This is a genomic window from Bdellovibrio bacteriovorus, from assembly GCF_048286975.1.
GTDB classification, from domain to species: Bacteria; Bdellovibrionota; Bdellovibrionia; order Bdellovibrionales; family Bdellovibrionaceae; genus Bdellovibrio; species Bdellovibrio bacteriovorus_H.
The window spans coordinates 1-114,713 of sequence record NZ_JBLVRT010000007.1 but is presented as its reverse complement, the minus strand read 5'-3'; the positions used below and the strand labels follow the sequence as shown (position 1 = coordinate 114,713).

Genomic DNA, 114,713 nt, shown 5'->3' with positions numbered 1-114,713 from the left:
CGCTCAGCCTGTTGCAATTGCCAAAGACCTTGGGGACTCACCCGGGCACGGGCAAAGACATCAAAGCGGGCTTGGGTCGTTTTGGACCATTCGTGGTTCACGACGGCGACTATCGTTCGATTCCAAAAGGTGAAAGCATCTTTAATATCACCTTTGAAAAAGCCATGGAAATGCTGGCTCAGCCCAAAAAGGGACGTGGTCGTGCGGCTCCGTTGAAAGAGCTGGGCGCACATCCGGATTCAGGCGATGCGATTCAGGTCTTCAATGGTCCTTACGGTCCGTACATCAAGTGCGGCAAGGTCAATGCGTCTTTGCCAGAGGGTGCGACGCCGGACACGGTGACCCTGGAGCAAGCCGTTGCTTTGATCAATGAAAAGGGCCCGGCAAAAGGCAAAGGCAAAGCTAAAGGAAAGGCGAAAGCTGCTCCGAAAGCCAAAGCCGCTAAAGCTGATGGCGAAAAGCCTGCTGCAAAAAAGCCTGCTTTGAAGAAAGCTGCTAATGCCAAAGAGAAAGCCGAAGCTTTGGGTGTCAAAAAAGTAGTCACTCGCAAGTCCAAGAAGTAATTTGTTCACCCCCCTTTTCCGAGGGGGGAATCTCTGATAAATTCGTTCCGCATAGTTACAGATCCCATCATTGGGCATCGAAAGGTGTGTTATGAGCGAGAGTCCCCCGAAGGGACAATTGGAGTTAGGAATCAACCGTTCCAAGGAGAAGGATAGAAACTTCCACCTTGGCGGTCGCAGTTTCTATTTCTTCGATTTCGACGACAACATCGCCTTTTTGACGACGCCGCTGATTCTTTTCAATAAGAACGACAAATCTGAAATTCAGATCTCCAGCGGGGACTTTGCCCAGCACCACCAAACCATCGGCAGCAGTGGTCCGTTTGCGGACTATAATATCGACTATTGCGATGTGACCGGCACCTTCCGTAATTTCCGTGACCACCATGTGGACGAACTGGAAAAACTGGAAGGCAAAAAGCAGATTTTCGTGCAGGATGTGGCGGCCGCTTTGGGGTACCCGGACTTCCAGTGGAAGGGGCCTTCCTGGGAATGTTTCTATCACGCGGCCTTTAATCAGCGCCCTCTGTCTGTGATCACGGCCCGCGGTCACCATCCGGAAACCCTGAAAGACGGGATCCGGGTCTTTGTTCAGAAAAAAGTTCTGCCATTGGAGCCCAACTATCTCAGTGTGTATCCGGTGAGTCATAAAGAGACGCGTCAGCTTCTGGGTGATTCGGACTTCAAAGAAGGCACTGCAGAATTAAAACAAAGAGCCATCCGCGCCAGCGTGGAGCAGGCCATTGATCTTTATGGTTACAATCCGCATCACCGCTTCGGGATGTCGGATGATGATCCAAAGAATATCCAGCTGATTGTTGAGGAAATGACTCGACTAAAGGCGAGATTCCCCGAGATGTCGTTCTTTATGATCGAGACTCAGCATGGCAGTTTCATCAAGCATGAGGTCAAATTGAACGGCCTTCGTGGCGACAAAGTGGAAAACCTTTCCCAGCTATCCTTCTTCGAAGAAGATCGACGAAAGTCTTAAGAATCCTTTCTACGTCCTAATTTATGACGTGCTTCATAAATTGAATGCTCTCAGCTAATTATTTGATAATCTAATGCAATTAGGACTGCTCCCGTTCGGGGAGCCATGGAAGGATCAGCATGAGTTCATTCTCAAAAGGCGTTAGAGGTTTCATCATTGCCGGATCATTGGCAGTTTCATCTTTGGCATCGGCCCAACTGAAAGAAGGCCTTGAGTGCCGTTACCTGACAGTGATTGAACAGGGCTTCCTTGCCAACCACGTGAAGTATTCCAACCGCGACACTGACCTGCAAAATCGTGTGATCGAGCAGTATCTGAAAAGACTGGATCCGTCCAAAATCTATCTGACTCAAGGTGATGTTGATTCCATCCGCAAGGCTGCGGGCAACGTTTTTGATAAAACCAAAAACCGTGACTGTTCATTCCTGGATGCCGCTCAGAAAATCGTTCTGGATCGCGTGAAAGACCGCTCTGAATTTGCAAAAAAATATCTGGGCAAAGACTTCAAGTTTGAATCTTCTACCGAGTTCACGTTCGATCCGGAAAAGAAAACCTGGCCGAAAGATTCCGCTGAAGCCAATGAATACCTGAAAAAATACATTCAGTTCCAGATCGGGAACTACATGGCGACAGACATGAAAATGGATGAAGCCAAAAAGAACGTGATCAAAAACTATGAGCGTGCAGTGAAAAGAACCGCTGACACAACTCAGGATGATCTGTTCTCCGGTTACCTGGATTCCTTTGCTCGTGCGCTGGATCCACACTCCAGCTTCTTCTCTCGTGATGTGCTTGAAGATTTCGAAATTCAGATGCGTTTGTCCCTGGAAGGTATCGGCGCGACACTTTCTTCCCAGGACGGCTTCACAGTTGTTGAGCAACTGGTTCCAGGCGGGGCGGCGGCGAAATCCGGCTTGATCGAACCACAGGATAAAATCGTGGCTGTCGGTCAGGAAAAAGGCCAGATGGAAAATGTGATCGACATGGATTTGAAAGACGTTGTCAAAAAAATCCGTGGTAACAAAGGCACGAAAGTGCGCCTGACAATCCTGAGAAAATCCGGCGAAGGCAAAAAACGTTTTGATGTCACTTTGACCCGTGAAAAGGTGAACCTGGAGGACGAAGCAGCGTCCATCATCTATCAGGATCGTGAAATCAACGGTCAGAAAAAGAAAATCGGTGTTATCAACTTCCCATCCTTCTATGCGGATTCCCGTCGTGGCGGCAGATCTTCTGCGGCTGACATGAAAAAGCTGATCAAGGAAGCCAACGAAAAGAAAGTCGACGGCCTGGTGCTGGATCTTTCCAATAACGGTGGTGGTTCTCTTGAAGACGCGGTGAAAATCGCGGGTCTGTTCTTCCAGACCGGGAATGTGGTGAAGCAGTCCTCTAAAAATGAAGGCCGTGCGGAATCCGCACTTCGTGACACAGATCCAATGGTGGACTGGGCAGGTCCGCTGGTTGTATTGACCAGCCGTATCTCTGCTTCCGCTTCCGAGATCGTGTCCGGTACTTTGCAGGATTATAAACGTGCCGTTGTCGTGGGTGGTGATCACACTTACGGTAAAGGTTCTGTTCAGTCTGTACTTCCAATCCCGAACAACCTCGGCGCGATCAAAGTGACGGTGGGTATGTTCTTCGTGCCGGGTGGTAAATCCACTCAGCACCGTGGTGTGGATGCGGATATCGTGTTGCCAGGTCCATTCAGCACTGATGATATCGGTGAGAAATACATGGATTACTCTTTGCCGCCAAAAACGATTGAGTCTTTCCTGTCTCCGGATGCTTACGTGAAAGAAGGCCCGGGCGCATGGAAAGAGATCAAACCAGAGTGGCTGAAGTCCCTGCGTGAAAGATCCGGCGAGCGTGTTGCTAAAAACGATGAGTTCAAGAAAATCGTGGAAGAGCTGAACAAAGCCAAAGCTCGCGGCAAAGTGATCCGCGTGAGCGAAGTTCTTAAAGACAAGAACGAAAAAGAAAAGAAAGACAAAGCTAAAAAGACTGCTAGCAAAGCCAAGAAAAACGAAGAGTACCTGAAGCGTCCTGATATCCAGGAAGCGGAAAGTGTTCTTCTGGATCTGATTCAGCTTGAGGACGGGAAATCCCTGGTGCCTCAGCAGAAGCAGGCTAACGCCAAGTAGTGTTCCGATAGATTAGAAAAACGTGTTGTTGTTGTTTTAAGCCCGGGCAAAACCCGGGCTTTTTTATTTGGGGCAGTGAAAAAGGCGCATCTGTGACACAGAGGAGCTTAAAAATTAAGCAATATTGGGGTGGTTTTACAGGGTTTGGGGTTTTTTTTGGGGTTTAATGGCAGGTGGTTTGTGGGGGCTTGAATGGACGTGACAAAGGGTTGTGTTTTCGCTTAGATAGACGCGAATATGGAGGCCCTGAAAATGGCTAAAAAGACCACTGTGAAAGCAGGGGGTAAGGCGGCTGCTGGTAAGACTACCAAGAAGGCTGCAAAACCTGCTGCAAAGTCCACTGTGAAAGCTTCTAAAAAAGCGACTGCTCCTGCAAAAAAGAAGCAGAGCTTTGGTGGATTGTCTGAAGAAATTTTGCTTCGCATGCATAACCTGATGGTTAAGTCCCGCGTGCTTGAAGAACGTCTGATCAAAATTTATAAAGCCGGTGAGGCTTACTTCTGGATTGGTGGACCTGGTGAGGAAGCCTGGGGTGTTGCCTTGGGTATGCTGGCGCGCAAAGGCTCTGGCCCAGAGAACGACTGGTTGCACCTGCACTATCGCTGTACTCCGACGATGGTGGCTTTGGGCATGGACATGATTGATTCCATCCGCTTGATGATGAACCGTGCGACGGATCCATCCACAGGTGGTCGTAACTTCTCCAGTCACTATTGCTTCCCTCAATGGAACGTGGCTCCGGTGACGTCTCCTTTGGAAGTTCAATATCCGATCGCGTGTGGTACGGCTCATGTGCAAAAGCGTGCGGGTAAAGGTGCGATCTCCATCGTGACTGGTGGTGACGCTGGGACTGCTGAAGGTGACTTCGCATCCTGCTTGATTCTTGCCTCCCGTAAGGGCCAGGAACTTCCGATGCTGATCACTGTTCAGAACAACGGCTACGGTATTTCGACTCCGTACGAAGGTCAGCACGGTGAAACGAACATCGCGGATCGCGCTGCTGCGTTCAACATCCGTTCCCGTGTGATCAACGGCAATGACCCGATTGAAACTTATCTGGCTCTGAAAGAAGAGATGGAATACATCCGTAAAACCGGCAAACCATCCTTCATCGAAGCGAAGGTGACTCGTTTGTACGGTCACTCTTCCGCGGACGGCGCCAATAAAAAACCACACTTGTTTGACCCGGTTCTGACTTTCGAAAAAAACCTGATCGATGCTGGCATTCTGGATCCGAAGGCTGCGAAGAAGATCTGGGAAGATTATGAAGCCGAAGGCGTCAGCGCCCAGGAACAAGCCCGTCAGGAACCGGTGCCGACTCCGGAGTCTGTCTGGGATCATGTTTACGTTAACAGCGAAAATGCAGATTGGAGAAAATTCTAATGGCAAGTATTGCTCAGGCCATCAGAATGGCCCTTCACTATGGTGAAGCCAACATGGGAGTTAAAGATATCTTCGGTCAGGACGTGGGCGCACCACTGGGGGGCGTTTTCACAGCGACTCAAGGTTTGGAAACGGCGTGGAACTCCACTCTGGATGAACGTGGGATCATCAGCATGGCGATGGGTATCGCGATGGGTGGTGACCGTTGCGTGGCTGAAATCCAGTTTGCGGACTATATCTTCAATACCATCGATCTTTTGAAAATTGCCGGTAACACTTTGTGGTGCACGAACGGTCAGATTCAATTGCCAATGGTGGTGATGACTCCGGTGGGTGCGGGGATCTTTGGTTCCGTTTACCACTCTCATTCTTTCGATGCATGGGCCTCCCGCCTGCAAGGCTGGAAGATCGTGATGCCGTCCAATCCGTTGGATGCTTACGGTTTGATGCTTTCTGCGATCGAAGATCCAAATCCGGTTCTTTATTTGAAATCCAAGGCGTTGATGCGCCATAAAGGTGATGAGCTGATCCCGGGGGAACCTGCGGATGAAAAAGAGCTTAAGGCCATGATCGACAAACCAGTTCAGAATTCTGAAGGCTGGAAGCCGCGCTGGCCGGAACTTGAAAAATACATGGTTCCAATCGGCAAGGGCAAGATCACTCACGCGGGTGAACACATCACGGTTGTTACTTACAGCCGCATGGTGCACCTGTGTGACGAAGTGGCGGTGAAGCTGGCGGRAGAAGGCATCTCTGTTGAGGTGATCGATCTGCGCTCGATTTATCCATACGACTGGCCGATGATTAAAGAATCCATCGAAAAAACCGGCCGCGTATTGTTCGTGAACGAGGACACGGAAGTGACCAACTTCGGCGAGCACTTGGCGTACCGTGCGACGCAAGAGTGCTTCTATCAACTGATGGCGCGTCCTCGTGTTCTGGCTGGTAAAAACCTGCCGGGCATCGGTCTGCACCCGAACCTTGAAAAGAACTCTGTGCCACAGATCCATGACATTGAACTTGCGATTCGTGAAGTCGTAGCGGAAGTGCCGTAAATGAAAAAAGAAATGTCCCACAGAAAAAAGGTCCGCCGTCGTGTGAATAAAAAAAGCACGGCTTTGGTATTCGATAAATACGAACTGTACCGCAAAGCGGTTCAGTCGGCGGAAAATGATGTGGTCTTTATCTGGAACACGTTCCGCGAGCTGAAAGGCAAGCAGCCCCGTGTATTCCGTGAAGACTTCTGCGGGACCTTTGCTCTTTCCACCGAATGGATCAAACTGCACCCTCGTCATGAGGCGGTGGGTGTGGATCTGGATCCGGAACCAATGGCCTACGGCAAAGCCAACTATCTGACGAAGCTGAAACCGGAACAGCAAAAGCGCATGAAGCTGGTTGAAGGCAATGTGCTGGATCCGAATCTGGCCAAAGCCGACATTGTGGCGGCGATGAATTTCTCTTATTTCTGTTTTAAAAAACGCGACGTTTTGAAGAAGTATTTCGCCAACGTGCTGAAGACTTTGAACAAAGATGGCATGTTCCTGGTGGATATCTTCGGTGGCAGTCAGTGCTACGAAGCCATTGAGGACGCGATCAAACACGAAGGCTTCACTTACTACTGGGATCAGACGAACTTTGACCCTGTGACCAATGAGGCTCTATTCCACATCCACTTCAAAGTGGGTGGGAAGAAGATCGAACAGGTCTTCACCTATGACTGGCGCATGTGGTCCATCTCTGAGATCCGCGACATCATGGAAGAAGTGGGCTTTAAAAAATCCCACGTGTACTGGGAAGGCACAGCGCCGGATGGTTCCGGAGACGGCAACTTCACGAGGGTTGATCACGGCGAGGCCTGCCAAAGCTGGATCGCTTATGTGGTCGGAGAAAAATAGCGCCGGTTGGTGAAAAAGGCCCATCTCCTTCGTTGTCGGGCCTTTTGCTTCTCTTCGACGTGCTTGGAGCACGCCTCCGTTTCGCAAAACCTTGATTGGGTGGGGCGCGGAGGGGATTTTCTGGTTTTCTTAATTGTTTTTCTTTGGTCTGTCTCTTGCTCCTTTAGGGGCTGATGATATTCAAATCCAAATTAGCCTTATTCAAGCCTCGCAAGGGACACTGGGTGTCGCTTGCTGTCTATTTGTTGGTCACTTTGGTGGCTGGGCAGGGGTTTGCTAAAAATACGCTGAAAGACTTTACCAGCGATGGCTGCAGTATGAGTCCGGACGGGTTTGCCTGGTCGGTGAATGCCTATTTGGACTGCTGTGTGGCTCATGATGTGGCTTACTGGGCCGGTGGTGCCCGTGAAGACCGTTTGCGGGCCGATGAAGACTTAAAACAATGCATCACTGTCAAAGCCAACAAGTACACTGCGGACGCTTACTTCCGTGGTGTGCGTGTGGGTGGGTCAGCCAAGCTTCAGACACCGTTTCGCTGGGGTTACGGCTGGGTTGAGGAGCGTGGTTACAAGCCACTGGATATGGAAGAGCGTTCCGAGGTCGCAGACAAGCTTCTGTCGGTCGACTGGGAGCAGATTTACAGTTCAATTTTTTTAGGAAACAAAAAATAACAGGAGACGTCCATGAGAAAATACATCGCTTTACTTGCCGGATTGATGTTGTCAGCCTTTGCCGAAGCCAAGGTGCTTGTGGTGTCTGATATTGATGACACGTTGAAGGTGTCCCACGTGTTGTCCAAGAAGGGGGCGGCAACCTCGTTCGCTGACGATGACAGCCGCTTTGTGGGTATGTCGGAAATCTTCCAGATGTTAAATCTGCAGCATGAAGACATTGAATTCCATTATGTGTCTTTGGCGCCAAAGCTTTTGATGAATGAGCAGCACACGGATTTCCTGGAGGAAAACGGCTTCCCGATCACGAAGCTGCACATGAACTCGGGTATCAAGCAGGATCCAGAGTTGAAACAAAAAGTCATCCGCAAGGTGCTTGCTGAAACTAATCCGGAAGTCGTGATCTATTTCGGCGACAACGGTCAGTTCGATGCGGTTGTTTATGACCAGATGGTCAAAGAGTTTCCGCACATCCCGGCGGTCAGCTATATCCGCGAAGCTTACTCAAAGCTCGATCGTTCCAAGTTCCCAACAATGGAAGGCCAGATTGGCTTCGTGACCAGTGTTGAGGTAGCGATTGACCTGATTTCAAAAGGTCTTTTGATGAAGAAGGCTTATGGCCCGATTGAGCAGATCGTTTACAAGCGCATGAAGAAAGACGACAAAGACGAAAAGTTCGGTCCCATGGTCTTCCCATGGTGGCAGGACTGCCGCGACTTCAAATGGCAGTGGGATGTTGCAAACCCTTCCGTTAAATTGCAAAAGATCCGGGCCGTTATCGCTGAAAGATGTGGTTAGGACCATGAACAAGTCCTCTTTGTTCATTCTAGCTTTGAGTGCCTCCACAATATTGGGGGCGTGCTCGTTTCAAAAGGATCCTAGTAAGCCAACCAAAGTGGTTGAGGTTGTTGAGGTGCCTAAAGAAGTGAAGGTGGGGATGACGAAGGAGGAGATTTACGAAGACATTTCAAAATCCTCGGAATTGAAATTTCCCGATAAGTTGAAAGTTGCTGATAAGCTCGATGATGAAGAAATGTTCTTGAAGCTTTTGGATGAAGTCGATTTCTTTAATGTGAACGAGGTCGGTGAAGATGGACTGACTGCTCTCCAGTTGTTCCTTAGGGAAGATGTGGAAATAGGGCATGTCATGAGTTTGTTGCGCAAGGGTGCCTCTTTATACGTGCCGATAGCTGGAACTGAGTACACTGGTTTTGACTTCCTGAAAAAGAAGAATAATGAGTGGAATGAAGTTCGATCGCAACTTCCTTTCAATGATCTTTATCTATATGAAAATACCAGTTTGTATTCTCTAGAGGCTCTGTATGAGAGTTATGATCGAACTAGATTTCCGATGCTGAAGCATTTGCCTGGAAAGCAACCACTTATTTGTCAAACGTTGGGTTATGCAAGAGCATACCGTGATTTTGAAGCTATAGATGTGAAGAGAGTAAAGTTTTTTGATCTTTTACAGGTGATTGAAGAGCGCGAGGGAATATTTGAGGTTAAAGATCCATTTGCTTTTGTTAAAGCAGCCTTTGTTATGGAAGATATAGGTGCATTTGATTTCTTTTTGAAAAAGCTTGGAAGAGATTTGAGTAAGGAAGAAAGGCTAAAACTGATTGAAACTTTTGATGAGGCGACTTTGTATTGGGTGCGAGATGCTCATCACTTTTTGTCTTTTTCCGAGGCTGAGATTGTTGTTGTCGGGGAGCAGATTCTAAAAAATGTTGAAAAAAAGAAGATTAAAAAAATGATGCAAGAAGTTCAGTCTTCCTCTGTTCTCGACATGCTTATTAAGAAACACCCGTCGGCCTATGCTGTGGCATATGATCGGATAAGGACCGAAGAATTTAATCCCTATTTTGATGATGAATGTGCGGCATGTGAGGTAAGAAACTCTATCAAGAGACGTGAAAATACTAGTATTGAGAAAAAGCCTTCAGATTTGATAAGAATTGAATGCGCTGATTAAAAAAAGGGGCTTTACAGCCCCTTTTTTATTTGTATCCGCTGCCAGATCTGGATGGTTGCATTGGCGGCGGTGGAGGCTGCGGTCTGCTATTTGATCTGAAGACTTCGGGTTGGGTCACGGACTTGGTACCCTTGCTACCAGTACAGAAATCCAATTCGATATCACATGCATTGGCCATAGACTTACAGAAAGCTTCACCTTCGGGAACATTTTTCATGAACGAATTTAGCAGCGGGTCTCCTTGTCCATGTTGCATGCGATTGATTTCCTGTAGGCATTCACGAAGTCCATTGGACTTATCTCCTGATGCCACAAGTTGTTTTGAATCCTTTTTTTTCTCTCCAGAGACATCATATTCTGAAGGAAACGCATGGCTCAAACGCTCTTTGAACTTTGTCCTTTTGTCGCTAAAAGACATATTGGGATAAAGGGGATATTCCTTGCCGAACTCCGCATCCTTCATACTTTTTCTTGGATCTGGACTGCCAGTCAGTAGGTAGTTCATGTTTTCGCCAGCTTGCCAGCCAAACCAAGAACTATCATCGAAGCCATAGTATTTGCCGACGGCCTGAACACCTTTTGGCCCCAAATTGGTGTCTCTAGTTAGGCCCGGATATATTTTTGAGCTCCAATCACTAGGAGCCACGTCGGAGTCTTGAGCGCTGCGTTTAGTTTTAGAGCGCTCCTTGCTAATGTAGCTTTGACAGAAGCCGTAGCTCCTCATCATTGATATGACATATTTTTGATAGTTTTTGCGTGCATCGAAGTCAGAGGCAAGATTGTTTCCACCTCGATCGCTGAGCTCGTAATTTTGTACTGCCACAGTTCCCAATAGAAGCAGCCACTTCTCAGAGGGAACAACTTCACGACCTCCTGCTTTGTTGGCAAAATATTTTTGAGCTCCGCAGGAGACGCATTGTAAATGCGTATTGGTACTGAAGTTGCCACTGCTGCGGCAATCAAACTCATCGTAGCCCGCGAAGGACGGGCTGGCGGTGAAAACAATGGCTGTGGCTAGTAGAGCCTTTGAGAACTGTTTCATCCTGTCTTCCTCTCGATAAGATAAACCAGTTCTCTTTATCGGCTAGAAATCGGATTTCTTGAACAATGGACGAAGGTCCAGGCCGATCTCAGTCAGCTTGGGTTCGGGGAAGTGTGGCCCGCGGTGGATCACACACAGAACTGTGGAAATCTCAGCTCCGATAGAGCGCAAATCCGCGGTGGAAAGAACCACCTGGCCGCCGGTGGTGACGACGTCCTCGATCACGCAGACTTTCTTGCCTTTGATTTCAAGGCCTTCGGCAAACTTGCAGGTGCCGTATTCTTTGGCCTCTTTACGAACAAACACACAATGGATCCCGGTTTCCAGGGACAATGCGGTGGCGATAGGGATGCCGCCCATTTCAAGGCCGGCCAGAACTTCGGTGCCCGCGGGAATCAGTGGAACCATTTGTTTGGCGATTTCACGCAGCAAAGTCGGCTGTGCCTCAAAACGATACTTGTCGAAGTATTCGTTCGAGATCTGGCCCGAGCGAAGTTTAAACTCCCCAGTCAGGTGAGCAATGTCGTAAATGTTCTTGGCAAGTTCTTGTCTGGTCATGGCGATAGCTCCTTCGCTTTTCAAAGCTAGGGCTATCTTTGACTTTCTTCAAGCCAGTTCTTGAAAGCGGGATTGATTCCCAGGACGGGGAGAGTCATGACGCAAGGAACGTCGTAGGGATGAAGCTCTTCCACCCTTTTTGTGATTCTGCTCTGTGCATCAGGGGTGTTCAAAGCCTTCAGGATCAGGATATGCTCGGAGCTTGTCTCTAATTTTCCCTCCCACCAGTACATCGATTCCATGCCTGGAATGATGTTGGCACAGCCGACAAGTTTTTCTTCAAGCAGAGTTCTTGCGATACTCTGCGCGGAAGTTTTGTCAGGGCAGGGGATATAAAACAAAATCACAACCTAGCTCCGGCGCAGTTTCTGTTTGCGCATCTGCCACTGCTCCAGGGCGAACTTGCGCATGTCTTCCACGCTGTCCAGTTCATCGACGATTTCTACCCCTAGAAGGGTTTCAACCGCGTCTTCCAGACTGACCAGACCCGCCACGATACCGTACTCGTCAACAGCCAAAGCCACGTGCTCTTTTTCTTTGATAAAGAAATCCAGAACCTGGGACACCGTCATGCGTTCCGGGATGCTGGAAATCGGAGTCACGATTTCACCGATCGTCTTGTCGTGCAGATCGTTGGAAAGAGTTTCGTGAATTTTATAGCGATAGGTCATGCCGATAATGTTATCAAGGCTGCCGTCGTAAACCGGGATGCGCGAGAAGCGCAGAGGACGGTACTTGTTAAATACCTCTTCCACCGTCAGGTTCTTGTCCAAAGCAAAGAACACAGATCGTGGGGTCATGATGTCTGAAACATAGATCTTGTCCAGCATCAGCAGGTTTTTGATGATGTTGGATTCTTTGCCTTTCAAAGTTCCCTCTTCCACGCCGATTTCGGCAGTCATCAGGATCTCTTCGCGGGTTACTTCCGGATCTTCAGAGTTTTTTGCAAAAAAACGGCCCAGCCACTCGGACATGATCACCAATGGATACAAAAGCAGGATCATGAACTGGATGGTGTAGGCGGCAAAGGGAACCAGGGCTTTCCAGTGGGCGGCGCCGACAGACTTGGGAATGATCTCAGACAGAATCAGGATCATGAAAGTCAGGGCAAAAGAGGCCACGGTGACAGCTTCTTGTCCGTATTGAATCTGAATTTGGTAGGCGATGGCGGCGGAGCCCAAGGTGTGGGACAGGGTGTTCAAGGTCAGGATGGCAGAAATAGGGCGGTCGATGTTTTCTTTCAGATGTTCAAGAAGCTTTCCGCTTCTTTTATTCTCTTTGACCAGCACCCCGATGTAAGCGGAGGTCGAAGTCAGAAGAACAGCTTCCAGCATGGAACATAAAAAAGAGATACCGATGGTACTGATAAACAGAACAATAATAATCGTCATAGAGTGATGCTTAAATCTGAGAAGTTAAATGTGACGGGCAGACGCCTGTGATATTCCATAGAGACTAGAGTGTACCACATCCGGGAAGGGACCTGTCTATAACGCAACTTGCAAGAAGTCCTGATATAATCGAGATAAAACAGGAATTTGTGAGTCATCAGGACTGGAGCGAGGGTTTTTTGACCTTTTACCAGGTACTTCTTAGACTTAGGTAAAGCTGAAAAGGAGTACTTAAGATGATCAAGAATTTGGCAGCAGCCATGTTGGTATTGGGAGCATTCATGCATGCTCATGCCGAAGTGAAAACTGAAATGGTTGAGTACAAAGAAGGCAAGACGGTTCTAGAAGGATTTCTGGCTCAGGATGATTCCTTAAAGGGGCCGCGTCCGGCTGTTATCATTGTTCACCAGTGGATGGGATTGGGTGATCATGAAAAAGCCAGCGCCCAGCGTCTGGCGGAAAAAGGTTACGTAGTTCTGGCTGCCGATATCTATGGCAAGGGCGTTCGCCCTGGGTCCCCGGCAGAGGCAGGCAAGCTTGCTGGCACTTACAAAGAGGACGTGAAGCTTTACCGGGCGCGTGAAAAGGCGGCCTTTGATTATCTTAAGAAGAATAAAAATGTCGATGCCAAGCAGATCGTGATCATGGGGTATTGCTTTGGCGGTACCGGAGCCCTGGAAGCGGCTCGAGCAGGTTTGCCTGTGGCGGGGGCGGTCAGTATCCATGGTGGTCTTGCCAGTAAGAATCCAAAAGATGTCAAAAACATCAAAACCAAGGTGCTGGTTCTGCATGGAGCTATTGATCCCTACGTGCCGCCAGCGGAAGTCGATGGCTTCATGAAAGAAATGAACGAAGCCAAAGTGGATTATCAGTTTGTGGCGTATTCCGGAGCGGTTCATGCTTTCACCCAGAAAGATGCAGGCAGCGATCCATCCAAGGGGCATGCCTTTAATGCAACTGCAGAGAAGCGCTCCTGGATCGCTTTGGAGGCCTTTCTGAATGAAGTGGCTCCAGTTTCAAAGTAATGCGGGCTGAGCTGTCTAGAGTCTGAACAATCGTGAAAATATGGCAAGGGTGGTGACGGGGAATGGCCCTTTCGCCGCCCTTCGTGTTAAAGACTTCGTTTTGAATACAAAAGGAGTCTTCTTATGAAAACAATCTTGCTGGCGGCCCTGCTTTCTCTTTCTTTCGCGGCGCCAACCTTTGCCAATATCTCTGACAATTCCCAGGACGTGGTTTCTGCTAAAAAAGGAAAAGGCAAATCCGAGCCGGCTCCAAAAGAAGACGACGGTGGTCGTGGTGAGGAAAAAGACCCTCGTGAAGAAACCTATGAAGGCAACGACCGTGGCAGCGGTGGTTCTTTCGATGGTGGCGGTTATGGTAGCGGCGGATTCGATGGCGGCGGCTATGGTGGTGGTGACGGTGGCGGCATGATCGGTGAGATCTTCTCTGTTCCGGGTAAAGGCAAAACCTATCCCGTGACTTCCAACACCACAGTTGAAGATCGTGGCGATGTTCTGGTTTACACAACACGCACTCAGGAAGACATCAGCTATGATGAAACCTGCACAACGATTTCTGTTTTGGTTGTGGCTAAGTCCACAGGCAAAGTGATCTCTTCTGACAGCAACGAATATTGCAATCGCTGGCCCATGTAATTTCTGAAGTTGCAATCTATAAAAAGAAAAGAGCTGACCTTGAAAGTCAGCTCTTTTTTTTGGTCTCAAATCCCTCGCAGGAATTATTTTTTGTCAGTAGCCTCATCGACTTTGTCTTTCACATAGTCGGCGCCTTCTTCAACGCGGTTCTGCCCTTTTTTCGCCAGACACTTCACATCGCCTTCCATGCACACGGCTTCTTCAGCACGGTTCATGGCTTTCTTTGCACCACGTTTCACGTCATTGGCGGTTGATTTTACTTTTTCAGAGACAGTCTCTTCAGCGTGAGTAACAGACATAAAACCAAACAAAGCCAATACCACGATAATGTGTTTCATTTCAGATTCCTTTCGTGAATCAAGTGTTGTCTCTATTAAAAGCAACAGCAGTGCCACGGCCAGGCTTTGTTTAATTTGAATTGAAGGGGGCAGGAAAGGATTATGGGACAAAAATCCCCTTTGAAAAGGGGATTCCTGGGACGAGTTTAACTGGCTTCAGATGTTTTCGCGCGCTTGCTTTGGCGTTCTTCCACGTAGTCCATCACCAGCAGAGCCACGGCATTTTCCAGGGCGCCGGATTGTTTGGCCGCCGCAGGTTTTTCGACAAAACCCAAAGCTTTCAACCACGTCTTTTTGTTCAGGCTGTAAATCAATACACCCGCAGAAACCAGGGTCATTGCAAGGTACACAATCATGCCGCCAGTGATCTGAAACTCTTCGCCCTTGTCTAATTGGCCAGCAAGGCTTGCGATGAACAGCGAGATCCCGACGCAGCTTAAAGCCAAAGATCCGATGGTGGACACCAGCACGAACGTTAGCGCACGCAGATGCAGCACCAGTTGCTGGGTGAAGGCGATACCGGGTTCTTTGAACAGGCTTTTGGCGTTACCGATAAAGAAAGAAATGAGGGGCAGAAGGAAGTTCATTTAGTCATCCTTTCTTTTGTACAGCATGCGCGCGATCACAAAGCCTGCCAGGGCCGCAATGCCGACCGAGGCCCACGGGTTTTCCTTCATGGTCTGAGTCAGGCCGTCTTTCAGGTCTTTGATTTGTTCACGTTGTTCGCCGGGAATTTTGCTTTTGATGGTGTCAGTCTGAGCTTTCAGTTCTTCCTGAAGCTGTTTTTTGATTTCGGCAATAAGCTGGTCGCGATCCATGGCTGTCGTCCTCGGGGCTGAAAGATGAATTTACGAATCTCTTTTCGGCACAACAGGCGGCAATGTTTAGCGTTTCCTGACGAAGGTCGGGGCGGGGAAATAAAAAAAGCCCGGTGTTTCCACCGGGCTTTGAAGTTTGAAGATCAAACTTAGCGGGACGCAGTCCAGTGCTTCGCACCTCCTGCGCATCCGCGCGAAATTACTTCTGCTCAGCTGCGCGCTTCGCTTGGTATTTCTTCGCAAGTTCTTCCTGGATGTTACGAGGTACTGGAGCGTACTTCGCGAATTCCATGGAGAACTCACCTTTACCTTTGGTCGCAGAACGAAGGTCTGTAGAGTAACCGAACATTTCTGTCAGTGGTACTTCAGCTTCGATCACGCAGTTACCTTCGAATGCAGTAGTTGCAACGATGGAACCACGGCGTTGGTTGATTTGACCAACAGCGGAACCTTGGTATTCGTCTGGAACTGTCGTCTCAAGCTTCATGATCGGCTCAAGAACAGTTGGTTTCGCGGAAGCGTAAACTTCACGAAGAGCCGCCATACCAGCGATTTTGAACGCCATGTATGAGGAGTCGACATCGTGGTACGCGCCGTCTTCCAGAACAACTTCAACGCCAACGATCGGGAAGCCAATCAGAGGACCTTTAACAGTCTGCTCTTTGAAGCCTTCTTCAACCGCAGGGATGAATTCCTTAGGAATACGACCACCGACAACTTTGTTTTCAAATTTGAATACAGCGCCGTCTTCTTGTGGAGGGAGAGGTTGGATTTTACCAACGATCTTCGCGTATTGACCGGAACCACCAGTTTGTTTTTTGTGAGTGTAGTCGTACGGAGCTTCAACGGAGATAGTCTCACGGTAAGCAACCTGAGGTTGACCCACGATAACTTCACAGTTGAATTCACGTTTCATACGCTCAACGTAGATTTCCAAGTGCAATTCACCCATACCGGAGATGATAGTCTCGTTGGATTCCTCGTCACGGTGTACGCGGAATGTAGGGTCTTCCTTACGGAATTTCTGAAGAGCTTTGGAGAAATTGTTCGCCGCAGTTTTATCTTTAGGCGCAATTGCCAAGCTGATAACGGAATCAGGTACGTGCATGGATTGCATGGACGCCTGGATGTTCTCGTCACAGAAAGTGTCACCGGAAGCGCAGTCGATACCGAACAATGCCACGATGTCACCAGCGTAGGATACGTCGATATCTTCCATTTTATCAGAGTGCATACGAACCAAACGAGGAATCTTAACAGATTTCTTGTTCACTTGATTGACGATGAAATCGCCTTTGCCCATTTTACCTTGGTAAACGCGCATGTAAGTCAACTGACCGAATGGAGTCTCTTGAAGTTTGAACGCAAGAGCAACCAATGGTTTGGTTGGATCTGGATGCAGGTCGAACTTTTCTTCGTTCTTGGTGATATCAAGAGCTTGCTCTTTTTTCTCAGCAGGGGACGGAAGATAGTAAGTAACCGCGTCCATCAGACGCTGAACACCTTTATTTTTGAATGCAGAACCGCAAAGAACTGGAACCAATTTCAAACCGATAGTGCCCTTACGGATAGCCGCACGGATCTCTTCAGTTGTTGGCTCTTCTTCCATCAAGAATTTCTCTTCGATAGCAGAGTCAACGTCAGCCAGTTTGCCGATCATGATTTGACGGTATTTTTTTGCAGTTTCAACCAGATCAGCCGGGATTTCTTCAACTAGAACAGTCTCACCGGATTCACCTTGGTTGATGTAAGCTTTCATGTCAGTCAGGTCAACGTGACCTCTGTGCTGATCTTCCAGACCGATTGGGATCTGGATCATAACTGCGTTCAAACGCAATTTTTCGATCAAAGCATCAGTAACACGGTATGGGTTGGCACCTTGACGGTCCAATTTGTTCACGAATGCCAAACGAGGAACGTTGTAACGTTTCATCTGACGGTCAACAGTGATGGACTGAGATTGAACGCCGGCAACACCGCAAAGCAACAGGATCGCACCGTCTAGAACGCGAAGAGAACGTTCAACTTCAACTGTGAAGTCCACGTGCCCCGGTGTATCGATCAAATTGATTGTGTAATCCTTCCACTGAACCTGAGTTGCAGCAGACTGGATGGTGATCCCTTTTTCTCTCTCTAGATCCATGGAGTCCATTGTTGCACCGACGCCGTCTTTTCCACGAACTTCGTGGATGGCGTGGATTCTTCCTCCATAGAACAGAATACGCTCAGAAGTTGTGGTTTTCCCGGAGTCGATGTGCGCCGAGATACCAATGTTTCTGACCATATCAATATTCCACTTTTTGGACATATCTTTACCCTTCGTTTATATGGTTTTAATCGCTGTTATTATTAGCAAAAATTAAACAAATTTTATGAAAGTACTCGAATTATCATCAAATACTACTAAGTGCAAAAAAAGATTCTAGGCCAGAATCCCAACGCACCGCATCCTCGAGAGGCCTGGCTGACGGGCCCCCTCTGAGTAGCGTAGACTGATCGGCACTATGAGCGATCTTCTTCAGCTTTTAAAAGCGAACTTTCCTTTTACTTCTTTCCGGGGCGAGCAGGAGCAAATCCTGCATAAAGTTTGGGCAAACCAGAACCTACTGGCTTTAATGCCCACCGGAATGGGAAAAAGCCTCTGCTTTCAGTTTCCAGCAAAGACCCGCGAGGGCCTGGTGGTCGTCATATCGCCGCTGATCGCTTTGATGCAGGATCAGGTTTTCAAGGCCCAGGAGCTGGGGATCAGTGCCACGTTCCTAAGTTCCACTTTGAGCCGGGATGAACGCGAGTCTCGCCAGAACCGCCTGGCCAAAGGCGACTTCAAGCTGATCTATGTGACCCCGGAACGCTTCCGTAAACCTGAGTTTCTTCAGGCTATTGAAAAACGGGCCATTCAACTTTTGGCCGTGGACGAGGCTCACTGTATTTCCCAATGGGGGCATGACTTCCGCCCGGACTATTCCCGGGTCGGGGAGTTCCGCGCCCTTTTGGGCAATCCGCCGACTTTGGCGCTGACGGCCACGGCGACGCCCGAGGTTCAAAAAGACATCCTGAAAAAACTGAACATGGAAGACGCCCTGATCATTTCCGCGGGGATTGAACGTCCGAACCTGGCCCTGAATGTTCACGACATCTATGGAATCGATGAAAAGATCCGGGCCATCGTGGGACTTCGTCATCTGACACCAGGAACGGCGATCATTTATTGTTCTTTGATTCAGACGCTGAAGAAAGTTTCGTCTGCGTTGAACCGACTGGGCATGGCGCATCTGGTGTATCACGGCGATTTGCCGCCGCAGGATCGCAAGCGCAATCAGAAAGCCTTCCAGACTGATGAAGCTCCGCTGATGATCGCGACGCCCGCTTTCGGGTTGGGTATTGATAAAAGCAACGTGCGCCTGTTGATTCATGCCGAAACCCCGAACTCTTTGGAATCCTATTTTCAGGAAGTCGGTCGTGCCGGTCGAGACGGGGCCGAGTCATCTTGTCATCTGCTTTATGACCAGGACGATGTCAGCATTCAGATGGAGTTTTTGAAATGGTCTCACCCCGAGCCTGATTTCATCCGCAAAATCTATCAACTGATAGAAGACAAAAGAATGCAGGTTGATCAGGGTGGATTTGACTTCCTTCGTGAACAAATGAATTTTAGAAATCGCCGGGACTTCCGGTCCGAAGCCGCAGTCAGTATTCTGGAGCGCTGGGGCTGTCTGCAAAAGTCCGACGACCCGTTTCCCTTTGCTTGCGTGCAGGCACCAACGGACGAGCAGTTCCTGGCCGAAAACGGCGAAGCTATTTTGCGCGCCCAGAACACCAAACTTTTGCAGATGGTGCAGTGGGCGAATCAGGACAGCGAGTGCCGCATGAATCGCATCTATGCTTACTTTGGGCATGAACACACTGAACCGTGTGGGAAATGCGATATCTGCAAACGATAGAACTGGGGAGGTTGTTATGAGAGCTGGTTTGGTGTTTCTTGGATCGCTTTTGATTTCGCTTTCTGCGGGGGCGAAGCAACTTCCTTTGGAAAAACTGAAAATGCCCCCTGGGTTTCAGATTTCGGTGTGGGCTCAGGTGCCGGGGGCTCGGTCTTTGGCGCAGGCTCCGGATGGCCGGATTTTTGTGGGCTCGCGTTCGGGTGACAAGGTTTATGTGGTGAAGGATGGCAAGACCAGCGTCTTTGCGCAGGGACTGGATACTCCGAACGGGGTTGCCTATAAAGACGGGAAACTTTATGTGGCCGAGATCGCGCGTATTCATGAATTTGATGCCAGCCCTAATGTGAAGCTTCCGGCAAAACCCCTGCGCGCTTTGCCGCAGACCTTTCCTTCGGACACGCACCATGGCTGGAAGTTCATCCGCTTTGGTCCGGACGGGAAGCTCTATGTCCCGGTGGGCGCCAACTGCAACATCTGTGATCCGGGGACAGATTATGCGCGCATCTATCGCATCGACGTGAATGGCACCAGCAAAGAGGAAGTGGCTTCCGGCGTGCGCAACACCGTGGGCTTTGATTTCCATCCGCAGTCGAAAGAGCTGTGGTTCACCGACAACGGTCGCGACTGGATGGGGGATGATCGTCCGCCCTGTGAAGTGAACCGCTTGACCAAAACGGGCCAGAACTTCGGTTTCCCGTTTTGTCATGGCAAGGACACGCTGGATCCTGATTTCGGCAAAGGCAAAAAGTGTTCAGACTATGTGGCTCCGGTGGTGGAGCTGCGCGCTCACGTGGCACCTTTGGGCATGCGCTTTTACACGGGCACACAGTTCCCGGCGCAATATAAAGACAGCATTATTCTGGCAGAGCACGGTTCCTGGAACCGCTCCACGCCACAAGGGTATCGTCTGACATTTGTGAAATTGAATGGTTCTAACGTGGAAAAGACGGAGTCTTTCATCGAGGGCTGGCTGCAGGGGGATTCCTCCTGGGGTCGTCCGGTTGACGTGGAAGTTCTGCCCGATGGGGCTATGCTGATTTCTGATGACAAGGCGGGCGTGATTTACCGTCTGATTTATAAGGTAAAATAATGCAGGGGAAGTTGCGATCTTCAGTGGACTTTCCCGATCCGCGCGAAACTCTGGCCGAAGGAATTCTGGCCATTGGCGGATCTTTGGATGTGGGCACGCTTTACACGGCCTACAGCAAGGGTATTTTCCCGTGGCCTCAGCCGGGGCTGCCGATGCTGTGGTTTTCTCCGGAAGAACGGGGCGTGCTGGAGTTTCGTGATTTCCACGTGCCGGAAAGTCTGCGCCGCTTTCGCAAGCGTCATCCGGAAATTCATTTTTCAGTGAATCAGGATTTTCATCATGTGCTGGAGGAATGCTCCAAGCAGCCTCGTCCCGGTCAGGATGGCACCTGGATCACGGCGCAGATGAAACGCGCCTACCTGGAATTCTTCAAGGCCGGTTATTGTATGTCTGTGGAGGTCCGCGAAAACAACGTTTTGATCGGCGGCATCTATGGTGTTCTGGTCGAAGGCGTGTTCAGCGGTGAAAGCATGTTCTATCGAAAGCCCAATGCTTCAAAATTGGCACTGTGGAGACTGGTGGAAGTGTTGTCAGAGCAGGGACATGAATGGATCGATGTGCAGATGGTGACGCCCGTGGTGGCCAGTATGGGCGGGAAGCTGATTGATCGGGAGCAGTATCTGGAAATGTTAGAACAACGACACTTTCAATATGAAACAACCTAAAAGGTTCCCGGTTCAAAAAAGAACCGGGAACCTTTTGATTTATTCCAGAACGACTTTGGAAGCCTTGCCGTCTTTGATTTCGTAAACGGTTGCCGGACCCAGATATCTTTCCACCTGAATGCCGACTTTCTTGCCAAGCTTTTTGGCGTGTTCGTCTTCCGCAGGCAGCACATAAAGCGGAATGCCGGTTTCTTTGGTTTTATCCTCTTTTTTCAGAACTGTTTTTTTGATGTTCGGAATATTCCAGGACTGAATTTCAACCGCCTGCCATGCGCCGTCTTTCTTGGTCAACGCCACCGCGTATTGGCGGTGCAGATCACTTCCTAGCAGCACGATATCCTTGTCGCCGTTATTATCAAGGTCTGCGATAAAGGCCATGGGAACGCCGTTGGGTTCCACTTCCTTGACAAGACTTAAAACAGATTCCGGATAGTCTTTCAGATCAAAAGTCAGGAATTCAGGATTCCATTCAATCAGGGCTTTCCTGGCATCGGCGGGAAGGCTGACTTTTKCGGTTCCATCCTGCACGGTGATTTCTGCGGTATCGACTGCAGAGGTCGCTACCGGAGCAGCGGTGCTGCAAACACTGTAAAGAAGAGTTGCGATCAATGTTTTCATCATTTTGCACCTGTGCTTTTCTTGCTTTGGCTGCTGCTGCCAGAAGAGGAGTATTTGCCGATCACGCCCAGTTTTTTGGGACAGGATTCACCACGGGGAACCAGGAACGTGTGGTTGCCGACCTTTCCACAGTTGGTCATGCGACGGGCCCAGTAGGGGCGGGCAACACTTGGGTTGTAATAATAGATAACGTCGTTGGGGCCTTCCTTTACAGAAAGGTTGACGGCCTTTTTACACATGTCCAGAGCTTCTTTGTCTTCGTCTTTGGTGGCATTGATGTTGTTGCTGATATTGTCCTGAGTCCAGCTGAACTGGGCATCGTCATACACCACACCACAGATTGAGCTTGGGTAAGCTTCGTCTTCAGAGCGGGACAAAACAACCTTGTTCACGGCCACCATGCCTTCGAAGGACTCTCCGCGGGTTTCATGGTAGCAGTTGCAAATCATGCAAGTGGTGGCGGATTGTCTTTTGTTGCAGGTCATGGATGCAGCAAATGCAGACGAGTTTATAAGTGACACACAGGCAATTATGAAAAGGGCAACGATCTGTATTTTCATTGTTCTTATTTTATATGGGAAGTTTTGAATTTGAAGAATTCTTTGTTTTCCCCCTCGACCTTAAGTGAATATGTGTTCCGAATCTTGGTCCAAAGTCCTGCTCAAATACGTGTCTTATACTGAGACACTGATCGCCGTTAATTGTTCCTCGTTCAATCTTTGGACACCTTTTAGGGCTCAAACCCCGTGATATCGCGGGCATAGCCGTTGCAATCATCCTTATTGAATATAAAAACAATACGGAGGAATCCATGTCCAAAAGAAAACTGATCGCAAAGGGCCTTGTGACTTTGTCTTTGTTCACCCAGCACTTTGCCTGGGCGCAAACAACCACCACAGTTAAAAGACCACCACAATTTGTGATGTTTGCTTTTGATGGATCTTACAACAACGAGGTTTGGCAGTACTCCCGTGATTACACCAAACTTAGAAAAGATGCGGGCGTGGACACACGTTTCACATTCTTTATCAATCCGGTTTATTTCCTAAGCCCTGAAAACAAAACCTTCTATCAACCACCGGGTCAGCGTTTGATCCTGGATGGTGCTGGCAATGAAGTGGCTACGAAAAACCGTGGTTCCGCTATCGGTTGGGGCGATGACAGACGTGATATCTCTGATCGTATTGATCAGATGAATGCGGCTTATCGTGAAGGCCATGAAATCGGCTCCCACGCCGTGGGTCACTTTGACGGTGGTTTCCGCAATAAAAAATGGGACCTGCGCTGGAGCGAGGCGGACTGGAAATCTGAGTTCACTCAATTCTATGCAATCCTGGATCGCGTGTTTGACCTGAACGGCATCTCTAAAAAAGAATCCAAAGGTTTGTTGTTCAGAAACGAAATCACGGGTTTCCGTGCTCCGGTTCTGGGTGTCAGCCCGGGTCTGTGGCCGAATCTGCCCAAGTTCGGCATTCAGTACGACACGTCCAAACTGAATTTCGTAAACTACTGGCCACAAAGAAATGAATTCGGCACCTGGAACTTCCCGCTGGCGGAAGTGCCGGAACCAGGTGGTGCGCGTAAGTGGATCTCCATGGATTATAACTTCTGCGTTCGTGACTCTGCGCGCGTATTGAAGGAAGAACCTCAGACAATGCAGATCATGAAGCGTGACAAAAGCGGCAACACGGTTAAGGCCAACAAAGCCCGTGACTGCTTGAACGAAGTATCCACTGCGCAAAAAGCACAGGTTAAAGCCAATATGCTTTCAATCTATCGCAGCTACTTCAACAACAACTACTATGGCAACCGTGCTCCGGTTCACATTGGTCACCACTTCTCCAAATGGATGAGCGGTGCTTACATGGAAGCATTCTTCGAATTTGCGAACGAAGTGTGCTCGAAGCCAGAAGTGAAATGCGGTACTTACAATGAGCTTCAGGCGTTCATGGAAAAGTCCTCTGCATCTGAAATTGAAGCTTACAGAAAAGGCACTTTTGCGAAACTTCCGCGTCCTAAGTCGGCAAGCGTTGCTCGCCACCTGGATCTGAAGATCGATATGACCTCTGACCGTGACTTCATGAACATCTCCCTTGCGGGTCGTGATGCTCAGATGGCGGGTCTTAAGAAGTTCGTGACTGTGGGTGATGTGACTAAAGAAATCGACGGCACTATCGACCTGAAAGACATCCGTGAAGTGAGCGAGGCGGGTAAAGACGCTTTGGTTCGTATCTCGGTTGAAAACCGCATGAACAAAGAGATCGCCACGGCGACTTACACTGTGAAAGCAGTAGGCACTCAAAACGAAGTTGTGGACTCTGAAAACGTGGAAGGTCGCTGGGAACAAGGCCACATGGCTGAAGCTCACCGCGATGACGTAGACTTCACTAAAGGACACTAATGAATGTGTGGAAGGCAGCCCTTGCCGGGGCCCTTATCATGAATCTTGTCGGGTGCGGAGGAGACTCTGCACCTTCGGCATTTGTAAACACCGATGGGACACTGACCCAGGGTGTGATTTATGGAGAGGACTCCATTCAGGAGGTTTCCACTGCGGACCGCAACACCCGCGCCAACGTGGCGCTGGTTCATTTGGACAAATGGAATGAGATCATCAAAGGCGAGGCTATCTGGACTGTGGATGAGGTCTACGGCACGGGTCAGCAGCTTCCGTGGAGTGGTCAGGAGTCCAAGGCCTTTTGTTCTGGTACTTTGGTGGCTCCGAAGTTGGTTCTGACAGCGGGACATTGTTTTACCGAGGACCATTCGTGTGAAAATACCGTATTTGTTTTTAATGACGAGCAGAAGATGGAAGGGGCCACCACTCGCAAGGGCTGGCAGTGCAAGCAGATCGTAGCTCAGAAAAACGATTTCCAGAGCGGCTTGGATTATGCCCTGGTTGAAGTGTCCATGCCCAAGGACGAAGTCGAGCCCGTAGTCATGTCGACCGCCGTGTCGGTCGTCGGGGATTCTGTTTACTCCATTGGCTATCCACTGGGCAGCCTTAAGAAAACGGCCCAAGGCAAAGTGCGCAGCGTGAATGAAATGGGGTCTTTAGAGACCAATCTGGATGTTTTCGTCGGAAACTCGGGTTCTCCGGTGTTTGACAGCAAAACTCATGATTTGATCGGTATCCTGCACGGTGGTGAAGATGACTTCCAGCCGGACAGCGAGGATGGTTCTGTTCAGATCATGAAATGCGCAGAGGACGGCTGTAAGGGTGAATTCGTCATTCCTATTCAGAAAATTCTGGCCGATATCGAGAAACAGAAGTAAGTTGGGCCATGCTTCTCATCAATACACATAAGCTCGAAAAATCCTTTGCGGGGAAAACCCTGTTTAAAAATGTCTCTTTGGGCATTGAAGAGGGCGAACGCGTGGGGCTGGTCGGTCCTAACGGGGCCGGTAAATCCACTTTGCTGAAAATTCTGGCTGGCACCATGACTCCGGACTCCGGTGATGTGACCGCGAAAAAGGGTTTGCGTCTGGGGTACCTGGAGCAAACTCCCACTTTCAAAAAAGATGAAACCATCCTGGATGCGGTGTTAAGCAAAGCTGAAGACCCTCACGAAGCCATTGGTTCGGCTTATGAGTGGATCGCTCGTCTGGAGCTGACTCAGTTCGGAGAAAACTTCCTGGTCAGTGAACTTTCCGGGGGCTGGAAAAAGCGTGTGGCTTTGGCCCGCGAACTGGTGCGTGACCCGGAGTTGTTGTTGCTGGATGAGCCGACGAATCACCTGGACGTGTCCAGTATCATGTGGCTGGAGGATTTCCTGAGCCGTGCGCCGTTTGCGACTTTGATCATCACGCACGACCGTTTGTTCCTGCAAAGAACAGTGAACAAGATTTTTGATCTTGATCCGAAAAATCCCAATTATCTGATTTCCACCACCGGTGGCTATCTGGAATATCTTGAGGAAAAGGCGATTCTGCTGGCCGGGCAGGAGCAAAAAGAGCTAGCGATGAAGAACACTCTTCGTCGTGAAACCGAATGGCTGCGTCGTGGAGCGAAAGCCCGCCTGACCAAACAGAAGGCCCGTATTGATCGCGCGGGCACCTTGAAAGAGGATGTCGAAGAGCTTTCGGCCAAGAATGCCGCCCGCAAAGTAAAAATTGAATTCAAAGAAACCGACCGCAATCCACAAAAGCTGATCGAAGTCGATCATGTCACGAAAGCTTATGATGGCCGTGTGTTGTTCACTGACTTCAGTTATCTGGTGACACCGAAAACACGTCTGGCATTGCTGGGGGACAACGGTTCGGGCAAGTCCACGTTGATCCGCATGCTGCTTCAGCAGGAAGCGCCGACCTCCGGTCGTGTGGTTCAGGCAGACAAGCTGAAGATTGCTTATTTCGAGCAAAACCGCGAAACCCTGAAGCCGAAAGAATCCGTTTTGAAAAACATCTGTCCTGACGGGGACTACGTCCACTATCAGGGCCAGTATGTATTTGCGCGCAGCTATCTGGAAAGATTCCTGTTTAATCGTCAGCAAATGGATCTGCCGGTGGAAAAACTGTCAGGTGGCGAGCAAAGCCGTCTGCGTTTGGCGCAGCTGATGCTGAACGAAGCCCAGGTCCTGATTCTGGATGAGCCGACCAATGACCTGGACGTGGCAACCCTGACGGTATTGGAGGATTCCCTGAAGGAATTCACCGGTGCTGTGATTCTGGTCACCCACGATCGTTTCTTTATGGATCAGGTGGCTTCCGACATTCTGGCATTGCACAAGAATCTGGATGGCTCCACTTCGATGGAACGTTTTGCCGGTTACCTGCAATGGGAAGAATGGTTCGAGGAACAGAAAGAACTGCAGGCCCAGGAATTGAAGAAAGAAAAGAAAGCAGAAAAGTCGGCGGGTAAGCCCGTGAAGCTTTCCTTCAAGGAAAAGTTCGAACTGGAAAACATGGAAGCCAACATTTTTGAAATGGAAGAAAAGCTGTCAAATCTGCAGATCGAAGCGGGCAAACCCGAAGTGGTCAGCCAGGCTTCCAAAGTGCAGGAGCTTTTCGCCGAGATTTCATCTTTGCAAAGCAAAGTCGAAACTGCTTATGCCCGCTGGGCTGAGCTTGAGAAAAAATCCAAAGGCCAAGCTTAATAGTCTAGGCTGGTGCATTCTTACATATTGCTGATCTTCAGAGCGCCTTCAATCATAAGATTTTGAGCAAGGAGGCTCTCATGAAGATCCAATTCGTCAATCTGGCCGTTGCACTGACGGCCGGGATGCTGATGGCATCCTGTAGTTCTTCCGAGAAAAAAACAACAGCGTCAGTCAAGACAACGGCGAGCCCCGCTGAGATTCAAAGGCTGGCCGAAGAAGTTTACATCTACGGTTACCCCATGGTTCTGGTGGAAACCAGCCGCGAGGTCATGACCAATGTTTCCCGTGTGACCGCGGATGCAGCACCGGTGAATCAGTTCCTGCATAAGGACCGCTTCCCGGATGCCAGCTTTACTCAGGTGGTCAGTCCCAATGCCGACACTCTTTACAGTTCAGCCTTTTTGGATCTGTCGCGCGAGCCGGTTATCTTAAGTGTCCCGGAAATGGGGAACCGCTACTATCTGATGCAAATGATGAGTGCCTGGACAGATGTGTTTGCTTCACCGGGAACCAGAACCACAGGTTCACATAAAGGGGACTTTGCGATCACGGGCCCCGGCTGGAGCGGCGAGCTTCCCACTGGCGTCACCGAGATCAAATCACCCACCAACACAGTGTGGATCATCGGGCGCACGCAGACCAACGGTCCCAAGGACTTTGCTGCCGTTCGTGAAATTCAGAAAAAATACCGTCTGACCACGCTGAGCTCCTGGCAGCAGTCGGACACCGAAGTTATTGCCACACCCACGCGGCAGGTCAGTTCGACAGTGGACATGAAAACTCCGCCGGTGGCGCAGGTGGAATCCATGGACGGCGTGGAGTTCATGGAAAAGTTCGCAGCATATTTGAAACAGAATCCGCCTAAACCGGAAGATTCTGCCATGGTTGAAAAAATGGCCCGGCTGGGAATTTCTGAAACCGGGCAGTTTGATGGCCGGACGTTGAGTGATGCTCAGCGGGTTGCATTTAACCGCGGAGCGAAGATGGCTCTGGAAAAAATCGTGGCCATGAACCAGGCACCTCCGGGTGTGGAGGTCAGTGCGGGCTGGGTGTATTCCTATCACATGGGGGCTTATGGCGCTGATTATGAAAACAGATCCTATGTTGCCAAGTACTTCCTTGGAGCCAATCTTCCGCAGGATGCGGTTTATCCGCGCGCTTCGGTGGATGCCAACGGCATGCCGCTAAAAGGGGATAACAAGTACACCCTGCGCTTTAGCAAGGGGCAGTTGCCTCCGGTTCGGGCGTTCTGGTCCCTGACGATGTATAATTCCAAGCAGAACTTTGTGAAAAACCCGCTGAATCGATATGCGCTCGGGGATCGCGACAAATTGAAGTACGGCAAAGATGGATCGCTGGAGCTGTACATTCAAAGCGAGCGTCCCGAGGCCAGCAAAGTGGCCAACTGGCTGCCGGCTCCGGCAGGGGATGATTTCAACTTGCTGATGCGTTTGTATTGGCCCAAGGATGAAGTTTTAAGTCATCAGTGGCGTATGCCTGGTGTGCAGCAGGTGCAACCAGCCACGGGCCTGAGTCTGCGTTAGGGGAAATAAAAAAGGGGCTCTCAAAGCCCCTTTTTCTATCTTGGTTGTACGCTGTAATTGGTGACTTCTTCTTTCGCCGTTTCATTAGGATATCGAACGGTCTTGATGTTCAGGATCAGATCCAAAACACCCTGGTCACCTTCGCACACATAGTACTTTTTGTACTTGCAGATATAGTTGAAGCAAAATTCGTTTTTCGAGAAATGAGAAAAAGAACACTGAACGTTGTAAGTGTATTCTACCGAGTCCACCACCGACGGCACATTCAGTGCCAGAGCGGGCTGAGTCGTGAATCCGGCAACGAATCCAATTGCAATCACCAGTAGTTTCTTCATCTCAAATCTCCTTGCTTCGTCCTTTATGGACTATTGTTTTTTCAGGATCAATTTGCCTGACATGGAGTAATTAGATGTCAGAGCGCCTTCCAAAACACCATTTACAAGTTTGCCATAAATAGCGGCTTCAAATTTGGAATTCAGATCACGAGCCGGTTTGCCGGTCAAAGTCAGGCGTGGTTCTGCCAGATCGGCTTCGTAAACACCGTTCAAAGTCAGGTCCGCCGTGTGGCCAGGATCGTCCGCGCGGTTCAATTCACCCATCAGACGAGGAATGGTCACAGTCGAGCCTTCCTTTACCGTTTCCTGAACGTAAAGGCGCAAGGTGATGCCCACAACACCTTTCACCGGACCGGAGTTGCCCTGATCCATCTGACCAACATAGGTGCCAGAGATCGCCGTCAGCTGCGCGCGCAGTCTTTCATAGTAAGCAAACTCTTCTTTGCCGCCGCCCGTGGATTCGTTTTCACGGGCTTTCAAAGAAAGTCTTACAATGCCTTTCGGGCCCGAGATCGCTTTGGCTTCACCCAGGATGTTGTTGCCGCTGATTTTAGCGTCCACAGTCTGGATTTCATCACGGCCCAGGGATTTGATGTCTTTTACGTTCACCAAAGTCAGGTCGCCGGTTTCTGGAGCAAAACCAACCACGAAGTCATAGCTTTCGCCAGCCGGGTTGATGCGCTTGTAAGTCGCATAAAGAGTGGAGTGCAAACGAGTGGAGCCGTCAGAGTTCTTCGCGCCATTGTCGACTTTCAGTTCGAAGAATTTCACTTCCAGATCCTGAGTGCCGTCAGCTGTCGTGATTTGGCCAACGTAAGTGCCGATCACTGGTTTGTATGTTTGTTGCAACTTTCCATTAAGTTCGATCTCGCGCTGTTTGCCGGCGTTTTTGTCCTGATCAAACGCACAGGCTGCAAGACTTAGAACTGTCGCTGCAAGAATTAGTTTTTTCAACATGGTAACCCCTCTTATTATTTATTTTCAGTGTAATCAGCTGACGAAGCATCGTCAGGAATCAATTCGTCACGGGAAGCCGCCCATTCATTCAGCGCAATGGCGTAATCACCCATGGCGCGCATGTATTGAACTTCCGAGTCGAAATAGTTGTTCATTGCCGTGATCAGGATCGAGATGTCCGTACGACCCTGATTGTAGGAACGGTTCAGTTCCTGAGAGGCTTTTTCACGATAGCCTTTCTGTTTTTCCGCGCTCAGCACCACCGCATAAGTGGACTGCACTTTGCGCTGGGCCTGGATTTCCAGATCTTCAGCTTCCAGCAACTGGCGGCTGAGGCGGGTGGATTCCAGATCTTTGGAAAGCTTCTTGTTGATGATCTGCTCATTCTGGATGTCAGAGCCGAAGTTGTACTGGAATCTCAGGCCCATGTAGTACTTCGGACGGGTGCCAGAGACGACATCAGAATAAGCATCGTTCGCATTTTCATCCACACCGGTGGTGTACACACGGCCCACGAAGTTCAGCGTCGGATAGCTCAGGGATTCGGCCGCGGTCAGGGATTCCTGAGCCGCTTCCACCTTCAGCTTCTGTGAACGGATGGTGCGCAGATCCTCCACTTTTTTAAGTGGCAGCTTTGGAACCGCCGGGATATTGCCCGGGATTTGGAAGCGGACCTCAGTGCCGGGTTCCAAAGAAAGCAACGTCACCAGATTTTCCAGATTGTCCAGATACTCGGTCGAGGACGTTTTTACTTTTTGTTCGCGGGTTTCAAATTCAGCCTGAACCTGTGGCAAGTCCCCTGGATTGGAATAACCCAAAGAGGTTTTGCGTTTCACCGCATCGACCAGTTTTTTGTAACGGTCACGGGAAGCCACGGACTCTTTGAAGTTTTCCTGTGCAACATAAGTGTTCCAGAACTGACGGATCGCCTCAAGCACGACGTCTTCCAGTTCGTTGGCGCGGTTGATGCTTTCCGCCTGATAAGTCAGTTCGGCCGCATTCACGGTGCCACGGTCAGCAACGCCGAAGAAGTTCCCCAAAAGGGCTTGTTCCAGCAACAATCCTGCGCTGTCCAGAGTCTGCTCACCCGGAGGTGGATTCGTCACCACACTGTCAAACTCAACTTGCTGGGAAAGGCGGCTCAATTCAATCCCCAGCGTGGTCCCGGTGGTGAAAGGTTTTTTCAAACCCACGGTGGTGCGATAGCGTTCGTATTTTGCTTCCACCGGTGTGGAGTTGGAAAGAAGACCCGCGGACTTGTCGTACTCAAAACCAGTTTCGGCATTCAAAACCCAGTCATAGGCGGATAGCGCCAGGGCCGGAGTCAGGCGGAACTGCTGGTACTTCAAATTGACTTCCTTGGTTTTAAGGCCTTGCTTCAAAACCAGTTCAGCCACGTCTTTTTGAGTCAGCGTGATCTCTTTCTTTGCAGGAGCCTGCTGCGCATACGCTCCCTGGATGGTTGTGGTACTGAGAAGTGCAAGAAGGATTTTTACCATGTTACTTTTGTTCCTAGCTCAAAGTTGTCTTTTTGAAGTGCGATTTCATTGTTGTCTTTAAGAGTTCTTTGGGACCATTCAGTGAATACAGACCATTTTTTATTCAGCATCACATCAACTCCATAGTTCATGGATTCGTAAGCGCTGGATTTGCTGAAAGTCGCAAAGTCGTTGGAGCTGCTTTGGGTGTAGCTGATGTTTCCGAATTGCGGGGATACGTTCAAAGAAAGCCACGGCAGGCGTTCCCAGCCCATGCTGATCACGGGACCGGCGCTGAACATGATGGTGTTCAAACGTGCGTCGTCGATTTCATAACCGGAATCCAGTTTCACGGAAGCGGCTTGGGACGCGAATCCGCCTTTGGCGCGAAGGCCCAGTTTCCACAACAGGGCTTTGGTTTGCAGAGCCGGGCTCATCACACCCAGTTCCAGACCCGGCATCACAGTTGCGCCGTTTTTGCTCAAGTCAAAAGAACCGGAGCCATCTTTGGTGGCGATGCCTTCCGGCTGGAAGCTTTGTACAGAGAAGCCGGCGAAATATTTCCAGCTGCGTGTGATGATTTCCGGGCGGGGATCTTTCAAAGTCAGCATGCCGGACACTTGAGCGTCGGTGGCGCTTTGTTTTGCAAGGCCGTCGTATTTGGCTTCAGCAACTGCCATGTCTCGCAAGCTTTGAGCGTTGCAGATCGCAGAAGAGAAAATAACGGCTATAAGAAATCCCCATTTCATAGTGCACTCCCCGAATAAATGTGCGTCAGGAATAGTCCGAGGGGTGGGGGCTGTCAACCTCTGCCCGTGGTCCTTCGGGGACCTTTATAAAACCTTTAATATCAAGGCTTTATGAGCCGCTGTGTTGATAGGAATCCTAATGACTAATGGGGGTGGATTGCCTAGAGTGTTCCGGTCTTTAGAGGGGTATGTATGAGGCTGTCGGATATTTCTATTAAGAATCCTGTATTTGCGTGGATGCTGATGTTTGGTCTGATGATTTTCGGACTGATTTCGTTTTCCCGTATGGGCGTCAGCCAGATGCCGGATGTCGATTTTCCAACTGTGACAGTGAGCGTCAGTCTTCAGGGGGCGGCTCCAGAAGTCATGGAAACTCAGGTCGTGGATCCGATTGAATCCTCGCTCATGACTGTTGAGGGGATTGAATCCATCAAATCCAGCAGTAAAACCGGCAGCGCCAGTATCACGGTGGAGTTTGACCTGGATCGCAATATCGATCTGGCGGTTCAGGATGTGCAGGCGAAAATCTCGGGCATTCAAAGAATGCTTCCGGATGATGTGGATCCTCCGTCCATTTCAAAAACCAATCCCGACGACCAGCCGATTCTTTGGCTGGCACTGACCTATGATAAGGAAGATCCGGAATTCCTGATGCGCTATGCGCGTGACTATCTGAAAGACCGCTTCACAACGGTGGAGGGTGTCGGCGATATCTTCCTGGGTGGTTACACCGATCCGGTGATGCGTGTGCATGTGCGCCCGAAAGATCTGCTTCGTTATAATATTTCAGTCAATGACGTGGTCGATGCCATTCGCAACGAGCATTCCGAGCTTCCGGGTGGTTACATCCAGACCGACAAAAAAACTTTCAACGTGCGCACCATGGGTGAGGCGAAAACCGAAGAGGAATTCCGTGACATCGTGATCAGTCGTCGTGCGGGTGTCACTGTCGCGGATCCGACCAATATGGTTAAAATCCGCCAGGTGGCTGACGCCAGCATGGGTCTGGACAAGATTGAGCGCATGTCCCGTTTCAACGGAAAAACCGCTTTGGGTCTGGGGATCCGTAAACAGCGTGGCACCAATGCCGTGTCAGTCGCGCGCGCGGTGAAAGAGCAAATCACGGTCATTCAGAAAACCCTGCCTCCGGGAATGAACCTTCAGGTGAACTTTGACAGTACCAAGTTCATCGAACAATCCGTGGGCGAGCTGAACCATCACTTGGTTCTTGCGGTTATCTTTACGTCATTGGTGTGCTGGATGTTCCTGGGCAGCTGGTCGGCGACCTTCAACGTCCTGTTGTCGATTCCGACGTCGTTGCTGGGGGCCTTCATCGGTCTTTATTTCCTGGGTTACACGCTGAACACGTTCACGCTGTTGGGTCTGACCCTGGCAATCGGTATCGTCGTGGATGATGCCATCATGGTTCTGGAAAATATCTTCCGGTACAATGAAAACGGGCGGGGACGTATCGAGTCCGCGATCCTTGGGGCGCGCGAGATCTCGTTTGCTGCGATGGCCGCCACTGCGGCCGTGATTGCGATCTTCCTGCCGGTGGCCTTCATGAAGGGTATCATCGGGAAGTTCTTCATGCAGTTCGGGGTGACGATCTCTATCGCCGTGTTCCTGTCGCTGGTGGAGTCTTTGACGATCACACCAATGCGTTGTGCGGGCTTCGTTCACCACGGTGAACGAAAAACCAAACTGGGCAAGGGCTTTGAAGCCCTGATGGAAAACACGCGCATTGGCTACGACCGTTGGCTGCGTGTGAGCTTGCAGCACCCATGGAAGGTGTTGATCGGTTCTTTGGTGTTTGTGGCGGTTTCCTTTATTTCTATTAAGTTCCTGAATAAGGAAATGAGTCCGGCCCAGGATCAGAGCATCTTTATGGCCCGCTTGATTATGCCGGTGGGAACGTCCCTGCAGTACACGGACCAGCAAACCAAAAAAGCGGAAGCGTGGCTGTTGTCCCGTCCGGAAATCAAACAGGTTTATGCGGCCTTGGGTGGTTTTGGCGGCGGTGTTTCTGATGCCAACGTCACGATGATGTTTATCACCATGAAAGAAAAAAACGAGCGCGGCAAGGATCCTGAAACCGGGAAAGTTCTGTCCCAGCAGGAATTCATGCAAGTGGCCCGTAAGAATCTTTCCAAGATTGAAGATATGCGTCCGGTCCTGATGGATTTGTCGCAGCAGGGTTTCTCGGGTGGCCGTGGGTATCCGATCGAATTCACGATCCTGGGTTCAGACTGGGATAAACTTGCGAAGTACACCGAAGACATGATGAAGGCCATGAACGACAGCGGTCTGATGGTCGACGTGGATTCCAACTATCTGCTGGGTATGCCAGAGATTCAAGTTCAGCCGGATCGTTTGTCAGCGGCTCAGCACGGGGTCAGCATTGCCTCTATCGGTTCCACGGTCAGTGCGTTGATTGGTGGGGTGAAAGCCGGTGAATATCCTCAAGGCGGACACCGTTACGACATCAAGCTAAAACTTGTGGATCAGGGTGATCCGATGGGCGAGATCAAAACTTTGTTCGTCGGCAACAGCCGTGGAAATCTGATTCCATTGCCAAGAGTGACTAAAGAAGTTCAGACGTCGAGCTTGCAGTCGATCTCTCGTTCCAACCGTCAGCGTGCGATCACGGTGACAGCGAATATGAAGCCGGGTGTGTCTCAGCAGGCGGCCATGGCCTATATCGAAGACGCGGCGAAAAAGATGCTGGAGCCGGGTTACATGATCGATCAGGGCGGAAGCTCGAAGACCTTTAAAGAATCCTTCCAGAGCTTGATCTTTGCTTTGGTGATGGGTCTGGTGATCGCCTACATGGTTCTGGCCAGCCAGTTCAATTCCTTTATCGATCCGGTGACGATCCTGATGGCGTTGCCATTCAGTTTCAGCGGGGCGTTCTTTGCACTTCTGATCACGGGTCAGTCTTTGAACATGTTCTCGATGATCGGTTTGCTGCTGTTGATGGGTATCGTGAAAAAGAATTCGATCTTGCTGATTGAATTCACCAACACAGTCCGTGATCGCGGGACCAGCAAGGCTTTGGATGCGCTGATTGAAGCGTGTCCGACGCGTCTTCGTCCGATCCTGATGACGTCCGTGGCTACCGTGGCGGCGGCAATTCCATCGGCAACGGCGCGCGGGGCAGGTTCCGAGACCATGCGTCCGATGGCAATCTGTCTTATCGGTGGGGTTGTGGTTTCCACTGCGCTGACCTTGTTCGTTGTTCCGGCGGTGTACCTGCTGATGGATAAGTTCAAGAAGCGTGACGAGGTTCGCGAAAAAACCAAACAGGCCTTCGCCGCGGTTGGCGAGGAAGGCCTGGAGGCCTAAAAGGAAAAAGCCCGGTGGCATGGCCCCTGGGCTTTTTTTATTTCCGGCATTGTTCTTTCAAGCGTTGTGCGCCAGGGCCTTTTTTCCCGTAACGATCCTCCGGGTTTCTTAACGGACAGTCTTTCAGTGACATACAGCCACACCCGATGCAGCTGGCAAGTTGTGATTGCAGAAGCTGCAGCAATTTGATGCGCTCTTCAAGATCATCATTCCATTTCTTTGTTAGCCGCTTCCATTCCGTCGCCGTCGGGGCGTGATCCTGTGGCAGCGATGACAGGTGATCTTTGATTTGCTCCAGACTCATTCCCAGATGCTGGGAGATCTTAATTATTGAAATCAGACGTAAAACCGAGCGGTCATAGCGGCGCTGATTGCCGTTGTTGCGATGACTTTTAATCAGCCCTTTGGATTCATAGAAATGCAATGTCGGAACCGAGATGCCGCTGCGGGCGGCGACTTCGCCAATGGAAAGTGTGGTGGTGAAGGTAGTGGTTTTGTTTTTTGCAGCCATTTTTGTTTTGACCTCAAGTTAACTTGAGGTTGTAGCATCAGCTAAAAATCAGGCAAGCAATTTAATCGGGCCGCTTACGCCCAAAGGAGATTTCGTGAACTATTTTACCTATAAGATGATCCATCTGATCAGTCTGACCCTGATGTTTGTAAGTTTTGGTTTCATGCTGGTGGCGGTGGCGATTGGGGAGCCGGCGCAGAAATTCAGAAAATTCAGCTATGCTCTGCACGGAGTTTCCTGGCTGGCGCTTTTTGCCAGCGCCTATGGGCTGGTGGAGACTCTGGGTATGGGGGCGAATTTTCCGAACTGGGGCCGGGCTAAAACCGCGATCTGGGTGATGCTGGGGATCTGGGCGTTTATTGTGCGCAAGAAACCACAATGGACTTTCACCAATATGGCCGTGCTTTCAGTGTTGGGAAGTGCTGCAATCTGGCTGGCGGTTGCCAAGCCTATGTTCTAACGGCTCCACATCACCGCACGCATCGACAGGGAGCCCATTTCAAACCCTTCGTAAGGATAAGAAATGCGGTCTTCCTCGGTGCTGGCGCCAAACGCATACAGCAAGGGCAGATAGTGCTCCGGTGTGGGAACGCTTAAGGTGGCGCTTTCACCCAGGGCTTCATAGTCGGTCAGAGTTTTGGTGTCGCGTGCTTCTAGGGCGGCCTTGATTTGGCCGTCGAACTCTTCGGCCCACGGGAAGCTGCCGTCTTTGTTTTTCCATTGAATCAATCTTAGGTTGTGAACGATGTTGCCACTGGCAACGATCAGAACACCTTTGTCACGCAAAGGACGCAGCAGTTTTCCCAGCTCCAGATGTTGTTGGTTTGTTTTTGTCACATCCAGGCTGACTTGATAAGTGGGAATATCTGCGTGTGGGTACATGTGCGCCAGAACAGACCACGTGCCGTGATCCAAACCCCATTTGTCATAGAGCTCAGACTTTGGCAGCAGTCGTTGGGTTTCGTGGGCGATGCTCAGTGGGCCTCGCGCCGGGTATTGCATATCAAACAGGGCTTTGGGGAATCCGTAGAAATCATGAATCGTGGGAGGGTCGGGATGGTAAAGAACCTTCGTTCCTTCTGTCTCCCAGTGAGCAGAGACAGAAAGAACGGCCTGTGGTTTTGGCAAAGCTTTGCCCAGTCTGTTGAGGCTCTCCGTGAAGGCATTCTTGTCCAGAGCATTCATCGGAGAACCGTGACCAATAAAAAGCACAGGCATCGTAGACATATTAACCTTTCTTAGGAGCCGGTTTGCCAGCCTGGATTTTGAGGATCAAAGTCACCTCATCACCCACAACCGGACCTGCTTCCACAACACTGCTCCAGTTCAGACCGAAATCCTTGCGGTTGATCTTGCCAGTCGCAGTGAATGCCACTTTGTTGTTGCCGTAGGCGTCGTTCACATCACCCAGGTATTTGGCATCCAAAGTCACTTCTTTAGTTTTACCCTTCAAGGTCAAATCGCCAACAATTTTCAGATTGTCCGGTGTGCCAGTAATCTTTTTTGTGACAAAGGTCATTTTAGGATTTTTGGCCACATCGAAGAAGTCCGGGCTTTTCAAGTGATCGTCGCGGTCTTTGTTTTCGGTGCTGATGCTGGCCACTTCGATATTCAATTTGGCTTTGGACTTTTCAAGTTTTGCGTCCACGTCCAAAGTTCCATCAAATTGAGCAAAACGACCTTCCACCGTGGAAATGACCAAGTGAGGAATTTCAAACCCAATTTTAGAGTGGGCCGGGTCGATGTTGTAAGAACCCGCCGGGATGGATTTTGCAAATGAGGACATACCAGCCAAGGTAACCAGGGAACCAAGAATAAGTGTTTTCATGTGAATTTCTCCTTTTATGTTGTTTCAACGGAATTAGTATCGTGCGTTTTTGATTATTGCGAAAGGTGACATATTCGGAATATACTGTTGCGTATATGGAACAATTAGATCTCAATCAGATACGCACATTCGTCAAACTTGTTCAGAGTGGCAGCTTCACCAAGGCGGCCGAGGTATTGAAGCAACCCAAGTCCCGCGTCAGCCGCAGGCTGTCAGCGCTGGAGAAAGATCTGGGCGTGCAGCTGATTTACCGCACGACACGTCAGTTCCAACTGACCGAGATGGGGCGCATCTATTACGAGCGCGCTCGCGGTCTGATTGAAGGACTTGAGACTCTCACCGGCGAGGTCAGTGAATCCACGGCCGAAATCTCGGGTGTGATCAGGGTCACGGCTTCTGATGATATGGGGGTTAAACAGCTTCCTCTGATTGTGGATGAATTCACCAGGCAGTATCCACGTGTGCGCTTTGATCTGTATCTGACTCAAGCGTATGTGGATCTGGTAAAAGAATCAGTCGACGTGGGGATTCGTATCGGAAACTTGAAAGACAGCTCCCTGCGCGCACGCAAGATCGGCACTGTCAGAAACTTGTTGGTGGCGTCCCCGGGCTTTTTGGAGCGCTACCGTGTGGGGGAAGATCTGACCAAGCTTGCAGCAGCACCTTTCCTGGGACTGACTCAGCAACCGAAGCTTGAAGTGGTGCGATCTTCTGATGGAAAACGTCTGACCTTGAAAACCAACCCCATCGTCACGGCCAACAATCCGGAAATGCTTTTGAATCTGGCCCGTCTGGGAAAAGGCTATGCTTTTGTGCCCGAGTTTTTATGCAAGGATGAATTGCGTGACGGCCGCCTGGTTCAGATTCATAAAAATCTGCGCGGGGATGAAGTCTCGGTAAGTCTGGTATCGCCCGACACGAAAGAAACGTCCCAGAAGGTGAAGCGCTTCATGGACTTTGCTTACAAACGTTTGAAGGAAGTGTATTTCGCTTAAGACAGGACGCTCAAAAGCATCTTGTAAAGACCCGAGTATTCAAAGCGCAGAAGAGCCCAGATAGTCGCACACCACATGGTCGCCAAAAGCCCCATCACCACCAGCTGGGGCAGATTGGCGAAGCTGACCGAGCTGCGCGGGCGGTTCAGCATGTCATCAATCTGACCGCGGTCCTGGCTTTCTTTGAATTTGCGGGCCAGGCCTTGGGCAAGCACGATTCTTTGCTGCATTTCAAGCTTATAGAAGTGGACTCCCACGAGCATGCGGGAATCAGAAATGTTTTCAAGTCGCGTGACGATTCCATAACATGCCATCTGGCGTGAGCCGGGTGGAGTGAACTGAATTTTCACGACTTCGCCCAAAAGCGGGCACAGATCATCCGGAGCAGTGAAGGCCAAGCCCGTCAAAGAGACGTTTTTGATTTCGGTGCCTTCTTCCCAAGGGACTTGCTTCGGGCCCGCGACGCGAACCAGGCTGTCGTCCTCAGTATTGAGAATGTAGCGTGGTGATCGGCCGTGATAGCGAGCAAGACTTGTCATAGTCTACTTTTCGGCCCTTTGCCGGTCTTTCTGAAGCAAAAGGGCTGTCTCGAATTGAGAAATTTCAGCCCGGGAAGTGTTTCCAGCCCTTGAACTCTTTAATCTCTTCATGATGATCCGGATGAGTCACAAAGACGCGAGGATCTTCTGTGAATTGTCCAATCATCTTCCATTCCGGGAAGTATTCGTAGTCCTCGGGGTGGATTGCCATGAGAAGTTCGTAATCCTCGCCACCCCAAAGAACAAAGTCCTGTGGATTCAAGTGCAGATCCACGGCAAGGCTTTCACTGTCTGGGTGCAAGGGAAGATTCTCAGCAAAAAGATGAAAACCGCCATTCGGTGGTCGCAACTGCAGGGCATCGTTCACCAGGCCGTCACTGCAGTCCATCAGGGCATGAATGCGGGTGTGCTGTTTTTGCAGACCGGCCACAAGATCCAGGCGCGGCTTCGGGCGCAGATGCCTTTCTTTGGCGTCATCAAAGCCGGAAAGTTTTTTCTGTAAAGCGGTCATGCCAGTGAAAGACAATCCCAAAGGTCCACTGCACAAAAGCAGGTCGCCGGGCTTTGCACCTTTGCGGGTCAGCGGGTTTTCGCAAGACCCGTGCACACTGACATCCACCACCAATCGGTCCGGGGATGCTGCCAGATCACCACCAGCGACTTGCATGTGGAAATCATCAGCCAAACTGGTCATGCCTTTATAGAAATCGTCAAGCCAAGATTCATTTAGTTTTTTCGGCAGGGCCAGGGATACCTGCGCAAAATGGGGAAGTGCTCCCATGGCGGCGATGTCGCTCAAATTCACCGCGAGTGACTTATATCCCAGATCAAAGGCGCTGAAATAGTCGAGGTCGAAGTGAACTCCCTCTACCATCATGTCCTGGCAGATCACTGAATAGCCCGGATAATTCTTAAAAACGAAGGCGTCGTCACCCAGCGGTACTTTGGTGTGATCATTTTGACGCTGGACCCGATAACGGATGCGCTCAATGAGTGACCATTCTTTTGGAGTATTTTGCATGTCGTTGTTCCTGGTAAGACATTGCTAAAGAAGTCGCTTTATTGTGAAATAAGAGAGTTAGGAGTCAAGGAGGATTCTTTTGAACACGCCCAAAGCGGCTTCGCCGAAACGCACATCGAAAAAGAAATCTACACGCAAGCCGAAGGTTGTCGAACATCCTCTGTCATCTGAAAGTCTTTTCTCCAGCCGGGAGATCGGCTGGCTGAATTTCAACAGACGAGTGTTGGCTGAAGCCGAGGACGCGCGCAATCCTTTGTTGGAGCGTGTAAAATTCTTAAGCATCTCCGGATCCAATCTGGATGAATTCTTTATGAAACGGGTTGGCGGTCTGAAGCGTCACATGGCCTATGGGGTTTCCGCCAAATCATCTGACGGTAAAACCCCGATGGCACAATTGCAGGAAATCCGTCAGTTCGTGATCCCGATGATTCAGGATCAGGCGCATGCCTATAACAAAGTGCTAAAGCCGGCTCTGGAAAAAGAAGGCATTCATCTGCTTTCCTGGAAAGACCTTACTGACAAAGAAAAAGACAGTGTCAAAAAGTACTATAACCGCAACGTCTTTCCGGTGCTGACGCCGCTGTCGGTGGATCCTGGACATCCATTCCCGTTCATCTCGAATCTGTCGATTTCTTTGGGTGTGACCCTGAAGCATCCGGGGAATGAGGAAAAACTGTTTGCCCGCGTGAAAATTCCGAAAGTTCTGCCGCAGTGGATTCGCACTGACGCTGAAAGCAAGGACTATCGTTTCATCAGTCTTTTGGATGTGATCAAAGAAAATCTGGCGGATCTGTTCCCGGCCATGCAGGTGCTGGGAGTGATGCCGTTCCGACTGACTCGTAATGCCGATTCGGACCAGGATCAAGAGGATGCGGAAGACTTGCTGGAGGCCATTGAGGAAGAACTGCGCCAGCGCCGTTTTGCCGAAGTGGTGCGCCTGGAGCACGGGCCGCATCCGGATCCGTGGATGCTGAAGTTCCTGATGGAGGAACTGGAGCTGATTGAGGAGGACATTTATGAGACCTCCAGTCTTTTGGATTTCACTGACTTGGGTGTGATTTCGGATGTAAATCTGCCGAAATTGAAATTTGATCCCTACACTCCGGTGGTGGCGCCGGCATTTGCCGAAGACGGGCACGGGATGTTTAACGCCATTAAGATGGCGGACCAGCTGGTGCATCATCCCTATGAAAGCTTTGCGGCTTCAGTGGAAAAGTTCATTCGGGTGGCCAGTGAAGATCCCAAGGTGCTGGCGATCAAGATGACTTTGTACCGCACCGGTGATAACAGCCCCTTTATTCGCTCACTGATTCGTGCGGCTGAACAGGGCAAGCAGGTCGTGTGTCTGGTGGAACTGAAGGCGCGCTTCGATGAAGAGCGCAATATCTATTGGGCCACTGAACTTGAAAATGCCGGCGTGCATGTGGTTTATGGCGTTGTTGGTTTGAAGACTCACGCCAAGACCGCGCTGGTGGTTCGTCAGGAGCAAGAGGGCTTGCGCTGTTACTGCCATATCGGGACGGGAAATTACAACGTGGCGACTTCGCGATTCTATACGGATCTGGGGCTTTTGACGGCGCGTGAAGAAATCACCAATGATGTGGTGGAGTTTTTCCATTATCTGACGGGTAGATCTTTAAAGAGCAATTATCAGAATCTGCTGATTGCGCCCGTGAATATGTTCTCGCGCTTTAAGTCCATGATCGAACGCGAGGCCGAACACGCCAAAGCGGGTCGTCCGGCGCAGATCATTGCCAAATTCAATAACTTCGAAGAAAACGACATTGCTGTGGCCCTGTACGCGGCTTCGCAAAAAGGGGTTGATATCGAGATGATTGTGCGGGGCTTCTGCTGTCTTCGCCCTGGGGTCCCGGGTATGAGCGAGCGCATCCGTGTGACCTCGATCATCGGTCGTTTCCTGGAGCACTCACGCATTTTCTATTTCCGCAACGGGGAAAAGGACCCGGTGGACGGGGAGTTCTATTTGGGCTCTGCTGACTGGATGTACCGCAATCTGCACGCTCGGGTCGAAGCCATCGTGCCGATCTTGGATCGTTCCTTAAAAGAGAAGTGTTGGGAAATCCTGAGTTTGTGTGTGAAAGAGCAACGCCAGTCCTGGGAAATGAAGTCCGATGGGACTTATGTACGTCAGAACTCGCAGGATGTCGGTTTGCATCAAACCCTGATGCAAATTGCGAAAGCCCGGGTTACATTTGTGGATGAAAATACCAGTTCATCCACCAGTTCAATTTCGGAGTAGTGCCTAAGTGGAATTGATCATTATCCGTCACGCAGTGGCGGAAGACAAAGAAGAGTTCGCAAAAAAGGGCCAGGAGGACTACCTGCGCCCGCTGACCCTGAAGGGTCGCAAGCGCATGCAGAAGGTCTGCGTAAACCTGCGTGATTATGTGAAGGAAATCGACCTGATTGTTTCAAGTCCGCTGACCCGTGCGCGGCAGACGGCCGAAATCATTTCCCAGATTTACTATGAAACCAAAGTGGTCGAAGCACCCGAACTGGTGCCGCACAGTCCTCCGCAGGCGTTCTTGAAATGGCTGCGTGTGCAGGGGCGCAATTACAAACGCATCGCCGTTGTCGGCCATGAGCCGCACTTGAGCGTTTTTGCCAGTTATATGCTGTCTTTGAAGGCCGAGAGTTTTATTGATCTTAAGAAAAGCGGCATTATCGGACTTGAGCTGGAGTCTTTTTCGTCAGCCGAAGCGGGCCGAGCACAGCTTTTGTACTCGATCCCGCCCAAATTCCTTGCTGATTAAGGTGTGAATTTCAGGGACTTGAAGAACGCTTCAGAAGAATCCGCAGCATCATTCGAGTCATGCTGGATCGTGATAGCGACGATTTCAAAGTCACTGACGTTTCTGTCCGGGAAGGCTTTTTTCAGGTCTTCCATCAGGTTGCGCTTATAGTTCTGAGCTTTACCCAACATGTCCTGGTTGTTCAACAGAAGCTGTTTCGCCTCTGGCAAAGTCGCCACCACGATGTTTTTGTTGGAATACCAGTTTTCGTACACGGAACCAGCCTGACGAACTTCACCGTTCACTTCATCACCCCAGTAGTAACCAAACAAGATCACCTTGTCGTTCTTAGGGTCCACCAAAGTGCGGTCGCCGTTGGCTTTGCCATCACGGATTGTGAACCAAACCTGGAAGGCAGAGTCATCTTTGCCGGTTTTACCTTTCACCGGGTCTGCGCCTTTAACGCCTTTGGTAACGGCCAGTTTCAGATCCATCGTTGAGAATTCCGCCGGAGAGAATCTGTACGCCATCGTTGTCAGACGGATGGAGTTGTTTTTACTTCTCATGGCAGCCCAGTCTTTTTCACCGTTAAATTCAGCAGTGATGTAACCGGAATCCTTGTTGTCATCCATGCCACCCGGAGTGCGGGATTCATAGTTGAACTGGTGATCCATGCGGAAGTGGACCATGTTCTGGTGGTGGTACTCGATGTTGATGCCTTCAGGCATGTTGGACTTGGTTGCAGGTGATACCTTCACGCCAGCCATGACATCTGGAAGCTTCGCCACATCCAGAACTGCATACGGATCGTAACGCAGCTGGGACTGTGGCAGTTTCGTTTTTACTTCATAGCTGTCCGCTGGATCCACGATCGCTGGCAGTGCCTGGCGGTTCAGCTCGTAAGAGTTTCCGTATGGCAGGAAGTCCACCAGATTGTCGTGGCCCAGGTGCATAACCTTGGCAACGCCCGGCTTGCTCAAAGAGAAGTAAGCGCGGTTCTTGATCGGAGTCGCATTTGCCGCAGACAGGATCACGCGGGAGTTCCATTCAAGGTTGGCATTATCATCAGTGATGTTGGCTTCAGCCAGCGCCGTCACCAGACCTTTCATGAAAGCTTTTTGGTTGAAGCGGGAAGACAAAATACCAGCCAGGTGATCGGCTTTGATTGTGCCCATGTCCACAGCCTTCAGGCGCGCCGGGAACTTGGAGGAAGACACTGTCACAACTCCGTCGTTGTTTTCATCGAACTGACCGATGATTTTTGTGGCTTTCATGAAGATGTGGGAATCTTCAGGGTCACTTTCAAAGGTCACAGAGAAGTAACGAGTCAGACCGATCAAAGATCTTTCGTTCTTTCTCCAGAAAGAATCCATTGCAGTAGGGGAAATGGACTTGGACGCGGTTTTTTCAGTCTGGCAGATCTCCGGACCTTGGTTTTCAGACAGGGCGGAAACCAGGGCAAACGGAACGTCGGTCGTGTTCAGGATGCTGGAACCATGCAATGGAGCCGCGACAGACACAAAGCCTTTTACGTATGTGGACACGAAGCTAGGATTTTTAATAAAAGCATGAAGTGTATCCACCGCACCTTTAGAATAGCCCAGGAACACATAGCGAGGAGCCTTGTGGCCACGCTGCAAGCGCATTTTATAGTCGTCACGGATGTAGTTCATGATGATGTCGGCGTTCAGGTCGCTCGCGCAAGTGCTTTCCACTGGCGGCTGGATCACACGCAGGCCCAGATCGTCCTGCAGGGCATTCAGACCCAAAGAGAAGATCTCTTTGTCAAAGATGCTGTTGTAGATGCCTGGAACATACACCAAGGTCACGTCTTCCAGCTTGGAGTTGTAGATCTTCGTCAGTGGTGTTGGATAGATGCGGTCTTCAAGGTCTGCTTCCTTGATGGTTTCTTTCAGCAGTTGTTCCGCCGCACTCGTTTTGGTTGCTTGTTTCACGTCAGTCAGTTTCGCGAAAGAAGCTGCCAGGGATTCTTTGGTGGAAACCCAGTTTTTCGCAAAGACCATGTCGCGTGTTTCTGGCAGGAATGGTTTTTCCTGAACCACGATGGATTTTTCCAGCAGGTATGGAAGCTGGTACATTTTCATGACGGCGCGTTTGGCTGGCAGCACGAATTTCGCGATGTCACCCATGATACCGCCGGAAGTCAGGTCGGTGGTTTTCAGATCCAGGTTTGCGGTTTTGGTATCCTGAAGGATGCCGACTTTGGCTTTTACTTTTTCAATGCGTGGATCGTTCATCAGGTTTTCAACTGAACCTGCAGTCAGAACCGCATCCGTCACCGCACCGATGTCTTCTGGGCTGATCATGGTGTTGACGTCGAACTTGGAGATATCAAAGTTCATCGGGCTCATAGAGCTGGAGCCTGGTTTTTGGAACGGATCGAACTTGAAGGCATCCATGAAGCTCTTGATTTCAGAAACCAGGAAGTAAGGACGCGTGTCAGACACGAATCGGGTCAGGTGCTGGAAGATGCGTTTTTGGGAAAGATCTTTGGCTTGAGTCTCAACACCACGGCGGGAGTTGATGTTGACCTCCTGCAGGGCTTCGCGGCCGGATTTTTCATGGCGGGCAGCGGTGTTGCCGAACAGTTCTTTGGCTTCGATACCGAAGAATGGAAGGATGTCTTTGGAGCGTATCTGGCCAGGGATGATGCGTTTGGTGGAAGCAACCAGGCCGAAGCTGGAAGCTGCCGTCAAAGAGCCGTGAGTGCGGTACATTTTAGTGAAGCCACCCAGAGCGGATTTGATGTAGTGACCGTCTTTCAGGGTCAGGATGAAATCCGGGAAGTCAAAATTGCGCTCAGAAGCCGACTCGATCAGACGGAAGATAGAGTCAGGATATTTAGTAAGGGCTGTGATTTTTAAAAGCTGATCGGCTTTCATACCTTTGGGAGCGGCCTTGGTGGAGTGATACTCCTTGGGAAGGCCCAACGGATTTCCCATCTCCGGATAGTAGTAATACAAGCCATTCTTCTTATCAAATTGGACCTTCGCCCCTCCTGTGGAGGTTTCTACGGTCATTAGAGTGTCAGAGGCGTTGTTGCGGTTGATGTAGACCGCCATGTCGAACCAGTTTGCTTTCTTAAACTCTTCGATCAGGCGAGGCATTTGTTTGCGGTCTTTCAGGTAGACAGGACCCCAGGTGCCCAATGCCATCAAAGGCACGGCCACGTCTTTGGGGTCTTTTAATTGTTGAACGTTGTTGAGGCCGGCACGGGAGATAACTTCGCCGATATCGACACCCATGAGTTCCATTTCAGCGGTGCCTTCCTGAAAACGGCCGATGTTGCCGTGGTCGGACACCAGAACAACTTCAAAGTCTTCACCTTTGTCTTTGAAGTTTTTGATCAGACGTTTGATTTCTGAATCCAGGATTTTCATGACCGGGAAGAGGCGGTCTTTTTGAGTGTGGGCGGTAGAGTCAATTGCGCCGATATATCCTGTCAGGACCGGCTTTGATTTCGCTGCGGAAAGCTCATCCACAACAGTTTTGATTTCAAGTTTTGGAACCTCTTCTGTGGGGAAGTACATAAGAGCTTCGACATATGGATTAAAGAAGGATTCGAAGGCCCCCATGTAGTACTTTGGGGAAGCCAAACGACGGTAGTAGTCGCGGGGATCGCCCTGAATTGACTGGGAGGACTCATCGAAATAGGTAGCTTCAACAGATTTAATACGTCCGGCAGCTCCAAATATGTCGGAGGTGTGCGTGACGGTGGCCCAGGACAAGTCAGTCATAGATGGAAAAGGAGCGACGTGTGCTCCGAAGCTTGAGAATTCTTTGAAGAGTCCCTGCTTTTGGGCTGTGGCAAAAGCGTTGTAGCTAAGACCGTCGACTGCGAGGAAAATCGTTTTGGATTTTTTCTGAGCAGCAGGTCGGGCCACGGTCTTGATGTCGCTGGCTTTTAGTGGAATGTCGAAGGCATGGGCTGTAGTGGAGCCAAAAGCAATGATCGTGGAGATAAAGCTCATTGCCAGAACATTCTTATAAGACTTTGCGGACTTCATAGGAACCCCTTTAAAAAGTTGTCTCACTATGAATAAAGGCAAGAGCGGTGCCAAAGAAGCTTCGCCATCTGAATTAAGACGGACTTAAAACCGAATACGTTCAAACCGCTGTCTCACTCCGGGACCAGTGACATTTCACTCACCACACTGTCAGTTTTTTATCTCCTCCTTCCTGTCTTCTGGGACCCTCGCCCCCGTCTATGCCCAGGACCAAATCACCGAGTCAAATCCCGCCCGCCGCCAAAGTGGATCTTTCTTCATAATGGATTCCACCACCATCAAGCCTTGTTCGACGTTTCTTTCTATATACTTCCGCACAATTCCGAACCCTCGCCCCATGGAGGTGACACGAGTGAAGGGGCGAAGGTCCCACATGCCGGCGGATTTGAAGATCATTTTAGAGATGGTGCCTGTCAGTGCGCTGATAAAACTGACATAGGCTTTGCGATCAGGGACGCGGATCAATATATGGATGTGGTTTCCGACATTGGCGAAGCTGTAAAGTCTCACCTTGAAACGAAATACAAATCTTCGTGTGTATTTCAGAAGCATTTTCCTGTTCGCCGGATGCAAAAGGGACCTTCGCCCGAAGGCTTTGTTGCTCTTAAGTACCAGGTGAATCGGTTCATAGTTGGAAAGTGGTCGCTGGCTTCGTCGTTTGCCTTTAGAAAGTTCTCCTCCATAAGAGGTTCCATTGAAGTCATGTTTAAGATCGCCGCCAAAAGAAAAGTGTTTTGCCATGTGCAACTCCTTGATGGAGAGCCATAGCTGCAAAGCGGGCGAGGGTCCCAAAAGCAATGGGGGTGGTGGTGGCGGAACGGATGGGGCGAGGGTCGGAAGTCAGGGAATCAGGGTTAGAGCATGGACCAGATCAGGCCGTCGCGCAGGCCGACGTTGGGGATCAGGATCTTTTCGGTTTCTGCTTGGCGCATGATGGTTTGGACCAGCATGGCAGCGGGGACAATGACGTCGGCGCGGTCGGGGCGAAGGTGCAATTTTTCGATGCGGTCTTTGACCTTCAGGGTGCGCAGGCGGTCGATGATTTCGGTCAGTTCGGCCAGAGTCAGGAAGGTTTGCGGGGATTTTTTCAGCAACTCGCCCTTCAGTTGACCCAGGCATTCAAGATTGCCACCGGTGCCGATGGCGAAGTCCACCGGGTCGTGATCGCAGTTCTTATAGATATGCTCGCCCAAAGCGCCAATGAATTCGCCCATGATGATATTCAGATGATTTTCATTCAGATTTCTTTTGGCCAGATTTTCCAGAACGCGCACGGTTCCCATTGGGAACGACTTGGTTGCCAGCATCTTGGGTCCTTGGGAAAAGGTGACCTCAACACTGCCGCCGCCGATATCAATCAGCATCGACTTTTTGTTGTCCAGATCCAGCTCTTTGCGCACAGCCAGGTGAATCAGGCGGCCTTCTTCGCTGCCATCGATAACTTCGATTTTGATACCCGAAGTTTTATAAATCAGATCCACGAACTCTTTCTGATTTTTGGCTTCCCGGCTGGCAGAGGTGGCCACCGCCCGGCACTTGGTGACTCCCAGTTCGCGGTTGGTCAGGGCGTAACGCTGAAAGGTGGCTTTGGCGATTTCCAATGAAGCTGGCGTGATCAACCCTTGCGTGAAAACATCATGCCCCAGTCTGACAGCGGCGCGGTACTTCTTCACGATGTGCAGATGCGGAGCTTGCTCATGAACGTCGGCAATCATCATGCGAATGGCGTTGGACCCGATATCGATGGCGGATATACGACGTGACACGTAAAGCTCCCTTTCCTTGGCAACAGTATATAAAGATGGCAGCATGAGAGACATGAAAAAAATCGTTCTTGGCTCTTTATTTTCACTTTTTGCGTCCACGCAGGCTTTGGCTCTTTCTGAGATCGAACTGACCGGCGAGTTGGATGCTACGGCCTCTGTCTGGAATCTGCCGACAGGCGAGCGCGGGAACTCGGCCTTTGCAGTTCCGTCCCTGTTTTTGGGTCTTCATATCCCTCTGCAAGAGGACAACCTTTTGGTTGTGACGATGGAGGGTTCTGAGCAAAAGAGCATCAGCCCAAACCGTTTTGATGTTGGTGTTCGCGAGGCCTACTTGGATCTGGTCAGTGTCTTTGAAGGCATGCACGCTTTACGTGCCGGTTTGATCCCGCAAACCTGGCAGGAGGCGCAATACGAGAACTACCAGTACCGGTTCCTGGGTCAGACCGCGTGGTCCATGACTGAAAAGTGGAAATACCTGTCTTACTCCGATCTGGGCGTGTCTTTCATGTCCCAGCTTCCCCATGATTATGGCGAATGGGCTCTCAACCTGACAAACGGGGAAGGGGCACAGGAAAAAGAGGAAGGCCCGCACAAAGAAGTCACTCTTTTTGCCCGTTTCTTTAAGTGGTCCCCATGGTCCCTGAGTGTGAGCTATGTCCGTGGAAGTTACGATCTTTATGGTGCCGACGTGGGCCTGAAGGAACGCATCCAGGGTCTGTTGGCCTATGAAAAAGAGGACGAATGGATGGTGGCTTTGGAATATCTGTCCACCAAGGACCCGGCCGATGCCCTTCGCGATTATGAAATGGCGGACGGGGTGGATGTGACGGCGCTCAGCGGTCAGTCCGTCCGGGGCGAGGGTGCCAGTCTTTACGCTGTGGTGCATACAGGGCCTAAGGCGGAGATTTTGGTGCGTTATGATTATCTGAACCCTGTCGTTGGTGAGGACGGCAAGGATTTGCAGACCGCGATTCTTGCTTTGGGCTATCAAGTGACGGATGATATTAAGGCGGCCTTGGCGGTTGATCACACCAAATACGGTGAGGAATTCGCCCCAGGGGCCCGCGAGCGATCCAAGCTGGAGCTGGCCGCTCAGGTTCTGTTCTAGAGTGTGTTAAGTTTCTGTTAGAATCACTAGAGATGCCGTGTTAAGCGGTGTCTTTATTTTTCAAATCATTATAAATCAAGCCAAGCGCTAAAGGTGGATACCATGGAAAGAGCGATAGATATTCAACTGGAAGACCTGAAAAAAATGATTCTTCTGATGGGTGGCCATGTTGAAAAATCTCTGGCTCAGGTGACCGCGGCTTTGTTGTCCCGTGATGTGGATATGTTCAACGGTGTTCATGACATCGAAAAACTGATCAATGAAGATCACATCCGCGTGGACAACGCCTGCATGCACGTATTGGCAAAGCAGGGTCCGGTGGCCAAAGACCTGCGTTTGATCATTTCCGTTCTTAAGATTAACAACGATCTGGAACGCATGGGTGATCAGACCGTGAATATTTCTTACTCCGGTAAGGATTATCTGGGGCGCAAACCCATCCAGCAGCAGCTCAGCGACATTCAGAAAATGTCAGAAATCGCCGGCCGCATGGTGAAGGGTTCTTTGGACAGCTTCGTCCGTGGTGACGTTGAGCAGGCCAAAAAGATCCTGTTGATGGATGACGAAATCGACGCTCTGAAAAACAAGGTTTTCCAGGACGCGATGGCGCACATGAAAGCCCACTCGGATGATGTGGAAGCGGGCATGGATTTGATTTTGATTGCAAGAAATCTGGAACGTCTTGGAGATCACGCGACGAATATCGCAGAAGACGTGATCTTTGCCTTTACCGGCAAGGACGTCCGACACGGAGGAAAGTTTGGCTGATAATTCAGTTCATGTGCTAGTGGTGGAAGATGAGCAGGAAATCCGGGAGCTGATGGCTCTGCACCTGCTTCGTCAAGGGTACCGAGTGACCGAATGTGCTTCCGCCGAAGAAGCCCTGAACGAAATGAATCGCCAGAACTATTCCTTGTTCGTCCTTGATTGGATGCTGCCGGGCTTGAGCGGTGTCGACATCGTCGATAAAATCAAAGCCAAAAACACCGGGGCCTCCGTTTTGATGGTCACCGCTAAAACCGAACCTCAGGACATCGTTGCCGGCCTTGAAAAAGGGGCCGACGACTACATGACCAAACCTTTCAATCCTTCAGTCTTTATTGCTCGAATTAAGGCCCTTTTGCGCCGTTCCCAGGTGCAGACTGCGGCGCCGGCGGCAGATGATGGTGAAGTTTCCCTGATGGGTTTGAAAATCAATTTCAAGTCTTACGAGATCTCCTACAACAACGAACCTCTGCATTTGACTCCGTCCGAGTTCAAGCTGCTGGGGGCGTTGGTTCAGAACCACGGCTGCGTTTTGACCCGTGAACAACTGATTGAAAACATTCAGGGCGAGGGTATTAATGTTGTTGGCCGCACTATCGACACCCACGTCTTCGGATTACGCAAGAAGTTAGGGGAGTGGGGAGACCGTATTGAGACTATCCGTGGCGTTGGATATCGGGTTAAAGTAGACATCGCATGAAGCGATTTATCCGATTCCCATGGCGAGTTTACTGGCGCTACTTCTCTTGGCAGGTAGTGGCTTTCAATGGTCTGTATCTGGCGGTCATTTCAGTTATTGATGTTCGCCACGGAGTTCGTCCATTTGTCTATAACGAAGCCCTGCTGAATTTCTTTGTCTTCAGTATTCTGGTGTCTGCCATCACATCCTATCGTTTTGCAAAACCCATTCACCGGGTGATCCTGAAAGCGTTGCGTATTTCCAGCAAACGCACCTTCGGCAGTCTGGTTAAAGAACAAGAAGACGATCTGGCAGACGATGAAACCGCTGACATTTCCGAGCTGGAGCTGGCTTTGGACCGCATTCATCGCAAGATGAAAAGTCGCAAGGCGCGCTATCTGCAGTCCCAGGAAGAATCCCAGGCCTTTATGAGCGCCGTGGCCGAGGGCCTGGTGTCGGTCAGTCTTGATGAAAAGATTCTTTATTTTAATTCTCAATTTGCCGCGCAATTCCTGTCGTCCGACCTTCTGAACGGGCAGATTCTGCGTTTGAAGGACGCCATTCGTTCTTCCGACGTTTTGGAAGGCTTTGGCAAAACCATCAAGATCGGCAAGGTTCAGCGCTTCACCGTGAAGCTTCCGACCTTGATCGACAATCAGCCCCGCTTCTTTGCCGTGTCGGTAAACCCGATCCGCAATGAAAAGACGCAAGAGATTTACGGCGTCGTGGGGATCTTCCATGACATCACCGAGATGAAACGGGCCGAGCAGATCCGCATGGATTTCGTTGGAAACGCATCTCACGAGCTGCGCACTCCACTGACGTCCATCAAGGGCTATGTGGACACGCTGAAAGAGGACGTGAAAACCGGCCAGATTCAGCAGGCGGGCAAGTTCCTGGATATTGTTTCTCGTAATATTGACCGTCTGATGGATCTGGTGAATGACATGCTTAGCATCAACACTCTGGAGGCTTCAAACTCCGAGCTGAAGCTTGAGATGATTCATCCGCTGGCGATTTCTGAACATGTGGTTTCTGAGCTGGCCGTGATGGCGGCGGAAAAAAACATCACCATCCGTGTGAATGGCGATGTGCCACCGTTTTTGGCCGACGCCCGCAAAGTGGAACAGGTTCTGCGCAATCTGGTGTCCAACGCCGTGAAATACATTCCCTCTGGCAAGACCATCCAGATCCGTTGGGAACGCGACATCAAGGAATACATTATCCTGCGTGTGATTGACGACGGGCAGGGTATTCCTGAGCAACACTTGGATCGTCTGTTTGAACGCTTCTATCGCATCGACAAGGGGCGCACCCGCGATGCCGGGGGCACGGGGCTGGGATTGGCCATTGTGAAGCATATTATGCAAAGTCACGGTGGCACGGTTGCGGTGAAGAGTATTGTCGACCAGGGATCTGAATTTATTTGCTCTTTCCCGATCCGAAAGTAAAATTTGGGGGATGAACACCGATCATCCCTTTTATCGTCATTTTGAAAAAGTTTATGGCTCCCGCTGGCCGGGCCTCTTCGCTGCCCTGCAAACCCGTGAACAACAAGTTGCCCGGGTGAACGCGTGGAGCCCTTCCGATAAAAGCACTAAATCCTGGTCTCAGTTCCCGGAAAAGCCCGAGCTTCCCGGCTGTCATTGGTTGACGCCGGCTCATGGCAGTCAGCCTGAACGCAATTCGGATGAGCTGTTGGATATCTATATTATGGATCCGGCCAGCGTCATGGTGGCGCGTGCTTTGGACGTGCAGCCGGGTGATCGCCTGTTGGATATGTGTGCAGCCCCGGGTGGGAAAAGTCTGGTGATGATCGAGTCTTTCGGGGACGAGGGTGAGATATTCTGCAATGACCTTTCGCCGGAACGTCGCGAACGCTTGAAGAAAGTGATTCAGCAGTATGTGCCGCGCGAAGTGCGCAATCGGGTGTGGGTGACCGGAAAAGACGGTGTGCAGTTTGGCCTGAAAGAGCCCGGCAGCTTTGACCGGGTTTTGCTGGATGCCCCTTGTTCAGGTGAGCGCCATATTCTGGAAAATCAGGCGGCCCAGGATGAATGGAGCCCGCGTCGGACCGAACATCTGGCGGCAAGGCAGTATTCATTGCTGGCGGCAGCCTTCCTGGCGGTGAAAGCCGGGGGACGCATCGTTTATTCCACTTGCTCTATCAGCCCGGCAGAAAATGACGATGTGGTTCGCAAACTTTTGAAAAAGAAAAAATCAGCTGTGAAGCTGCTGGAAGCGCCTGTGGGTGTGGGCGGGGAGCGCACGGAGTTGGGTGTGGCCTACATGCCGGATCAGTGTGGTTTTGGTCCTTTGTATTTTGCTGTGATCGAGAAAGTCGAAGAATAAAAAAGCGAACTTTTCAGTTCGCTTTGTGGGTGACTAGTTGTCGTCTTTTTGACGGAATTTGTGCCTGCGGTATTCTTCCAAAGTTAAAAAGCCGTAGGTTTTCTTGCGATAGATTTCAATGGCTTCCGCTTCAATGTCTGTCAGCACATCTTCCATGAATTCCATTGGAATCGAGCCGACTTTCATCAATTGCAGCGTGTAAAGATGAACGACCTTACGGATGAAGTCCGGCGTCTTTTCGCGCATGTTCTGGGTTTCTTGAAGCTGTGTTTCTACGATTTTTAGCAGCATATCTGTATTCATACCCTTCAAATATCGGTTTTCCTTCTTCGAACCTGAGCATCACCCATAGAAATTTGGCCCAAAGGATGAGAGACTTGGACCAATGAAGGCCCTGACACAGCAAGAACTCCAGCATTTTGTCTCTTACTTTGCTCCAATTTTGGACGGCGCCCAGTTGCAGGACGTGCTTGCCAATGACCGAGGTCTGGCTTTGGGTTTTCATCTGCGCGGAACCATGTATTGGATGATACTGGACCTTGTGCCGAACACCCCGATGCTGCTGCTTTTCGAGGATCAGTGCCCGTTTAAAAAGGGCCCGAAAACCAAGCCGGTCAGTCTTTTCCTGAATTCTCACGGGCGCAATTTGTATGTCACTTCCATGACGGTGAAAGAGGCTTTCGGACGCGTGGTCAGCCTGCAGCTAAAGAATGCCACGATGGACTGCGAGCTTGAAATTCGCCTTATTCCCAAACAATGCAATCTGATCGTTAAAGCGCAGGGCAAGCAAGTGGCGTGGGATCGTCCGATGGATCTGTCGGCGGCGCCGGTGGTGGAAAATCCCCCCGAGCCCCGCGATCTGGCCGCCATTCACGAAGAGTGGCTGGCGGAACAATCCGGCGGCAAAAAACCGACGAATCTGGATCCGGTCGCTCAATGGGAAAAGCAGAAACAGAAGGATCTGGAGAAAAAACGGAAGGCCTTAAGTGAAATCCAAAAGCAGATCGAAAGCGATCGTGAGCTTTTGTGGTACGAGGCCGGTCAGTATTTGAAAACCCACGGGACACTGGATGTGCCCGAGGATTTGCAGTCATGTGTGGATCGCAAGCAGTCCTTAAGCTGGAACATTGAACACTGTTTTTCCAAGGCCAAACAAATGGTCGGAAAAAAAGAGGGCGCTCGCGAGCGCCTGGAAGAGCTTTTAATCGAAATCCAGAAGCTTGAGGCCACGCGGTATTCGCAAAAACAAAGCAAGCCCGCTTTGGTGGATCTGATGAAAAAGGCCGAGGCTCGGGGACGCAAGTTGCACCTGGCTTCAGGCGCTTTGGCCTACTGCGGGAAGTCCGGCGCTGACAATCTGGCGCTGCTTCGTCAGGCCAAAGCGTGGGATTACTGGCTGCATCTAAAGGATTATCCGGGGGCGCACGCCATCATCCATCGCCAGCGCGATCAGGAAATCACTCCGGTCGAAGTGCAGGAGGTCGCCGCCTGGGTGGCCCGTGAATCCCTGTCGTCCAAATCCCTGATGGTCGGTCAAAAAGTGGCGGTGGTGATCGTCGAATGTCGTTTTGTCCGTCCGATCAAGGGCGATAAATTGGGACGCGTCACTTATCACTCGGAAAAATCGTTCAATCTGACGCTGAATTAAACTCTTACGCCGCGACGCTTCGGAAAAAGTAAGCAGGTACCTTTTGGGGGTAATTCGGTCTAACATTTTCCTCTAGAATATAGAGGAGATTGCATCGTGATTGAAGTCAAAGATCTCACCAAAGATTATGGTCCTCGTCGGGCCATCGACAAACTGAACTTCTCCATTTCCAAGGGTGATGTTGTGGGCTTTTTGGGTCCCAACGGAGCTGGCAAATCCACGACAATGAAAATCATCACAGGCTTCATGGCCCCAAGCCATGGCAATGCCTCTGTCGCGGGATTTGATGTTTTTGAAAATCCTTTGGAAGTTAAAAAACGCATCGGTTATCTGCCGGAGATTCCGCCGGTCTATGCTGACATGTTTGTGCGCGATTATCTGCGCTATGTGGCAGCCCTGAAGCAAGTTCCTAAAGAAAAGATCGAAGCGTGTGTCAACAACGCCATCGAAAAAACCAATCTGGGCGATGTGCAAAAACGTCTGATCCATCATCTGTCCAAAGGTTTCAAGCAGCGCGTGGGCATTGCCCAGGCGATTGTGTCTGATCCGGAAGTTCTGATTCTGGATGAGCCGACCGTGGGCCTGGATCCAAAACAAGTGGCCGAGATCCGTGAATTGATCAAAGCTCTGAAAGGCCAGCACACCATCATCCTTTCGACCCACATTCTGCCGGAAGTGGAAGCGACTTGCGAAAAGGTGATCATCATCAATAAAGGCAAGATTGTGGCGGAAGACAGCATTCAAAACCTGTCTGCCTTGGATAAAGGTCAGGTGCGCCTGCACGTGCGCCTGCGCAAGGACGTGGAAGACATGAAGATAGTTCTTTCCGGCGTCAGTGCCGTCACGGGTGTTCAATTGGGTGCTTCCCGTAAAGAATGGAACATTGATCTGAAAGGCGGCGAAGAGGCCGTTGAAAACGTATCGTCCCAGCTGGTAACCGGCGGTTACGGTTTGCTGGAACTGAGTCAGGCCAAACGGGATCTGGAAGATGTCTTCCTGAAACTTACATATGGTCAGCAGGAACGTGGAGGTGAAGCATGAATCCAACAATGACAATCTTCAAAAAAGAACTGAAGGGTTTTTACTTCAACTCGACGTTCTGGGTGATCTGCTTCCTGATGAGTCTGGTATTCAGCTGGGTGTATCCGATTCAATTGAATCTGTTTTCTCAGCTTTTGATGAACTACGTGATGCAACAAGGGGTTCCTCAGAACCAGTTGAATATTCATTACGGGGTGTTCTTGCGTCAGCTGTCTTATCTGAACCTGCTTTTGATCTTTGTGGTTCCGGCTTTGACGATGAAACTTTTTGCGGAAGAAAAGAAGCTTCGCACTTTTGATCTGCTTCTGACGTCACCGGTGACATCCCTGCAGATCGTGATGGGCAAGTATCTGGCTGCCTTGGGTGCGGTGGGTGGTCTGGTGATGCTGGCATTGCTGTACCCGGTGGCGACTTCCACTTTGGCGACGGTGAACTGGGGTCCGCTGATTGTGGCCTTCCTGGGGATCTTCCTGGTAGGTGCGGTTTATGCGGCGATGAATCTGTTTGCATCTTCATTGACTGAAAACAGCATCGTGGCCTATGTGGCGTCGGTGATCTTTAACGTGTCAATCTGGTTTGTCGGTATCGGCACGGAAGTCATGGACAGCGAAGCGGCTCGCAAGTTCTTTGAGCATGTTTCCCTGAGCAGTCATCTTTCCAGTCTGGTGGAAGGCACAGTGCGCTCCAATGCGCTGGTGTTCTTCTTCAGTATTATTGTCCTGTTCTGTTTCCTGGCAGAGCGTGTTGTTGAATCCTCACGTTGGAGATAAGTCATGAGTAAATTGAGCAAAATTTCTTTCCTGTTCGCTGGGTTTTCTTTGGTCGCCATGTCCATCACTCGTTATCTGTTGGGTGACTGGGTTCCGTTCTGCTGGCTGGCTTTGGGCCTGGCGGTGGTATTCATTCTTGTCGGCATCATCAAAGACCGTGCATTCTTTAAAGAGTTCTTCACCATGAAGACCACCAAAGAAGGCATGAGCATGGGGATGCTGATACTCCTGTTGTTGGCGGTGCTGGGGGCAGTGAACTATATCGGCGCCCGCCACACCAAGACCTGGGATTTTTCCTCTGCCCGAGTGAACACTTTGTCTGAACAATCCATCAAGCTTGTTAAAAGCCTGGATTCAGATCTGAAAGTTTATTTCTTCTATAAAAAAGGTGTTGAAGGCAACGAAGAAAATCGTCGTCTGTTCCGCGAGCTGATCAAAAAGTATCAGGATCACAGCAGCAAAGTGCAGCTGGACTTCGTGGAAGTGAATGAACGCCCGGATCTGGCTCAAGAATATGGAATCGACAAAGGCAGCGGCGTGGTGTTCCTGGATTACAAAGGGCGCCGCAACCGCATCGAAAAAATCGACGAGCAGGATTTCACCAGCGCACTTGTAAAAGTCACTCGTGAAAAGAACAAGACAGTTTACTTCACTGTCGGTCACGGTGAAAAAGCCCTGAGCGAAAACAAAGAAGGCCTGGGGCTGGGTTCTTTGAAGTCCTTGCTGGAAAACAACCGCTACACTGTCAAAGAGCTTTCCCTGATTCAGAATGCGAAAGTTCCAGAAGATGCCGATGTGATCGTGGTGGCGGGCCCGGTTCAGGGCTTCCAGGCTTTTGAAATTGAGGCTTTGGAAGGTTATTTGAAAAACGGCGGCAGTCTGTTTTTGGCGATTGAATCGCAGAACACCGCGGGTCTTGAAAAGCTGGTGGCCAAGATGGGTGTGCAGTTTGAAAACAACTACATCCTGAATCAGGTTGAAACCGTCATGGGTAAAGGCATCAATCAGGGGCCGACCATGGGTGTGATCTTCTCCATGAACAACAAGATCACCAAGCCATTTGGACGTTCGGAAGTGACTTTGTTCCGTTATCCTCAGTCTTTGAAGAAAGTGGACATTGTGAAAGGCGTGGTTGTGGATGAATTGGTTTCCACCGCTCCGAACGCGATGGCGTTCCCGTCCATGCAGATTCGCGGCGAAGGGCCTGAGAATACCTATGCTTTGGTTGATGAAGTCAGTGGTAAGTGGGCCGGGGATGAAAGTGCCAAGGACTTTACCGCGATCATCGCAGGGGACGTGGATTTCCTGACCAATCAGATGCTTTATCAGAATCTGAACCGTGATCTAGTGCTGAATTCCATTGCGGCCCTGGCCAAAGAGGAAAACCTGATCAGCATCACGCCGAAAGAGCCTTTGGCGACACAAATGATCATGACAGAAACCAAGTTTGGTCTTTTCTTGTTTGCTTTCATCATCCCACTTCCTATTCTTTTGTTAGGCACCAGCGTCGGTCTGTGGCTTAGAAGGAGAAATGCGTAATGAAACTCAAAGGGCGTACAATTCTTGTCATCTGTCTGCTGGTTTTTGGGGGTTATGCGGTTTACGACTTCTTCCACGAAAAAAAGATGGAAGAAAGGCGTTCGATGGACGCACGCCTGATGACCGTGAACTTTGAACAAGTGGACTGGGTTCAGGTTGAAAAAGGGGATCAGAAGATCACTCTGAAGCGCTCCGTGGACGGCTGGAATATGGAAGAGCCCTTGAAGGATCTGGCCGACAATACAGCGGTGGATGACTTTGTAAAAGGGGCTTTCCCTGAGCGTATCATTGAGACTGCCGCCGAGGGCGACAGCATCAACTGGGCGGTTTATGGGTTGGACAAACCGATTGGTAAAGTGACTTTCAAGACCACAGCCGGCGCCCAAAACGTTTTTGAGATTTCTGAAAAGCGCAATTTTGAAGACAACGCGTTTGCCCGCCGTGATGGTGAAAACAAAGTGCTGGTGGTAAACTCCGTATGGCAAAATCGTGTGAACAAAGGTGTCATGGATTTCCGCGAGCGTCGTTTCCTGCGCCATAAAATTGCCAGCGTGGATGAGGTTCGTCTGAAAAACCAGATGGGATCTTTGGAAATCCGCCGTGTGGAAGGCCAGTGGGTGGCTCCGGCGCAAAAAGATCTTAAACTGGATCAGAACAAGGTGCGTGAATTCCTGACATCTATCGCCGATGCCAAGGCGTCTGAGATCGTGGAAGCTAAACTTCCAGCCTTGAAGAATCTGTTTGTGATGGATCTGACCATGGCCGATAAAAAATGGAAGGCCGAAGTGGGACAGGCGCAGGACCTGGGCATCTATGCAAAGGTCTCGGAACCTGCGCAGCAATTAAAAATGGAACCAGGCGCTTTGGATCGTTTTATCAAAGTCACTTTGGCTGACTTGCGTGAAGTGTCCGAACCGAAACAACCTAAAAAAAGTGAAGCAGAAGAATCGCAGGCCATGATGGCCGAGCAGAAAGAAAAGTAATGCAGAAGATTGTAGTTAAATCTCCAACGCGTGTGGATTTGGCTGGGGGCACATTGGATTTGTGGCCCCTTTATTTGTTCATCAATGGAGCTTCCACCGTCAACGTGGCCATTGATATTTACACGGTGGCGGAACTGACTCCGCACGACGATTCCACGATCGTGCTGGAATCCGCTGACTTGAAACTGCGCAAGGCCTACAGCAATCTGCAAGAGGCTTTGGCAGACACCGATCCTAAAATGATTTTGCTGCAGACTCAGCTTCGTTACTGGATGCCAAAACAAGGTTTCACTTTGAAGACCTCTTCACAAAGCCCGGTGGGCGGGGGATTGGGCGGCAGCTCCAGTCTGACAATCAGCTTGATGAAAGCTTTTGCCCAGTTCTGCGGAAAACCGTTTAAAGACGTGCACACCATGGTTCATGTGGCTCACAATATTGAAGCTGAGATTTTGAACACTCCAACCGGGACCCAGGATTATTATCCAGCGGCATCCGGTGGTATCAATGTCCTTCACTACAGCTATGACGGCATCGAACAAAAGGTGCTGCCGGTGTCGCAGACTCCGCTGGCTGAAAAGTTCATGCTGGTTTATACCGGCAAGGCCCATCATTCCGGTCTTAACAACTTTGAGGTGATGAAGGATTCCGTTATCAAGGATCCGCGAACATTACAGGCCTTGCGTGATCTCAAAGGTATTGCCATTGAGACCGAGCATGCCATCCGTGCTGGCAACTGGAAAGACCTGGGTGGGTTGTTTAAACGCGAATTTGAAGCCCGTGTCCGCTTGGCCCCGGAATTTTCAAGTCCTGAGATCTACAAGTTAGCGGAAGTCTCTTTGCAGAATGGGGCTGAGGCTGTTAAAATTTGTGGAGCTGGGGGCGGGGGCTGTGTGCTGGTCTGGTGTCCTCCGGATAAACGTGAGGGAGTAGCCAACGCATGCCAAAAAGCCGGCTTCCAGGTGATGGACGCAAAACCCGTCGATCCCCTGTAAAGAAAAAGACGACGAAGAAGACCGCAGTTAAAAAGACTGCGGCTTCGGCGACGCATGCCGGAGATGTTCATCGTTTCATCGGTCTGTCCCTGGGGGGCGGTAAAACCGACAAGGCCTGTCTGGCCGTTCTGGAATACTATCCCAAACATAAAAAAATCTTCCTGTCGCGCTTGGTGGAAAAAATCAAGAGCGACGAAGTTCATTCCGCTGATTTCAAAATTCAGGAAGTCATCCGTCAGTATCACAATGAAATTGATCTGATTGCGTTTGATGTGCCATTCAATTTGCCGGTGTGCCTGCAGTCCGAAGACTGCTGCAACAGCATCGAGGATTGCAAAAAGCCCCACGTCAAATGGATGTGGGACTACACCCGCAAACTGCACAAGAAGAAAAAACCGCGCAAGCTTTTCACTCCGTACACTCAGCGCTGTGTTGAGATGTACGTGTCGTCCGAACTGGAAGAGCCCTTTATTCTTCAGCACGCGATGGGGGCGAACACCGCACCCTTGTTGGCGCGGGCGATGTATCTAAAACGTGGATTAAAAGCCAAATGCATCGAAGTGTTTCCTAAGCTTTCCGTCTGGCGTTTGGGGCGTTCCCTGAATGTGATGAAAAGTCATCTGCGTTTTCATAAGCACGCCATCGGCGGGGATGAAAGTCGTCGCGAAATTCTGAGCGCTTTAAGCACGCACAACGTGGCATTCGTGTACGATCAGGATGTGAAGCTGATGATTGAGAACAATCACGCTTTTGAAGCATTTATATGTGCTTTGACGGCCTTCCTAAGTTTCAAAGGCAGCACTGAACCTCGCCCAGACGGTTTTCCACCCAACGAAGACTGGATCGAATTCCCCCGCGTCAACGTACGCTGGGAAGGATTCTAACGGCTCTGCCTAGCTGCGGGGCCTCAATTTGCGCTGGTGAAACAAGGTTAGGTTTCTTAAGTTTGTTGCATGGCAACTTTTGCTTTGTGCTGGCGCAGAGTGAGAGGGCTTGAGCAATCGGGGGCTCAGCTATTAAATAGAAGCTTCACCTCCGAAGGGGGCTTTCGATGGCTGATTTTCCTTATCTGCACGGGTTCACCAAAGAAGAACAAGATCGTTTGCGCAAACAGGCGCGCTTCGGTGAACACACGGTTTATCAAAATATCAATCTATCCAACGTCAAAGATCTGCTGGAAGTCGGCTGTGGTGTTGGCGCGCAAAGTGAAATTATTCTGCGGCGTTTTCCTGATCTGAAGCTGACCGGCATTGATCGCAGCACAAAACAACTTTCAGCCGCCAAACACCGGTTGAGTCATCTGCCTTTTGCCGAGCAGCGCTTTGAGTTGAAAGAGATGGATGCCACGGCGATGGATTTTTCTTCAAACTCTTTCGACGGGGCTTTCTTGTGCTGGATTCTGGAACACGTTCCGGATCCGATTCGGGTTTTGTCAGAAGTGCGCCGCGTGCTGCGCCCAGGGTCTGTGGTCTATGCTACTGAAGTGATGAACGCCTCCTTTTTCCTTGATCCCTATTCACCGAATGTCTGGAAGTACTGGATGGCGTTCAATGAATATCAGTTGAAGCAAAAAGGGGACCCGTTTGTGGGGGCGAAGCTTGGGAACTTCTTCATGCAGCTGGGATATCATGACATCCACACGGAAATAAAAACGTGGTTCCTGGATAATCGTTATCCGCAAGCACGCAAGGACTGCATCGAATACTGGACAGAGCTTTTGCTAAGTGCCAGCGATCAGCTGGTGGAAGCTAAATGCATTTCCCAGGAGGTTGTGGAAGGGGTGAAGGAAGAAATGGCAAGGGTTGCAAGTGATCCGAACGCCGTGTTCTTTTATTCCTTCGTTCAGGCGCGGGCTCGGACATAGTTGCCAGTTGAAGCAGGCCCCCGGGGCCTGCTTTTACAGTTCTTCTTTTTTCAGCCAGCCTTTTTTATAGATCCACCAGGTGATGCCGACGACGACCATTACCATAAACGTCAAAGTGGCATAGTAGCCGTTGGGCTCTTTCAATTCGGGCATGTTTTCAAAGTTCATTCCGTAAACCCCGGCAATGAAATTCAAAGGCAGGAAGAACATGGATAGCACTGTCAAGACTCGCATCACTTCATTGGTGCGGAAAGACGCTTCATTGGTTTTTTGCGACATCAACGATAAATGCAGGTTCAAAAGACCGGTGATTTCCTCATAAATATCATCGGCATAAAAGGCCACTTTTTCCAAAGGTTCACGCACTTGTTGTATGTCCTTCAGTGGAATATTTTCGTGCTGGTGAATCTTGTTAAAGACATCAGCAGTGAACTTGAAAATCTTGCGATAAGACGCGGCTTTTCGTTTGATTTGATAACCCTCGCGCAGAATCGTGCGGCGCTTAAGGGCAAAAACACGCTCTTCAATCACATCGGTTTTGGAATCCAGCACATCCAAGGGGGCATCAAAGCTTTTCACCGTCTGCACACACAGGGATTTCACCAGAGTGTAAAGAGGCAGCTGTTCAAAAGCGACTTTGTCTTTTTTGATGGAGATGCATTCCAGAGGTACACGATGAATCGTCAGCAAAAAATCCTGACCGACAAAGAAGATGATCTTGGTCGTGAGTTCCTGCATGGTGCCGGCTTTGGGTTTTGCCTGCGCATCGTGGTGGCGCAGAATGAAGAAGCATACTTTTTCATAGAACGTGCACATCGGCAAATGCTCGGGATCAAGACACGTGGTCAGCGCCTGCAGGGGGATGGGAAATTCCTCGGCCAGCTGACGCAGATCCTCCTGCGCAGGAGCTTCACAATCGACCCACTTATAGTCTTGCCATTGATGTTCGAATCGTTTCATGATTCCAGTATGACAAAGTTTTCGGGGCTTCGCCGTTTCTTTTTCGGATGCATCGCGACGATGCTGCTGGCCGGGTGTCAGTCATTTTTCTATTATCCGATGAAAGAAAAGCTCTTTGATCCAGCACGCATAAAATTGAACCCCGAGGATGTGTATTTGACCACTTCTACGGGTGAAAAAGTGCACGGCTGGTATTTTGCCTCTGCACAAGCCGATAACAAAGGCACGATGCTGTTTTTCCATGGCAACGCCGAAAATCTGACGTCGCATTTTCTGATGTTTCAGTGGTTGCCATCACAAGGGTACAATTATTTTATCTTTGATTATCCTGGCTATGGGCAGTCCAGTGGTTATCCGACCCCGGAAAATACCGTGGCGGCCGGAGTGGCGGCGGCCGAATGGCTGCATCAGAAAAAGGATTCCCGGCCGTTGATAGTCTACGGGCATAGCTTGGGCGGTATTATCGCACTGAAAACCGCAGAAGAAGTCAAAGGTCGCATTCCTTTGCGTAATGTGGTGATAGAGGCCAGCTTTGATTCCTATCAGGGAATGGCCAAAGGGGTGATGAACCGGCATTGGTTCACCTGGATCCTGCAGCCGTTGTCGTCGGTGGTGGTGAGTGACGAATACGCCCCGCAGTCGCTGGCGTCGCTGTCACCCATTCCGTTGCTGTTCATCACCGGGACAGCGGATAAAGCCGTGGAGCCGCGATTTACCGAAAACATGTATCAGAATGCCGCCGAACCCAAAGAGCTTTGGCTGATCCCGGACGGACGTCACGGAAATCTGTACGAAATCCGCAATGGCGAGCTGCGGGACCGCTTCTTGTCATACCTATCTAAAACTTTGACAGTCCGTCAGTAGGAAGTCCGCTTAAATTGCAGCTCCCGAAAGCACGGTTCCTGCAATGTTCCGGGCAGGATGAAGACTTTGTTGCGCGCCCTCATCATTTTAAGCTCCCTATCAATGCTGGCTGCCTGTGCTCCGGACACCCGTGACCAGGGTTCTGAGGTTGTGACGACCTATGAACCAGCTCAGCCGAATGTGATGGATGAAGACGGTTACAAAGTCGTGCGTGGTTCCACCCGCGTGCAGGACATGAGTGTTAACTTTGATCAGGCCACCAAGGGCATGACCCTGAAGGGCAGGATCGAATTCCTTCCGGTGCGTGCAAAATCAGTTCAGACAGTCGAGCTGGATCTTGCCGGCATCTTGGATCCTTACGGATTCATCGCGCTGAAAGCATATAAAGCCAAAACTCAGGACAATCGGGATTTGAAAGTGGCGGCGAAGGCCACGTGTTTGAGTGTCGATGGCGGATGCCGTTCATCCTTCATTGATATCTACGTTTACTATCAGGGTATCGTGTATCACCACCAGGTCGAATCCCTGCAGGATGACGTCAGCCCCGCTGCGGAAGAATCAATTCCAGGTGAAGAGGAACTGCCAGCAGACGAAGAATCAGAAATCGAAGGCGGCCACGATGAAGTCGAGGGCGAACCAGGTCGTTACGTCGGTGATATCGCCGATGACATCGAAAAAATTCTGGAAGTGAAAAAGCCGGAAGCTCCGAAGTCCGAGGAAACTCCTAAGACGGAAGAGCCAAAAAAAGAAGAACCGAAAAAAGAGGAACCAAAACAGGACACTCCGAAAAAGGACGAACCTAAGAAGGATCCTCCCAAGGCCGATCCACCAAAGAAGGAAGATCCAAAAAAAGATCCTCCTAAAAAGGACGAGCCCAAGAAAGAAGAGCCTAAAAAAGAGGAACCAAAGAAGGAAGAACCTCCGAAGCGTGAGGAGCCTAAAAAGGATCCACCTAAAACCGGTCAACCACGTGTGCCTGAGACGGCTCCTGCGGTGAACAAGGTCAGTCAGGCTATCGGGCCGGTGAACGCGGGACGTTTGCAGAATGCGGCGAACATGCTGACTTACGAGCAGGCGCATGCTCCGACGGGTTATGAGATCATTCGTCCGAAAAGAAAAACTCACTTCGCGACCAATGAGCTGGCTTATATCATTGTGAAAATGGGTCTTTTGACCAAAAAAGAAATTCCGGGTTACGAGCTGTCCGTGGGAGATCTGTCCCGTGAGGCGGGTGGTAAGCTGGGCTCCCACAAGTCCCACCAGAATGGTCTGGATGCGGACGTGGCCTTCTTCTTTAATAATAAGTCCTTCCAAGGATACTTCGCGTCCGCAGTGGCGGTGAACAAACCTCACGCGAACTGGATGCTGGAACCTCAATGGAAGCTGTTCAAAGAGGTCGTGGGCACACAGCTTATTGACCGTATCTTTATCCACGGTGCTTTGAAGCAGGCCCTGTGCAGTCACGCTATTGCCAATGGCGAGTTGACGAAGGGTGACAACTCAAGCCTTGCCGCTCAGACGCTGCGCCGCCTGATTCCGGAAAAAGACCACCACAATCACTTCCACCTGCGTGTGAAGTGTTCCAAAGCTCAGGTTCGTTGTCGTCAGATGGCAGAGCCAGTCAATACCACCGGCTGTTTCTAATCTCAATTGCGGCAGCCGTGGGCCTGTGTCAGAATAAAGTCATGGCTGATTGGCGTGATCGTAGTGAGATGAATGGGGATGTGGTTTTTTTCCGTTACGTGTCCGAGGGCATGGAGAAAAGTCACGAGGAAGTCTTTTTGTGGGACCTGGATAAGACTTATCTGGACACCACGATTGATTCCCTGTCGGGTCTGATGACCACGATTCTGGAACGTGCCCTGAACAAAAAAAACATTCCGGGCACCAACACGCTTTTGCAATCCCTTTCTGAATACCGCAAGCAACAAAAAGGTTACATGTACTTTCCGATCTATTTCATCACGGCTTCACCGCCGCAGATGGAAGAGCGTATCTCGGAAAAATTTTCTTTGGACAATATCCGTCCCTTTGGTTGTTTCTATAAAGACAATCTGGCGAACCTGCGTCCGGGCCGTTTCTGGCGTCTGACGAAACAAGTCGGTTACAAGCTGCAGGCGCTGATGCAACTGCGCACGCGTCTGGGAGAAAATGTGCGCCAGATCTGCTGGGGTGATGACAGTGAAACCGATGCCATCATCTATAATCTGTATTCTGATATTTGTTCGCGCCGTCTGGGCACCAACGACATTCGCACGACGCTGGAAAAACTGAACGTCACCGGCGAACAGGTGAATACGATTTTGGAACTGCAGGCGCAAATTCCTGAAAATGATCCTGTGGCAAAGATCTATATCAATCTGGCCACTGACACCGATCCGGATTATTACCTGAAATTCGGTCGCCGCACGTTAGCCACTTACAATACTTTCCAGGTCGCGCTGGATATGTATCAGGATGGTCGTCTGAATCAGGATGGCATCTATGCTGTCATTCAGGACATGATTTACAACTATGGCTTTACTCCGGAAGAGCTGATGAAGAGCTTTGATGAATTCATCCGCCGCGGGGTTTTGGGTGAGCGCGCTTACAACGAAGTCCGTCCGTTCTTTATCGAAAAAGGTCTGCTGCACTCTTCGTATCAGCCAAGTGTTGCACCACTTAAAGAAAAACTGGTGGATGAAGGACGCGTGTACGAGATGGAAGGGGTGCATGAACCCTGGATCCCGGACCGCATTGATTATCTGCACGATTATCGCTAGGCCTTCAGAACGAAGGCCCTTTCACTATTCAAAACGCAGTGGGAAGACGGTGGTGATCGGATCACCACCAAAGACTTTGAACTCCACACGGCGGACAGCTTCCAGAAGACATTTTTTGAATTGAGGGTCACTCAGGCTGCTGCTGGCAATATCGGCCTGGCTGACTTTGCCTGTGCGTTCGATGGTGAAGCTGATGGAGGCTTGTCCCACCACGCCCGGAGTTCTTTGCAGCAGTTGCGTGTAGCATTTAAAGAATGAACTGCGGTGGGTTTTCAGCGTGTCTTGAATGAATTCTGACGTCAGGCCTTCCACCGGTTTTTGATTCGTCACCGGGGTTTCCGCGGGCGCAAGTTCTGGCAGGGTTTCCGTCGGCGCTTGTTTTTTATAGTTCATTTCATAGTCAGTCGCTGTCCAGCGCACACCGTCTTTTGAAATATAAACGCTGCCTTCGCGGCCATAGTTTTCAACCTGCAGATCGCCGCGTTTGATGATCAGAACAATGCGCTCGTTTTCTTCATCCAGGGTGATCAAAGAGTTTTCCGGCACACGAATGCGGTATGAGGAATCAAATTCCATGGTCGCATCGCCATCGACACCGGTTTCGACTGAATCAAGTGCAAACAAAGTCGCCTTGCGGGTCAGGACTTCTTTATTGGTCATGTTGTTGCGCAGAACGAAGACTTTACCCAGATTCAAATCCAGTCGCGCCAAAGGACGGGCACCGGGTTTGGTTTTTTCAGTCTGAGTTGAGATGAAGAGAGAAAGGGCGACGCTTAATACGCCTACGATAATCAGAGATGGAATCAGCCAGTTGTTCTTCGCCATAGGAAAACTATAGCGAAGAACCTGTCAGGAAGGCACTAAAATTACTTCTGTGCCGGAGCTGCAGTGGCAGCCGGGGAAGCAGGAGAAGCCGCAGGAGTAGCTGCCGGAGCAGTCTCTGTAGCAGGAACAGCGGCAGCACCTGCTGCAGCGTCAGTAGCTTCAGTTGGGAAGTGTTCTTGAGCCGGAGCTGTTGGCAGCGGCAGGCTGTCAACTACGGACTTGGTTTTGGAAGAAGTCAAAGTCGCCAAAGCCAGGCAAGTCACCGCGAAGATGATTGCAGCCCATACTGTCATTTTACCAGCCAAAGATTGAGCGCCAGTTGCACCCAACAAAGAGTTGGAGCCGGAAGATCCACCCATGCCCAGAGCGCCATCAGATTTGGAATCTTGGATCAAAACCAAGATGATCAAAACCAGGGCTACGATGATATGCAATACGCCGATAAATGTAGTCATTTTATGTAATCTCCCAAAGACCCCCAAATATATGGATAATGGCGGTTTTCGTCCACCCCAAAGTGACCCGTTTTGGGTAACATAGCGCATCACGTCACGAGTCTGTTGAGTCTTCTGCCCTTATTGATCACCATAGAGGTTATGAAAAACATGCTTCGCCTTTCGGTCTGCCTATTTTTTGTGCTTCTGTCGGCCTGTACTTCTCAGGAAGGAAAGATCAAAAAGCTCGCGTTGGAGCTGGGGGAAAAGAAATTCCAGGAACAGCTGAAGATTGAAGCTGATGATTCCATCAAACAATCCGAGTGGCTGAATAAGTCCTATCAGGAATTCATGCTGAAAAAGTCCGAAGTGGACGTGGTGGAGGTCAAGTTTCTGACTGAAGCCAAAGCCACCGCAGTTGTGGTGGTGAACACTTATCCGCCGTCCCTGCGAATGACTTTGGCCCGCATCGCTGGCGGGATGGATCCGGGCCGCAGTCGCAGCTTCAACTTTGCCGAAGCGGTGAACGGGATCGGCAAGCAAATCGGGAAGTCCCCGGAACCGGTCGAGCTTCCGCTGATTATGTACAAGTTCAATAAAACCTCGGCCGGAACCTGGGTGGTTGAGTTCTAGGTGGCGGGCTAGGGCTCGCCGTCTAAGCCTTAGACAGCAAAAAATCGAGAAATCATATAGTTAGCATTGCTAAAAGCCCGGTCCTTGGATTGCATTTTTCACCGCTTAATATGAAAAACGTAGTTCGCTCCCTTACCTTTGCGGCATTGCTTGTCTCAACTTGGGTCCCTGCCTGGGCCGAGGATCTTTCGTCCGTCGAGACCGAGATCGTAGAAAGCACGCTTGAAAAAGCGCAGGTCGCCCAACAGGACAAGCTGCTGATCAAGGTCGGCAAGGGCGAGCAAATATACGAATTCGAAACGACTCCGGATCGCGAAATGATGAAAGAGTCATTGGGTCTGAAGATCCCGGACAAAGTCCGTGAACAAATCATCGCCCGTGGTGGTTCCGTCGCAGAAACCGATCCTTTGGAGCCATTTGAAAGTCTGCCGGAAGATCGCCGCAAAAAATTCCATGAAATGCGTCTGATGTTTTTGACGAATGCCGCGCGCATTCTGAATTCCACCAAGTTCGTTTACGGGGCGGGAAGCCTTGTGGGTGACGGTCTGAGTTTTGTGAAAATCAAAGTGAAAAAAGCCTTCGGGAAAGAAACTGTTGTCGAGTCCCAGACACAAAGAACCTTCCAGGTGCGCAGCCAGCAGGCCGTGCAAAGCATCCTGCGTGGTTTGGATTACAAGCTGTGGTCCCAGGCGCCACTCGTGATTGATTCCAATGAATTTGGCCTGAGTGTTTCGGCGGGTATTTTGGCCGAAGCCGGCGTTTTGCGCAAAGGCGGCGGCGGAGCTGACGAAGTGGGCTTCAGCATTGCCTTTAACAAAACCAAAAAAGCATTCGTGTTTGAGATCTTCCATAACTCTGAAAAATTCGACAACACCAAGGCGGCGATCACGGTGATCGGCGTGGTTGGTAAGGCCGGTATTACCATGGGCCGTCGTGACGGTGCCGAGACCCTGAAAGGGACTTCGTTCTATCCACCAGCGATCCCGGGTTACAGCACTTCTTCGCCCGAGTTTTTCTCGTCCGGATTGAGCTCCAGTCTTGGATTCCCGCCACCACCGCTGGCGGACCTTTTGACGTTCACCAACCGCTTTGAACGCCAGGCTTTGATCCGCATAACCGTGTCACCGCTGGTCAAAGGATTCGTCAGAGTCCAAATAGGCGATGTGAAGGGTTCTGTGCGCCTTGTCGCGATGCGATTTGTTGACGTCTACACCGCAATATCTGACAAAGTCCACTTGGGTGGGCGTCGTGCTTGCGGCCCTGTATTCAACTAATCTATCTTGCGGTGCAAAATGAAATTTATCGTATTTGAGGGGCTGGACGGCTCCGGCAAAAGTTCTTTGATGGCGGCGTTGGAGCGTGAGCTGCAAAACAGAGCCATCAACTTTTTGCGCACCCGTGAGCCCGGCGGAACCCCGCTGGGTGATGAAATCCGCAACATGATTCTGAGAAAAGAAGGTCCGGCACCAACCCCGCGCACGGAATTGCTGCTTTATGAAGCCAGCCGTTCCCAGCACGTGGATCAGGTGATCCGTCCGGCTTTGGCGGCGGGCACCTGGGTTTTGTGTGATCGTTTTGCAGCAAGCTCTGTCGCGTTTCAAAGCGGCGGGCGTGCGATCTCTGAAGCCGATGTGGTGATGCTGAATACCTTTGCCACCGGCGGTTTGAAAGCCGACATCACCGTTCTTTTGGATCTGTCTGTGGAAGAAAGCCGTCGTCGTCGTCAGGGGCGTGGTGCTGTCACCGGTGAAACCGAAGACCGCATTGAATCTGAAGCCGACACTTTCCATGAAAACGTTCGTCAGTCCTTCCTGAAGCAGTCTCGTGAAGACGCCGCTGCGTGGATCGTCCTGGATGCGCGTGAAAGCCAGGAAGTACTATTCAAACAGTTGTTGCAGTCTTTGACTGAACGAAAAGTTCTGTAAGGACGTAACTATGGCCCGGATGCTGGATTTCGTCTTAGGACATCAGGAAACAATCAAAAAAATGGTCGAGTCTTTCGAAAATGGAAAGCCCGGTCAGACCTTTTTGTTTGTGGGTCCGGGCGGCATCGGCAAAAAACTGACAGCGATGGGACTGGCGCAGGCTCTGCTGTGTCCTTCCAGTCCGCGGGGCTGTGGGAAATGTCCCTCTTGCTTCCGAATTTCTCAAGGGTCTCATGAAGGCCTGAAGGTGATTGCACCCAATGGTGCCAACATCAAAATGGAACAGGCCAAAGAGGTTTTGGAATTCCTCAGTTTAAAAAGTCTGACCGGCAACCGTGTGATCGTCATTGATCAGGCACAAACCCTGAATCCGCAGGCGGCCAATTCTTTGTTAAAAACTTTGGAGGAACCGCCAGAGGGTACGTTCTTCTTTTTAATTGCGCCCAGTGTGGCGGGGATTCTGCCGACCATTCGGTCCCGTTCCCGCATTGTGCAGTTCCGTCCGCTGACTCAGGAAGATCTGGGGAAGCGCGTGAAAGCGCCGGCCTGGGCTTTAAAAGCGGCGGGGGGCAGCTTTGAAAAGCTGGCTCAGTTGCAGGAAGGTCCTGAACAGGAAGTGCGCGAAAAGGCGGTCGAGCTTCTGACTTTGTTTATTCAGGATGCTGACTTCCTGCTAAATGAACTGTGGAGAAACGAGTTCAAAGACCGCGCTCAAGGGCAGCGCATGATCTCCTATTGGATTGGCTTCTTAAAGGATGCCATTTGCCTGCAGGAGGGTGCCAAAACTCAGATTGTGAATCTGGATCAGGCGCCGCTGATTAAAGTCCTGGCAGAGCTTGAGCGTTCACGAATTCTGAATTTGATTCAGAAAGCACTGCAGGTGGAGCAGGCCTTTGCCGCCAATCGTGATCCGCAGCTGATCATCGAAGAATTCTACGTCACGTCCAAGGCTTAAAGCGCATTGTCACCTTCCGTGACGGCTGTTATACTTGCCCTATGGAATGGATCGATATTCACGCACATTTGAATATGCTCGAAGAGGGTGTTGAAGCCGCAATCAACAATGCGAAAGCCGTGGGCGTGAAGAAGATCATCACCATCGGCACCCAGCCGGAAGATCATCCGATCGTGCTGGACATCGCCCGCAAATACTATCCGGAAGTGTACTGCACTTTGGGTGTGCACCCTCATGACGGTGGCACTTACACGGAAGCTGCCGGTAAATTTATCGAAGACCATGTCAGTGAACCTTGTGTGGTGGCTGTCGGTGAAATCGGTCTGGATTATTATTACGACAATTCCCCGCGTGAACTTCAGAAGGAAGCCTTCCGCGCGCAGCTTGAAATCGCCCGCAGAACCAAAATGCCGGTCGAGATTCACACCCGCGATGCGGAAGAAGACACCATCGAGATTTTAAAAGAATTCAAAGGCGAAGTGAATGGATTGATCCATTGCTTTACCGGCACAGAATGGCTGGCTCGTCAGGCGCTGGACGTGGGTTTCAATATCTCTATCAGTGGTGTGGTGACTTTCAAAAGTGCCGATTCTTTGCGCGAGACAGTGAAGATGCTGCCACTGGATCGTATCCATGTGGAAACGGATTCGCCGTTCCTGGCGCCGATCCCGATGCGTGGACGCAAGAATACTCCGGCTTACGTTATTCACACGGCGAAGTTCGTGGCTGACCTTAAAGGGATCAGCCTTGAACAGTTATGTGAACAGACGCGTATCAATGCTCTGAAAATGTTCCCGAAAATTCAGTGGTAGTTTGCAGCAGCTGAGCTCGCGTGGTTTTGATCCACGGGGCAAAGGGTGCAACCTTTGTGGCCTGGGCAATGCCAGCACAGCTGACCTGTCCGTTTGGCAGGCGTTTGCCATAGACGGCGGAATTAACTCCAATTACTTTCAGCACGCCATTTTCATGTGAAAACTGCGGCCCACCGGAATCCCCCTGACAGATGAACACCGGAACTTTTGAGTTCAGCCAGTAGCGGTCGCCGTAGCGGTTGAACTGGGAATCGATCTGCATGACTCCGCGGTGAAGCTGACCTAAATAGGCAAAAAGGTCTTCATTGGGTTTGCCGGTGTAGTCCTTGGAGCGCCCAAAGCCATACACATAAACACTGCGCCCTGAGTAATTTCCTTTGGCATCGGTGTCGATACTGACGGTGGAATAGCCTTCGGGAATGCCACCATCAAAGGTCGCAATGGCGATGTCATGATCATACAGTTTGGTGGAATTAAATTTCGGGTGGTGTTTATGCGCCAGCCCTCGGCGAGTGGTTTCACGCACCAGCATCTTGCGGCCGAAGATTTCATAATTGTTCGTGAACACGATATTGAATCCCGTCATTCCTTTGATGCTGTCGTCGAAACAATGACCGGCGGAAAGCACCGTCTGCGGCGCGATCAGGGTGCCGGTGCAAAATGCCAGAACCTGATTATGTCTGTTGACCATTTCAATTAGAACCACGCTGCGGGCGGCCTGAGTTCCACGTTCCCGAATCGGGTCTCCATTAATAATACCGGTTTGGGACGTGTCTGCAGGCTCTTCCGCTGGGGGTCCGAATGACCGGGGGCTGCAGGCAGTCAGGGCGAGGGTCGCCGCTAAAGCAGCAACCAAGGTTTTTAAGGCCGGGGAGGGGCTTTTAAATGCATTCATGGGGTGACTCCTTGATGTGATCATCAATTGCTATCGCACCCTTTGCGGGGTCACCCGTTTTCTTTCTGAAAGCTGCAAAAACACAGTTCCCATGAGGACTTGGGAGCGCCGCCGAAAAAGGACCTGCTGTCTAATTTTGAGTCAGTAAAAAATGCCCAGCTCAAAATTAGAGCTTATTTAGGAACCATTGTGGAGGCACGAACTTTGGAATAATCCGCACTGTCTATTAAAACAGGAGCGTCTTTATGAAGAACACACAATGGGTGGCGGGTTTGCTTGCCGCTGTGACTTTGATTCAGGCCTCAGCTCACGCTGAGATTATCTCTGATCTTCCGGGCTTTGAGGACGGTGGCTCTCAGGGGCAGACGTTCCGTCCGCCTCCTCCGCCGATGCCCAATGAGGGTGTGACCCGTGAATATACGGATGTGGCGAACCTTGATCAGATCAGCCGCAAGTCCGGAGGTGAAGCCTATCGCTTCAATCTGGTGCAGCCTACGAACCTTAAGTATCTGGAGCTGAAGGTTCAATCCAGCCGTCTGAAAATCCACGAAGCCACTGTGATGACCGTGAGTGGTCAGCGCTATATGATCCGTGAATTCCATAACAGCAATGTCCTGGAATCTGGCACTCAGTTGACTTCTGAGAATCTGAATATCAATGACGACATTCGCACTATTGAACTGCGTATGGAGTCTTACTCCCATGCCGCGACGATTTCTTTGAAAGCCGTGGGGGATAGAGCCGTTCCCCGCATGTCTGTGCAGCGTCCGGTGATTGTGGCCCCGCCTTCACAGCCGAATCGTCCGACTCAGCCAACCCAGCCAAGCCGTCCCGTGGACACTCGTTTGAGCCCCGGTGATGTGGTGGTTTCTGTTTCTTCTCAAGGTAAATACTATGACGGACGTGTTGTCGAGGTTTATGGCAATGGCAAGGTCCTGGTTCGTGACGAAGACGACGGAAAAACTTACGTTCGTGATATTTCCTCTGTGGGTAAGCGTATTTCCTGCGCTGCCAATGGCATGTGCGAAGGTGCAGATGTCATGGCTTACCCGGTGGGCTCTCAATCCAAGGCCTATCTGGGTAAGATCATTGCGATCTATTCCAATAACATGGTGAAAATGCGTGATGCGGATGATTCCAAAGACTATTTCCGTGACATCAAGGTCATTCATCGCCGCTTGAACTGCCTGGATTCTCTGTGTGTGAAAGACCGTGTTCTTTCCCGGTCGGGTGATGGCACGAAATACTATAGTGGTGTTATCGATTCCATCTACAGTAACGGCATGATCGCTGTTCGTGACGATGACGATGGCAAGGTTTACTCCCGTACAAAAGAGGTCGTATTTAAGCCCGTACAATGCCACAGTTCAGGTCTTTGCATTAAAGACCGTGTGATGTCGAAGTCCGGTGACAAGTACTACTTCGGTTCCGTGACGGGTGTTTATTCAAATGGCCTGATCTATGTGCGCGATGACGACGATGGTAAATCCTATGCTCGTCAGCACGATGTTGTATTTAAAGAGATCAAATGTGCCAACGGGTTCTGTCGCGGCGATCGTGTTCTGTCCACTCTGAGCAATGGCCGCTATTATGCGGGCCGTGTAGAAGGAGCTTATGCCGGCGGCTTGATCTCGGTTCGAGATGACGACGACGGTAAGGTGTATCTGCGTCCTCATACGGTCTTGTCCCGCGCCAGATAGTGGAAAGCGCCCTTGGGCGCCCACTGTCCAACAATGAGACAGTTGACCAGCTTTAAAACAAATTTATCTGTGTTTGAGACCTCCCGCAGGCGGCACGAACCTTGGATTACTGCCTGCGGAACCAAAACAGTATGGAGTCTTTATGAAACGTCGGTTGATTGCCACTGTGCTTGCGACACTTTCCATGATGCAAAATGCTCATGCAGATATTATCTCGGACCTGCCGGGCTTTGATGATGTCGGCGGCGGCATGGAATTCCCGCAGCCACCACAAGAGCAAGGGGCAGATACAACGACCACGACGACGTCTTCAACTGCCACGTCCACGGTGCAGCGCCAGTACACGGGCGAGGTTCAGGTGCGCGAGATTTCCCGTAAGAAAGACGGTGAGATCCGCAGGATCACTCTGGCAGAGGCTTTGACTTTGCAAAATATGGAAATCAAAGGCCGTAATGCCCGCGTGAAAATTCACGAAGTGACTTTGATTCTGGCAAATGGTCAGCGCTCGGATGTTCGCGAGTACCGTAACGCCGCTGTTTTGGAAATCAACACCACGGCGTCTTCCGGCAATCTGAATTTGAATCAAAAGGTGGCGGCTATCGAAATCCGCGCTGAGTCCTATGGTGGTATCAGCGAATTGAGCGTGAAAGCGGTTTCTGATCTGGGTGTGCCACGTATGACGGCGCAGGGGCCGGCAGTCGCACAACCGGTGACGCCGACAGCTCCTCCGGCTCCGGGCCGTACTGAAGAATCCGCGACTGTTCGTGTGGGCGATAAAGTTCTTTTTGATAATGGCAGCAGCTATGTCGGCACGGTGAAAGAGATCTTCATGTCCGGCAAAGCCCGCGTGAGCTTCCCGGGGTACAGCCAGGATTCCATTTTGGATTTGAAGGACCTTGCACGCTCGGTGAACTGCCAGGCCACCCAGTGTGTCGGTGACCGCGTTCTGTTCGACAATGGAAATCAGTATGTTGGCATGATCAGCATGGTGTTTGCCAACGGTGTTCGTCAGGTGAAGTTCCCAGGCTACAGCGAGCCATCTTTCATTAAAGCACAAAAGCTGACTAAGTCCGCGCAGTGTGCAGGCTCTGTGTGTGTGGGTGAAAGAATCATCTTCAATAATGGCAGCGGAAATTATCTGGGCCGTGTCACTGAAATTTATGCTGATGGCACCGCCAAAATCAAATTTGAAGGTTACAGTGAATACAGCTTCATCAAGACTTCGCGTCTGGTGAAAGTGGTGTCTTCTGTGAAGGGTTACAGCGGCGGCACTCGCGTGCTGTTCAATAACGGTTCCGGCTACTATGTCGGAACCGTGCGCGAGGTGTTTGCTGATGGCACGGCCTCTATCAAGTTTGATGGTTACAGTGACCTGAGCTTCATCAAAGTGGATCGTTTGGGACGTCAGGCGGATTGTCATAAAAACATCTGCACTGGCAACCGGGTGATCCTGAACGGCCAGTACGCCGGCACGGTTCGTTCGGTTTACACCAACGGTTATGCCCTGGTGAAATACGACGGTTACAGTGACGCGAGCTACACAGATGTTTCTCGTCTGTCCAAATAAGAAGATTTTAATTTAAAACCAGTAATATCAATATTTGCAATTTCGGAGATTGTTATGAAAAAGAAACTGATCCTTGGAATGTTGGCTGCTGCAGCAGTACTGCAGGCGGCACACCCTGCGATGGCACAACACAATGACAACCGCCCGGGTCGTTATCCCGAGGCTCCGCCGATGCCACCACCTCCTCCGGGTCAGTATCTTCAGGAAGGCACTCTTGAGATTCAGGGTGTGACCCGTCGTTCAGGCGGGGAGTGGTATCGCATCAGTCTGCGTCGTGCGGTTTCCTTGGAACGCATTGAAGTGGCGGCGTTGGCAATGCGTTTGAAAATTCACGATGCCAGTGTGATCACTGAAGACGGCCAGCGTGTTTCCATCCGTGAATTCCGCAACACAGCGGTGTTCGGTGTGGGTTCCCGCGCGGTCTCTGAAAATCTGAACCTGCGTTCCCGCATCTTGGCTATCGATATTCTGGCTGAATCCTATGGTGGTTATGCCGATATTCGTGTCACGGCTCTGTCCACGGACAGCCGTCCGCAACTGGTTCTGGGGAATGTGCCGCAACAACCGGGTGGCAACGGCAATGGCGGTCACAACGGTGGGCACAATGGCGGTGGCAATAATGGTGGTCATGGTGGTGGCAACTATGCGTGCGTTCGTCGTGCCGATGTGACTCGCAGTCTGGAGCAACAGGATGTCGAAATGGATGCTTGGTCGCGCCGAAAGAATGCAGCCAGCTACAATTCCGTGGAATACAACATGGCCGACCGTGAGCTGAAAGCAACAGCGGCCAGAATGGTTCAGATCGCAAAAAGCAATGAAGCCAAAGAAACCAAGATGGAAAAACTGGAGGTTTTGGGCGCCCTTTACTTCCAGAAAATGAATCAGCAGTCGTACAACTCCACTCAGTACAACGCATACTCTGAGGTGGGAAGAGCGATCTTCAGCGCGATGGAAAACGGTCTTAATCTGGCGTTGGATTGTGACATCAGAACCACAGCTCAGTTGCTGGCTCGCGGGGATGAGTATGTAGGGAAAATGAACACCTATTCCTACAATTCGGTTCCATATAACGCCTACAGCAAGATGGCTCAGCAGGTTTATGCTGCGGCCCCGAACTTCTATGAGCAGGAAGTTCGTCGCTTGGACAAGACCTTTGTTAAGATCGATGAAGAGCTGGATGAAAACCACAGAAAGATGAATTCCTATTCATACAATTCTGTAGGGTATAATTCTTACGCCGCCATCATCCGCAAAGGTGTTGAGTTGTCTCAAGGAAATCTGCGCCGTCTGGTGCCTCACATGAGCAGCCTGCAGCGCTTTGATCTGGTGAAGCACTTTGACGGTCGCAAGAATGCGTACTCGTACAATTCACTTCTTTACAACCACTTTGCTGCGATGAAAGAGATCGCGGCTCGTTAAAATGGTTTTAAGGGAATTTCGGTTCCCTTTTGACACTGGTTTTCTTGGCACAAAGTTTGGATATAGGGTCAACGGATTCACTAATCAGTCTTTTAAGGAGACTTTATGAAAAAGAACCTCGTTCTAGGATCAGTAATTGTCGCTTCCCTTGTACAATATACAAGCCCTGCGTTTGCGAACAAGGAAGTCATCGGCGGTATCATTGGTGGTATCATCGGCGGCGGTATCGGTACGCAAATTGGTAAAGGGAACGGCAACAAAGCAGCTATCATTATCGGAGCTGTAGCTGGAACATTGATTGGCTCTAAAGTCGGCAAGGACTTGGATGAAGCTGATCGTCAGGCTCTGGCAGAAGCACAAAGACGCTCTTTGCAGGACAACATTGGCAGCCGCCGCGACTGGGATGGTCGTCATTATGGTTCGCGCACGGGTGCACGTGGCAGCTTCACTTCCACTCGTGAAGGTTACAACAACCGCACGGGCGAATACTGCCGTGAATACACCTCTATCATCTATATGCGTGACCGTACCGAAGAAACCCGCGGATATGCGTGCTCTCGCCGTGATGGTTCCTGGTATGAAGTAAAAGAAACTGAAGTTCGCTTCAACGGCCGTGGCAACGGTGGTGGCGGTGGTCGTCATAATAACGAACCAATCCGTCCTACTCCGGCTCCGACTCGCCCAACTCCTCCTCCAGCTCCAGGCGGTCAGTATGGTCACGGTTATGAAGGAACAGCTCAGATCAGCCAGATCACCCGCCGCACGGGTGGTGAGTGGTTCCGTGTGACCCTGCGCTACCCAATCGCTTTGGATCGCATCGAGATCCGTGGCTTGGCTGCAGGTGTTAAAATTCACGACACGACTGTGTATACAGAATCCAACCGTCGCATCCAGGTTCGTGAGCTGACCAACACGGGTACAGTTTACGCGGGTGATACGGCGATTTCCGAGAACCTGAACCTGCGTGAGCGCGTTCAGGTGATCGACATCCGTGCTGAGTCCATGGGTGGCGTTGCCGACGTACTTGTGAAGGCGATTTCCAGCGAAGACCGCCCTTCCTTGACTGTCAGCCGTTACTAAAAAACATCAGTGCTGCCCTCGGTGGCGCTGAGAGCGGAAATTTTAAGTAATTTTCACTAAAAGCCAGTCTATGACTAACAGTGTCTAGACTGGCTTTTTAGTCTCCAAAAGCCGATATTGAGTGGGTTTAAAACAAGGAGCTCACTCATGTCTAAGTTGCGTGTTGGTATCAACGGTTTTGGTCGTATTGGTCGTGTTCTTTTCCGCGCGGGTTTTGAAAAATTCGATATCGTCGGAATCAATTCCCTGGACAGCATCGAAGGTGATGCTCACTTGCTGAAATACGACTCTGCCCACGGCGTGTTCAACGCTGATGTTTCCACCGAAGGTCACAACCTGATCGTTAACGGTAAAAAAATCGCCGTTTCCAAAACTCGCAATCCAGCCGAAGTTCCTTGGAAGGACCTGGGCGTGGACCTTGTTCTAGAGTGCACTGGCGCATTCAAAAAACGTGAAGATTTCATGCAGCACATCTCTGCGGGTGCAAAACGCGTTTTGGTTTCCGGCCCTGCTGAAAAAGGTGCTGACATCACAATGGTGTACGGTATCAACCACGAATCTTACGATCCATCCAAGCACGTTGTTGTTTCCAACGCGTCCTGCACGACAAACTGCCTTGCGCCTTTGGCGAAAGTTCTGAACGACACCTTCGGTATCGAACACGGTACGATGATGACAGTTCATTCTTACACGAATGACCAAAAGATCCTGGACGCTCCTCACAGCGATTTGCGCCGTGCCCGTGCTGCGGCTGTCAGCATGATCCCGACAACAACGGGTGCTGCGAAAAACGTCGGCCTGGTGTTGCCAGAGCTGAAAGGTCTGATCGACGGTATCTCCGTGCGTGTTCCGACTCCGAACGTTTCTTTGGTGGATTTCACATTCACTGCAAAAAAAGACGTAACCCGTGAATCCGTGAACGAAGCTTTGATCAAAGCTTCTGAAGGCGCGATGAAAGGTGTCCTGGCAGTGGAACACAATGAACTGGTCAGCGTTGACTTCAACGGCAACAAACATTCTTCCATCGTCGATCTGGCTACAACCATGGTTGTGGGCCCTCGCATGGTGAAAGTTCTTTCCTGGTACGACAATGAAACTGGCTTCTCCAACCGTATGGTGGACGTGGCCCTGCACATGCAGAAGAAAGGTCTTTAATTCATGGCTAACGGTCTTAAAGGCATCAAGACAGTTCGTGATTTCGAGTTGGCAGGAAAAGTTGTTTTCCTGCGCTTGGATTTGAACGTTCCAATGGAGAACGGCAAGATCACGGATGAAAATCGCATTACGGCATCTTTGCCGACAATCAAGTATTGCATGGAACAGGGAGCAAAGCTGGTAATGGCTTCTCACCTGGGCCGTCCTAAATCCAAAGACGACACCGAGTTTTCTTTGGAGCCAGTGGCAAAACGTCTGCAGGACCTTTTGAATGCCGAAGTGATTCTGGTGGAAGAACCGGATTCTGACGCTCCAAAGCACCTTTTGCCTTCTCTGAAACCAAATCAGTTGATCCTTCTTGAAAACGTGCGTTTTGAAGAAGGGGAGACGAAGGACTCTGTTGAGTTCGCGCAAAAGATCGCCAACTACTGCGACGTTTACATCAACGACGCATTCGGTGCTTCTCACCGCGCTCACGCGACCATTCATGCTTTGCCTTCAGTGATGAAGGACAAAGGTATCGGCTTCCTGATTGAAAAAGAAATCACGATGCTGGATTCCCTGCTGCAAAACCCAAAACGCCCGTACATCGCGGTGATGGGTGGCGCGAAGGTTTCTGACAAGATCGCGGTTATTGAACGCCTGATGGACGTTGTTGACGGTTTCATCGTGGGTGGCGCGATGGCGTACACTTTCCTGAAAGCTCAGGGCCTGCCAGTCGGTAAATCTTTGGTTGAAAATGACAAACTGAAATACGCCAAAGAAATGATCGAGCGTATCGAAGCCCGCAACAAAACCATTTTGTTGCCGGTGGATCACGTGGCGACCAAAGGCATCACCGACACTGCGCACGCGCATGTGACCAATGATGTGGCGATCGCAGAAGACGAACTGGGTGTGGACATCGGTCCTAAATCCATCAAGAACTTCTCTGCGGCTTTGCGTGAAGCGGGCACTATTTTCTGGAACGGCCCCATGGGTATCTTTGAAAATCCGGCTTTTGCAAAAGGCACCTTCGGTGTGGCAGCAGCCATTGCTGAAAGCAACGCCGTTAAGATCGTGGGTGGTGGTGACTCTGCCGCGGCAGCGGAAGCTTCCGGCTTTGCTGGGAAAATGACCCACATCTCCACTGGTGGTGGTGCGTCTCTGGAATACCTTCAGGGCGACAAGCTTCCAGGTTTGGAAATCCTACGCACCAGAATTCGCTAAGGCCCGGCGCGTAGTGCGCTCGCCTCAGAATTTTTGCTAAATTTGAAAGGTCCTTCGTTATGAAGGGCCTTTTTTCTTTTAAGGACCGAAACGATGAAAAAGATTTTTGCTGCTAATTGGAAGCTTTTTAAATCTCCAAAAGAAACGCGTGAGTTTTTTGGTCAGTTCAAAGAACTGGCGGGGAAAGCAACGGGGGAAGTGGTCTTTTTCCCTTCGGCGATTTCTTTGGAAGCAGCCAGTGAATCTTTGAAAGGTACAAGCATCAAGTTTGGTGCTCAGAACTGTTACTTCCAGGCACAAGGTGCTTTCACCGGCGAAAACTCGGCTCAGGTGGTTAAAGATCTGGGGGGCAGCTATGTATTGATCGGTCACAGCGAACGCCGCGCGATCTTTGGTGAAGGTGATGCGCTGGTGGCAGACAAAGTGGCTTTTGTTCAAGGTTTGGGCCTGACGCCGATGTTGTGCATCGGTGAAACCCTGCAAGAACGCGAATCCGCAAAGACCTTCCGTGTTCTGGAAACTCAGCTGAATCTGGGTTTGGCGAAAGCCGACAAATCCAAGCCAGTGGTTGTTGCCTATGAGCCGGTTTGGGCGATCGGGACGGGGAAAGTGGCGACACCAGAGCAGGTGGCAGAAACTCACACAGACGTTTTCAATATTCTAAAAGCACTGGGTTTTGAAACGGCACCAATTCTTTATGGTGGCAGCGTAAAGCCGGACAATGCCGCTGGTTTGATCAAGCAACCGCACGTGAATGGTTTCCTGGTTGGGGGAGCTTCTTTGGAAGCAAAGTCCTTCAGCGAGATTGCTTCCGTTTAGGATTTAGCCGTTGCCGTAGCGTTTTTGGCGCGCGGCGGATTTGACAGCGTCTTCGACCAGTTTGGCGTCAGACGGGGAAAGCTTCTTCAGTGATTCGAGGAAGCTTTTTTTATTTTTCTCATACAGTGGCAGAACGATTTCGCCTGCAAACTGTGTCGGATCTTTTTTCAGCATTTCCACCGTCACACGCAGGATCTCGGCATCCAGTTCCGGTGTGGATTTTTTGACGGCGGATTGTACCGCGCCTTCAAGGGCTTCAAACACTTCATCCTGGGCTTTCATGTCGGCCTCAGTCAGCTTGGTGTTTTCATCCGCTGTTTTGACGGTTTCAAGTTTCAAGGCCTGCAGTTTTGACACTTCAGAAGTCACCGCATCAGCCGCAAGTAGCGGGGCTGCGCAGAAGGAACAAACGATGGCAATAAGTGCTAATTTTCTCATTGTGCTCTCCTTCTTACGGTTTGATCATCACGCCGATCATTCTGTATGGTTTTCCCTGTTTCGCGTAACGACGCGCTTTCGGGGAACTTAAGAATGAATTGTTCGAATAGAAATCGCTGACAAAACCGCCGTTGTCACCCCAGTCCGTTTTGATCTGAACATCACCGGACTCCTTGGTGCCATTATGATAGACGATCACCGCACCTTTTGGAACATCCGCAGGACTTTTGATCATGTCGCGGTACTTCGGATTGTCCATCAGATTGATCATGCCCTGGGCTTTCAGGTCACGAACCGCATCGCGGGCATGTCCCCCTGGAGGATAACGATCAATCATGTCACCACCCATCAAGGCACGTTTGACATAGCGGTAACAGTAACTTGTAGAACGGGAGCGTTTGTTTCTCATCCCATAGCGGATGGTGTCTTTGACTTCTTTGCCTTCAGAATAGCCCATGATCATTGGATCATTGGACCACTTTCCGGCCGCAGCGTTCTTGGGAATCGACGTGCTTGAAGACCGGCTGACTTCTTTGCTGACGTCATCCAGGTTCTGCAGATTGCGTTGTGCAGTTTCACTGGGCTTGGTCGTGGAGCAGTCTTTACAGGTCGTGATAAAACCACCCTCGGTTTGACGAGGATCTTTGTTCTTGGCCAGGTTCGGATCCACTTCCGGCATCTGATTGGCTTTGACACTTTCTTTGGTCGGCAGAGTCGGGCGGGCTTCAGTTCCTTCCACCGGCAGACCTTCACCATCACGGATCGCTCGGGACGTCAGCGCCACTTCAGGATCCTGCACCTCGGAACCGTCTTTGTCTTTAAAGGCCAGCCATGGATCTTTCTGAGAGAAATAAACCCAGACTTCATCGCCTTCTTTGGTTTTGGTTTTACCGCCGCCCACTTTGGTGATGCGGACTTTCACACCATAAGAACCGGTGCGTTTCAGTTTGCGGGTTTCCAAAACGGTGCCTTCAGAATCTTTGGGAACCACGGACACCAGGTTTTTGGCTTTGCCGCGGAAATCAACGGAGGAGCGGGCATTCAGGTCTCCAGAGAAGACCACATCCTGCAGCTCTTGAGGAATATCGGCCAGCGCTGAACTTCCGCTCAGAATCAGGGCTACAGTGATGCGCAGTGCTCGACTCAATAAATTCAAATTGATACTCCTTAGGGGCTCTTCGGTCTTCTGTCCAAAAGGTGAAGCCCCGGCCCGGGAAACAAGTCGAAGGTCCGGTCTAAATCACAGATTGTTAATGAAAGTACGTTCTGGAGATGCATTCATGGTGTCTTACTCTGAGATACCTTTCTGATGGTGTGTGAAGATATTCAGAGCAAAGCTTCAATATTTGTACCGCGTATAAAGTGGGTATGGTGAGTCTGATAAGGGGTCCACTGTCAGGGTGGATGAAATCGTCCAGAAGATTTTCAGGGGCTGTTTCCCGATACGAAACAGGAAATAAAAAAGGGGATCTGAGTGATCCCCTTTGAAAGTTACTAGAACAAAGCGTTCTTCGGTGTGCGCGGGAACGGGATCACATCGCGGATATTACCCATGCCGGTCACATACATCAGCATACGTTCAAAGCCCAGGCCGTATCCCGCGTGCGGGAAGGTGCCATAGCGGCGCAGATCCGTATAGAAGGAATACTCTTCCGGATGCAGACCCACTTGCTTCATGCGGGACTCCAGTTTCTCCAGATTGTCTTCACGCTGCGATCCGCCGATGATTTCGCCAATGCCCGGAGCCAGCAAGTCCATCGCACGAACGGTTTTGCCGTCTTCGTTCAGCTTCATATAGAAAGCCTTGATGTCTTTCGGATAGTCGGTCACAAACACCGGCTTTTTGAAATGCTCTTCCGCCAGATAACGTTCGTGCTCAGACTGCATGTCGATGCCCCACTGAACCGGGTACTCGAATTTTTTGCCGCATTTTAGCAGAATGTCGATGGCTTCAGTGTAGGTCACACGTCCGAAATTGTTGTTCAGAACGTTGTTCAGTTTGTCGAACAGGCCCTTTTCGACAAACTGGTTGAAGAATTCCATTTCTTCCGGACATTGTTCCATCACGTAGCGGATGATGTATTTGATCATGTCTTCAGCCAGTTCCATGTTCGCCGTCAGATCGGCAAAAGCGATCTCGGGTTCGATCATCCAGAACTCCGCCGCATGGCGGGAGGTATTGGAGTTTTCCGCACGGAAAGTCGGACCGAACGTGTAGATGTTACGGAAAGCCGCACAGAAAGTTTCACCGTTCAACTGACCCGATACAGTCAGGTTGGTCTCTTTGCCGAAGAAATCCTGGCTGGCATCGATGCTGCCGTCTTCTTTGCGCGGAGGTTTGTCCAGTTTCAAAGTTGTCACACGGAACATCTCGCCCGCACCCTCGGCGTCAGAGCCGGTGATGATCGGAGTGTTCACATAGACAAAGTTCTGTTCGTTGAAGAACTTGTGAATCGCATAAGCCAAAACAGAGCGCACGCGGAAGACCGCGCTGAACGTGTTGGTGCGCGGGCGAAGATGCGCGATCTCGCGCAGGAATTCCATGCTGTGACGTTTGTTTTGCAGCGGGTATTCCAAATCGGCTTTTTGCACGATCTCGATTTTCGAAGCCATCACTTCAAAACTTTGACCTGCACCCTGGGATTTCACAACTTTGCCCGTGACCAGTACGGAGCTGGAGATGGAAAGAGCGGCAACGTCAGCAAAGTTTGCCAGATTATTATCAAAAACCACCTGCACACCTTTGAAGAAGGTGCCGTCATTCAGTTCGATGAAGCCGAAATTCTTTTGGTCGCGGATTTTGCGAACCCATCCGGAAAGATAGACTTCTTTGTCCAGATGCTTTTCTGTTTCTCTGAATAGCGATTTTACGAGTGTGGTTTTCATAGGGACCCTTTCAACAGTCCGATTAAAATATCGTTCTTTCGCATGCTTGTCTAACAGACGCGCGCAAAATCCCTTGGTGCCTTTGCAGTCCAGAATTGGGGCGACTTCGCGACACAGCCTCGGGATGCTTGGAAACGGGCTCAAATTGCGCATAACGCGAAAAGTCATTAGTCATTTTGTGACGTCATTTCAATAGCTTAAATTGAGACCACCCCTTGCTGGGGTCCTGGTACGGGCCTAAGATGAATGAGTCTTTCAAAGGAGCACGTATGTCGGACTCTACACACTTTCGTCGCTGCCACCGCTGCGACACCGTAAACTCGGCTGACGGGGAGCTTGTGACGACCTGTGAATGCTGTGGAAAGCACCTTGCACCCTTCTATTTTTTCGACGAGAGTAGGGCCATGGGCATGGCCGATTCGAATTTTTACTCCAGTCTTGGGGTGAGGGTTTCGTCCGAGCTTTTGCCTCATAAAGAGTATCCTCCGGTGTGGGGATTAACTGTGTATTGGGAGCCCTGATCCAAAATGAAAGTCAGCTTTGCAGACATCCAAAAAGCCCGTGAACTTCTGAAAGACATCATCTGTCCAACCGAGATGAGTCATTCCATCAGCGCCAGCAACCTGCTTAAAAGCGAAGTGTACCTGAAGTTTGAAAACACTCAGCGCACGGGAAGTTTTAAATTCCGCGGGGCCTATAACAAAATCTCCAATCTGACAGCCGACGAAAAAGCCCGCGGTGTGGTCGCCAGCTCTGCCGGAAATCACGCACAAGGTGTCGCCCTGTCAGCGAAACTGGCCGGAGTCAAATCCACCATCGTGATGCCGGAAACAGCCTCGATCAGCAAAGCTTCCGCGACCCGTGATTACGGCGCCAACGTCGTGCTAAAAGGCGAGATCTACGACGAGGCTTTCGAACACGCCCAGAAACTGGAAAAAGAACACGGCTACACCTTCGTGCATCCCTATCAGGATCCGCATGTCATTGCAGGCCAGGGCACCATTGGAATCGAAATCCTGGAAAAGGTTCCTGACCTGGACACGGTGATTGTGCCCATCGGGGGTGGCGGTCTGATCAGTGGCGTGGCATTGGCGGTAAAGGCCATCAATCCAAAGATCCGCGTGATCGGTGTGCAAAGCGACCGTTCCCCGGGAATGGCGCATCTTTATAACAAACAGCCTTTGTCCCAGGTCAAACGTGCCGCCACGATCGCTGACGGTATTGCGATCAAAAATCCTTCCCAGGTGATGCTGGACAGTTTCATTTCCAAGTATGTTGATCAGGTGGTGACAGTCAGTGATGACGAGATCGCTGAAGCGATTGTGTTCCTGATGGAAAGAGCCAAAACCGTGGCTGAAGGTTCTGGTGCCGCGGCGATGGCAGCTGCGATGTCCCGCGGACTGGATCTGGGTAAAAAGACCTGTGTGATTATCAGCGGTGGAAATATCGATCTGAACATCGTTTCCAAGATCATCGACCGTGGTCAGATTCTGCGCGGACGCCTGTGTGAGTTGTCCGTGATTGTGGATGATTTACCGGGGAACCTGAGTCGTTTGACTCAGGCGATTGCATCGCAAAAAGCCAACATCCTGGAAGTGCGTCACGACCGTGTGTCGAAAGGGCTTTCACTGCGTGAAACCCGCATCGACTTCGTTCTAGAGACTACGAGCATTGAGCATGTTGAGCGGATTAAGCGGGCTCTTGAGGAAACTGGAGCCAAGGTTATCCAAAGCACCTAATGAAATACCGGAGGACTGCTCCCAGTCCTTCAGGTTGTACTTTTGAAGAATCCGCTGCAGCTCTCCGCTGCGGCGAAGCTCCTCGACCCCACGACTGAGAATCTCGGCATATTCCTGTGACTTGGGATTGTTCGGTGAAAAAGAGATGTAAAGCGCCGGATCATGATTTTCAACCCAGCCGCCAATTTTCATATTTTCCATGGTGATCTTTGCTGACACAGACGTGTACTGCAGCACCACCGGATTTTCGATAAACCCATCCAGGCGTCCGGCCTGCATCATGCGAATGACCTGCTCCAGCGGGCGGTCTCCTGAAAACGGAATGAATGAACGATGGCGGGAGCGGATCAGGCTGTCGACGCTGTCACCGTAGGTGTAGCCGTTGATCACGCCGATTTTCATTCCCTGCAAAGACGGGCGGCCCTTGTAGGTCCATGTGGAGTTCTTGGGAACAAAGTAGGCATTTTTCATGAGACCCAAAGATTTTTTGGGATAGATAAAGTCCGGAGCATCCACCACACTGCAGCCCATCAGGCCCTGCACGCGGTTGCTGCGGGTGTCTTTGATGGCTCGCACCCAGTTGGAAAGCTTCACCTGCACTTTGTGGCCCTGTTTTTCAAAGACCGCGCGGGCGATTTCCACCATATAGCCGGGAGTTTCAGAATCAGGATTGCAAACGTAAGGACACCAGAAGTCGGAACGGAAGGAAATCACGTCGGCACGGACGTGTTCGGACGCGAAGACAGTTGCTGACAGAATCAATGCGGCAAGTGCTTGTTGAACTCTCAGGTGCATAAGGCCCCTCTCCTTACTTACCCTTATGCAATACTGTGCGGTTTCACAAGTTGCACGGAGAAAAGAAGGACCTTTCTGATATGTAACCTTTTACTCTTTGAATTCGATTTTACGTTCAAAATGGCAGGTGTATCCACCGGGATTCTTTTGTAAATAATCCTGATGATATTCTTCGGCAGACCAAAAATCGGCAGCTTTCACGATCTGTGTGACCACGGGGCTTTTCCAAGCTCCTGATTTGTCCACGCGAGCTCTTACAATTTCTGCCTCATCTCTTTGTTTGTCGGAGGTGTAGAAAATGGCACTGCGATACTGGGTCCCGATATCATTGCCTTGTCGGTTGGTCGTCGTCGGGTCATGAATCTTATAGAAATAAAGCAAGAGATCCTGATACGTGATTTTTTCAGGATTGAAAGTGATCTTCACGGTTTCGGCATGATTGGTGGTGCCGGTTTTTACGATGTTGTAGTTGGCGTTTTTGGTGTCGCCGCCCATGTAACCGACTTCGGTTTGGGTGACGCCGGGAAGTTTGCGCAGCAAATCTTCCATGCCCCAAAAACAGCCGCCGGCCAGATAGGCCACTTCAGACGTGCTCACGGTGTTTCCTTTCTTGGCAGCTTTGGTCGTTTTGGCCTCCGAGTTGAGGCCTATGAACATTCCCAGTACTGCGAAAAACATAAAAAGGTGTTTCATGCTTGTTATGTTATCACCGACAAAGGACTCCCGCTAGAGTCCTTTGTTATTCAGCACGACCGTAGCCGCCACCTGAACCAGAACAAAGGGTCAGGATGTCTTTAGCCGCAAATTTTTGCTGTCCCAGAACGGGAAGAGTCTTTGCGACGTCCCCTTGTTCCAGGGTGACTTCTGCCGGATCGCCGTGACTGCAGGTTTTCAGCAGGCGGGGACGGTGCAAAGTCAGGTCGGTCATCCAGGTGGCGGAAAGCTCCCCGCACACCTCGATTTTCATAACCACGCCACGGCCACCGCTGAATTTGCCTTTGCCACCATTGGAGTGACGCTGATCCACGCGCAGAACCTTGATCGGGAAATCACGCTCAAGTTGTTCCAAAGAAATTGCATCCAGGTGTGCGCTGACGCCGTCGCGGGAGGCCTTTGCACCTTCGCCGCCTGGCAAAGTCAAAAGTGCATGCTTGCTGCCAGACTGAAGATCAAACTGCAAAGCACAGTGGCTGCCCAAAGAAGATTCCTGTTTGTGGTGAATTTGTGCCAGCGCCAGTTCAATAGCTGATTGCAGGGCCGCGACCCCACAGGTCATGCCTTTGAAGGTGGGGGCCGGGTATTTACCCACCAGCCAGCAGCCGGAAGGTTTGGTGATTTGCAAAATAGAGAACGATCCCGAATTCGCCAGATCCGTGAAGCCGTAATGACGGCTCAGGGCATGGAAGCAGGCGCCATAGGTCGCCGATTCAGTCATGGAAACTGTTTTTGCCGCCGTCGTGCCGCTGAAATCCAAAGAGATTTTGCCATCCTGGATTTCCATATTCAGGCGCAGCAGTTCGCCACTATCCAAAACCACATCCACGCGGGCTTCGCCCGAAGCGCTTTCGGAAATCTTTTTTGTCGCCGCTTTTTTCGAGATGCGCAGATAGTCTTCGATCAGTTCACCAGTCACGGTGAAACCCGTCAGCTCGATGGCATCCACCAGTTTTTTGGCGCCGGCTGTCAGATCAGCCACTTGGGTTTTCAGCCAGGGCACAAAATCAGCAGGGCAGGCCGGGTGCGCCTGCATGGCAGCCAGAATCATTTCATTCAGCTGGTTTTTCTGACGAAGTGGTGTCGGAGGAATGCGCAGGCCTTCTTCTTCGATGGACTTAACGATTTTTACCTGTGTGTCCAAGGGACGGCGCGAAACCCACAAAAGATCTTCTGAAACCGCCATCACAAAAGTCATTTCGGACAACAGGCTGCCACCGCTGTAAGGGTCATTCAAAAGGGCGATGTCGCCTTCTTGCAGTTTCAGATATTTCGCCGCAGTGTTGGCCGCTGTTGTCAGCGTGCCGTAAGTCACTGGTTGCTGACCGCGCACACCCAGGACGTCTCCATCCAAAGTCATCAGTGCGGATTCACCCACCAGGAATTGATTCAGCAAGGAATGCAAAAGTTCGATTTGATAGTTCATTTGGACTCCTTCAGGGCCTTCATGCCCCACAGGGCCGTGGCAGCGGATTCGCAGAATTCATCAGCGGCCACAGTGGTGTGCGGGTCTTTTTTGAAGATATTGGCAAACAGAGCCGCCAAAGGACCCGTCACCAGTAACTTTTGTTGATCACGCTGCAGGAAAGATTCCACAGCCAGTCTTTGTACGGACAGGCTTTGCAGTTCTTTGGTCAGATGATTGAAGTCGTTGTCTTTGAAGGTGCTGATTTTGGAAAGGGTCAGCAGGGCTGTTTTAAAACGCTGAATTCCCTGTGCAGAAACGCGGTCCTCAAGACCTTCCAGTTTGGAAAGTTTTGGGTTTTCAGACCACAGATCCAAAAGACTCATTTTTTGCCCGCGCCCCAGGAACATCGGTCCTGGTTCCCAGCCCTCTTCCTGAGTCAGGAAGTCGAAACGCTCAAAGGTGTTCAAACCGATTCCCAGCGTGGGCTGGACGCCCAGATTTTTTACTTTCAAGTGTCGCACTTCCACCGGACCCCAGCAGCTGTTCCATTGGGCGGCCCAGCGGGTTGGGGAAATCAAAGTGAAGTACTCAAGGCCCAGATACAAAACATCTTTGCCCGAAGCTTTGTTCCAAAGCCCAAGGGCCGTGGACGCGGCAAACTGGCTGCTGATTTCTTTTCCGGTTTCATCCTGGAAAAGTTCACCGCTGGCATCAAGGAAGTGAATGTCGTTTTTATCAAGCGCGGCTTCAAGGCCCGCATAGACGTCTTTTTTCAGATCAGCAAAAACACCGGAAAGGGTGGCGTTCAAAGCGTTCTGAGTCCAGCGCGTGACTTCGTGAGGGTTGTCGGTGTTTGCCGGAGCAAACACTTCAATGCTTTTTTCGCTGAAGAATTTGGTTGCGGCATTCAGGTGCACCGGATTCGTCGCAGAGTGCAGCAGATTCAGACAGACTTTCTTGCAGTTCATCAGCTCAAGTTTTGCGGCAATGGCTTCCAGTTCTTCGGTTTGCAGGGCGGTTTCAACGGTGCCGTCCGCGCGCACGCGTTCACGCAGGGCAAATTGCAGATCCTTGCTGGTCAGCGCTGCAGGAGTTCCGCAAAGATCCAGCCAGTGTTCCAGACCCTCGGTGCTGACATGGGCCACAGCGCCACTCATTTTGTAGTCCAAAAGTTTTTTGGGAACGCGCAGACTGACAAAGGCCTTGTGGATTTTTCCATGGGGCGCGATGAACTGGATCAGTGAGGATTTAAGGCTTTCACGAGAGTGAAACACTCTCTTTTGCGCAAGGGGACTGGAGTCTGACAGGAGTGAGAATTCGGCGAAGGATTCACCGACGCTCACACCGAGCACGAGGCTGTTTTGCATTTTCGAACGCTCTCTATTGAATTTGCACTGGAATGTTGTTAAGTCTTAGTCGGACAGGTATAGCAAAGTATTCTCTCTAAGAAAAGGATTCTAAAGTGAAGATTTCTCCCGAAATTTTGAATCTGGTGCCCTACAAACCTGGAAAGCCGATTTCCGAGACCCAACGTGAGTACGGGCTCACAACGGTCTACAAGCTCGCAAGTAACGAGAATCCTTTGGGTCCCAGCCCGAAAGCCATGGCGGCGGTGAAGCAGGCCTTGGATCATCAGCACCTGTATCCGGATCCTTCCCACTATGAGCTTTTGCAGACTTTGTCGAAAGAATGGGGCTTCCCGACAAAACAACTTGCTATTGGTAACGGCAGCGACGAACTGATTGATCTGTTGTGCCGTATTTACTGTGAGCACCATGATGGGGTTTTGACATCTGCGGCAGCGTTTAATGCCTATGAAGTCAGCGCTCCGGCCAACCGTGCGGTGATCCACAAAGTTCCGATGGCGGAAGGCTATCGTTTCGATCTGCCGGCCATTGCAGATTATTTCCTGAAACACCCGGAAAAAAACATCCGTTTGATTTTTGTCTCTAATCCCAACAATCCAACCGGTACTTACGCAACCAAAGCGGAAGTGGAGGCTTTCCTTCAGAAAGTCGGTAACCGTGACGATGTGATGATTATTTTTGACGAAGCCTATAACGAGTTTGTGCGCGCCAAGGACTATGCATCCGCACAAGGTTATATGGGACAGTATAAAAACCTGATTGTTCTTCGCACTTTCTCCAAAATCTATGGCCTGGCGGGTTTCCGTCTGGGGGCGATGATCGCGCCGCCCGAGGTTGTGGAAGTCTTTAACCGTGTGCGCAAACCATTTAATGTCAACGATTTAGCGCAAGTGGCTGCAAATGCGGCTCTGCAAGATAAAGAATTTATTGAGCGATCGCAGCAGATTTGCTGGAAAGGGCTTGATTACTTCTACAAGAAGTTAGAAGAATTAGGCCTGCCGTACATTCCATCTCAGGGAAATTTTGTCATGTTTGACACTCTCCGCGACGCCGCCAAGGTGAACGAAGCCTTGTTACGTCGTGGGATTATCATGAGACCGCTATTGAACTATGGGTTCAAGACGCATCTGCGTTTGAGTGTAGGGCGCGATCATGAAAATGAAGCTGCTATGTCAGCTTTGGCGGATGTTTTAAAAGAAATCACTCCGCTGTAGTTTTGGAGAATTATGGGAATGGTAATTACGATTGATGGCCCTGCGGCCTCCGGAAAATCTTCAGTAAGTCGTGAGCTGGCTCGTCGTTTGGGCTGGCAGTGGGTTTCTACGGGTGCATTCTATCGTGGTTTGGCATTTGCCGCTCTTCAACTGCAAATTGATCTGGATGACGTTTCCACTTTGGCTAATCTGACCCACGATCCGGTATGGAGCGTGAGAATGGATGACGAGCGCACGCGCGTTTATTTCAAGGATCAGGATGTGACCGATCAGATTGCTCACGAAGACGTGGGTAATTTTGCCAGCAAAGTCAGCCATTATCCGGAAGTGCGCAAAGCTCTTCTGGAAGCACAACGCAATTGTTCTGCTGGTCCTCAAGGTCTGGTGGCCGAAGGCCGCGACTGTGGAACCGTGGTATTCCCAACAGCGGAAGCCAAGGTTTATTTGACAGCTAACAGTGAACACCGCGCGGCCCGTCGTGCGGCGGAGTTGGGTTTGGACCATGAAGACATGGTGAAAGCCCAGCAACAACGTGACCTTCAAGACTCCACCCGCAAAGTTGCTCCGATGGCTGTGCCAGAAGACGCTTTGGTTGTGGACACAACTGCGCTCAACCTGAATCAAGTGGTTGATGCCGTCGTAGAATACGTAAAAAACAAAATCTAAGGGCGGTCGCCTCGGCGACCTTGGTCCTTTAGCTTAATTGTCTCTTGTCAGCCTTTTGAAATTCTCACGGTAATGGCTTAATCCTTACTGCTAATCTTTAGGTACTTTATGAAAAGTACCTTTCGTTTTCTTTTTCTATTTTCAATGTGGCTTTTGCCACAAATTGCCGGGGCGATTGAACCGCCGCCGCAGAAGCCTGCTATTCAGTGGATCGTGAATGATTTCCCGCCGTTTTTGGTGCTTTCGGGTGAGGGAATGACGGTGGATATTTCAAAGGCCAAAGGGCCCTTTGCCAGTATTTACCAGGAGATTGAGCGGGCTTTGCCGGCTTATTCGCATCGTTTTGTGCGGGTCTCGTTTTCCCGTGCGGAAAAACTTTTCAGCGGGCAGGGGGGCTATTGCACGGTGCTTTTGCAAAGAACCAAAGAGCGTGAAAAGTTTCTTATCTTTGGTGATGAACTGGCGCGCGCTTTTCCTGTGGGGCTGGTGGTGCATGCCAAGGATACACCGGGGATCCGGGATGAGCAGAAGGACGTGGACTTGAAAGAGCTGCTGGCCAGCGGGAAATTTCGTCTGGGGGTGATTCAAAGCCGCGCCTACACCCAGCAGATTGATGACATTCTTTCCCACAGTGGGCATGCGACAAAGATTGTCGGTGACAGTGCCATGGGAAATCTTTTTCTGATGCTGGAAAGAAAGCGGGTCAACGGCGTTTTGGCATACGCACTGGAAAAAACCGATTATGAGCGCAACAATATCGCCGTGCCTCCGCTGAAATTTTTGAAGGTAAAAAACATGCCCAACCATATCTCGGTGTGGGCATCCTGTGAAAAATCCCTGCGCGGGGAGCAGATTTTAAAAGACCTGACCCGCGCCGTTCGCGAAAAAAATGTGAAGAGAAAAATCTATAAGTATTTCATGCAGGAGCTTCCGCCGGACATGAAAAAAAGCTACCGGGATCTTTACGAAAGCCCGCCTTAGTTCCAGCGCAGATCCGCCAACGTCAGGGCTTTCACGGCCAGCGCGGTGGTGTAACCAGTGGATCTCCACACTACCGGGAATCTTGCCACAAACGTTGCGGCAAAGAAAACCTGACCACTCCAGAACAGGCGGCCGGCAAAGTCTTTTTGCGACTGGGACATCAGAAAATTCAAACCCCGGCGCACGCGTTCGCGATGCATTTCGTTTTGCGGGTCTCCTAAAATTAACAATGTATTCAGAGCCCACGCGGTCGAGTGCGCATAATCCGGCCTTGCCATAAAGCTGTTACGCCAGGATCCATCCTTGTGCTGTAAAGCCAGAATATAATTCAGCAGTTTTTGCCGTGAAGGCTCCAGGCATGAAGCCCCCGCATTGATGGTGGCGGCCATCGCATAAGGCAGGGCATAGCGGCTTGGATAGTACATTCCGCAGAAATAGAACTGCCTTTTGCTGACGACCCGGTTCAGATGCCGGCAACTGGCTTGATATCCGGGGCCTTCGGTTTTCTTTGCATAAGTCAGAAGCTTCAGCACATTGGCGTTCACCACGCAGTCGACATCATTCACATTAAACGGAATTCGCGTGCCGCGATGGGGGGCCGCAAAAATATTCCGTGGCATATCCGGGTCTTTTTCATCCCACAACCACGTCATGAAAGCGCCGGTGTTCACGTGCAGCTGGGCGGCGTTGTAGGTGTGTGGCAGGCGCGACAGATCGCGGGCGGAAGAAAAAGCATCAATCACGGCCTCAGGCAGCTGGGCTGGCATTTTGCGCGGGGACTGACCGGCCTCAAGGCTTTTTAAGAAATGCAGATAGGTGTGAGTCACCGAGGTGGTGTCAGCATCCGGTGGGATGTTGGCAAAACCTTTCCACTGCGGAGCCAGATACATGTTGCGCGGCCCGCGCGTGCGCACACCTTTGAAGCTTGAAGGCGGATAGAAATTAAACAGATCTCCCCAGCGATAGGGCCCAAGGCCCTGGGCGGTTTTGCGCACCATCGGCGGGATCTTGCTGAAGCGGGGATTATAGAAATACGTTTCGGCCAGAACGTTGGCGATGGCCGAGGCAGAAAAGGCACTGGGTTCATCATAGGCGACACCGAACTTGCCCACTCCGATCCCACTGGGAACATAGGACGTCACCCGTGAACGCCATTGTCCGGGCTCATAGCCTTCGCGGCCTGTTGTCTGATAGTGCGCCAGAAAATCCAGGGCCGAGTCGATGTGTTTTTCGTAACGGGCCTGTGCGGTTGCACTGATCAGGCCCAGTAAAAACAGCAGATACTTCATGGTTATGCCTCCGAATCAGACCATGAAATCAGGACAGGACCGGGGCTGTCAGCGGGCCTTGTAAAAGTACAAGCTGGTTTTTTTCTTCTGAGGGGTATTCTTAAAAAGCGGCGAGGTGAATCATGAATAAATTGTGGCTGGCGGGAATGGTGATCGCAGGACTGGTGGGGTGTTCGTCCAAAGACAAACTGGATACCGAACTTGAAGACGCGCAGCTGATGGGCCGGGAAACTGTTGGCAAGCGCGATGACAACTATGTCGTGCAGGAAAAAAAGAATCTGATTCACCACCTGCAGGAAGTGCAGACGGATGTCTATACAATGGAAGAAAATATCTATGGCAACCGCGATCTGGGCAACAAAGGAAAGTACGGGGTTCTGCGCGACTGCAAAGCCGAGGCGGCTCCGCAAACTGGTGGCAAGGTCGACATCGTTCCGAAAAACATCCTGACGGAAGAGGAAAACAAGCTGTCCCGACAAACCGGGGTGGACGAATCCGGCACCCTGATCACCCTGCGGGAAGAGGATCTGAGTCAGCGCCTGAAGCGCTTTGAGGGTTACAAAACTGCCTATGAGAAGCAGGAAGAGTGGTTTGACAGTGAAATCCAAGCCTGCAGGCAATCTCAGCGAGAATAGCTGTATTGGATTATATGCGACTTGGGCCCCTTTCGGGGGCCTTTTTTCCGTCACAAGTTTACCTCAAATAACACAGGACCACGAAAACCTCGCTGGTATGCGTAAAACCTTTGACTTCCGACCCCTTAGGTCGCTAAACCAGTGATTCGCCTTAAGAGCGAAGAAAGGTTACGGGTAGGATCCATGAGGTCTTACTACGTGGGAGGTTTACAAAAAACGATATGACAAAACAATTGAACAAAGCCGCATTGGAGAAACAGAAAGTTCTTGCTTTCTTGGATGCTGAAGACGCAAAGGTTCCAGCAAATCCTGGCATTTTGAATGCGAAAGCTGACAAAGCTGGTGACTTCGACTCTCTATTCGAAGCTTCCATGAAAGAACAAGACTTCAAAGTCGGCGACGTTGTAACAGGTTCTGTAGTTGAAGTTCAGTCTGACTACGTACTTGTTGATATCAACTACAAGTCTGAAGGTTTGATCGCGATCAACGAATTCCGTATTGTTGACGGCGTTCGCGATGTGAAAGCTGGAGACAAAGTAGAAGTTTTGATCGACCGTATCGAAAACGAAAACGGCATGATCGTTCTTTCCAAAGACAAAGCAGACATGCTTCGTGCTTGGACAGACATCTCTAAAGCAGCAGAAAACGAAGAAGTTATCGAAGGTACTGTTGTTGCTAAAGTTAAAGGCGGCTTGAGCGTTGATATCGGCGTTAAAGCATTCCTTCCAGGTTCTCAAATCGACCTGCGTCCGGTTCGCAACATGGACGTATACCTGGGCAAGAAGTTCAAATTCAAAGTTATCAAGTTCAACAAGAAACGTGGCAACATCGTTCTTTCCCGCCGCGCGCTTCTTGAAGAAGAACGTGACAGCTTGCGCTCTCAAACTCTTGACACTATGGCAGAAGGTTCTGTTGTTACTGGTATCGTTAAAAATATCACTGACTACGGCGCGTTCATCGACCTTGGTGGCATGGACGGTTTGTTGCACATCACTGATATGTCTTGGGGCCGCGTAAAACATCCATCTGAGATGTTGAACGTAGGTGATGAAATCCAAGTTAAAGTTCTTAAGTATGACAAAGAAAAAGAACGCGTATCTTTGGGCATGAAACAGCTTCACGCAGATCCTTGGGAATCCGTAAAAGCTTCTTACCCTCCAGGCACTAAACTGAAAGGCAAAGTTGTATCTTTGGCTGAGTACGGTGCATTCGTTGAGCTTGGTGAAGGCATTGAAGGTCTGATCCACGTTTCTGAAATGTCCTGGACTAAACGTGTAAAACACCCTTCTCAGATCGTGACTGTTGATCAAGAAGTTGAAGTAGTGGTTCTTGAAGTAGACACTGAAAACCGCCGCATCAGCTTGGGTATGAAACAACTTCAGGCCAACCCATGGGTTGAAATGAAAGAATCATACGCTCCAGGTACAATCATCGAAGGCGAAGTGAAGTCCGTAACTGACTTCGGTATCTTCATCGGCATCGAAGAAGGCATCGACGGTTTGGTTCACATCTCTGACTTCTCTTGGACTAAACGTGTAAATCATCCAAATGAACTTTACGCTAAAGGCCAAAAAGTTCGCGCGGTTGTATTGGGCGTGGACATTGAGAACGAAAGATTCTCTTTGGGTATCAAACAACTTGAGTCTGACCCTTGGTCAAACATCGAGAACAAATACGCTATCGGCACTCAACACGATGTTAAAGTCACTAAAACAGCTGACTTCGGTGCATTCGTTGAACTTGAATCCGATATCGAAGGTTTGATCCACATTTCTGAACTGACTACTGAAAAAATCAACTCTGTTGAAGAATTCATCAAGCCAGGTCAGTCTGTAAAAGCTGAAGTTATCTCTATCGACAAAGACGCTCGTAAGATCGGCTTGTCTGCAAAACTTGTTAAACTTCGCGAATCAAAAGCGGATGTTGACGATTACGTTAAAAAAGCGACTGCAACTTCCAAGTCCACTTTCGGTGACTTGTTTGCTGACCAGTTGAAAAACGTAAAAACTGACAAGCAATAGTCGTGACTAGGAGAAAGGTCGAGTCGCTGCAAGGCGACGCGACTGGACCCTGACCCGGCATTGACTGACAAGTTTTAAAGAGGGACCCTAGTAGGGTCCCTTTTTTTATTTGAAAAGGGACCTATTTCAACCGTTCGGGAGCGTTGGTATGAAGGGTAGCTTTTTAAAAAAACTGGTTATTATCTTTTTGGTGTTCGTGGGCTTGGGTGCCTTGTTGAAAATGAGCGGGGACTTCTTCGGAAGCGAAGACAAGCGTGTCACCGCCAAAAACACCATTCTGCATCTGGAAATGAACGGCGTTATTCTTAACGGCAAGAAGTTCATCAAGAATCTTAAAAAGTACCGTGACGACGACAAGGTCAAGGCGATCCTGATCAGCATCAATTCTCCGGGCGGTTCCGTGGGACCTTCCCAGGAAATGTTCGCGGAAATCAAACGTGTTCGTGATGAAATCAAAAAGCCGGTTGTCTGTGTCAGTACTGGTGTAATGGCCAGCGGTGCTTATTATGCGGCAGTGGCTTGCGACAAGATCGTTGTGGCTCCAGGGGCGTTGGTGGGTTCCATCGGTGTGATCATGGAATTTGCGAATCTGGAAAAGCTGTATGACTGGGCTAAGATTTCCCGTTACTCCATCACATCCGGCAAATTCAAAGACTCGGGTGCTGAATACCGTCCGATGCGCGAAGATGAAAGATCCCTGTTCCAAAGCATGATCGACGAGGTTTATGCCCAGTTCAAAGGCACAGTGGCTGAAGAGCGCAAGCTGAAAGAGGAAGTTGTGGCTGAATACGCCGATGGCCGTGTATTCACTGGTGCCACCGCAGTGAAAGTGGGTTTTGCTGACAAAGTTGGTTACTATGACGATGCGGTGAAACTGGCAGCAGAAATCGCCAAGCTGGGTGACAATTACGATGTCTTTGAAGTTCCAAAAAAGAAAGTCAGCATCTTTGACCTTGGGGGCGGTGACACGGAAGACGACCTGAACAGCATGGCGGAATTCGCCGATGTTCTGAAAGGCAAATCTTTCGGTGCGGATATGGAAGGCGCGATGAAATACATCCTGCGCGCGAAATATCTGAATCAGCCGCTGATGTTGATGCCGGGTTACTGGGAGTAATCCATGAAGTCCGTGGCTCTGTTTTTACTGACAGCGCTTTGTGTGAATTGGGTGTGGGCAAGTCCGATGGATCCACGCCAGCCACAGCCGTGGTTTGATGTTCGCTGGACCGGTTATTACTATCTGACAGCGGATCTGGAGCCGGCACCGGGCGTGGTGTTTAAAACGGGCCAGAAATTTGAATTTGTCGGTATCACGGGCGGGGGCGGCTACGTTCCCGTCACTGTTTTTGAACTGAAACCTTTGGTATGCGAGACGCCGCAGCTTGAAACGGAATTGGTTTTGTTGAATCCTGCGGGTGGAAACAAAACCGAAATCGGCTTTGAGATGCGCAAGAACTGTGTGATGGCTTTCTTTGTTGAAAACCGTCTGGTGGGCACCTCCAGCTATTTCACTGACAGCACGGAGTAAGCATGGCAGCAGCCAAAAAGGCGCGCAAAAAGACATCCGCGAAAAAGACCCCCGCAAAAAGAAAAGCGCCAATCAAGGCCCCTGCGGCCGCTCACGGCAAAATCCAGATCGGCAAGGATGTCTGGCCGATGGAGCGTGATGTTTTGTTCCGTCCGGACCGCATGAAATACGTGCGCAAACTGATCAAACCCGATGGCTGTGTTTTTTGCCGGGCCTCTGAGGAAAAAATCAGCTTTGATACCTTGTGCGTGTTTAAATCCAAGCATTCGATGGTGGTTCTGAACAAGTTCCCTTACAACAGCGGGCACCTTTTGGTTTTGCCAAAACGCCATTGCGGGGATCTGTTAAAACTTTCTGATGAAGAATACCATGACCTGCAAAATGTCATTCGTCTGACAATGAAGGCGTTAAATGAGCTTTATCAGCCAGGCGGGATTAACGTCGGTTTAAACCACGGGGCTGTGGCCGGGGCGGGTATTCCTGAGCACTTGCACTATCACGTGATTCCTCGATGGACCGGGGACCTAAATTTCTTCCCGTTAATTGCTGAGACCAAGGTCTTGGTTGAAAGTCTTGAGCAGACCTACGAGAAGGTATGGAGTATTTTAAGAAAATATGAATAGAGGCGTGACTTTCCAAACAGCTCCCATGACCCCTGTGGTGAAGTGGCTGCTGATCATCAATGTGGCTATCTGGTTCGTGTTCCAAGTGATCATGGAAGGCTTCCTGCGTGTTCCTTTCACGTCCATCTTCGGCCTGTTCCCGGGCAAGGTGCTTTTCGATTTCCATATCTGGCAGCCTTTCACGTACATGTTCCTGCACTCCATGCAGGTGACCCATATCCTGTTTAACATGCTGATGTTGTGGTTCTTTGGAGCCGAGCTGGAGCAGCGCTGGGGTTCGAAGTTCTTCCTGATCTACTATTTGGTAGCTGGTGTGGGCGCAGCGATCCTTTACTGCCTGGGTGTATGGGTTTATGCCCTGATCACGGGTTCGCAAACCGGTCTGATTGTGCCGGTGGTGGGGGCTTCTGGGGCGGTCTTTGGTCTTTTGCTGGCGCAAGGGATGATCTTCGGCGAGCGTATTGTTTACTTCTTTATGCTGTTCCCGATGAAGACCAAGTACTTCGTGGCTTTGATGGGGCTGGTTCAATTGGCCTCCCTGATGACATCCAGCGTTGCAGGTGGGGAAGTGGCTTATTTGGCCCATTTGGGCGGGATCGTGGCGGGCTTCATCTGCCTTAAAATGAAGGGCTGGTTTGACCGGAATGAATGGAAGAAGAAGGCCAAGAGCAAGGGCCGAAACCTGAGATTAGTTGTTAATAACGAAAAGAACGAAAAACCTCCGAAATACTGGAACTAACGAACGGCCCCCTTTACGGGGCCTTTTTTTTGGGCTATAAATGGGGGCTCGATTGCGAAAAGGGGATTTATGTCTTTGGCTCAAGCTAACAAAAATTTGAAGTATGACAAGCGTATGACTGAAAACAAGATCAACGCGGGTGAAATGACTAAAGAAGAATGGCAAAAGCACCTTGAGCAACTTCCTGATCTTGCCCACAACGTAGAGACGTTCACTATGGACGGCAAAAACACAAAAGACGACGACAACCACTAGGACTCGTCACTTCTTGTGAAATCTTAAAAAGCACAGCCCTTGGGTTGTGCTTTTTGCGTTTCAGGGCCTCGTGGAACGCTATCATTTCATTCACGGGTCTTTTGCTTGCGTGATTTTGGCACTCAGACGCTAATAGTCTTATGAAACTGTCAGCTGCGTTGTTTGTGCTTTTATTCGTACCATTTTCTCAGGCCACAGAGAAAACCTTTCAGTGCCGTGGTGACTTTAAAAACTCCATTCAGATATTTCGCTACTCATTGTTTGTGGATGGAAAAAACTCCCGCAGTCGTTTGATGTTTTACAAAGAAGAGCGCATGACCAAAGACTTTGGCTGGAAGAAGCATGTCTCCAACTCAGGAAAGATCATAGTTGATTCTCCATGGCCACAGTATCGCGCTTACCTTGTTCCTGAAAGCACCGTTTATTTGCTTGCGCTGGTGAATCCTGCCAATGATGTTCAGGTTGATGATGTGCCTTTCAGTCGTTTTTACTGTGTGAAATTTTTGCCCTAAAAAGTGTCATTTTCCCTTGGGTTCCCGGGTGCTTAGCTGCCTAATCGGCGTAAACGAAAACCGATTGAAAGTGTACTGATATTCGCTCGGACATTTGCCCGAAAAATTTGACGAATATGCTGGAATGTCTTAGTTGTGTCCAAAATTTTAAAGGAGCAACTGATGAGAATTTTGAGCGCAATCGTGACTCTGTTGGCGGCAGTGACCGTTCAGGCGAAAACTGACAAGTTGGTATTGTATTCCTCTTATGATGGCGAAAGACTTGCGCCAATTCTGCAACCATTCACTCAAGCCACGGGCATTGAAGTGGAAGTGGTTTTTGCTTCCTCTACCGATCTTTTGAAAAAACTTGAAACAGAAGGTTTGAATTCCTCAGCGGATCTGTATCTGGATAAAGACATCGTTTACATGGGTGAAGCCAACCGCAAGGGTTTCCTGCAGTCTTTCACATCCAATGGTGTGACTCAGAAAGTTCCTTCCCACTTGATCTCTGATGACAAGAACTGGTTCCTGCTGTTCTACCGTGCACGCACTGTGATGTACAACACGCAGAAAGTGAATCCGGAAGACCTGAAAACTTATGCGGACCTGGGCGATCCTAAATGGAAAGGTCAGTTGTGCCTAAGAACCTCCAAAAACAGCTATAACGAAGCAATGGCTGCTTACTTCATCAAACACTTCGGTGAAATCCAGACGACAGCGTTGTTGGAGTCCTGGGTGAAAAACCTGGCAGTGGAGCCTTTGAAAGGGGACCGTGACGTGATCGCGGCCATCGCCAACGGCACTTGTGCGATCGGTGTTGCCAACACTTACTATCTGGCGCCTATCGTTCGTGATGATGTGACTTATCCAGTGGGTGTTCGTTTCCTGGAGCAGGACAAAGTCGGCGCACACATCAACGGTGTGGGTATCGGGATCACGAAGTCCTCCAAAAACACAGTGGCGGCCAATGCGTTCCTTGAGTTCATGGTTTCCAAGCCGGTTCAGGAAGCCGTTGCTGGCGGTTTCAGTCAGTACCCAGCAAGCAAGGAAGCAGACATGGCTCCCATCTTGAAAGAATTCGGTGGTTTTGCTGAAGACATGACCAACGTGAATGCAGTTTCTGATCTTGTGCCAGCAGGTATCGAGTTGATGAAAAAAGCGGGTTACAAATAGTTCCTGCGAACTGAAATAAAAAAAGCCACCTGATAGGTGGCTTTTTTTTGCCTTACAGCCTGGTTTATTGCGTCTTCTGGGAAGAGGCGGTCATGGAGTTTTCGCGGGCAATCGCCGCGGCCACTTCCTGCTGACTGAAAGGGGCCCATTCTTCTCGGATGATTTTATAAGTGTCACCGGACTTGAGGGCATAAATTGTCTTCACACCATAATCGACGTGTTTGTCAGATTCATAGCGCTGCAGAGTTTTCACCAGCAACTGATCGTTGTGCTGAACAATGTACGGTTGGGACAGGTGAACTTTGATGTACTCGTACTTGGATTTCAGATTCTTTTTGTGGCTCATCCAGGATTTGTAATTGAAACCCGGGGCCTTGAAGCCTTCGTCATAGAAGGTTTGGTATTTTTCGATGTCCTGATTTTCCCAGGCTTGTCTCCAGCTTTCAACAAAGCGGCTTAGATCCTGGCGGCGCTTGTCGTGTTCTGGTTTGGAAACATAGTTCACGTGATCAAAAATCAAAATAGGGGTTTCACCCAGTTTGATATAGTCAGCAAGCTTTTTGATCACGTCATTGCGAACCACCACGCAGCCCCGAGAGCCGCGGGTCAAAGGCACCGAGTCGGGAATCGCGTGCAGCCAGATGCCGGAACCGGTTTTGTTTTCGCGCTTGTCGAAAAGATTGGGATAGTTTGTCGTGAAGGCCAGGGCCCCATAAAGACTGAACGGAATTTTGGGCTGGCTCAAACGCTCTTGCAGGAAGTAAATGCCTTCCGGAGTTTTGTGGTCATCACGTTTGGTTTTGTTGCCACCCATTTTGCCGATGTCAGCAGGGTACTCGGTGATCTTTTGGATCTGTTCACCATTGCGTTCGAACACAGAAAGCTTGCGCTGCTCTTTATCCACCAGAATCACATAGCGGGAGAAGGCTTCGGTTTCAGATATCTGAAGCAGGGAAGCGGGCAGCAGGTCTGTTTCAATTTGAGAAGAAGGCGTGACAGCAGGGCCCGCCAAAACCGGCAGACTCAACGCAAATAAAGCACAGCCCGTGAGCAATAGTCTCATAAATACTATTATGCCCGAATAGGGCTTAATCTTGTCAAGTGCCTGTCCCTGGGTGTCCAGAGGTTAAACGTTTTCCGTGTAATTAAAATGTAAATAAAGTGGCCTTTGATATTAAGACCTAAGCCTGTTTCACCGATAGTTTCAATGAACAGAGGGTTACAAATGGCTGAAGCACAAGAGACGTCTGCAAAACCAAAGAATACCGCCATGCTATTTCAGATCATCTTCGCAGTCCTGAATCTGGCTGTGATGGGTGCTGGTGGTTACATGGTTTATGCCTCGACGATGGGATGGGAAAGTCCCAAGATCACTGAGGAAGATGCCGATCGCGAACTGGCCTCTGTTTCTGATGAAACGGACCTGGCGCCGTTGGTTTATACCATGGATAAGTTTACGGTGAATCTGGGGGGTGAACCCAAGCGCACCATTCGTCTTGAGATCAATCTGCAGATGCTGGGTAAAGAAGGTTTTGAAGAGGTGATGGAGCCGGAAAACCGCGCCAAAGCCCGTGACCGCATTGTCCGCCTGCTCAATGAAAAGCCGTTCTCTGACCTCGACAGCATTCAAGGCAAGCTGTTCCTGAAAGACAAGATTGCCGGAGAAGTGAATGGCATTCTTCGTCGTGGTGTCGTGAAAGATGTTTTCTTCTCTGATTTCGTCGTTCAATAGTTCCTGTCGCAAGATCTGCCAAAAGTCTTAAAAGTCCTCAAGTTCGTTGTAATCATGGCCCCTCAGTTTCAAACTAGGGGTTATTGCATAACCAACGAAAGAAGCATCTATGAAAAGGATTTCTACTTTGCTCTTGGGGCTGAGCCTGTCCCTGTCTGCTCATGCCGTGGACCCAACGCCTGTACCGAAAGCTCCTGAAAAAGACGTTATCGGCACCATCCAAGGATGGGCTCCGAAAAACGACCTGAAAATTTCGCTGCCAGTGACAAAGTTCACCCTGGAAAACGGTCTGACGGTGCTTCTTTTGGAAGACCATGCGGTTCCGATGGTCAGCTATCACACCTGGTATCGTGTGGGGTCCCGGGATGAATCCCCTGGGGTGACGGGGGCTGCGCACATGCTTGAGCACATGATGTTTAAGGGTGCTAAGAAGTATGACGGCAAATCCTTTGACCGTATCTTCCATGAAAACGGCATAACCAACAATGCCTTTACCACCAATGATTACACCGGCTTCTATGAAAACCTGCCAAGCTCCAAGCTGGAGCTGGTCATGGACATGGAGGTGGATCGTATGAGTTCACTTCTGATCAGTCCGGAAGATCTAAAGAGCGAAAAAGAAGTTGTAAAAGAAGAGCGCCGCTGGAGAGTCGACAACAATCCGATGGGTTTGCTGCGTGAGCTGATGATGGGCACGATCTTTAAAGTGCATCCTTACAAATGGCCGGTGATCGGCTATATGAAGGATATCGAGGCTTATGACTCTGAAAAGCTTCGTTACTTCTACAACACGTTCTATGTGCCGAACAATGCGGTGCTTGTCGTTGTCGGGGACTTTAATACTTCCAAAGTAAAAAGCCTGATTGAAAAGTACTATGGCAAATTGCCATCCCGTCCTTTGCCGGAAAGAAAGTACCCTTCCGAGCCAGCGCAAAAAGTCCAGCAGAACGCCACTTTACGCAAGGACGTTCAGAACACTTCCTTCGTAGTTGCCTATAAGAGCCCGAAGCAGGGGCAGCCTGACATGTACGCGCTGGATCTGGCAGCGAACATTCTGGGCTATGGCACCTCCAGTCGTTTGCACAAGCGGTTGGTGTACCAAAAGCAAGCGGCAACTTCCGCGTATTCCTACAACTATGCCATGCAGGATGAAGGTATGTTTGCCGTGGGCGTGAACCTGAAGCCTGGTCAGACACCGCAGGAGTCTTTGGATATCGTGTACAACGAAATCTGGAAGTTGCGTAATCAGAAAGTTTCTGAAGCGGAACTTGAAAAAGCCAAAACCCAGGTGATGAAGGATCTGGTGGATTCTTTGAAAACCATGGACGGCAAAGCCCGCGCCCTGGCCGTGAACGAGATAGTCACGGGCAGCTATGAAAGCCTGTTCACAGATCTGGAAAAGTATCAGGCCGTTACGGCGGATGACATCAAACGTGTCGCTGACAAATACACTCAACAGACTCAACGCTCGATCATCACCCTTGAACCCAAAGTGAAAAAGGAACAGTAGACATGAGAAATTTAGCCTTAGCTTTGACTTTGCCTTTGGTGTGCACCGCAGTTGTTTCCTGCTCCAGCTCGGGTAAAAAAGCCGTCAGCAAACCTCCTTCCGAAGGTTATGTGACCAAGGGGAATGGTTCATTCAAACTGCAGCCATACAAGGAAATCACGCTTTCAAACGGACTGAAGGTGTTCTTTATTCATGACAGTTCTTTGCCGCGAGTCAGTCTGACTTTGATGATGAAAACCGGCAGCATGCAGGAGGGCTCACAGAAGCCGGGGCTCAATGCCTTGACGGCTTATTTGCTGGAGCAGGGGACACAAAGCCGTGATGCTCTGAAGCTGGCCGATGAATTCGGTCAACTGGGTTCCTCGGTTGATGTGTCACCGGGAGCGGATGTGACGACAATTTATGCCGACTCGTTGTCTTCTTCAGCGGACACCTTGCTAAGTCTTTTTGCCGATGTGTCCATGAATCCGGCGTTTAAGGATGCCGAAATCGGTCGCATGAGATCTCAGATGCTGGCGGCTTTGCAAAAGAAGATCGATAATCCGTCCTCTTTTGCGGATGAAAAAATGGATCAGTTTGTCTTCGGCACCCATCCTTATGGCCGTGACACAAATGGAACTGCGGAAGGTCTGCGCGCTATCAACAAGCAGGACATCATCAAGCACTATCTGACATTCTATCGTCCGAACAACGCTTCACTGGCTGTGGTGGGAAGCTTTGATCTGGCCTTTGAAAACAGAATCCAGGATGTCTTTGGCAAATGGACCAAACGCACGATCCCGGAAGTGGCGGTGGATGCACCTCCGGTGAATGATTCGCTGCAGGTGAAGCTGATCGTGAAAAAGGGCCTGCAACAGACGCAGATCCGTATGGGGCAGTTGGGCATTGCACGCAACAATGACGACTTCCTGCGCTTGCGCCTGGCCAATGAAACAGTGGGTGGCAGCTTTGCCAGCCGCCTGAATCAGAAAGTGCGCGATGATCAGGGTCTGACCTATTCGATCTATTCTTACTTTGATGTTCGTAAAGAGCGCGGCAGCTATGATGTGACAACCTTCACCAAGAATGAAACGGCGGCAAAGACAATGGAAGAGGCCTTGAAAGTGGTTTCTGACTTTGCTGCCAACGGGGCGACAGAGCAGGAAGTGGCTGCCGGTCGCAATCAGCTGATCGGGCAGTTCCCTCGCGCCATTGAAACCGCGGACCGCCTGGCTTACAATCTGCTGGCGCTGGATTTCTATGGTATCCCGGTGGATTATCTGACGGACTATAACAAGACTGTGGGGAACATCAAACCGAAGGACGCCAATGCCGCCTTCAAAAAAGCGGTGGAACCTGCGAAGTTCAAGGTTCTGGTTTATGGGGATGAAAAGATCATTCCTCAGTTTGAAAAGTACAAACCGACAATTGAACGAATCAAGTAAGACAAATCAAATAGCACAAACAAAAAACCCGCTCTGTCTTCAGAGCGGGTTTTTGTTTTTAAGTCGTTAAGCTGTCTCTTAGCGTTTTCTTTTGCGGGCTTTCAGGAAGATATAAGCCCCCAGGGCCGCCAGCAGAACCGCTCCACCCAGCAGCAGGGCCTTGTTGTTGCCTTTGCCGCCTTCTTCTTCGCCCTGAAGCATGTCCGCCGGCATCGCAGAACTGATCGGGGCTCCGAGTGTTTCAGACCCTGGACGAATCGGACCCAGCTCTGGTTTTGCCAGAAGATTTTTCGAAGCGATCACACGCAAGCTCATCACGGCCTTGAAGAAGTCCTGGCTGTACTTGGTGTAGTACTGCTTGTGCGCACTGAAGGTGATCAGGATGGCGATTTTGTCTTTGATGGTTGCCAGATAGCGGGTGAAGTAGTTGGGAACTTCAGAACCCAGGTGAAGGGAGTCAATCCAGGTCTGGTCATTGATCTGAACGGATTTGGATTTGTAGACGATTTTGGACTCGGCAGCGCCGCCACCTTTAAGAGCCACAGAGATCGGGGAGTTCAAATGAGACTCATAAAGCGCAAAGGTGTCCGTAGGTCCCACTTCCTTCGCTGTCAGGATGATGATGGCCTCTTTGGCTTCCTTGGTTTGTTCGCTTCGGCAGACCCACTCGGTTTGCTCCAGGTTGCACTTCCAGGTTTCCGGCATTTCGAAAGCTATATAAGCATTACGAAAGACTTTTGCATGGGCGCTAAAACTGAGTAGAATAACGGCGAGTGATGCGAACAAACGTAACTTCATGCAGACCTCGGCTGGTTGACCATTGGTACTCCGGCTTTGCCGGAATAGGCGTTTGAAGTTCAAGTATAATAACAATTTCCTCTCGGATCAAAGAGCAAAAGGGAGATTTTCTTGTGAAGAACCTTTATCAGCTGACCACCTTTGTGACTGTCATCAGCGAAGGGAGCATGACTGCCGCGGCAGATAAGCTCTATCTGACTCAACCTGCGGTGTCTCAGCAGATTCGCAATCTGGAGGAAGATCTAGGCGTGGAGCTGCTGGTAAGGGGCGTACGCTCAATCAAGGCCACCCCTCAGGGGGAGGTGCTTTATGAGTATGCCAAAAAGATCATTCATCTGACCCAACAGGCTGAAATCGCCATTAAGTCCATCGGGAATCAAATGAAGGGGCAGTTGCGAATTGGGACGTTGAACTCTTTGGGATTGCACGTGATGAGTCCCATTGTGGGACGCCTTATGCGCCATAATCCCGAACTGACCCTGAAGATTGATTATGATCGTGGGGAAGAGCTGATCAAGGGATACAAAAAAGGCCAGTACGATGTTCTGATTCTGCCGGATGTGCAGACTGAGTTTGCGTCCGAGCTGGATAGCAGCGAGCAGAAGTTCCTTTTGAAGGAAGAAATGTGGCTGGTGGGTTCAAGTAAAGATGAAAAAATGCCCCAACAGATTATGGTGAAGGACATGGGATCTTTCCCTCTTGTGGATTTTACTGAAGAATTCCCTGCGTTCTACAGCGAACTGCATGGCAAAATTCAGACCCAAGGGGCGAAGGTCACTTCGATCTTTGAGTCTTCCAACGTGGGGACCTTGAAGCGGGTGATTGAAGCGGGGTTGGGCTGGGGGTTTTTACCGGCACACTCAATCAAGAAGCAAGTTCGTTCGGGCCGCTTAAGTCGTGTGTATGTAAAAGACATGCACTACGAAATTGATCTGATGTTCTATTATAAAAAGAACTCCGACAGCCGTGCTTTGGTCGAGGTGTTCTATCAGACCCTGGCCCAGCAGGAAAAAGGCTGACCTTAGGTCCCATTAATATGTGAGCCCTTCTGACCGAAAAGACTCTCAGATCATTTTCGTCAGAAGGGACGTCCATGAAAAAAAGCTACTCAATTCAGGTGAAGCTCGCAGTGCCGATCATTCTTATCGCATTGCTGGTGTTGGGAACGATGACATTCCTAATGGCTCGGAACAGTCACGTTAACGCGGAAAAAGCCGCGACCGAAAAGACGGTGGCAATGGGACGTGCCTATGCCACAGAAATGCGTCTGGAGGTGGAGCGCGGCCTGGATATTTCCCGCAACGTCGCTCATATTCTTGAATCTTTCAAAAAACGCAATAACACCGGCCGCTCTCAAGTGGCTGAAGCATTGCGTGAAATTCTGGAAAAAAATAAATTTGTGATTGGGACCTGGACGGGTTGGGAGCCGAATGCCTGGGATGGCAAGGACTCTGAATATGTGTCCGTTCAAGGGCACGATGAAACCGGTCGTTTTGTTCCTTATCTGAACTGGGAAAAAGGCAAATCCTCTTTGACGCCGCTGGTGGGTTACGCCAAGCAGGGCGAGGGTGACTATTACCTGGTGCCAAAACAGCGTTTGAAAGAAACCATGGTTGAACCTTATCTGTACCCAATTGATGGTGTGCAGGTGTTGATGACCTCTGCAGTTGTGCCTATCGTGATTGATGGCAAGTTTGTCGGTGTGGCGGGTGTGGATCTGCCATTAAAAGACCTGCAGAAAAAAGCAGCGGGCATCAAGCCATTTGAAACCTCCCAGGCTTTCGTGGTGACGGCACATGGCAACTGGGTTTCCCACCCGGATGAAGCTTTGATCACCAAGGCGGCTGAATACCCATTTGAAGCGGATAAATTCAAATCTGCTATTGGTAAAGGTGAAGAGCTGGTTATCACCGGTGTTGATCCGAAAGACAGCCTTGAATATTTGTATGTAGTGTCCCCAATGAACGTGGGTGCAACCGAAGAGCCTTGGGCATTGATCGTTAGAACTCCGACCCGAACTGTTCTGGCTGAAGCCAATGCGGCGGTGTGGACTCAAATCATCATCTCTTTAACCGGCATCTTTGTATTGTTGGCCGCGGTGATGATGATTGCACGCTATATTTCCAAGTCCGTCAGCGGTCTTTCTGAAAAACTGCAGAACTCCGGCGATCTGGTTTCTTCTGCGATTCATCAGTTGTCGATTGCAGGTCAGTCTCTTTCTGAATCCTCCAGTTCTTCGGCGGCTTCGTTGGAAGAAACTGTGGCGGCTTTGGAAGAAATGACTTCCATGGTGAAAATGAACTCGGACAATGCGAAACAGGCGGCGGCGCTTTCCGCGCAGTCTTCTGAAACCGCGGTTCAGGGTGAAAAAGAAATGGGCGAATTGCTGTCTTCCATGAATGAGATTTCAGCTTCCTCCAAACAGATCGAAGAAATTATCAACGTGATTGATGATATTGCGTTCCAGACGAATTTGCTGGCGTTGAATGCCTCTGTCGAAGCGGCACGTGCCGGGGAGCACGGTAAAGGTTTTGCCGTGGTCGCGGAAGCGGTTCGCACTTTGGCACAAAGGTCTGCCTCAGCTGCGAAAGACATCACAGGTCTGATCAAGGAATCGGTTGAAAAAATCGAACGCGGCACGCACAAGTCGGCGAAATCCGGCGAGATGCTGAAAAATATCGTAACTTCTGTGAAGAAGGTTTCAGATCTGAACAATGAAATTTCCATGGCCAGCGAAGAGCAGTCCACAGGTATTTCCCAGATCTCCAAAGCCATGAACCAACTGGATCAGTCCGTGCAGTCCAATGCGGCTTCTTCCGAAGAGATCGCCGGGACCGCGCAAGAGATCAACACTCAGGCGGCCATCATGAAGAATGTGGTCGATGAACTGAACAATGTTGTGTATGGCGACAGAGGTGTGCAGCCTTCCGCCCAAACACCGGCTGCAAGGACAACTGCTCATTCCGAAATGGACGAAGAAGGCTGGAAAGCCGCTTAGTTCGATTTGAAGTTCTCCACCCGGGGAATGGATTCCTATGGCTCACAGAATCAAGCATGACCCCGGTCATGCTTGATTTTTTTTTAGCGGGGATAAAGTGCAATCACCCAAGCACGGGTCCCTGCCGATGACCGGCAGAGTTCAAGGAGTCACTATGAAAATCGTTTCTTTGATTATGGCAGCTTTGTTAGGTCTTGGTTCTGCAGCAATGGCTTCTCAAGAGCAAGGTGCTGCCAAGGATGTTCAGATTGGTATCAGTGGTGTTTATGTTCCGGGCGGTTTTGATTCCGCATCCGATGTCTATGTCGTGGTGAATGGCATCTTCCAGAATGGTTGTTACAAATGGAAGAACGCCGAAATTGATCACAAAGACACTTATTATCACAGTGTTAAATCCATCGCGACCGTCAGCCCCGGCATGTGCCTGATGGTTCTGATTCCGTTCCAGAAAGAAGTCCGTCTGGGTCGTTTCGCCCCGGGCAAACATACTTTGCATTTTGAAAATGGGGATGGCACTTACATCGAAAAATCAGTGATGATCGAGTAAGAATTTGCACCCAAAAGAGGGCTTATAAGAGCCCTCTTTTTTTTTGAAGGGATTGCTGCTATGCACGTTATCCTGCTTTTACTGTCTCTAAGTTTTCTCGGCTGCACCAAAACCTCGTTTCAGACCTTTGATTGGAAAGAGGGAGATAAGACAAAAATCAAGGCAGAGCTTGCTTCCTTCGATTTCGCTCCCGCGGAAAAGAACCTGTCCGGTCACGAATGGATCCGCCTGCAACCTCAGATATATCGGGGGCTGGTGGTTGAATCCGCCTACAAAAAGGAAATTCTTGCCGATGATGGGGAGTTAACACGCCTCCGCGCGGGTGTTGTTAAGCCCGAGACCGCTTTTGCGCATTTGGATTTTGCCTCTCTTGAAGAGCAAAGTTCCGGCATTCTGCGAAAGCTGCAATCCGCCTTTCCTTTATTTCGTAAGCGTCCGCCGCAAAGTGTGACCCCCGTGATCACTCAACGCGGTGGCTTTTACGAGATCATCTGGCAAGTGGACTATGTGGATCCAAAAGGCCAGATGTGGACACTGAAGTTGAACCGAAATTTGGAAGTGCGCTCGATCCGGCCGGCGGGGTCGCAGTTTATCGACACCAGTGCCTGGGTGTATCCACGGGGGCCTTTGCTGGGGGCGGTGCAGGAAGTTCCCCTGAAAGGTCTTTATCTGGAGCCCACCCTGGCCAATCATTGGGTCTATGTAAGTTCGCAGGCCCCCAACAAGATCGACAAAGTGGCCGGTCCCTTGAAGTTTTCCATGGAGGATCATCGTTTTGATCAAACGCAGGCTTTTGTGTATCTGAACGAATCTTTCAGCTGGTTTCAAAGTCGCCTGGGATTCAAAATGCCTTTTCAGGTGCAGGCCGAAGTCTTTGTCGGATATCCGGAAAAAACCAATTCAGCCTTCTATTATCAGGGGAAAATTCGTTTGGGCCAGGGCGACGGCGAATTCTATCAGAACATTCCGCGCGATCCGTCCATTGTTATTCATGAAAGCGCTCACGCCGTGATTGATGTTCTGGCCAAACTGCCCTTTGAGGGAGAGGGTGGTTCTCTGAACGAAGGCTTTGCCGACTATTTCACAGCCATGCAGCTGGGAAACCCCCGCATGGGCGAGGCATCTTACAAGAAGGCCCCGTTTCGCAGGACTGTCTTGAATGATCTTTCAGTGGCGGACCGAAATGGTGGTTTGTATCACGATTCCGGAATTATCAGTGGCACCTTATGGGAAATCTCTGAGCAGCTGGGTTTTAAAAAGGGTCTGGAACTTTCCATGGCGGTTTTAAATCGTCTGGTACCGGGCAGCGACTTTGCCGACTTCGGCACGACCCTGAAAGACGTGTGTGCTCAGAAACTTTCGTCCGAGGAGGCGCGGAAAGTGAATGGGATTCTTTCCAAACGAGGGTGGTTATGAGCCTGCTGGGAGTTTGGATTTTTGTGGGTCTGCTTTATCAGGGACAGGAGTTGCCACCCCCGAATCCGGCTTTGCAAATCGTCTATAACTTCAGTTCCGACACTGAAAACACTTTGCGCTATTGGCGCGAAGGGGAGCAGGGGTTTTGTGAAAGACGGGCTCAGTATTCTTTTAATCGGGAGCAACTTTATCAGAAGGTGATTGAAGTTCATCCTGACAATGCACCCTGGTGCTCTCAGGATTCTGACATGCGCTTGGGTTTTGAAAGCTGGACCGTCCTTCGCCAGATGAACGGCCGCCTGTATTTGAAAGTTTTGATGGGGGAAGAGGACCTGTCATTTATCTGGAAACGAAAAATCGAATAGTTGCCTGCTAGTTGAATCGATTCGCACAGGCCTGCTTCAGCAGATAAGCCTCGCGCCAGGTGTCCGCGCTGCGCAGGGCACCTTTGAGATACCAGTAGATTTTGACTTGTTCCATATAGGTCAAATCGCAAAAACCCGTGTCGACATAACAGCTCACATGACTGTCCATTGCCTGCGTGTGCAGACTGTTGCAGCTGGTGCCATCAGCAACTTCCTGAACCCGCACCTGCAGACAGTAGCGCACGTCCTGAAGCCAGATCTGAGAGTCCTTGGAAAAGCGGGCCTCGTCTTTTAAGAATTTCTGACAATAGGGATATCCGAAGTCCTGCCAGTAACCTTTCTTTCCACAGGCATGTTCGCGCTCTTTGCAGGCGTAAAAGTCACAGGATTGATCGCTGGGCACACAGGTGGCCTGAGCGAACGTGGGTGTAAACAAAAACAATAAAATCAGGTATCTAAGCATGGGCTGACCATAAAGAAGCCGGGGGCGGGTGTAAAGGGGGGGGCGGGTGTAAAGGGG

General features: G+C 50.3%; 110 protein-coding genes (1 of these 110 running past the window's edge). 72 read left to right on the top strand and 38 right to left on the bottom strand.

Translation table 11 applies throughout. The features are described from left to right. The 9 genes from topA to ACNQKP_RS16865 all read left to right on the top strand — a co-directional run. Positions 1-563, top strand: partial view of a type I DNA topoisomerase gene (gene topA, locus ACNQKP_RS16905; RefSeq protein WP_011163504.1) — the final stretch only. Its footprint begins 2,167 nt before the window's first position; 563 of the gene's 2,730 nt are visible here — the last part of the coding sequence; its start codon lies beyond the left edge, outside the window; its stop codon occupies positions 561-563. 118 nt (positions 564-681) lie between these two features. After that, positions 682-1,554, top strand: coding sequence for a hypothetical protein (locus ACNQKP_RS16900; protein ID WP_417866275.1), 873 nt, complete (start codon positions 682-684; stop codon positions 1,552-1,554). A 119-nt stretch (positions 1,555-1,673) separates the two neighbouring features. Next, positions 1,674-3,695 carry a S41 family peptidase gene (locus ACNQKP_RS16895; RefSeq protein WP_417866273.1) on the top strand — a complete coding sequence of 674 codons (2,022 nt, stop codon included), beginning with the start codon at positions 1,674-1,676 and terminating at the stop codon, positions 3,693-3,695. 252 nt (positions 3,696-3,947) lie between these two features. Then, positions 3,948-5,078 (top strand): thiamine pyrophosphate-dependent dehydrogenase E1 component subunit alpha, encoded by a 1,131-nt coding sequence (locus ACNQKP_RS16890; RefSeq protein ID WP_417866271.1) that lies wholly within the window; start codon positions 3,948-3,950, stop codon positions 5,076-5,078. Then, positions 5,078-6,133: an alpha-ketoacid dehydrogenase subunit beta gene (locus ACNQKP_RS16885; RefSeq protein WP_417866269.1), complete on the top strand. Its 1,056-nt coding sequence runs from the start codon at positions 5,078-5,080 to the stop codon at positions 6,131-6,133. The genes ACNQKP_RS16890 and ACNQKP_RS16885 overlap by 1 nt, the downstream gene beginning before the upstream one ends. Then, positions 6,134-6,973: a class I SAM-dependent methyltransferase gene (locus ACNQKP_RS16880; RefSeq protein WP_011163512.1), complete on the top strand. Its 840-nt coding sequence runs from the start codon at positions 6,134-6,136 to the stop codon at positions 6,971-6,973. It begins immediately after the preceding gene. A 224-nt stretch (positions 6,974-7,197) separates the two neighbouring features. Beyond that, positions 7,198-7,644 carry a helicase gene (locus ACNQKP_RS16875; RefSeq protein WP_417866267.1) on the top strand — a complete coding sequence of 149 codons (447 nt, stop codon included), beginning with the start codon at positions 7,198-7,200 and terminating at the stop codon, positions 7,642-7,644. 12 nt (positions 7,645-7,656) lie between these two features. Then, complete coding sequence (locus ACNQKP_RS16870) at positions 7,657-8,442, top strand: phosphatase domain-containing protein (protein ID WP_417866265.1); 786 nt, start codon at positions 7,657-7,659, stop codon at positions 8,440-8,442. Positions 8,443-8,476: 34 nt separating this feature from the next. Continuing rightward, entirely contained in the window at positions 8,477-9,616 is a 1,140-nt protein-coding gene (locus tag ACNQKP_RS16865) for a hypothetical protein (protein ID WP_417866263.1), read from the top strand. 25 nt (positions 9,617-9,641) lie between these two features. On the opposite strand, the gene ACNQKP_RS16860 is transcribed toward ACNQKP_RS16865, so the two are convergent. From ACNQKP_RS16860 to ACNQKP_RS16845, 4 genes are read right to left on the bottom strand one after another with little or no spacing between them, the layout of a single operon-like run. Then, positions 9,642-10,658 carry a hypothetical protein gene (locus ACNQKP_RS16860; RefSeq protein ID WP_417866261.1) on the bottom strand — a complete coding sequence of 339 codons (1,017 nt, stop codon included), beginning with the start codon at positions 10,656-10,658 and terminating at the stop codon, positions 9,642-9,644. A 42-nt stretch (positions 10,659-10,700) separates the two neighbouring features. Next, positions 10,701-11,216 carry an orotate phosphoribosyltransferase gene (pyrE, locus tag ACNQKP_RS16855; RefSeq protein WP_417866259.1) on the bottom strand — a complete coding sequence of 172 codons (516 nt, stop codon included), beginning with the start codon at positions 11,214-11,216 and terminating at the stop codon, positions 10,701-10,703. A gap of 32 nt (positions 11,217-11,248) precedes the next feature. Beyond that, a complete protein-coding gene (gene cutA, locus ACNQKP_RS16850) occupies positions 11,249-11,563 on the bottom strand; it encodes a divalent-cation tolerance protein CutA (protein WP_011163517.1) in 315 nt (104 codons plus the stop codon). A gap of 3 nt (positions 11,564-11,566) precedes the next feature. Continuing rightward, complete coding sequence (locus tag ACNQKP_RS16845) at positions 11,567-12,607, bottom strand: CNNM domain-containing protein (RefSeq protein ID WP_417866257.1); 1,041 nt, start codon at positions 12,605-12,607, stop codon at positions 11,567-11,569. A 236-nt stretch (positions 12,608-12,843) separates the two neighbouring features. Here ACNQKP_RS16845 and ACNQKP_RS16840 point away from each other — a divergent pair, with 236 nt between their 5' ends. Continuing rightward, complete coding sequence (locus tag ACNQKP_RS16840; protein WP_417866255.1) at positions 12,844-13,632, top strand: dienelactone hydrolase family protein; 789 nt, start codon at positions 12,844-12,846, stop codon at positions 13,630-13,632. 123 nt (positions 13,633-13,755) lie between these two features. Then, positions 13,756-14,265 carry a hypothetical protein gene (locus tag ACNQKP_RS16835; RefSeq protein ID WP_417866253.1) on the top strand — a complete coding sequence of 170 codons (510 nt, stop codon included), beginning with the start codon at positions 13,756-13,758 and terminating at the stop codon, positions 14,263-14,265. Between the two features lie 83 nt (positions 14,266-14,348). On the opposite strand, the gene ACNQKP_RS16830 is transcribed toward ACNQKP_RS16835, so the two are convergent. The 4 genes from ACNQKP_RS16830 to fusA form a co-directional block, all read right to left on the bottom strand. Next, positions 14,349-14,603 carry a hypothetical protein gene (locus tag ACNQKP_RS16830; RefSeq protein WP_417866251.1) on the bottom strand — a complete coding sequence of 85 codons (255 nt, stop codon included), beginning with the start codon at positions 14,601-14,603 and terminating at the stop codon, positions 14,349-14,351. 146 nt (positions 14,604-14,749) lie between these two features. Further along, on the bottom strand, positions 14,750-15,190 hold the full coding sequence (locus tag ACNQKP_RS16825; RefSeq protein WP_417866249.1) for a hypothetical protein: 441 nt from the start codon (positions 15,188-15,190) through the stop codon (positions 14,750-14,752). Further along, on the bottom strand, positions 15,191-15,421 hold the full coding sequence (locus ACNQKP_RS16820) for a hypothetical protein (protein WP_417866247.1): 231 nt from the start codon (positions 15,419-15,421) through the stop codon (positions 15,191-15,193). Positions 15,422-15,620: 199 nt separating this feature from the next. After that, on the bottom strand, positions 15,621-17,729 hold the full coding sequence (fusA, locus tag ACNQKP_RS16815) for an elongation factor G (protein ID WP_038450965.1): 2,109 nt from the start codon (positions 17,727-17,729) through the stop codon (positions 15,621-15,623). A 196-nt stretch (positions 17,730-17,925) separates the two neighbouring features. Here fusA and ACNQKP_RS16810 point away from each other — a divergent pair, with 196 nt between their 5' ends. From ACNQKP_RS16810 to aat, 3 genes are read left to right on the top strand one after another with little or no spacing between them, the layout of a single operon-like run. Beyond that, positions 17,926-19,362: a RecQ family ATP-dependent DNA helicase gene (locus ACNQKP_RS16810; RefSeq protein ID WP_417866245.1), complete on the top strand. Its 1,437-nt coding sequence runs from the start codon at positions 17,926-17,928 to the stop codon at positions 19,360-19,362. Between the two features lie 16 nt (positions 19,363-19,378). Beyond that, positions 19,379-20,452, top strand: coding sequence for a PQQ-dependent sugar dehydrogenase (locus ACNQKP_RS16805; protein ID WP_417866243.1), 1,074 nt, complete (start codon positions 19,379-19,381; stop codon positions 20,450-20,452). Further along, complete coding sequence (aat, locus tag ACNQKP_RS16800) at positions 20,452-21,117, top strand: leucyl/phenylalanyl-tRNA--protein transferase (protein WP_011163526.1); 666 nt, start codon at positions 20,452-20,454, stop codon at positions 21,115-21,117. Before ACNQKP_RS16805 ends, aat begins: the two co-directional genes overlap by 1 nt. A 39-nt stretch (positions 21,118-21,156) precedes the next feature. Here the strand turns inward: aat and ACNQKP_RS16795 are convergent, their stop codons facing one another. Next, a complete protein-coding gene (locus tag ACNQKP_RS16795; protein WP_417866241.1) occupies positions 21,157-21,738 on the bottom strand; it encodes a hypothetical protein in 582 nt (193 codons plus the stop codon). Next, positions 21,735-22,256, bottom strand: a complete 522-nt coding sequence (locus ACNQKP_RS16790; protein WP_417866239.1) for a cell wall hydrolase — start codon at positions 22,254-22,256, stop codon at positions 21,735-21,737. Before ACNQKP_RS16790 ends, ACNQKP_RS16795 begins: the two co-directional genes overlap by 4 nt. A 290-nt stretch (positions 22,257-22,546) precedes the next feature. Between ACNQKP_RS16790 and ACNQKP_RS16785 the strand changes: the two genes are divergently transcribed. The 4 genes from ACNQKP_RS16785 (at position 22,547) to ACNQKP_RS16770 (ending at position 28,378) form a co-directional block, all read left to right on the top strand. Continuing rightward, complete coding sequence (locus ACNQKP_RS16785) at positions 22,547-24,136, top strand: polysaccharide deacetylase family protein (protein WP_417866237.1); 1,590 nt, start codon at positions 22,547-22,549, stop codon at positions 24,134-24,136. Beyond that, positions 24,136-25,011: a trypsin-like serine peptidase gene (locus ACNQKP_RS16780; RefSeq protein ID WP_417866235.1), complete on the top strand. Its 876-nt coding sequence runs from the start codon at positions 24,136-24,138 to the stop codon at positions 25,009-25,011. The genes ACNQKP_RS16785 and ACNQKP_RS16780 overlap by 1 nt, the downstream gene beginning before the upstream one ends. Before the next feature lie 8 nt (positions 25,012-25,019). Next, entirely contained in the window at positions 25,020-26,831 is a 1,812-nt protein-coding gene (gene abc-f, locus ACNQKP_RS16775; RefSeq protein WP_417866233.1) for a ribosomal protection-like ABC-F family protein, read from the top strand. An 80-nt stretch (positions 26,832-26,911) separates the two neighbouring features. Continuing rightward, entirely contained in the window at positions 26,912-28,378 is a 1,467-nt protein-coding gene (locus tag ACNQKP_RS16770; protein ID WP_417866231.1) for a DUF1254 domain-containing protein, read from the top strand. Positions 28,379-28,413: 35 nt separating this feature from the next. Here ACNQKP_RS16770 and ACNQKP_RS16765 read toward each other — a convergent pair whose 3' ends face one another. From ACNQKP_RS16765 to ACNQKP_RS16750, 4 genes are read right to left on the bottom strand one after another with little or no spacing between them, the layout of a single operon-like run. Continuing rightward, positions 28,414-28,713 (bottom strand): hypothetical protein, encoded by a 300-nt coding sequence (locus ACNQKP_RS16765; protein WP_417866229.1) that lies wholly within the window; start codon positions 28,711-28,713, stop codon positions 28,414-28,416. 30 nt (positions 28,714-28,743) lie between these two features. After that, entirely contained in the window at positions 28,744-29,670 is a 927-nt protein-coding gene (locus tag ACNQKP_RS16760) for a hypothetical protein (RefSeq protein WP_417866227.1), read from the bottom strand. Between the two features lie 14 nt (positions 29,671-29,684). Beyond that, positions 29,685-31,169: a TolC family protein gene (locus tag ACNQKP_RS16755; protein WP_417866225.1), complete on the bottom strand. Its 1,485-nt coding sequence runs from the start codon at positions 31,167-31,169 to the stop codon at positions 29,685-29,687. Beyond that, the gene (locus ACNQKP_RS16750) at positions 31,163-31,897 is read right to left on the bottom strand and encodes a hypothetical protein (protein ID WP_417866223.1); all 735 of its coding nucleotides are present in this window, start codon (positions 31,895-31,897) and stop codon (positions 31,163-31,165) included. The genes ACNQKP_RS16755 and ACNQKP_RS16750 overlap by 7 nt, the downstream gene beginning before the upstream one ends. Positions 31,898-32,089: 192 nt before the next feature. On the opposite strand from ACNQKP_RS16750, the gene ACNQKP_RS16745 reads away from it, so the two are divergent. Next, positions 32,090-35,242, top strand: a complete 3,153-nt coding sequence (locus ACNQKP_RS16745; protein ID WP_417866221.1) for an efflux RND transporter permease subunit — start codon at positions 32,090-32,092, stop codon at positions 35,240-35,242. 37 nt (positions 35,243-35,279) lie between these two features. Here the strand turns inward: ACNQKP_RS16745 and soxR are convergent, their stop codons facing one another. Next, complete coding sequence (soxR, locus tag ACNQKP_RS16740; RefSeq protein ID WP_417866219.1) at positions 35,280-35,753, bottom strand: redox-sensitive transcriptional activator SoxR; 474 nt, start codon at positions 35,751-35,753, stop codon at positions 35,280-35,282. A gap of 94 nt (positions 35,754-35,847) precedes the next feature. Between soxR and ACNQKP_RS16735 the strand changes: the two genes are divergently transcribed. Then, positions 35,848-36,213 (top strand): hypothetical protein, encoded by a 366-nt coding sequence (locus ACNQKP_RS16735; RefSeq protein WP_038450983.1) that lies wholly within the window; start codon positions 35,848-35,850, stop codon positions 36,211-36,213. Here the strand turns inward: ACNQKP_RS16735 and ygiD are convergent. Further along, a complete protein-coding gene (ygiD, locus tag ACNQKP_RS16730) occupies positions 36,210-36,980 on the bottom strand; it encodes a 4,5-DOPA dioxygenase extradiol (protein WP_417866216.1) in 771 nt (256 codons plus the stop codon). The genes ACNQKP_RS16735 and ygiD overlap by 4 nt on opposite strands. 1 nt (position 36,981) lies before the next feature. Further along, on the bottom strand, positions 36,982-37,581 hold the full coding sequence (locus ACNQKP_RS16725; RefSeq protein ID WP_417866214.1) for a YceI family protein: 600 nt from the start codon (positions 37,579-37,581) through the stop codon (positions 36,982-36,984). A 95-nt stretch (positions 37,582-37,676) separates the two neighbouring features. Here ACNQKP_RS16725 and ACNQKP_RS16720 point away from each other — a divergent pair, with 95 nt between their 5' ends. After that, entirely contained in the window at positions 37,677-38,576 is a 900-nt protein-coding gene (locus tag ACNQKP_RS16720; protein ID WP_417866212.1) for a LysR family transcriptional regulator, read from the top strand. Here ACNQKP_RS16720 and ACNQKP_RS16715 read toward each other — a convergent pair. Then, positions 38,573-39,115, bottom strand: a complete 543-nt coding sequence (locus ACNQKP_RS16715; protein ID WP_417866210.1) for a PilZ domain-containing protein — start codon at positions 39,113-39,115, stop codon at positions 38,573-38,575. The two genes, ACNQKP_RS16720 and ACNQKP_RS16715, sit on opposite strands and share 4 nt — an antisense overlap. A gap of 64 nt (positions 39,116-39,179) precedes the next feature. Beyond that, a complete protein-coding gene (gene thiL, locus ACNQKP_RS16710) occupies positions 39,180-40,136 on the bottom strand; it encodes a thiamine-phosphate kinase (protein WP_417866208.1) in 957 nt (318 codons plus the stop codon). 79 nt (positions 40,137-40,215) lie between these two features. Between thiL and ppk1 the strand changes: the two genes are divergently transcribed. Both ppk1 and ACNQKP_RS16700 read left to right on the top strand, forming a co-directional pair. Then, entirely contained in the window at positions 40,216-42,396 is a 2,181-nt protein-coding gene (gene ppk1 / locus ACNQKP_RS16705) for a polyphosphate kinase 1 (protein WP_417866206.1), read from the top strand. A gap of 7 nt (positions 42,397-42,403) precedes the next feature. Next, positions 42,404-42,910, top strand: coding sequence for a SixA phosphatase family protein (locus ACNQKP_RS16700; RefSeq protein ID WP_011163546.1), 507 nt, complete (start codon positions 42,404-42,406; stop codon positions 42,908-42,910). Here the strand turns inward: ACNQKP_RS16700 and ACNQKP_RS16695 are convergent. The 3 genes from ACNQKP_RS16695 to ACNQKP_RS16685 all read right to left on the bottom strand — a co-directional run bounded on the left by ACNQKP_RS16695 (position 42,907) and on the right by ACNQKP_RS16685 (position 48,683). After that, positions 42,907-46,917: a hypothetical protein gene (locus ACNQKP_RS16695; RefSeq protein ID WP_417866204.1), complete on the bottom strand. Its 4,011-nt coding sequence runs from the start codon at positions 46,915-46,917 to the stop codon at positions 42,907-42,909. The genes ACNQKP_RS16700 and ACNQKP_RS16695 overlap by 4 nt on opposite strands. 198 nt (positions 46,918-47,115) lie before the next feature. Then, positions 47,116-47,658 (bottom strand): transposase, encoded by a 543-nt coding sequence (locus ACNQKP_RS16690; protein WP_417866202.1) that lies wholly within the window; start codon positions 47,656-47,658, stop codon positions 47,116-47,118. A 113-nt stretch (positions 47,659-47,771) separates the two neighbouring features. After that, positions 47,772-48,683, bottom strand: a complete 912-nt coding sequence (locus tag ACNQKP_RS16685; protein ID WP_417866200.1) for a hypothetical protein — start codon at positions 48,681-48,683, stop codon at positions 47,772-47,774. A 43-nt stretch (positions 48,684-48,726) separates the two neighbouring features. On the opposite strand from ACNQKP_RS16685, the gene ACNQKP_RS16680 reads away from it, so the two are divergent. The 5 genes from ACNQKP_RS16680 (at position 48,727) to ACNQKP_RS16660 (ending at position 53,587) form a co-directional block, all read left to right on the top strand. Then, positions 48,727-49,791: a hypothetical protein gene (locus ACNQKP_RS16680; protein ID WP_417866199.1), complete on the top strand. Its 1,065-nt coding sequence runs from the start codon at positions 48,727-48,729 to the stop codon at positions 49,789-49,791. A 102-nt stretch (positions 49,792-49,893) separates the two neighbouring features. Next, a complete protein-coding gene (gene phoU, locus ACNQKP_RS16675; RefSeq protein WP_417866197.1) occupies positions 49,894-50,559 on the top strand; it encodes a phosphate signaling complex protein PhoU in 666 nt (221 codons plus the stop codon). Continuing rightward, complete coding sequence (locus ACNQKP_RS16670; protein WP_417866195.1) at positions 50,552-51,256, top strand: response regulator transcription factor; 705 nt, start codon at positions 50,552-50,554, stop codon at positions 51,254-51,256. The genes phoU and ACNQKP_RS16670 overlap by 8 nt, the downstream gene beginning before the upstream one ends. Then, positions 51,253-52,686 (top strand): sensor histidine kinase, encoded by a 1,434-nt coding sequence (locus tag ACNQKP_RS16665; protein WP_011163553.1) that lies wholly within the window; start codon positions 51,253-51,255, stop codon positions 52,684-52,686. Before ACNQKP_RS16670 ends, ACNQKP_RS16665 begins: the two co-directional genes overlap by 4 nt. A gap of 10 nt (positions 52,687-52,696) precedes the next feature. Continuing rightward, a complete protein-coding gene (locus ACNQKP_RS16660; RefSeq protein ID WP_417866193.1) occupies positions 52,697-53,587 on the top strand; it encodes an RsmB/NOP family class I SAM-dependent RNA methyltransferase in 891 nt (296 codons plus the stop codon). Between the two features lie 33 nt (positions 53,588-53,620). Here the strand turns inward: ACNQKP_RS16660 and ACNQKP_RS16655 are convergent, their stop codons facing one another. Beyond that, positions 53,621-53,890 (bottom strand): DNA-dependent DNA polymerase, encoded by a 270-nt coding sequence (locus ACNQKP_RS16655; protein WP_417866190.1) that lies wholly within the window; start codon positions 53,888-53,890, stop codon positions 53,621-53,623. An 82-nt stretch (positions 53,891-53,972) separates the two neighbouring features. Here ACNQKP_RS16655 and ACNQKP_RS16650 point away from each other — a divergent pair, with 82 nt between their 5' ends. The 8 genes from ACNQKP_RS16650 (at position 53,973) to ACNQKP_RS16615 (ending at position 62,424) form a co-directional block, all read left to right on the top strand. Further along, a complete protein-coding gene (locus ACNQKP_RS16650) occupies positions 53,973-55,235 on the top strand; it encodes a DUF814 domain-containing protein (RefSeq protein WP_417866188.1) in 1,263 nt (420 codons plus the stop codon). A 96-nt stretch (positions 55,236-55,331) separates the two neighbouring features. Beyond that, complete coding sequence (locus ACNQKP_RS16645) at positions 55,332-56,276, top strand: ABC transporter ATP-binding protein (protein WP_417866186.1); 945 nt, start codon at positions 55,332-55,334, stop codon at positions 56,274-56,276. Then, the gene (locus ACNQKP_RS16640; RefSeq protein WP_417866184.1) at positions 56,273-57,046 is read left to right on the top strand and encodes an ABC transporter permease; all 774 of its coding nucleotides are present in this window, start codon (positions 56,273-56,275) and stop codon (positions 57,044-57,046) included. The genes ACNQKP_RS16645 and ACNQKP_RS16640 overlap by 4 nt, the downstream gene beginning before the upstream one ends. 3 nt (positions 57,047-57,049) lie before the next feature. Further along, positions 57,050-58,585, top strand: coding sequence for a GldG family protein (locus ACNQKP_RS16635; RefSeq protein ID WP_417866182.1), 1,536 nt, complete (start codon positions 57,050-57,052; stop codon positions 58,583-58,585). Then, positions 58,585-59,568 carry a DUF4340 domain-containing protein gene (locus tag ACNQKP_RS16630; RefSeq protein WP_417866180.1) on the top strand — a complete coding sequence of 328 codons (984 nt, stop codon included), beginning with the start codon at positions 58,585-58,587 and terminating at the stop codon, positions 59,566-59,568. The genes ACNQKP_RS16635 and ACNQKP_RS16630 overlap by 1 nt, the downstream gene beginning before the upstream one ends. Then, positions 59,568-60,560, top strand: a complete 993-nt coding sequence (locus tag ACNQKP_RS16625) for a galactokinase (protein WP_011163561.1) — start codon at positions 59,568-59,570, stop codon at positions 60,558-60,560. Before ACNQKP_RS16630 ends, ACNQKP_RS16625 begins: the two co-directional genes overlap by 1 nt. Next, complete coding sequence (locus tag ACNQKP_RS16620) at positions 60,506-61,444, top strand: DUF429 domain-containing protein (protein WP_417866177.1); 939 nt, start codon at positions 60,506-60,508, stop codon at positions 61,442-61,444. Before ACNQKP_RS16625 ends, ACNQKP_RS16620 begins: the two co-directional genes overlap by 55 nt. A 167-nt stretch (positions 61,445-61,611) precedes the next feature. Next, entirely contained in the window at positions 61,612-62,424 is an 813-nt protein-coding gene (locus tag ACNQKP_RS16615) for a class I SAM-dependent methyltransferase (protein WP_011163563.1), read from the top strand. A 33-nt stretch (positions 62,425-62,457) separates the two neighbouring features. On the opposite strand, the gene ACNQKP_RS16610 is transcribed toward ACNQKP_RS16615, so the two are convergent. Continuing rightward, positions 62,458-63,384, bottom strand: a complete 927-nt coding sequence (locus ACNQKP_RS16610; protein WP_417866175.1) for a CorA family divalent cation transporter — start codon at positions 63,382-63,384, stop codon at positions 62,458-62,460. A 9-nt stretch (positions 63,385-63,393) separates the two neighbouring features. Here ACNQKP_RS16610 and ACNQKP_RS16605 point away from each other — a divergent pair, with 9 nt between their 5' ends. From ACNQKP_RS16605 to ACNQKP_RS16595, 3 genes are read left to right on the top strand one after another with little or no spacing between them, the layout of a single operon-like run. Next, positions 63,394-64,248, top strand: coding sequence for an alpha/beta hydrolase (locus ACNQKP_RS16605; protein WP_417866173.1), 855 nt, complete (start codon positions 63,394-63,396; stop codon positions 64,246-64,248). A 57-nt stretch (positions 64,249-64,305) separates the two neighbouring features. Continuing rightward, a complete protein-coding gene (locus ACNQKP_RS16600) occupies positions 64,306-65,892 on the top strand; it encodes a penicillin-insensitive murein endopeptidase (RefSeq protein WP_417866171.1) in 1,587 nt (528 codons plus the stop codon). Positions 65,893-65,933: 41 nt separating this feature from the next. After that, entirely contained in the window at positions 65,934-67,010 is a 1,077-nt protein-coding gene (locus ACNQKP_RS16595; protein ID WP_417866169.1) for a phosphatase domain-containing protein, read from the top strand. A gap of 24 nt (positions 67,011-67,034) precedes the next feature. Here ACNQKP_RS16595 and ACNQKP_RS16590 read toward each other — a convergent pair whose 3' ends face one another. Continuing rightward, positions 67,035-67,835 carry a TonB family protein gene (locus ACNQKP_RS16590; RefSeq protein WP_417866167.1) on the bottom strand — a complete coding sequence of 267 codons (801 nt, stop codon included), beginning with the start codon at positions 67,833-67,835 and terminating at the stop codon, positions 67,035-67,037. Between the two features lie 41 nt (positions 67,836-67,876). After that, positions 67,877-68,290, bottom strand: a complete 414-nt coding sequence (gene secG, locus ACNQKP_RS16585; RefSeq protein ID WP_417866165.1) for a preprotein translocase subunit SecG — start codon at positions 68,288-68,290, stop codon at positions 67,877-67,879. A 141-nt stretch (positions 68,291-68,431) separates the two neighbouring features. Between secG and ACNQKP_RS16580 the strand changes: the two genes are divergently transcribed. The 5 genes from ACNQKP_RS16580 (at position 68,432) to ACNQKP_RS16560 (ending at position 72,594) form a co-directional block, all read left to right on the top strand. Next, positions 68,432-68,902, top strand: a complete 471-nt coding sequence (locus tag ACNQKP_RS16580) for a hypothetical protein (RefSeq protein ID WP_417866163.1) — start codon at positions 68,432-68,434, stop codon at positions 68,900-68,902. Between the two features lie 110 nt (positions 68,903-69,012). After that, positions 69,013-70,176: a hypothetical protein gene (locus tag ACNQKP_RS16575; RefSeq protein ID WP_417866161.1), complete on the top strand. Its 1,164-nt coding sequence runs from the start codon at positions 69,013-69,015 to the stop codon at positions 70,174-70,176. A gap of 18 nt (positions 70,177-70,194) precedes the next feature. Next, a complete protein-coding gene (tmk, locus tag ACNQKP_RS16570; RefSeq protein WP_038451016.1) occupies positions 70,195-70,827 on the top strand; it encodes a dTMP kinase in 633 nt (210 codons plus the stop codon). A 10-nt stretch (positions 70,828-70,837) separates the two neighbouring features. After that, on the top strand, positions 70,838-71,782 hold the full coding sequence (locus ACNQKP_RS16565; protein WP_417866159.1) for a DNA polymerase III subunit delta' C-terminal domain-containing protein: 945 nt from the start codon (positions 70,838-70,840) through the stop codon (positions 71,780-71,782). A 41-nt stretch (positions 71,783-71,823) separates the two neighbouring features. Further along, positions 71,824-72,594, top strand: coding sequence for a TatD family hydrolase (locus ACNQKP_RS16560; RefSeq protein WP_417866157.1), 771 nt, complete (start codon positions 71,824-71,826; stop codon positions 72,592-72,594). On the opposite strand, the gene ACNQKP_RS16555 is transcribed toward ACNQKP_RS16560, so the two are convergent. After that, positions 72,557-73,489 (bottom strand): S1 family peptidase, encoded by a 933-nt coding sequence (locus tag ACNQKP_RS16555; protein ID WP_417866155.1) that lies wholly within the window; start codon positions 73,487-73,489, stop codon positions 72,557-72,559. The two genes, ACNQKP_RS16560 and ACNQKP_RS16555, sit on opposite strands and share 38 nt — an antisense overlap. A gap of 245 nt (positions 73,490-73,734) precedes the next feature. Here ACNQKP_RS16555 and ACNQKP_RS16550 point away from each other — a divergent pair, with 245 nt between their 5' ends. From ACNQKP_RS16550 to tpiA, 7 genes are all read left to right on the top strand, one after another. Next, a complete protein-coding gene (locus ACNQKP_RS16550; protein ID WP_417866153.1) occupies positions 73,735-75,189 on the top strand; it encodes a beta-sandwich domain-containing protein in 1,455 nt (484 codons plus the stop codon). A 142-nt stretch (positions 75,190-75,331) separates the two neighbouring features. Further along, positions 75,332-76,756: a beta-sandwich domain-containing protein gene (locus ACNQKP_RS16545; RefSeq protein ID WP_417866151.1), complete on the top strand. Its 1,425-nt coding sequence runs from the start codon at positions 75,332-75,334 to the stop codon at positions 76,754-76,756. Between the two features lie 54 nt (positions 76,757-76,810). Beyond that, positions 76,811-78,175, top strand: coding sequence for a beta-sandwich domain-containing protein (locus ACNQKP_RS16540; RefSeq protein ID WP_417866149.1), 1,365 nt, complete (start codon positions 76,811-76,813; stop codon positions 78,173-78,175). A gap of 105 nt (positions 78,176-78,280) precedes the next feature. Continuing rightward, entirely contained in the window at positions 78,281-79,255 is a 975-nt protein-coding gene (locus tag ACNQKP_RS16535; RefSeq protein ID WP_417866147.1) for a beta-sandwich domain-containing protein, read from the top strand. 147 nt (positions 79,256-79,402) lie between these two features. Next, the gene (gene gap, locus ACNQKP_RS16530) at positions 79,403-80,410 is read left to right on the top strand and encodes a type I glyceraldehyde-3-phosphate dehydrogenase (protein ID WP_011163580.1); all 1,008 of its coding nucleotides are present in this window, start codon (positions 79,403-79,405) and stop codon (positions 80,408-80,410) included. A 3-nt stretch (positions 80,411-80,413) separates the two neighbouring features. Further along, complete coding sequence (locus ACNQKP_RS16525; RefSeq protein ID WP_417866145.1) at positions 80,414-81,619, top strand: phosphoglycerate kinase; 1,206 nt, start codon at positions 80,414-80,416, stop codon at positions 81,617-81,619. Positions 81,620-81,712: 93 nt separating this feature from the next. Next, positions 81,713-82,438 (top strand): triose-phosphate isomerase, encoded by a 726-nt coding sequence (gene tpiA, locus ACNQKP_RS16520; RefSeq protein WP_417866143.1) that lies wholly within the window; start codon positions 81,713-81,715, stop codon positions 82,436-82,438. A 3-nt stretch (positions 82,439-82,441) separates the two neighbouring features. Here tpiA and ACNQKP_RS16515 read toward each other — a convergent pair whose 3' ends face one another. From ACNQKP_RS16515 to asnS, 3 genes are all read right to left on the bottom strand, one after another. Continuing rightward, positions 82,442-82,876: a phosphoenolpyruvate carboxylase gene (locus ACNQKP_RS16515; protein ID WP_417866141.1), complete on the bottom strand. Its 435-nt coding sequence runs from the start codon at positions 82,874-82,876 to the stop codon at positions 82,442-82,444. Positions 82,877-82,889: 13 nt separating this feature from the next. Continuing rightward, positions 82,890-84,032: a hypothetical protein gene (locus ACNQKP_RS16510; protein ID WP_417866139.1), complete on the bottom strand. Its 1,143-nt coding sequence runs from the start codon at positions 84,030-84,032 to the stop codon at positions 82,890-82,892. Between the two features lie 338 nt (positions 84,033-84,370). Continuing rightward, the gene (gene asnS / locus ACNQKP_RS16505; RefSeq protein ID WP_011163585.1) at positions 84,371-85,762 is read right to left on the bottom strand and encodes an asparagine--tRNA ligase; all 1,392 of its coding nucleotides are present in this window, start codon (positions 85,760-85,762) and stop codon (positions 84,371-84,373) included. Positions 85,763-86,289: 527 nt separating this feature from the next. Here asnS and ilvA point away from each other — a divergent pair. Then, complete coding sequence (gene ilvA / locus ACNQKP_RS16500; protein ID WP_417866136.1) at positions 86,290-87,501, top strand: threonine ammonia-lyase; 1,212 nt, start codon at positions 86,290-86,292, stop codon at positions 87,499-87,501. Here the strand turns inward: ilvA and ACNQKP_RS16495 are convergent. The 4 genes from ACNQKP_RS16495 to ACNQKP_RS16480 all read right to left on the bottom strand — a co-directional run bounded on the left by ACNQKP_RS16495 (position 87,418) and on the right by ACNQKP_RS16480 (position 91,692). Then, positions 87,418-88,296, bottom strand: a complete 879-nt coding sequence (locus ACNQKP_RS16495; RefSeq protein ID WP_417866134.1) for a substrate-binding periplasmic protein — start codon at positions 88,294-88,296, stop codon at positions 87,418-87,420. The two genes, ilvA and ACNQKP_RS16495, sit on opposite strands and share 84 nt — an antisense overlap. Positions 88,297-88,386: 90 nt before the next feature. Beyond that, complete coding sequence (gene msrA / locus ACNQKP_RS16490) at positions 88,387-88,989, bottom strand: peptide-methionine (S)-S-oxide reductase MsrA (RefSeq protein ID WP_417866132.1); 603 nt, start codon at positions 88,987-88,989, stop codon at positions 88,387-88,389. 46 nt (positions 88,990-89,035) lie between these two features. Next, positions 89,036-90,436, bottom strand: coding sequence for a hydantoinase B/oxoprolinase family protein (locus ACNQKP_RS16485; protein WP_417866131.1), 1,401 nt, complete (start codon positions 90,434-90,436; stop codon positions 89,036-89,038). Further along, complete coding sequence (locus ACNQKP_RS16480) at positions 90,433-91,692, bottom strand: hydantoin utilization protein (protein ID WP_417866129.1); 1,260 nt, start codon at positions 91,690-91,692, stop codon at positions 90,433-90,435. Before ACNQKP_RS16480 ends, ACNQKP_RS16485 begins: the two co-directional genes overlap by 4 nt. Before the next feature lie 188 nt (positions 91,693-91,880). Here ACNQKP_RS16480 and hisC point away from each other — a divergent pair, with 188 nt between their 5' ends. The 3 genes from hisC (at position 91,881) to ACNQKP_RS16465 (ending at position 94,646) form a co-directional block, all read left to right on the top strand. After that, positions 91,881-92,999: a histidinol-phosphate transaminase gene (hisC, locus tag ACNQKP_RS16475; protein WP_088565947.1), complete on the top strand. Its 1,119-nt coding sequence runs from the start codon at positions 91,881-91,883 to the stop codon at positions 92,997-92,999. Positions 93,000-93,017: 18 nt separating this feature from the next. Further along, positions 93,018-93,665: a (d)CMP kinase gene (gene cmk / locus ACNQKP_RS16470; RefSeq protein WP_417866127.1), complete on the top strand. Its 648-nt coding sequence runs from the start codon at positions 93,018-93,020 to the stop codon at positions 93,663-93,665. A 108-nt stretch (positions 93,666-93,773) separates the two neighbouring features. Continuing rightward, positions 93,774-94,646 carry a TIGR02285 family protein gene (locus tag ACNQKP_RS16465; protein ID WP_417866125.1) on the top strand — a complete coding sequence of 291 codons (873 nt, stop codon included), beginning with the start codon at positions 93,774-93,776 and terminating at the stop codon, positions 94,644-94,646. Here ACNQKP_RS16465 and ACNQKP_RS16460 read toward each other — a convergent pair. Then, entirely contained in the window at positions 94,643-95,935 is a 1,293-nt protein-coding gene (locus ACNQKP_RS16460) for a prenyltransferase/squalene oxidase repeat-containing protein (RefSeq protein WP_417866123.1), read from the bottom strand. The genes ACNQKP_RS16465 and ACNQKP_RS16460 overlap by 4 nt on opposite strands. A 122-nt stretch (positions 95,936-96,057) precedes the next feature. On the opposite strand from ACNQKP_RS16460, the gene ACNQKP_RS16455 reads away from it, so the two are divergent. From ACNQKP_RS16455 to ACNQKP_RS16415, 9 genes are all read left to right on the top strand, one after another. Continuing rightward, positions 96,058-96,570, top strand: a complete 513-nt coding sequence (locus ACNQKP_RS16455) for a hypothetical protein (RefSeq protein ID WP_417866122.1) — start codon at positions 96,058-96,060, stop codon at positions 96,568-96,570. A gap of 221 nt (positions 96,571-96,791) precedes the next feature. Continuing rightward, on the top strand, positions 96,792-98,591 hold the full coding sequence (locus ACNQKP_RS16450; RefSeq protein ID WP_015090176.1) for a 30S ribosomal protein S1: 1,800 nt from the start codon (positions 96,792-96,794) through the stop codon (positions 98,589-98,591). A 148-nt stretch (positions 98,592-98,739) separates the two neighbouring features. Further along, on the top strand, positions 98,740-99,708 hold the full coding sequence (sppA, locus tag ACNQKP_RS16445; protein ID WP_417866121.1) for a signal peptide peptidase SppA: 969 nt from the start codon (positions 98,740-98,742) through the stop codon (positions 99,706-99,708). 3 nt (positions 99,709-99,711) lie between these two features. Then, entirely contained in the window at positions 99,712-100,119 is a 408-nt protein-coding gene (locus ACNQKP_RS16440) for a hypothetical protein (RefSeq protein ID WP_417866120.1), read from the top strand. Positions 100,120-100,121: 2 nt separating this feature from the next. Then, positions 100,122-100,742 carry an HIT family protein gene (locus tag ACNQKP_RS16435; protein ID WP_417866119.1) on the top strand — a complete coding sequence of 207 codons (621 nt, stop codon included), beginning with the start codon at positions 100,122-100,124 and terminating at the stop codon, positions 100,740-100,742. Then, positions 100,735-101,481: a rhomboid family intramembrane serine protease gene (locus ACNQKP_RS16430; RefSeq protein WP_226987931.1), complete on the top strand. Its 747-nt coding sequence runs from the start codon at positions 100,735-100,737 to the stop codon at positions 101,479-101,481. Before ACNQKP_RS16435 ends, ACNQKP_RS16430 begins: the two co-directional genes overlap by 8 nt. Positions 101,482-101,550: 69 nt before the next feature. Next, positions 101,551-101,736, top strand: coding sequence for a hypothetical protein (locus ACNQKP_RS16425; protein WP_011163601.1), 186 nt, complete (start codon positions 101,551-101,553; stop codon positions 101,734-101,736). Positions 101,737-101,876: 140 nt separating this feature from the next. After that, positions 101,877-102,248 carry a hypothetical protein gene (locus ACNQKP_RS16420; protein ID WP_417866117.1) on the top strand — a complete coding sequence of 124 codons (372 nt, stop codon included), beginning with the start codon at positions 101,877-101,879 and terminating at the stop codon, positions 102,246-102,248. A 162-nt stretch (positions 102,249-102,410) separates the two neighbouring features. Then, entirely contained in the window at positions 102,411-103,403 is a 993-nt protein-coding gene (locus ACNQKP_RS16415) for a Fe(3+) ABC transporter substrate-binding protein (protein ID WP_417866115.1), read from the top strand. 64 nt (positions 103,404-103,467) lie between these two features. Here ACNQKP_RS16415 and ACNQKP_RS16410 read toward each other — a convergent pair whose 3' ends face one another. Then, positions 103,468-104,466, bottom strand: coding sequence for a L,D-transpeptidase family protein (locus tag ACNQKP_RS16410; RefSeq protein ID WP_417866114.1), 999 nt, complete (start codon positions 104,464-104,466; stop codon positions 103,468-103,470). Positions 104,467-104,628: 162 nt separating this feature from the next. On the opposite strand from ACNQKP_RS16410, the gene ACNQKP_RS16405 reads away from it, so the two are divergent. From ACNQKP_RS16405 to ACNQKP_RS16395, 3 genes are all read left to right on the top strand, one after another. Continuing rightward, positions 104,629-105,135, top strand: a complete 507-nt coding sequence (locus tag ACNQKP_RS16405; RefSeq protein WP_417866111.1) for a flagellar basal body-associated FliL family protein — start codon at positions 104,629-104,631, stop codon at positions 105,133-105,135. Positions 105,136-105,244: 109 nt separating this feature from the next. Next, positions 105,245-106,645, top strand: a complete 1,401-nt coding sequence (locus ACNQKP_RS16400) for a M16 family metallopeptidase (RefSeq protein ID WP_417866109.1) — start codon at positions 105,245-105,247, stop codon at positions 106,643-106,645. A 2-nt stretch (positions 106,646-106,647) separates the two neighbouring features. Continuing rightward, positions 106,648-108,069: a M16 family metallopeptidase gene (locus tag ACNQKP_RS16395; protein WP_417866107.1), complete on the top strand. Its 1,422-nt coding sequence runs from the start codon at positions 106,648-106,650 to the stop codon at positions 108,067-108,069. A gap of 78 nt (positions 108,070-108,147) precedes the next feature. On the opposite strand, the gene ACNQKP_RS16390 is transcribed toward ACNQKP_RS16395, so the two are convergent. Next, entirely contained in the window at positions 108,148-108,867 is a 720-nt protein-coding gene (locus ACNQKP_RS16390; protein WP_374035147.1) for a hypothetical protein, read from the bottom strand. Between the two features lie 113 nt (positions 108,868-108,980). Here ACNQKP_RS16390 and ACNQKP_RS16385 point away from each other — a divergent pair, with 113 nt between their 5' ends. The 5 genes from ACNQKP_RS16385 to ACNQKP_RS16365 all read left to right on the top strand — a co-directional run bounded on the left by ACNQKP_RS16385 (position 108,981) and on the right by ACNQKP_RS16365 (position 114,193). Further along, positions 108,981-109,886 carry a LysR family transcriptional regulator gene (locus ACNQKP_RS16385; protein ID WP_417866105.1) on the top strand — a complete coding sequence of 302 codons (906 nt, stop codon included), beginning with the start codon at positions 108,981-108,983 and terminating at the stop codon, positions 109,884-109,886. A 74-nt stretch (positions 109,887-109,960) separates the two neighbouring features. After that, positions 109,961-111,865, top strand: coding sequence for a methyl-accepting chemotaxis protein (locus tag ACNQKP_RS16380; protein WP_417866102.1), 1,905 nt, complete (start codon positions 109,961-109,963; stop codon positions 111,863-111,865). A gap of 154 nt (positions 111,866-112,019) precedes the next feature. Further along, positions 112,020-112,412 carry a hypothetical protein gene (locus tag ACNQKP_RS16375; protein WP_011163611.1) on the top strand — a complete coding sequence of 131 codons (393 nt, stop codon included), beginning with the start codon at positions 112,020-112,022 and terminating at the stop codon, positions 112,410-112,412. A 60-nt stretch (positions 112,413-112,472) separates the two neighbouring features. Continuing rightward, positions 112,473-113,828 (top strand): hypothetical protein, encoded by a 1,356-nt coding sequence (locus ACNQKP_RS16370; protein WP_417866100.1) that lies wholly within the window; start codon positions 112,473-112,475, stop codon positions 113,826-113,828. Continuing rightward, entirely contained in the window at positions 113,825-114,193 is a 369-nt protein-coding gene (locus ACNQKP_RS16365) for a hypothetical protein (RefSeq protein ID WP_417866098.1), read from the top strand. The genes ACNQKP_RS16370 and ACNQKP_RS16365 overlap by 4 nt, the downstream gene beginning before the upstream one ends. 7 nt (positions 114,194-114,200) lie before the next feature. Here ACNQKP_RS16365 and ACNQKP_RS16360 read toward each other — a convergent pair whose 3' ends face one another. Further along, complete coding sequence (locus ACNQKP_RS16360; RefSeq protein WP_417866096.1) at positions 114,201-114,656, bottom strand: hypothetical protein; 456 nt, start codon at positions 114,654-114,656, stop codon at positions 114,201-114,203. Positions 114,657-114,713: the final 57 nt, after the last annotated feature.

Bases quoted from the DNA above. Each gene is read 5' to 3' on its own strand.
- gap (WP_011163580.1), top strand. From the start codon at position 79,403: ATGTCTAAGTTGCGTGTTGGTATCAACGGTTTTGGTCGTATTGGTCGT.
- ACNQKP_RS16765 (WP_417866229.1), bottom strand. From the start codon at position 28,713: ATGAAGAAACTACTGGTGATTGCAATTGGATTCGTTGCCGGATTCACG.
- abc-f (WP_417866233.1), top strand. From the start codon at position 25,020: ATGCTTCTCATCAATACACATAAGCTCGAAAAATCCTTTGCGGGGAAA.
- ACNQKP_RS16820 (WP_417866247.1), bottom strand. From the start codon at position 15,421: ATGGATCGCGACCAGCTTATTGCCGAAATCAAAAAACAGCTTCAGGAA.
- ACNQKP_RS16390 (WP_374035147.1), bottom strand. From the start codon at position 108,867: ATGAAGTTACGTTTGTTCGCATCACTCGCCGTTATTCTACTCAGTTTT.
- ACNQKP_RS16560 (WP_417866157.1), top strand. From the start codon at position 71,824: ATGGAATGGATCGATATTCACGCACATTTGAATATGCTCGAAGAGGGT.
- ACNQKP_RS16395 (WP_417866107.1), top strand. From the start codon at position 106,648: ATGAGAAATTTAGCCTTAGCTTTGACTTTGCCTTTGGTGTGCACCGCA.
- ACNQKP_RS16595 (WP_417866169.1), top strand. From the start codon at position 65,934: ATGGCTGATTGGCGTGATCGTAGTGAGATGAATGGGGATGTGGTTTTT.
- ACNQKP_RS16400 (WP_417866109.1), top strand. From the start codon at position 105,245: ATGAAAAGGATTTCTACTTTGCTCTTGGGGCTGAGCCTGTCCCTGTCT.
- ACNQKP_RS16625 (WP_011163561.1), top strand. From the start codon at position 59,568: ATGCAGAAGATTGTAGTTAAATCTCCAACGCGTGTGGATTTGGCTGGG.
- ACNQKP_RS16620 (WP_417866177.1), top strand. From the start codon at position 60,506: ATGCCAAAAAGCCGGCTTCCAGGTGATGGACGCAAAACCCGTCGATCC.
- ACNQKP_RS16680 (WP_417866199.1), top strand. From the start codon at position 48,727: ATGAGAGACATGAAAAAAATCGTTCTTGGCTCTTTATTTTCACTTTTT.
- ACNQKP_RS16695 (WP_417866204.1), bottom strand. From the start codon at position 46,917: ATGAAGTCCGCAAAGTCTTATAAGAATGTTCTGGCAATGAGCTTTATC.
- ACNQKP_RS16750 (WP_417866223.1), bottom strand. From the start codon at position 31,897: ATGAAATGGGGATTTCTTATAGCCGTTATTTTCTCTTCTGCGATCTGC.
- ACNQKP_RS16870 (WP_417866265.1), top strand. From the start codon at position 7,657: ATGAGAAAATACATCGCTTTACTTGCCGGATTGATGTTGTCAGCCTTT.
- msrA (WP_417866132.1), bottom strand. From the start codon at position 88,989: ATGAAACACCTTTTTATGTTTTTCGCAGTACTGGGAATGTTCATAGGC.
- ACNQKP_RS16665 (WP_011163553.1), top strand. From the start codon at position 51,253: ATGAAGCGATTTATCCGATTCCCATGGCGAGTTTACTGGCGCTACTTC.
- soxR (WP_417866219.1), bottom strand. From the start codon at position 35,753: ATGGCTGCAAAAAACAAAACCACTACCTTCACCACCACACTTTCCATT.
- pyrE (WP_417866259.1), bottom strand. From the start codon at position 11,216: ATGACCAGACAAGAACTTGCCAAGAACATTTACGACATTGCTCACCTG.
- asnS (WP_011163585.1), bottom strand. From the start codon at position 85,762: ATGAAAACCACACTCGTAAAATCGCTATTCAGAGAAACAGAAAAGCAT.
- thiL (WP_417866208.1), bottom strand. From the start codon at position 40,136: ATGCAAAATACTCCAAAAGAATGGTCACTCATTGAGCGCATCCGTTAT.
- ACNQKP_RS16600 (WP_417866171.1), top strand. From the start codon at position 64,306: ATGAAGACTTTGTTGCGCGCCCTCATCATTTTAAGCTCCCTATCAATG.
- ACNQKP_RS16890 (WP_417866271.1), top strand. From the start codon at position 3,948: ATGGCTAAAAAGACCACTGTGAAAGCAGGGGGTAAGGCGGCTGCTGGT.
- cmk (WP_417866127.1), top strand. From the start codon at position 93,018: ATGGTAATTACGATTGATGGCCCTGCGGCCTCCGGAAAATCTTCAGTA.
- ACNQKP_RS16690 (WP_417866202.1), bottom strand. From the start codon at position 47,658: ATGGCAAAACACTTTTCTTTTGGCGGCGATCTTAAACATGACTTCAAT.
- ACNQKP_RS16440 (WP_417866120.1), top strand. From the start codon at position 99,712: ATGAAGTCCGTGGCTCTGTTTTTACTGACAGCGCTTTGTGTGAATTGG.
- ACNQKP_RS16535 (WP_417866147.1), top strand. From the start codon at position 78,281: ATGAAAAAGAACCTCGTTCTAGGATCAGTAATTGTCGCTTCCCTTGTA.
- ACNQKP_RS16780 (WP_417866235.1), top strand. From the start codon at position 24,136: ATGAATGTGTGGAAGGCAGCCCTTGCCGGGGCCCTTATCATGAATCTT.
- ACNQKP_RS16615 (WP_011163563.1), top strand. From the start codon at position 61,612: ATGGCTGATTTTCCTTATCTGCACGGGTTCACCAAAGAAGAACAAGAT.
- ACNQKP_RS16840 (WP_417866255.1), top strand. From the start codon at position 12,844: ATGATCAAGAATTTGGCAGCAGCCATGTTGGTATTGGGAGCATTCATG.
- ACNQKP_RS16565 (WP_417866159.1), top strand. From the start codon at position 70,838: ATGGCCCGGATGCTGGATTTCGTCTTAGGACATCAGGAAACAATCAAA.
- ACNQKP_RS16825 (WP_417866249.1), bottom strand. From the start codon at position 15,190: ATGAACTTCCTTCTGCCCCTCATTTCTTTCTTTATCGGTAACGCCAAA.
- ACNQKP_RS16415 (WP_417866115.1), top strand. From the start codon at position 102,411: ATGAGAATTTTGAGCGCAATCGTGACTCTGTTGGCGGCAGTGACCGTT.
- ACNQKP_RS16760 (WP_417866227.1), bottom strand. From the start codon at position 29,670: ATGTTGAAAAAACTAATTCTTGCAGCGACAGTTCTAAGTCTTGCAGCC.
- ACNQKP_RS16835 (WP_417866253.1), top strand. From the start codon at position 13,756: ATGAAAACAATCTTGCTGGCGGCCCTGCTTTCTCTTTCTTTCGCGGCG.
- ACNQKP_RS16860 (WP_417866261.1), bottom strand. From the start codon at position 10,658: ATGAAACAGTTCTCAAAGGCTCTACTAGCCACAGCCATTGTTTTCACC.
- ACNQKP_RS16770 (WP_417866231.1), top strand. From the start codon at position 26,912: ATGAAGATCCAATTCGTCAATCTGGCCGTTGCACTGACGGCCGGGATG.
- ACNQKP_RS16610 (WP_417866175.1), bottom strand. From the start codon at position 63,384: ATGAAACGATTCGAACATCAATGGCAAGACTATAAGTGGGTCGATTGT.
- secG (WP_417866165.1), bottom strand. From the start codon at position 68,290: ATGACTACATTTATCGGCGTATTGCATATCATCGTAGCCCTGGTTTTG.
- ACNQKP_RS16495 (WP_417866134.1), bottom strand. From the start codon at position 88,296: ATGCACCTGAGAGTTCAACAAGCACTTGCCGCATTGATTCTGTCAGCA.
- ACNQKP_RS16370 (WP_417866100.1), top strand. From the start codon at position 112,473: ATGCACGTTATCCTGCTTTTACTGTCTCTAAGTTTTCTCGGCTGCACC.
- ACNQKP_RS16365 (WP_417866098.1), top strand. From the start codon at position 113,825: ATGAGCCTGCTGGGAGTTTGGATTTTTGTGGGTCTGCTTTATCAGGGA.
- aat (WP_011163526.1), top strand. From the start codon at position 20,452: ATGCAGGGGAAGTTGCGATCTTCAGTGGACTTTCCCGATCCGCGCGAA.
- ACNQKP_RS16640 (WP_417866184.1), top strand. From the start codon at position 56,273: ATGAATCCAACAATGACAATCTTCAAAAAAGAACTGAAGGGTTTTTAC.
- ACNQKP_RS16435 (WP_417866119.1), top strand. From the start codon at position 100,122: ATGGCAGCAGCCAAAAAGGCGCGCAAAAAGACATCCGCGAAAAAGACC.
- ACNQKP_RS16715 (WP_417866210.1), bottom strand. From the start codon at position 39,115: ATGACAAGTCTTGCTCGCTATCACGGCCGATCACCACGCTACATTCTC.
- ACNQKP_RS16455 (WP_417866122.1), top strand. From the start codon at position 96,058: ATGAATAAATTGTGGCTGGCGGGAATGGTGATCGCAGGACTGGTGGGG.
- ACNQKP_RS16360 (WP_417866096.1), bottom strand. From the start codon at position 114,656: ATGCTTAGATACCTGATTTTATTGTTTTTGTTTACACCCACGTTCGCT.
- ACNQKP_RS16465 (WP_417866125.1), top strand. From the start codon at position 93,774: ATGAAAAGTACCTTTCGTTTTCTTTTTCTATTTTCAATGTGGCTTTTG.
- ACNQKP_RS16655 (WP_417866190.1), bottom strand. From the start codon at position 53,890: ATGAATACAGATATGCTGCTAAAAATCGTAGAAACACAGCTTCAAGAA.
- ACNQKP_RS16460 (WP_417866123.1), bottom strand. From the start codon at position 95,935: ATGAAGTATCTGCTGTTTTTACTGGGCCTGATCAGTGCAACCGCACAG.
- ACNQKP_RS16880 (WP_011163512.1), top strand. From the start codon at position 6,134: ATGAAAAAAGAAATGTCCCACAGAAAAAAGGTCCGCCGTCGTGTGAAT.
- ACNQKP_RS16430 (WP_226987931.1), top strand. From the start codon at position 100,735: ATGAATAGAGGCGTGACTTTCCAAACAGCTCCCATGACCCCTGTGGTG.
- ygiD (WP_417866216.1), bottom strand. From the start codon at position 36,980: ATGTCTACGATGCCTGTGCTTTTTATTGGTCACGGTTCTCCGATGAAT.
- ACNQKP_RS16525 (WP_417866145.1), top strand. From the start codon at position 80,414: ATGGCTAACGGTCTTAAAGGCATCAAGACAGTTCGTGATTTCGAGTTG.
- ACNQKP_RS16425 (WP_011163601.1), top strand. From the start codon at position 101,551: ATGTCTTTGGCTCAAGCTAACAAAAATTTGAAGTATGACAAGCGTATG.
- ACNQKP_RS16895 (WP_417866273.1), top strand. From the start codon at position 1,674: ATGAGTTCATTCTCAAAAGGCGTTAGAGGTTTCATCATTGCCGGATCA.
- ACNQKP_RS16725 (WP_417866214.1), bottom strand. From the start codon at position 37,581: ATGAAAACACTTATTCTTGGTTCCCTGGTTACCTTGGCTGGTATGTCC.
- ACNQKP_RS16545 (WP_417866151.1), top strand. From the start codon at position 75,332: ATGAAACGTCGGTTGATTGCCACTGTGCTTGCGACACTTTCCATGATG.
- tpiA (WP_417866143.1), top strand. From the start codon at position 81,713: ATGAAAAAGATTTTTGCTGCTAATTGGAAGCTTTTTAAATCTCCAAAA.
- ACNQKP_RS16755 (WP_417866225.1), bottom strand. From the start codon at position 31,169: ATGGTAAAAATCCTTCTTGCACTTCTCAGTACCACAACCATCCAGGGA.
- ACNQKP_RS16720 (WP_417866212.1), top strand. From the start codon at position 37,677: ATGGAACAATTAGATCTCAATCAGATACGCACATTCGTCAAACTTGTT.
- ACNQKP_RS16555 (WP_417866155.1), bottom strand. From the start codon at position 73,489: ATGAATGCATTTAAAAGCCCCTCCCCGGCCTTAAAAACCTTGGTTGCT.
- ACNQKP_RS16540 (WP_417866149.1), top strand. From the start codon at position 76,811: ATGAAAAAGAAACTGATCCTTGGAATGTTGGCTGCTGCAGCAGTACTG.
- ACNQKP_RS16375 (WP_011163611.1), top strand. From the start codon at position 112,020: ATGAAAATCGTTTCTTTGATTATGGCAGCTTTGTTAGGTCTTGGTTCT.
- ACNQKP_RS16830 (WP_417866251.1), bottom strand. From the start codon at position 14,603: ATGAAACACATTATCGTGGTATTGGCTTTGTTTGGTTTTATGTCTGTT.
- ACNQKP_RS16590 (WP_417866167.1), bottom strand. From the start codon at position 67,835: ATGGCGAAGAACAACTGGCTGATTCCATCTCTGATTATCGTAGGCGTA.
- ACNQKP_RS16380 (WP_417866102.1), top strand. From the start codon at position 109,961: ATGAAAAAAAGCTACTCAATTCAGGTGAAGCTCGCAGTGCCGATCATT.
- ACNQKP_RS16660 (WP_417866193.1), top strand. From the start codon at position 52,697: ATGAACACCGATCATCCCTTTTATCGTCATTTTGAAAAAGTTTATGGC.
- ACNQKP_RS16650 (WP_417866188.1), top strand. From the start codon at position 53,973: ATGAAGGCCCTGACACAGCAAGAACTCCAGCATTTTGTCTCTTACTTT.
- ACNQKP_RS16805 (WP_417866243.1), top strand. From the start codon at position 19,379: ATGAGAGCTGGTTTGGTGTTTCTTGGATCGCTTTTGATTTCGCTTTCT.
- ACNQKP_RS16845 (WP_417866257.1), bottom strand. From the start codon at position 12,607: ATGACGATTATTATTGTTCTGTTTATCAGTACCATCGGTATCTCTTTT.
- ACNQKP_RS16405 (WP_417866111.1), top strand. From the start codon at position 104,629: ATGGCTGAAGCACAAGAGACGTCTGCAAAACCAAAGAATACCGCCATG.
- ACNQKP_RS16550 (WP_417866153.1), top strand. From the start codon at position 73,735: ATGAAGAACACACAATGGGTGGCGGGTTTGCTTGCCGCTGTGACTTTG.
- ACNQKP_RS16635 (WP_417866182.1), top strand. From the start codon at position 57,050: ATGAGTAAATTGAGCAAAATTTCTTTCCTGTTCGCTGGGTTTTCTTTG.
- ACNQKP_RS16575 (WP_417866161.1), top strand. From the start codon at position 69,013: ATGAAAAACGTAGTTCGCTCCCTTACCTTTGCGGCATTGCTTGTCTCA.
- ACNQKP_RS16410 (WP_417866114.1), bottom strand. From the start codon at position 104,466: ATGAGACTATTGCTCACGGGCTGTGCTTTATTTGCGTTGAGTCTGCCG.
- ACNQKP_RS16450 (WP_015090176.1), top strand. From the start codon at position 96,792: ATGACAAAACAATTGAACAAAGCCGCATTGGAGAAACAGAAAGTTCTT.
- phoU (WP_417866197.1), top strand. From the start codon at position 49,894: ATGGAAAGAGCGATAGATATTCAACTGGAAGACCTGAAAAAAATGATT.
- ACNQKP_RS16485 (WP_417866131.1), bottom strand. From the start codon at position 90,436: ATGAACTATCAAATCGAACTTTTGCATTCCTTGCTGAATCAATTCCTG.
- ACNQKP_RS16515 (WP_417866141.1), bottom strand. From the start codon at position 82,876: ATGAGAAAATTAGCACTTATTGCCATCGTTTGTTCCTTCTGCGCAGCC.
- ACNQKP_RS16810 (WP_417866245.1), top strand. From the start codon at position 17,926: ATGAGCGATCTTCTTCAGCTTTTAAAAGCGAACTTTCCTTTTACTTCT.
- ACNQKP_RS16420 (WP_417866117.1), top strand. From the start codon at position 101,877: ATGAAACTGTCAGCTGCGTTGTTTGTGCTTTTATTCGTACCATTTTCT.
- sppA (WP_417866121.1), top strand. From the start codon at position 98,740: ATGAAGGGTAGCTTTTTAAAAAAACTGGTTATTATCTTTTTGGTGTTC.
- ACNQKP_RS16605 (WP_417866173.1), top strand. From the start codon at position 63,394: ATGACAAAGTTTTCGGGGCTTCGCCGTTTCTTTTTCGGATGCATCGCG.
- ilvA (WP_417866136.1), top strand. From the start codon at position 86,290: ATGAAAGTCAGCTTTGCAGACATCCAAAAAGCCCGTGAACTTCTGAAA.
- ACNQKP_RS16745 (WP_417866221.1), top strand. From the start codon at position 32,090: ATGAGGCTGTCGGATATTTCTATTAAGAATCCTGTATTTGCGTGGATG.
- ACNQKP_RS16580 (WP_417866163.1), top strand. From the start codon at position 68,432: ATGAAAAACATGCTTCGCCTTTCGGTCTGCCTATTTTTTGTGCTTCTG.
- fusA (WP_038450965.1), bottom strand. From the start codon at position 17,729: ATGTCCAAAAAGTGGAATATTGATATGGTCAGAAACATTGGTATCTCG.
- tmk (WP_038451016.1), top strand. From the start codon at position 70,195: ATGAAATTTATCGTATTTGAGGGGCTGGACGGCTCCGGCAAAAGTTCT.
- ACNQKP_RS16785 (WP_417866237.1), top strand. From the start codon at position 22,547: ATGTCCAAAAGAAAACTGATCGCAAAGGGCCTTGTGACTTTGTCTTTG.
- ACNQKP_RS16630 (WP_417866180.1), top strand. From the start codon at position 58,585: ATGAAACTCAAAGGGCGTACAATTCTTGTCATCTGTCTGCTGGTTTTT.